Below are 99,829 nucleotides of genomic sequence, written 5' to 3'. Positions count from 1 at the left end.
ATAAAAGGCAATTAAATCCCCAATGGTCATTGTTCCTTGGAACGTAAAATAGCCCCCTAAACCAAGGATAATCACGTTAATAACGGATAACACCATGATTGGAAGTCGCTCCAGATTCGAGTTAATGAAGCTCCTCTTCACACCAAGTCGAAACCAGACTTGTAGTTGCTTGGTGAACCTATTTTTCATAGATTCCTGCAGTTGAAAGCCACGAATGACCTTAAATGCCTTCATTTCCTCATCCATATTATTAGAAAATGATTCTACAATGCCAACGTACTCCTCGTTGTAGTGCTGCGCGCGTTTATTCAGTAGTTTTTGCGGGACGAACATGAAGACAATGCCGACGAACGTCACAAGCGCCAATTTCCACTCTAGAACAAACAAAATCACCGTACCCACTACCATGCTGAGGCTTGCCAGAATAAGCGTAGAAAACGTCTGCATCATCGCATGTTCTACCGCTGGAATATCCATGGTGAACCGCGCAACAATATCCCCGATTCGATAGCGTGAGAAGAAATGAGCAGAAAGCTTCTGCATCTGTTCATAGAGATCTTTGCGCAGCCCGATGAGAATCGTCTCGTTTAATTTGGACATCGTATAATCGCCGCCAACACCAATCAATAAGTTTAAGACACCGCCAATGAGAAGTGCTAAGAGCAAACCAAAGAAAATGGTCATATTCCGAGGTGTGATGGCATCGTCAATTAAATATTTGATACTTAATGACGTAAAGTACTCGAAGCTGAGTTCAAATAATAGCGCAATGATAAATACGGTGAATATTTTTTTACTACTCGCTAGATATCGTAGGACGGATCGATATAAATAAAGCATCGAGGGTTTCAGCGCCTTTTCGTAGAGTCAGTCGGTAGGATGTGAGGAATTAGTTCATTTTACCTATAGTTTACCATATCTGATTTGTGCTCGGGAACGATTTAATTAACCTTATTAATAAAAAAAGCCTCGTCCGTTGGACGAAGCCTCTATCTCTCTACTACCCTGCCTATGAAATCGCAGTCAATGTCAGATTAATTGATAAAGGAGCTAGGTTCATGAACCTAGCTCCTTTTTACACTAACTATTACTTAGCCGCCTGCTCTCCAACTTGCTCCCAATCCGATGCCGTATAGTTGCCCATAAACCATAAGGAAACAGCATTCAGCTCATAGAATTTGGCGAGCCAAATCTTCTTGGCTATACTCTGCGAATCTTCGTAGTACAGCACATGACTACCCCGTTCGTCTGCAAACGTAGCTTTCTTCAAGAAATACGGCATTACCCACGTGGTATCCACACCTGGCATCGCCAGCCTTTTCTCAACATCTACAACGGCTGGTTTAAGGGCAGTTCCAGTTACCCCAGATTTGGTGATCCACTGGTTAGCCTGTTTGGATATGCCTAGCACCAGCTTTTCTTTCGGTATCGATTGAAGCGCTGTAAGGACTGTATCGTTCACTAATGGTAACGGAGCCGAGGGCAACATGTTATCATCATGTGTGAAGTCATAAGCCATAAGGATAACTGTATCGGCTAGCTTACCGATCTCTTTTAAATCATAACCCTTATAATAATAGATTGGAGGGACGGCTAAGGATAACGTAAGCGAACCTAACTGACTTTTCAACTCCTGAAGAAATTGGGTGTAGTCTGACGCACTTGCCACATCCTTCAGCCCTTCAAAATCAATGCTTACCCCAGTAAACGAGTAGGCTGGATCTTTCAACGTACTAAGCAATGAGGAGATGAAGGTCTTTTGGGCAGACTCATCTTTAAGGAAGTCTTTTAAATTAGCGCCATCATAGAAAACCATCAGTTCTTTCGTGAGATGGGCAGCATCCGCAGTGGCGATGACCTCTTCATAACCTTCCGGCACGCGATTCACCGTTGAGGTGATGTTCAATGAAGCTGTTCCAGCCGCGCTGTATGACAAATTAGACCAACCAAAAATGACATGGGATAGCTTATTCATCTGCTTAATCGCAGGATAAGATATCAGGGCATAATAACCTGTAAAATCGATCTTTTGCTCGGCAATTCGCTTATCAATTAAACGATAAATAACTGCTGCGGCCTGTTTGCGAATCAAAGACTCTTTCGGGTTAAATCCTGCTTGATCTCCCTCCATAATGCCACGACGTGCTGCGTAATACACATAAGGCTTCATCGCCTCATTCATAACCAAATCATCTTTAAAACTTCTAAGGCTCTGTTCCTTCTTCCAATCCGTAGTTAACCATTGTTGACGAACCGTTTCGCTTTCAGACTCCAGCAACGATTTCCCTACGAGCATCGCAACTTCTTCTCTATTAATCGTCTGGGAAGGATGAAACAAACCCTCCTGATCTAGTAAGCTATCTAGCCATTTCCGTTCGTAGACAGTCGAAATATAAGGTGCCGACCAGCGGTCCTTCGTTACATCTGCGGGGATACTCCCCACGGCGGCTTTATTCTCTATTTTACCTTCCATAACGAGCAACTTAATGAAAGCCTCTCTAGACAGGTCATCATTGGGACGATAAGTTTGGTCCTCGTAGCCGTTAATAATACCTAATGCGGATAATGTGTAAATCGGATCCTTGGCATAATCTTGTTCCTCATCCATGAAGGACCGGAGTTGTACATCGTATGCAAAAGCGGTATTTGCAAACAATAGAACAAACAACGTGCCGAATAAAATTGTCTTTTTCAACATAAACGTTTTCTTTCCTCTCCCTCTATATCTGCCATTGCTAGTTTTCGTAATTATAGCAACATAGTAATAGACGTAGTAGGAGAATGTTTAGTTACGCTGAAATGAAAAAACCGTCCCTACTTTTCCTCGGACAGTCGGTTACTTTCATGAAAGTAAAGAACATGATTAAATAACAGCGAAAGTAATCTCCGCATCGATTTGATGCCAGCTTTGTTCATTATATTAGCAAGATGAATCTTGACCGTTTTTTCGCTGATCCTGCAACGTTCGGCAATTTCGTGATTGGAAAAACCATAGATAGCGACCATCAAAAAAATTTCCGACTCTCGCTTCGTGATTTGATACCTAGTAGAAAATACATCCATGGAAGTACCCGTTTCCTGAATCAGAAACTCATTCATTCGCTCGTACTCAGTGCTGCATGATGCATGCATGTCCCCATTTTTCCTATGATGCAAGTCTTCTTTCAAGTCGTACTCCCTCCTACTCAGGGTTACGTTCCAATAATAATTTCAGCGGTAAATATAAACTCAAGATTAGAAGAATGCCACCTAGTAAGTTCCATAGAATCATCAACATTTGGACATGCCTCCCTTGAAATTCTAAAATTCCTCTATCTTCATTATAGATGCTACTAAAGACCTATCCAAGATGAAGAAGTTCACTATAAGTGCCGCTCTTTCGACGATTTACGCATTCCGTGTATGACTTAAGTCATGTTTATGGTAAAATACATAGAAAATAATGCTTTGTATTTGAGGGTAAAGATATGGATGTACATTTACATAAGAATATGACTCTCACCTTGAATATCATCGTGATAGGCGCAACACTCGCGCTATTGTTTCATACGAGTAAATTTTCGTTTGGACTTCTGCTGCTAGCGTGCACCTATGTTGCTGCCGTCCAGATGCGAGATTACATCCTAAAGATTGCTCTACATAGTAAGCGTGGATTCCAGTTTCTATACGCTCAACTCGCTTTAGCTCTCGTTATCTGCATATGGTCGGAAAGTTATATTTCACAAATTTACCTCTTAATTCTCATTGGCGAATTCACCTTCCATCACGGTAGAAAGCATGCCATTCTCTTTACGATCGTTAATTATGCTAGCATTCTATTAGGCGTCATGGTCTATCGTCAGTTTCCGCCTTTTGAGGATATCTATTTAATTATTCCTAGAGTGATTGATTTCTTTGCTATCTATGGGATGAGCTTGCTTGCTAGAATTGCGTTTCAACAAAAAAATCAATTGGCCATCGACAATGAGCATCTGCGAATTGCCTCTATTGCGCTGGAGCAGAAGGCCAAATTACAAGAACGGACGCGAATTTCCCGCGACATTCATGACTCGGTTGGACATACGCTGACATCCGCGTTAACCGGATTACAAACTGCCGCACATGCGTTAGAGAAACAGCGCTATCCCCTTGCCCAAGAGATGATCGATAGAACGAAAGAAAGTATTCTCAGAGGGCTCGATGACGTACGAAGCTCTGTGCATATTTTGCGCGAAAATTTCCCGGATCACTCCTTCATACCCGAGCTTATCAAGTTGATCGATGATACGAAAAAGCAAACTAACGTGGAAATCGCCTATACAATCGACACCATGATGCCTGATCTGACGCCGATTATCGAGCTCACGATTTACCGTGCACTACAAGAAGGTTTGACGAATGGTATTCGCCATGGCCTAAGTACCTATTTCCATTTCTCATTGACGTATCATGAGGAAATCATTCGATTCGTTTTATCCGATAATGGTCATCCGCCTATCGAAATTGTGTATGGCTACGGACTAAATGCGATGAAAGAACGGGTGGAAGATGTGGGAGGAACGTTTTCCATAAGGAACAAAGGTGCATCTGACGGAGTAACGCTGGATATAGCCATACCCTTCAGTCGAAAATGATCGGAAGGAGTGATCGAATTGTCTCAAACAACCATTCTTATCGCAGACGACCAGCCCCTCATCCGCGATGGATTAGCAGCTATTCTAAGTATGGAAAAGGGGTATTCTGTCGTAGCTACAACAGGGGATGGAGTAGCCACGATTGAACAAGTACAGTTGCATCGTCCTCAGCTCGTTATGATGGATATCCATATGCCCAAGCTTGATGGATTAGAGGCTACGAAACGAATCAAAGCCGAATTCCCTGATATTAAGGTACTGATTTTGACCACATTTGAGGATGAAGCCTACATCTGGGAAGCGATACGCCTTGGAGCTAGCGGCTATCTGGTTAAAGGCGTTGAGACGAAAAAAATACTTGCTACGATTCAGGTCTGCTTAGACGGTGGAATTACATATCCCCTCAGTATTCAACCGCGGCTTGTCCAAGCTTTACGTACCTCAGAAGAGCATGAAGAACGCGTAACAACAGCAAACCAAACGCCTGCTTCCATGAAAAAGCAAGACGCCAAATCCCCTGATTTATCCGTACAGGAACGAAACATATTAAGGAACTTAAAGCTAGGAAAGTCTAATCAAGCTATCGCTTCTGAACTATTTTTAACCACGGGGACTGTGAAAAATTATCTTAGTGCCATTTACAAAAAACTGAATGTCGCTGGAAGGTCGGAAACGATCGCTTATTTGCATGAGCATGATTTATAGGATTGGCATTGCGAATTCAACAACAAAAAAGGAGCCACAACATAGTTGTCGGCTCCTTTTGGTTATTTAAAATACCGTTATCCATCTCTCCAGCTCATTCGTGCAAGCCCAAATATGAGGATAACGCGACCGTAAATTCCGCATATCTTGTTCATCATCAATCGTCCAGGCAATCAACTGTATGCCCGCTTCGTCGCAGCGATGAACAAATTCATCTGTTAAATAAATATGTTTGACGGATACATACTTCGCATTAATCTCCTTCGCAAGAGGAAACACCGCAGGTGTCGCACCGTATAGGACGAGTCCCAGATCAATATGACTTGATAGCTCCCTTGTCCGAACGATGGCGTAGTGATCGAAGGAAGTCACGAATACTTGATCCTGAACCCCAGCGTCTTGTATCGTCTCCAGCACTTGCTCCTCTAAACCTGGATACAGATCCCCGCTTTGCTTAAGCTCTATATCGACTTGAGCTTTCCCCTTCGCCAGCAAAAGAACTTCTTTCAGGGTCGGAATCTGCTGACCTCCGCCGGCATCCAATTTCCGAATTTGTTCAAAGGTGTAGTCTGCTACACGGCCAGTACCATTCGTTGTTCGATTTACGGTCGTATCATGAATAACGACAGGCACTCCGTCCCTAGTAAGCTGAACGTCCAGCTCCAGATGACTGTAGGACAAGTCTAAAGCAGCCTGAAAGGATGCTATTGTATTCTCTGGGTATTTTTTCGGGTAGCCCCTATGTGCTAATCCAGTGATCATGTCGCGATGTCCACCTCCGGTTATATTGAATACCTCTCAATCATAACGCAAATACAGACAACCGACCACTGTCGCTTACTCACGCCATGGCAGAATATGAATGCGGTCCAATGCGTAGCTAGAGGATGTTTTGTATTTCGTTGCACCCGACTCAAATAAAATGTACATGTTACCATTCGATTTAAAAATACCTTCGGCCATCGGTGCAATTTCCATTTTCTCCATCTTGTTCTTAGTGTCCAAAAACCATACAGGCACTTCGGTTTGTCCAAGCTTTACTGTCTTATGGGGTATCTCCGATAAACTGTGCTTATAGCGAGTTAAGTCGCTGGTCGCGTTTCTTCCATACGATTGGCTGAGCCAGAAGCTATCCTTCTCTGTATACATCGCTTGCACACTGTCCGGCAGCGAAATGATCATGTCAGGCACAATCGGTCCTGATGCCTGCAATTTCAAATCGTTCGGCAAGTCGGTCGAAGGGTCAAGCTTATAGCCAACAGCCCATGCTTTATACTCTTTCTGATCTCGGTTCGTCATATAATGCGAAATATCCGTAGGATAGCTGGTACCCTGTGCAAATTCACCAACCCATAATACACCATCAGCAAAAGCATTAAAGGAAGCGCGCGTATTCGTTTGAACGAGCCCTTTAAAAACGATTTTATCCGTCTTATTTGCTTTCAGTAGATCATCCTTGGAGAAATAGTAGACGTTGCTCTCTGATGCAATCCAGATATGTTTTTTGCTTACGGTAACACCACCTGCATGTCCTGTATAAGGCGTAGACTCGTTCTTATACAGGTCAAGAGCTTTGACCATCTGCCCGCTCTCCGCATCAATAACAGATAAAATGCCAGGCTTGCCGTCCTCACGGTAATGGGAGATCAATATCCAATTCTTCTCTTCCAGATACGCCATACCTTGCGGGATCGCATTTTGCTTCAGTGCCGGGATGATAGGACCCTGCTTGCTTTTTTCAAGAAAAGCTTTGATTTCAGGCATATCTACACGAATCTTAATACCCGCTTCTTCTTGGGTTATCTCTGTCATGGTGTTCACCTGGTTAGGAGTAGCTTGAGCTGCTACAGGCGCAGCTTCTTTCGGTGCAGCAGCCGTAGGAACTGCTTTTGAATTAACGATCTCTACTGGCTTCTGACAGCCCACGGCCGTCAAAGCGATCAGACCTGCCACAATCACAACACAAGAGAGTCGTGCCCTGCTCATCCTTCTCCCCCTGCAGGCTGTCTCTGAGCATTTAAAATCTCTCGCAGCTTGCCGGGGAAGTCCGTAATAATGCCAGAAGCACCTTTATCGATTGCTTGTCTCATCTTGCTCTCGTCATTAATCGTCCAAGGATACACCTGAATTCCTTTGCTTATGGCATCCCGTATATCCTCACGATTAATCCTTTTAAAATTAGGATGCAAGGAATACACGGGCACCCCAAGTCCTGTCGCTAAACCGGCGTGACTTCCCGGATTGATTTCATATAAGAGCCCGATTTTCGCTTCAGGCAGCAAGAGCTTCAGAAATTGCAGACTCTTGTGATCAAAGGAAGAGACTACCACATTATGCACACGATCTTTCTTCTTCATGAGCTCAACTAGCGCTGGCTCCAGCATCCGGCTGTATGAATCCTTGATCTCCACATTGATCATTACTTCCGGTGGAACAAGGTCGAATACCTCATCTAACGTTGGAATCCGTTCCCCTTCGTATTTCGAATCGAACCAACGACCCGCATCGGCCTGCTTTAACTGTGAGAGCGTCATCTCATGCACGACGCCCTTCCTATCTGTTGTACGATCAATGGTGAAATCATGGATGACGATGAGTTCGCCGTCCTTCGATAAGTGTACATCCAGTTCAATGCCATCGCAGCCCTGTTCAAGTCCGAGGCGAAATGCGCCTAGTGTATTCTCGGGAGCCTCTCCCTTAGCTCCACGATGAGCGATTACTAATACAGATGGTTGTGTCATATTCACACGTTCCTCCTATGCGTTCCTATTCTCTCAAATCTAGTTGATGCCTATGGTCATCTCCGATTTACTTAAAAGTGGAATTAGCCATAGCAGCCACAATGTACTTTTGGGCAAAAATAAACAGCACGACGATCGGCAGGATAATCAACACACTCGCCGACATGATAATGTGCATATTCAATGCTTCATCACCAGCAATCGAATCACGCATCATGGAGATACCTACAGTCAATACGCGCATTTTGTTCGAATTCGTCATAATGAGTGGCCAGAAGTAGGCATTCCAGCTGCTAATAAAGCTGATAACTGCCAGGGTGGAGACGGTTGGCATCGCCATCGGCGTCAATATTCTGTACAGGACCTGGAACCGGTTCGCACCGTCTACCTTGGCCGCCTCGATCACATCATTATTAATAGAACGGAACATTTGACGTAGAAGGAAAATGCCATAAGCGGATGCAGCATGCGGAATAATAAGCGCGTAGTACGTATTAATCCAATTTAACTTTGACATCAGTACGTAAACAGGTACGAATACAACTTGCTCCGGTACGATGAGTGCCGCAAGCACAAGAGCGAACAACTTATCTCTGCCTGGAAATGTTCCTTTCGCAAATGCGTATGCCGCCATGAGACCAATATTAATCTGTAGAAACACAATCCCCACAGTTTGAATGACCGTATTCAGCGTAAACCGATAAAATGGAAACGCTTTAAATGCGGAGGCGAAGTTTTGCCACATCACCTTCTCCGGCCAAAAGGTCGGAGCTGACAAACGGAGCTCTGCCGGCGTTTTTAAAGCAGTAATTAACATCCAATAAATCGGGAAAAACATGACCAACGTAATGATGACGGCAATACCGATACGGGTAGTATGGAGCAACGGTTTTTTCATGTTCTTGTACCTACCCTTCGTAATGAACTTTCTTCTTGGACACATACATTTGAAGCATGGTTAGCAAGATAATAATGATGAAGAAGATGACCACTAGTGCTGACGCCCTGCCTGTTCTAAAATCAGTAAAGGCCATTTCATAAATCCAGTACACCATCGCCTTCGTTGATTCTAGCGGTCCACCATTTGTAATAACGTCAACGGACTGGAATACCTGCATCGAAGAGATGAAATGCGTAACCACAAGGAACAATGTTGTCGGAGATAGAAGCGGCACCGTAATTTTCCAAAACTGCTTCCACTTTGACGCCCCGTCGATACCAGAAGCCTCGTAGTATTCAACTGGAATGCTTCTTAAACCGGAAATGAAGATAATCATCGTAAAGCCGACGCCCTTCCATACCGCTACAGCAATCAGCACCCACAGTGATGTTTTCGTATTCGTCAGCCATTGTATCGGCTCGAGACCGATCCATTCCATAATGTCGTTCATGAGGCCGTATTGGCCGTTGAAAATCCATAAGAAGATCATGGACACGATAACCATCGAGACATAGTGCGGCATAAAAATAACGGCTCTCATGAAATTGAAAGTGCGCGATGTATAGTTAAACAACAATGCGAGCAGCAAACCAATTCCTAGTGTCAGCGCAACATCTGCAATTGTATAGGTGAATGTCACCTGAAGCACTTTATAGAATGTCTTACTGGTTAGCAAATATTCATAGTTATCAAATCCGATAAATTTCTTCGTAGGCTTCGTCATGTTCCAGTTCGTAAAGCTGATATACAACGAATTGACTAGCGGATAATAGATAAATAATATCAGGATCACCAGTGCCGGAATGGCAAATGAGAAATCTTTCAAATATTCCATCCAACGGGAACGAGAACGTGTTGTTACGATACCGCCAACTTCTTGTTGAATCTGGCTCGGCCTGTTGTCCGTATTCATGGGTATCCCCTCTCACCTTACTTAAATGAACTGTCGTGCAGAAAACCTCAGCTTTCTACACGACGAGATAAAATTATGATTGATTAACTTTCTGCCAAGATCGTATTAATTTCTTTCACAGCTTCTTTGATCACTTGCTCGGGATCCGCATTCTCCAGAATCATCTTGCCAACGGCTTCCATGTACTTCTTGCTAAATTCTGGATACGCTGGGTGCTGCGGACGTCCTACCACATTGTCAAAGTTATCGAATACTGCTTTGTACTGAGGTAACTTAGCGAAATACTGTTTGCCTTCTTCGGTATTCAGAACTGACTTATGCGTTGGCAGGTAACCTGTTCCCTCTGCCCACTTAATGTTACGCTCAGCATCTGTCATGAACTTAATGAACTTCCATGCTGCTTCCTTCTGATTAGCAGGGGCGCCATCCATCATCACAATCCCTGCACCGCCGATATGCGACTTGCGCTCTTTGTCTCCAGGAATAAAGGATACGCCGACTTCAAACTTGGCATTTTGCAAGTAAGTCTTCAATACAGCCGACGTATGTTGAACCATGGCGATCTTCTCTTCCAGGAACATTTGTCTCATCGTATCCGAAGCGCCTTTACCATACCCCATATGCATGGAACCGTCTTTCAACCATTTATTGAAGTTTTGAATCCATCTCATACTGTCGGGCTGATCCAGAAGTGTTTTCGTATGCTCAGGGTTAAGGATGGATCCTCCGCCATTCGATACCCAAGGGTCTAAGTACCAAGTGTCCCAGCCCGGAACGGAGAACGCATAACGACTCGTTTTTCCGTTTTCTTTAACGGCTACTTTTTTATTAAATTCTTCGATATCCGTCCACTTTTGCGGAGGTTGAACGCCGAGCTTATCCAGCAGCGTTTTGTTGTAGATCATGACGCTTGTGCTAACAATAAGCGGGAAACCGAACTGCTTTTTATTATACGAGTATGCTTGCAGCATCCCCTGTGAAAAGTCATTCATATCAACCTTATCTCGTTTGATATAACCGGATAAATCCGCGAAGGCGCCGCTATCGGCAAATGTCGGAAGCGCTGATACTTCGACGTTGGTCACGGCAGGAACTTCTTTAGCCGCAATCGCCGCCTGCAGTTTCTTTTGCAAATCGACATAAGCACCTTGGAAGACAGGCTCTACGGTAATGTTCGGATACTTTTTCTGAAATGCGGCGATCATATCATTCACTGCTGGCATTTGAACTTCGGCATGGGAGTGCCAGTATTGAATCGTGACAGGCTTGTTGTCTTCCACCGCTGGCGGAACTTCAACTGCCGTTTCCTCTGTACTGCCACTGCCGCTGCCGCAGCCAGTTAATGCCGTTAACGTCAGAGTTGTAGCTGCAAGCAATGGTAACCATTTTTTCCTTTTCATATAGAAAATCCCCTCTCCAATTATCATCAATTTGAATGAAACAACATCGGTCACTAACGAAATGGACATAAAAAAGGAGAGCACTAGTCAGACAAGAAACAAAATGACCGCACAAAACATGCACGATCCGTTCGTCTCTTGGGCTGTCTCAGTGATCTCCGCACCCAATCGTTTGGAACGAAATAAAGCGTTTTCTTAATGAAAGTATGTCATACTTACAGGGCTTATGTCAACGAAATCGATATTAAGAAATAGTAGAACATTTGGAATTAATTAGAGCGCATAGGTTTGATTCATTCGTGCAGCGCCGTCCAGTTGCACCCCCTTAGACTCCAAAGATATGATATGGTTTGATTTCAATATGCTGTCAACCGCTTGTAAAAGCGCTTCCGTATATCCGTTTTTCAAATGAAAACGAAGCTCCATCACCCCTTCCGCTGTACCTGAAATCTCAATGATGCCTTCAGGTTTCATTTGCACGTTAACGACCTGAATGCCTTGCTCGCCAAAACGAGTTGCAATTGTGCCCAGAACTCCTGGTTTATCGATAATCTTAATGACAACCTCCTGAGTTCGCCGGTTCTTCATGACTACTTTCTCCCACTTATTCAGGACAAACAAGCTTAGCAAGACCATAACGGTCGCCAGAACAGCACAGTAAAAGAAACCTGCCCCAACGCATAGACCGATGGCTGCAACAACCCACACAGAAGCGGCAGTCGTAAGTCCTGATACCGTAGATCCGGTCCTCATAATCGTACCTGCTCCCAGGAACCCTATCCCGCTGATGACTTGCGCAGCCAGACGAGCTGGGTCTGTCCGGACGTTCGCTTCAGTAACGAACTCGGAGAAGCCATAAATCGATAGCAGCATAATGGCCGCAGATCCAATACAGACCAGGATATGCGTCCGCAATCCAGCAGCATGGTTACTCCACTCGCGCTCCAGTCCAACGAGCCCCCCTAAGACTAGAGCCATAAAAATGCGAATCGTTAATTCCAAATGGGTAATATGCCAGATGCTAGCGGCCATATGCGTCACCTCGTATCACAGGTTCAAATTGCATGTTCATTCACAGGCAAATCATAAATCGTTTGGAATAAAGCATCGACCATTGCTAACTGATCCTGCTTCTGATCCTCATTGTAAGATAAGTTGCTGGATAACATGTGGAGTACGGTATCGGCATATTTCTCCGCCTTCTCCAGTTGGAAATACGACCATCCTGTATGCAATCTTAGAAAATCGGCAGCGGTGACCGTCATTTCTTCCTCCATACAATATAATAGCTGAGCATAGACAGCTTGCAGCTCCGGATTCAAGGAAACCCGTCTGGCGATCGGGAGAAGTTCCAAAATCTGCAGCGCGTTCGTACCGTAGGTATCGATCCACTCTTGCATCGTAGATCTCGTTATATCCTGTGCCATGCCCATTGTGAGCATTTCCTTCTTCCAGTCCTGAAAGGTTGACGCCCCTTGGTTCTCGCCACCACTAATTGTAATGGCGTCTGTACTGCAGGCGGGAAACTTTCTCCCATCCCCACGTTCCAATTGCTGCGACACCAGATCGACGACCTTTTCCGCCATTTTACGGAATCCGGTCAATTTGCCGCCCGCGATCGTAATCAGACCGCTGTCCGAAACAAAAATTTCATCTTTTCTGGACAATTCGGACGGGCCTTTGCCTTCTTCGTAGATAAGTGGTCTCAGACCAGCCCAGTGGGAACGAATATCATCGATCGTCAACTTCACACTCGGGAACATCGCATTAACAGCCCTAAGGATATAGTCGCGATCCTCCTGCGTCGTTCTTGGGTTATCGATCGACTTCGTAAACGTCGTGTCCGTCGTGCCGATATACGTCGACTCTCCCCTAGGAATGACGAACACCATTCTGCCATCCGGCGTGTCGAAGTATGCCGCTTGCTTGACCGGCAGTTTGGCGTAATTGACAACAAGATGAACGCCTTTGGTCAGAAATAACCGCTTCCCTTTTAAGGAGCCGTCGATTTGGCGCATCTTATCTACCCACGGTCCAGCCGCGTTCACAATGTGCTTCGCATAGATGTGATAGCTTTGCCCGTCCATACGATCTTTGACTGAGACGCCCACCACTTTGCCATCTCGATAAATAAAATCGGCTGCTTCGGCATAGTTCACAATGTCTGCACCGCGCGTATAGGCCGTTTTCATAATATCGATCGTTAAGCGCGCATCATCGGTTCGGTATTCGAAATATAAGCCGCCACCCTTAAGTCCATCCTGCTTCAGCAAAGGCTCCTGCTGGGCTGTCTGGCTGCGCCCCAGCATTTTTCTGCGTTCCTTTCGCGCCACGCCCGCAAGCCAATCATAGATATACAATCCGATTGAAGAAGCTAGATAACCGTAGGTGCCTCCCTTATAAACAGGAAGCAGCATAGGTGCTGGAATCACGAGATGCGGAGCATTTTTATACAAAATCGCCCGTTCTCTGCCGACCTCCTGCACTAACTTGACATCCCCCTGCTTCAAATAGCGAAGGCCGCCGTGGATCAGCTTTGTCGATCGGCTGCTCGTTCCCGAACCGAAATCGTTCTTCTCAATGAGGCCAACTTTCATGCCACGCGTAACGGCATCCAATGCGATTCCCGCACCGGTAATCCCGCCTCCGATGACTAATACATCCAACTCGCTGCTCGCCATACTTTTCAAAATATCGATACGGCTCTGCGCCGAAAATTTCGGTCTCATCGTCCTTCTCCTCCCCGAATATAAAAAAACCTCATTAGAAAAGAATGCGAACGGAAATCTCGCACCTTTTCCAAAGAGGTTTCTCCTAGTCTCTTCCCGCTTGGAATTAGCTATTGTATCTTATTGCCATAATCCGGATGAACCTGCAGATACAGCAAGTGCACCGGCTTCCAGCGCTTCTTCAATTTCTTTGATATTGCCAACCAAACCGCCAGCAATAATAGGAAGTGACGTCATATCTGTCATTTCGCGAATAATGCGAGGCATGATGCCTGGCATCACTTCAATTGCATCCGGACCGCTCTGCTCCGCTGCCTTAATACCTCGGTGGACTGCACTTCGATCAATCAGAAAAATACGCTGAATGGCCATGAGCCCTGCTTCCTTCGCTCCGCGAATCAAGTGGCTCTTCGTTGAAATAACACCCGTCGGCTTAATGACTTGCGCGGCATAGGCAACACCGCTCTTATCCGATGCGATGCCTTCAATAAAATCCATGTGGATAAACACATGCTTGCCTGCATCCTTAAGCCGGTCTACCATTTCCTTCAGATTAAAGATGGATCCGAAAAGCAAGAATACAATGTTCGCCGGACTTTGAATAGCCAGCTCAATATCTTCTACCTTTTGTACAGCTGCGATGGTTTGATGTTCAACTAAATCAACAATCGGATACACGCATTATTCCACCCTTCGTCGATGTTAGAACATTATACCACGATTTATCATAAGTGGATGACCTCTTTAATACTTGGAATAATATGCATGGGTCGATTCGGCGAACATTCCGCCATTTCCTTCGTTGCAACACCCGTCAGTACCAACACGGATTTCATACCAGCATCATTGGCCATCTTGATATCGGTCTCAAGCCGATCTCCGATCATAAAGCAATCTTCGAAAGGCAATCCCAAATGGGCTGCCGCTGCCTCGGCGGCAATCAAAGATGGTTTGCCTACGACCAAATCAATCGCCTTGCCCGTCGCCACCTCTAGCGCAGCGATAAATGTACCAGTGTCCGGAATCTGTCCGCCGTCCAGCGGGCAGGTCGCATCCGGATTCGATGCAATAATGATCGAACCTCTGATCGCTGCCTGATACACACTATTGAGTTTGTCATAAGTGAATTGGCGATCCCATGAAAGCACAACATAGCGGGCTTGCTCGCTATCCTGTGTGAGCGGGACTCCGTATTCCTCAAGCTCTTCCACAATCGGTTCCTCGCCAATAACGAAAACTAACTCATCTGGCTGGAGACGCTGATTCAAGTATTTAGCAACGATTTGTGAGGAATTCAGCACATCCTCGATCGTTACGGGAATTCCCATTTTAGATAACTTTTCCACATAAGATTGACGGGTTGCAATTGGTTTATTCGACAAAAATACAACCTTGTCTCCTCGTGAACGCAATACTTGTATCGCATCAGCCGCACCTTCAATTGCTCGATCCCCAAGGTATACTGTACCATCCAAATCAAACACGTAGCCTTTTGCCATATCTGTCCCACCTTCTAGTAAGAAATAAATCCATATCCAGTTAGGCACGCAAAAAAGACCCTATCCATGTAAACACATCCCACCATTGGTATGGCAGGATATGATTACGGATAAGGTCTTCTCCTAGACTCGCGCCCAACCGTATATTCATACTTTGTACGCTAACTATAAAGCGTTTTCATCCTTTTTGTCAATCATCTTTTTTTGAACGTAAATGAAACCGCGTTGAAAAGCTGTAAGCTTCATAGCTTCTTCGATAGTTTGGCATAAGACGAAGGCGTCATTCCGGTAATCCGCTTGAACACCCGACTAAAGTAAAACTCATCTTCGTAACCGACAAGCTTGGCAATGTAAGTCAAAGTCAACCCAGAACATCCCAGCAGCTGTTATGCACGTACGGCGCCTGATACCTGCCAGCTGGGAGTATCGTATTGCCGGCAAATGCGATCGAAAACACAGATTTATGAAAATGATCAGCCAATTGGGTCGCGTTTAACACAGAAGGAACCGTGCCTAAATCACAGGTCGCAGGACAATGTGCTGTTTCCCTCGCCCGATAGACACCGTTGCCTCCTGATACGAAACAATGAACGCTCGTCTCACTTGATCCGTTTCGTTGCCTTTCGAAGAATGCCAGGTGAGGGCGTTGAAAAGCAATATGGAGCCCGCCTTCATTCGCACCGGTTCAGCTTTGGATAAGTCAACCTGATCTTCATCCAAAGCCTTGCGGCACGTGCCGTTATTTTGAACCTTATATGGCTGCAGCCCTTGCTTATGACTTCCAGGAACGATCCAAAGGCAGCCGTTCTGCTCGTCCGTATCCTGCAGCGGTACCCAAATCGACATCCGAGTATCGCTGTTCACAACCTCCGTGTAGTAGGCATCATCCTGATGCCAGTGACAAACCGATGGACTGTGCGGCAGCTTGGTTAACAGCTTTGAAGAGAAGATCGCAATACCCGGTTTCACAATATCTTCGATCAGATTCAGAATTCGTTCGTCATGTGCGAATTGTTTCGTCTTATCCGTCAGCATCGCTAATTGATACGTAAATCCCTCATGCTCCCCCGACGATTGGGGCGCTGCTTCACATCCATCAAGCTCTTGGTTCATCCCACTTAATTCTTCCATCTGAAAAAGATCCGAAACCACGACATAACCAAAATCATCATAGTGCCTTTTCTCTTTTATCGTCAATTTCCTCACCTGTTTCACTCCCTTTGTAAGTGCTTGGTAGTATTGTAGCACTTGGCTTTTCTGGCCCACCATGGAGAAAACCGATAAGAGAACTGGACAAATCTGATGTTAGTTTAAGTGCGAAGGAAACTCCGCGGGTGAAAGCTTGCTTATAACGTCATCGCCTGTCCATACCGGGCTAGGAAGGCTTCCTTCTCTTTAAAATCCGGCATTATGCTGCCTACGCGTCTCCAGAAGGAGCGATCGTGATTCATATGCAACAGATGGCACAGCTCATGAACGATGACATAATCAATCACCTCGACGGGCGCCATGGCTAGTCGATAATTGAACGTTAGCTTTTTATCCGAGCTGCAGCTCCCCCACTTCGTTCTCGACTCATCGATCTCGATCGTCTTGGGTTTGACTTTCAGCTGGGTTTGATAGGTTTTGATGCGCTCTGCTATGACCTTCTTGCAGCTAGCGAAATAGAACTTCTTCAGGTTGATTTTCAACTCGTCCTGCGAGAGACCATTCGTTGCGATTAACTCATGGAGGAAATAGTATTTCCCAAGATGAAGGAACTTGCCTTCGTTTTCATATTCTCTGACTTTGGGGATGGGTTGTCGCGCTTTGGTGATGGCGTCTAGTTTATCAAGGATCGACTTACTGTGTTGTTGCACAGCGTGAATGATTTGCTCCTGACTGGTGTCGTTGGGAGCTTTGACCGTGATGAAGCCCGTGTCATCAATGTGGATGTATAGTTTTTTGCGGATGGCATATTGGACGTTGACGTCTATGGTTGTGTTGTCGAGTTCGATTTTCATTATGATTTATCTTTCCTTTTAATGAATTCAATGATGTGATTAACGGTTTCCTTCTGCTGTTGTTCACTTGAGATCGTCGCAGTCCCATCGCCTTTTTGAGGGCTGTAATTTCCAAATTGCGCATGATTGCCACCTTCGATAACGAACACATTCTCTTTGTAGGTTATCTTCGATTTGTCCAAAACACCATCAAGCGAGCCATACACGGTTAGCGCATTTTCTGGCGGAATGTCACCATAAATATAGGCGTCAAGTAAGATAAGCCCCTTGATCTGATCTTGATGCTTAGAGGCGTAATTACTTGCCATTGCTCCGCCTAGTGAATGTCCACCGATATACCAGTTTTTGATTTCGGGAAGTTTTCCAAACACGTTATCAGCAGCATTGCTATTAAAAAACGCAAGGTTAAAAGGCATATCAATAAGTACACAGGTTATACCGTTTTGACGTAATTTCTCAAGCATTGGGACATAAGCAATATGTTCAACCTTTCCGCCGGGATAGAAGATGAAACCCGTCTCACTCGGCGTAGAAGGCGAAAGAATTGTGAGCTTTCCATCTGTTGTGATCGTCTTTTCATTGACCAAGGCGTCCTTGGAAACGTCAACGGCATGATAATAATTAGATGCATAAATTAGAAATGCCACTGCGAGTATAAGAAAAAGGGAAAAAAGTGAAATAAGCGTTGTTTTGAGCCACTTTTTCATGTGTTGGCCTCCGTAGGTTGGTTGTAAATCATATTTCTTAATGATGCTATCTTACATTGTTGTGTTCTATTCCACAATTCTACACAAAAAAGCCTCAGAGGAATGTCTCTGAGGCAAATCTTTTTCGTTTGCTATACTCTCACCTAAATCAATAATGTTAAACTATTGGCGCATTCCTCTACCGCCACCGCCGCCTCCACCCCCGCGTGATTGGGTAATTTGAGTGATTTTTGCTCCATTGACGGTAACATTGCCGCCATTTAATTGAGCTGTACCATCCGAGTCAAAGGCGGAAGCTGCTTTTACATTAATGGTTCCTCCATTAATATAGAGATTACCGTTTGAATCAAATGCATCCGTATCACCGCTAGCCATACTTACATCAATGGTACCTCCATTGACTTCAATCACCACATCAGAATTGACTTTTGGTGAGGCATTTATGCCATCATTATTCGCATACAAAGTAATCTGACCATCATTTATCTTGATATTATTGGCCTCGATGCCTTCTTCACTGGTCTTTATGTTAATGATGCCGCCATCTATTTGAACAAAGCTGTTGCCACGGATGGCATCATCGGCAGCGTTGATATTCAATGTGCCACCTTCAATATAGATATACCCAAGGGAAGCATCCTCATCGTTTTCGCTATGCAGGGCATCCTTATCAGAATCTATTGTAATCGCTCCATCATTGATAAGAATGGCATCATTGGCCTCTATAGCATCCGCAGATGACTGAATGGTATACACGCCTCCAGTAATTTTGAGATCATCCTTTGAAGAAATACCATTACCTTCATTCGATTCAATGTCTAAGGTCCCGGTTCCATTCAGGGTCATATCTGCTTTTGAGAAAATGACTGCATCCAAATTGGTATCTCCATCCGCCTTATAGCCTCCAGAAACCACCATGTGGTTCTTACTGTCAGTGGATGTAACGAATACTTTATCCGCTGCTTTCACATAAATGGCAGGTGAATCTTCATTGGTTATACTGACGCCGTTAAGAACGATTTGAACTTTTGCATCCTCGGCAGCATCGACCACTACCGTCACATTTTCTACCTCACCGCTTAAGACATAAATGCCTTCCTTATTCAGTGTCACATCTTGATTGCTTTCCAATTTCATTGGTGTGGCAGTTGCAAGATCCGCCGACTGTTCTAAGTCCCGATCACTGAATAATTCCGATTTGTCTAGAACGGAAGCCTTCGCTGTTGATGCAGCTGTTGATGCAGCCGTTGACTTCGCGCTTGACGACACGGTCGAAGTTGCTGTTTGTGTGGTTGCAGCAGCAGTAGCATCCTCGCTGCCGACTTGTGCGTTAGAGCACCCCACGGCGGCTACGCTAATTAATGCGGCCAAAGTTATAACGCTTAGACTTCTCAGTTTCTTGTTTTTCATGAATAAACACTCCTCGTATATTTAAGTAGTAATCATCTGATTATTATTCAAAAAGCATTATCGCTTCCTGACATATTTAAATCATAATGCAGATAACTTAAATCAAACTTAAATAACGAATCCTAATGTTCTCTTTCACGATTAAAGTCAGCCGCGGACACAAAAAAATCCCTACATCACGATTTACGGTGATGTAGGGATTTGTTCGAATTAGAAATTAAGGAATTGCCCACGACTACTCTCATTGATTAAATATTTAATAATCCGTTTCACGACATAATTTGCAGCTTCATCAATTGATGACTTGCTTGCATCGATTTCGATTTCCGGGTTCCCAGATATATCCCTTGTGCTCGAGCCGCCTGCAAACGATCCGTTTACGTAAACTTCAATATATTCTTTGCCAATGATGTCTCGCACGGTTTCTAGGCCGTTAACGTTTGGGGAATCATTCGATACCAATGCAATAAGTCCAGCATCGTTCATCAATTTCGCAACTTCTGCTAATCGCTGCAACGATTCTCCATGGCCATTCCCCAGTAACATGGTATGGTGGCCTGTCGATACCAAACGTTTTTCGACTTCCTTCGCAAGGGCCGATTGATCTGAAACCGAACCAGTGAACCAAAGGGTCAAAGGATTCTGACCTTTTTGCTGAGCACGAACTTCTCTGGTGATTTCCGTATCTAACTGTACAGCATCGGAGCCTTGAAGGATTTGCTCAATCACTCCGCAAGCCGATGTCATATTGGTGACACGATCGATCAGAATAAATCCGCCGATGCTTTTATTTTGTTCAAAAGAATCAATAACGATAGCGTCAGATAATGAAAACTCACATTTGGCCAATTCATTTTTGACAATATGATCGGTTGGAACCGTTTTTCCAGTATTAACATCGATTTTATGTGTAATCCCCGTTACGGTACCTGGCAGGACTTTCGTTCCTACTTTGACCAGATAGTTCTTGCCTGGCGTCAGTACAGAATCGTCCATCCAAAGAATCGTAGCACTATAACGGTCCGCCTCTTGAATCTGACTATCCTTCGTGAATACACAGCCCCGCGAAACGTCGACTTCCCGATCCAATTGAATGGTTACGGGCTGTCCAGCATAGGCATAATCACGATCTTGGTCTCCCACGAGAATCCGTTTGACTTTCGCCTTCTCATGACTAGGCAACGTTGTCAGCTCATCGCCAACCGCGATACGCCCAGCCTCAATTTGGCCTTGGAAACCGCGGAATGTATGATCCGGACGGCATACACGTTGAATCGGCATCATAAATTGCTTCGCATTGTCGTTCTGATGAACGTCCACATTTTCCAAATATGGCAGCAAGGCAAGACCTTCGTACCAAGGGGTATTTGGCGATTTTTTCGTAATGTTATCCCCTTCTGTGGCAGAAACAGGGATCACCTCAATGCTTTCAAAGTGAAACTCAGAGGTCAATTGCAAGAATTCTTGTTTGATCGTATCAAATGTCTTAGGATTAAAATCCACTAAATCCATTTTATTTACAGCTAAAACAAGATGTTTAATGCCCATAAGTGCGCAAATCCGAGTGTGGCGCTTAGTTTGGGTAATAACCCCTTTCTTTGCATCCACAAGAATGATAGCCAGATCCGCAAAAGATGCGCCTACGGCCATGTTACGGGTATATTCTTCGTGTCCAGGTGTGTCCGCTACGATGAACGAACGGTGGTCCGTCGTAAAATACCGATAAGCCACATCAATTGTAATCCCTTGTTCGCGCTCCGCCAGTAACCCATCTAGAAGCAAGGAATAGTCGATTTTGCCGCCGCGGCTGCCCAGTCTGCTATCCAGCTCTAACGCTCTTTCCTGATCGGCGAATAATAGCTTGGCCTCATATAACATATGTCCGATTAAGGTGGATTTTCCGTCGTCTACACTTCCGCAAGTAATAAATTTAAGCAGACTTTTCATTTTAGAAATAACCCTCCCGTTTACGTCTTTCCATACTTCCCGCAGCTTCTTGGTCAATTACCCGCGTTGTCCGTTCGGATGAAACCGCACCAAGCGTTTCTTCAATAATGGCATCTATCGTATTCGCCTCTGACTCGGCTCCACCAGTAAGAGGATAGCAGCCTAATGTGCGAAACCGCATCTTCTTCATTTCAATTTTCTCATGAGGTTCGAGTTTCATGCGATCATCATCAACCATGATGAGATGTCCGTCGCGTTCGAGTACTGGTCTTTCTTTGGCAAAATAGAGTGGCACAATATCAATGTTTTCTCTGCGAATGTATTGCCAAATGTCTTTTTCCGTCCAGTTGGATATTGGGAATACGCGGGTGCTTTCGCCCTTATTGATTCTTGTATTAAAAAGCTTCCACATTTCTGGTCGTTGGTTTTTTGGATCCCAGGCATGGTTTTTATTACGGAAAGAGAAAATTCGCTCCTTCGCACGCGACTTCTCCTCGTCACGTCTTCCGCCTCCGAACGCAGCTGTAAATCCGTATTTGTCCAATCCTTCTTTCAAAGCTTGGGTTTTCATAATATCCGTATACGCGGAACCATGATCGAACGGGTTGATCCCTTGATCAATCCCTTCCTGGTTGGAGTGAACAATCATCTTAATTCCGAATTCTTTGGCTTTGCGATCGCGGAATTCAATCATTTCTTTAAACTTCCACGTTGTATCAATATGCATGAAAGGAAACGGCGGCTTCTCCGGATAAAAAGCTTTCAGCGCCAAATGCAGCATCACGGAGCTATCCTTCCCGATCGAATACAGCATTACGGGATTTTCACATTCCGCTGCTACTTCTCGAATAATATAAATCGCTTCAGCCTCGAGTTGATCCAGATGCGTCATTTCATCTATAGAATCAAGCATCATTTTTTCCATGGAAAGGTGCCTCCTTTTAATCCTTACTAAATCTATCGTCTTTCTTTATATACTAACAGATTCCGGCTTTCATGCAAAGTGGAAGAAAGTGAAAAACTTGAGATTTCTGTCTTTTCGGTGTTCACTTTGTCACGCCTGCATGGAAAGGGTTCAGAACATCATGGGAAGTCGAACAGTTGTTCATATATCCATGCGAACATTAAATATTCTACTCATAATGAATTAAAGTTGTTACTCAATCGCCCAATAAATCAATAGGAGTTGATATGCAATGCGGCCGTATCTCCTTCCATAATGCCACGATTCGCTGCGTAGTAAACATAAGGCTGCATGGCCTCATTTATGGCTAAATTATTCATAAAAACTCGAACGTCCGGCTTTTACCGTCAACAAAGTCAACCTATTTTAACAATAAATTCCACTGTAAAACCCAAGGAAATCGCTTAGAATAAAACCGCAAACGTTTGCAAAACTCTGCGCTTCACCATCTCCAACACACCTACACGATGACCGGCATACGCCCTCCTTTTTATGTGGCTCCAACTCTTTCATGTACTACTCGAAGGCCCTTTTATCCACCAGCCCCACAAATCGCTACAAAAAGGAGAATGGTAAAATTGAGTTTATCTACGATCGCTTGGAGGAAAGCTCGCATACTTGTATTAGGATTTTTCTTGGTTTTCAGCACAATTCTCGGCTTGTTCAGCAACTCGAATACGGCTTCCGCTGATGTAGCCAACGATTTCAAAGCTTCGGTCATGGCACCTTTAACGAAAATCACCGATTGGAATGCCTTTAAAAATCAATTAATTACTTTAAAAAATAATGGCGTTTACGCATTGACCACTGATGTGTGGTGGGGCGATGTTGAGGCCGCAGGCGATAATCAATTTGACTGGAGCTACTACACGACGTATGCCAATGTTGTTAGTCAGTCCGGACTTAAGTGGGTACCGATCTTATCCACACATACTTGCGGCGGGAATCCCGGGGATGACTGCAATATACCAATTCCAGCTTGGCTGTGGAGCAAAGGTACCGCTGATGAAATGAAGTACAAAAGTGAAACTGGTTATGTAAATAATGAGGCCATTTCACCTTTTTGGAGTGGTATCGGACAGCAGTATAATGAATTATTTGCCTCGTTTGCTGCCAACTTCACAAGCTATAAGTCCATCATCCCCAAAATTTATTTAAGCGCTGGGCCTTCCGGTGAACTCCGCTATCCTTCCTACTACAATTCAGCCGGCTGGAGCTACCCTGCAAGAGGAAAGTTTCAAGTCTATACCGATACGGCTAAAAATGCTTTTCGAAATGCCATGATTACCAAATACGGCTCATTGAGTGGTGTCAACCAAGCTTGGAGCTTATCCTTAACCAGCACAAGCGAAATCAACCCTCCAAGTGATGGGGACACCTTCTACTCCACAGGTGGATACAATTCAAACTATGGCAAAGATTTTCTCAACTGGTACCAAAGCGTTCTTGAGAACCATCTTGGTGTCATTGCTGCTGCAGCGCATACCAACTTCGATTCCGTATTTGGTGTCCGTATCGGCGCCAAAATTTCCGGTCTCCACTGGCAGTATAACAATCCATCTGCTCCCCACAGCGCTGAGAACACCGCAGGTTATTACAATTACACGACACTGATACAGAAATTTAAAGACAACAATTTGGATCTGACATTTACCGCTTTGGAAATGAATGATGACGGCAGTGCTCCAGCCTACTCGAAACCTTCTACGTTGGTAGATAATGTCTCTTCCATTGCCAACAACCTTGGCGTTCGACTAAACGGTGAGAATGCTTTGCCAACTAGCAATTTTCAAAAAATCGAAGAAAAAATCATGTCATGGGGATACAACGGCTTCACGCTGTTGAGACTTGCTAATCTCGTTAATAGTGATGGTTCGGCAAATGGCAATATGGCGGGCTTCAAGCAGTATGTCATTAATCACACGAAAAATGGCAACGATAGCACAGAAGGAAATAAGGTGACTCTTTATTATAAAAAAGGGTTCACAACCCCTTACGTCCACTACCGTCCAGCAGGGGGTACATGGACAACAGCACCTGGGAAAGCCATTCCAGACTCTGAGTTGAGCGGCTACGCCAAAACCACGATCGACATCGGTACAGCAACTCAACTGGAAGCCGCATTTAACAACGGCAGCGGCACTTGGGACAGCAATAACTCACAGAACTATTTCTTCAGCATAGGTACTTCAACTTACACACCTGGTAATAATGGTGCCGCAGGTACAATTACCACAGGATTGCCGCAAGGGGTCGACACGACCGCACCAAGCATTCCTACGAATGTAGCTTCCACGAGCAAAACGGATACAAGCATCTCCTTGAGTTGGTCAGCTTCAACAGATGCCGTTGGTGTTACGGGTTATGAGATTTGGCGCAATGGTGTGAAAATAGCTACAACAGCTTCCACGAGCTATACCAATTCAGGTTTAATTGCTAGCACAGCCTATAGTTATACAGTAAAAGCTTATGATGCGGCAGGAAATCTATCCACTGACAGCGCAGCTCTTAGTGTAACGACAAATCCTACACCTGTGGGCAACTCTGTTACCGTTTACTATAAGAAAGGCTACGCAACGCCATATATTCACTACCGTCCAGCGGGAGGAACATGGACAACAGCTCCAGGAACAGCTATGCCGAATTCCGAATTAAGCGGCTATGCCAAAATTAGCATTACTATTGGCACTGCCTCCCAATTAGAAGCTGTTTTCAATAACGGCAGCGGCACTTGGGATAATAATAACAGCCAAAACTACCTATTTAATGTCGGCACTTGGACTTTCACCCCTAGCTCTACGGGAGGCGTCGGGACCATTACTGCGGGTCTGCCACAAGGCGTTGACACCACAGCCCCGAGCATTCCGACAAATCTGGCATCTACTAGTAAAACAGATACAAACATCTCCTTGAGCTGGTCAGCTTCCACTGATACAGTTGGTGTGACAGGCTATGAAATTTGGCGCAATGGTGTGAAAATAGCTACAACGACTACCACCAGCTATACCAATTCAGGTTTAACAGCTAACACAGCCTATAGTTATACAGTGAAGGCTTACGATGCGGCGGGTAATCTATCCGCTGACAGCGCAGCTATTAGTGTAACGACAAACCCTGCTCCTGTGGGCAACTCCGTTACCGTTTACTACAAAAAAGGCTTCACGACACCGTTCATCCACTACCGCCCCGCAGGCGGTACTTGGACAGCTGTACCCGGAATCGCCATGCCAAATTCGGAATTAAGCGGTTATGCGAAAATGACCGTTAATATTGGCACGGCTTCCCAATTAGAAGCTGTTTTCAATAATGGCAGCGGTACTTGGGATAATAATAATGGGCAAAATTATTTATTTAATGTGGGTATTTGGACTTTTACTCCTAGCACAAGCGGGGGTGTCGGGGCGATTACTGCTGGTCCGTGATTTTGGAAAAGAGCAGCGCGGAAGGAATAAAGCCAGAGAAGGAACTCTTCTCTGGCTTTTCTTGTTGGGAGAAGCAGGAATCTACAAGTTGATCAGTAATATATTAATAAACGACAAATACTGTCGATTTTCAATTGGGAGTGTAAGAATATGATGCATCCGCATACGGAACTACGTTACATTGATGACAAGATTGGCTTTGGCGTATTCGCTACCCGACTCATTCCCAAAGGGACGATTACTTGGGCACTCGATGATTTGGATCAAATTCTGGAAACAGAAACGGTACAAGCGCTCGAGGAAGACCGAAAGAAGCTCGTTCTGAAATACTCCTACCGCAATCAGGAGGGGAAGTACATCCTTTGCTGGGATAATGGCCGTTATGTAAACCATAGCTTTCATGCCAATTGTATTGGAACCGCATACGAAATTGAAATTGCGGTCCGTGACATTCACCCTGGGGAGCAGCTTACCGACGATTACGGCTCACTGAATGTGGATGAACCTTTTGAATGCTTCCCAGAGGAAGGCACCGATCGAACGCGAGTGATGCCCGGCGATTTGCTGCTATACGCTGATGCATGGGATGCTCAGGCATTAGACGCTTTCCGGCACTACAATGAGGTCGAACAGCCGCTGGCGCATCTCATCCGCCCGGAATTTAAAGATAAAGTAGCAATCGCTGCTAAAGAGCAGCGATTGCTGGATTCCATTCGAGTCATTCATTTTGACCGTGCTTCCAAGAATGATGTCAAATGAGGAGCGCGTTTCATTAAGTCTTGGAAAAATTCACGCTGCAGCGTGATAAAGACGACCGGTGATAACGTGTGAATCGTAGCGGTTCGGGGAATGTTGCGAAGTAAAGCCACTTCCCCAAAGAAATCGCCGTCTGACAGCACGGCAACCCGATCATTGTTTCCTGCACTGTTTCTTTTCAATACTTCGACCTTACCCCTCACAATGATGTAAAACTTATCCCCCAGATCACCTTCGTGGATGATCGTCCGTTCTTTGGCATACGATTCCGTAACGAAAAAGTGGGATATATCCCGTAATAACGATTCATCCATTTCTGAAAAAATCGGAAATAGCTTCAGCCTTCCCGAGCTAATCTCTACGTGATAGCCGTCCTCGCTAATATCGAAGCCATTCTGCTTCGTCCACGATTGTTTATAACGTCCTTCCGGCAACTTTAGTAATTCCTGATGACTGCCTTGCTCAGCAACTTCGCCTTGATGCATCACATAGATACAATCGGCATGCTCGGCTGACGCAAGTCGGTGTGTCACGGATATGACTGTCCTGGTGGCAGTTATTTGTTGTAACGTCTTGTTGATTGCCGCCTCTGTCGCCGGGTCAAGCGCCGAGGTCGCTTCATCCAGGATAAGAATGGCCGGGTTACGAATGATCGCCCTGGCGATCGCGACACGTTGTCGCTGACCGCCGGACAGACGTCCGCCACGCTCGCCAACATCCGTATCGTACCCTTCGGGAAGGCTCATGATGAATTCGTGGATTTCGGCTAAACGTGCTGCCTCCATCACTTCCTCGTCGCTAGCTTCCGGCTTGCCAAGGCGAATATTTTCACGAATGGAAGATCGAAAGAGGAAGCTTTCCTGAAACACGATGCCGATTTGAGATCGGAGTGATTGCAACGCAATTTGACGGATATCGGTTCCATCGTAGCGCACCGATCCCATCTGCGGATCATAGAAGCGCATCAGCAAGTTAATGATCGTGCTTTTACCAGAGCCGCTGGCTCCAACGAATGCAGCAAAGGTGCCTTTGGGAATCGTCAGGCTGATGCCGTTCAAACTGCGCTGCTCGGGGCTATAAGCGAACGTGACACTACGAAATTCAATGTCATGTTTAAAATGAGGCAGATGCTCGGCTTGATCATTGCTGGGAACGCTTGGCTGCTCATCGAGCAGCTCACGGACCCGCTGCATACCGGATGTCGCTTCAATAAATTGAGGCGCAAGCCAGGTTATAGCCGCAACCAAGTAGCTCAGGCTGAGCAGAATCGCGCTGAAGGCGAGCAGCGAACCGATAGAGAGGATGCCGAAGTAAGCGAGCATTGATCCCACGCAAATCGTCATCAAGTTCAAAATCATCGTACCCATATTGGTCGTACGGTCGATCAGGAAACTTAAGAAGCTGGATCGGGTCGATAACTTCCCGTATTGCAGCATACGATCGGCAAAGCGTCCAATCATTAACGGCTGAAGCCCAAACGCTTTAATGACCGGTTGCGCACTCACATTTTCCTGTACAGCTGTAGCGATGCCGGCCTGCTCTTCTTTCAACTGATAACTGGCATCATAAGCCTTCGACCCGAATAATTTCGGTCCGATCAGACAGAGCGGCAATCCGATCACCGCAAGCAGCGCAAGCTGCCATTGCAGCACGAATAGCACGCCTACGTTCAAGACAAGCCCTAGTATGGATAAAAGCGCGTAGGGAATCAGCTTGATAAACGTATCGATGGAAATGAGATCATTATTGAATCTGGAAACGATATCTCCCCCATGAATTCGATGGAAAAAGTCGGTAGAAAGGCTCTGCAGCTTCTCAAAGAGCTGCTTATAGTAATTCGTCACGATGCGGGAGCCGAGACCTGCGAACATGCGATCACGGTACATACCCACCACGACAGATGCGAGAGCGCCGGAAACCATGAAGGAAAGTATCAGAAGAAGCAAGTTATACTGCTGCGGAACGATAGCCAAATCAATAATGAATTTGTAGCTGAGTGGCATGAACGTTTCGAAGGCCAGCTCAACAAGGAGAGCGGCCAACAGAAGCGCAGTCTGCAGCTTGTACTGAAGGAAAGAAGAACAGAGCAGACGGACAAAGGAAAACATGAATAACCTCCCAATACTAAAGATAACCATTTCCTTCATTTTAACATTGCCGTTGGGTTCTACATAGCACTTCACAAAATCTAAAGCGAGCCTGTCATATATAAAAAAAACACCCTATAATCGGGTGCTTTTGGCGCCTTCTAACTATTTAGTCCACTTCAATACAACATAAAGCAGAAAACCGCAGAAAAGGAACCCTCCTTCTCTGCGGTCTTTCTATTAATAGATGGATACGAGCTATCCAACACCAGCTAAATTTGCCAATGGCTGCACATATGGACGGCTGTCATAAAGCGGAATTCTGACCTCAAAGGCGCTTCCGATCCCTAAATCGCTTCGCACGCGAATGCTTCCATTGTGAAGCTCGACAAGCTCTCGCACAATGGCAAGCCCCAAACCGGATGAGCCTTTATGCTTCACGGGTCTGCCTCGCTCCACTTTGAAGAAGCGCTCCCAGATGAGCCCTTGATCCTCCGGTGTTATACCGATTCCCGTATCGGTTACGGTAATGAGGACACACCCTTCCGATGGAACGGCCATCGCCTTTAATTCGATTGTTCCGTTCTCGGTGAACTTAACGGCATTTTTGATCAAATTATTTAAAATTTGTTCCAGTCGATCCGGATCGGCGTGAGCCTGTGGCGAATTTTCATCCACGAGGCAGTGAATCACCGTCCCGCGAAGTTCTGCTTCCGGTTGGAATTTAAAGGCCAGCTTGGACATCATCGCCTGAACATCGACTGGCAACCACACAAGATCGATTTCCTTATTTTCCAACTTCATTAAGTCGGTAATATCATCGACTAGTCGGTTCATATGTAGGGTTTCGTTGTACATGATATCGTAATATTTATCCCGCGCTCCTTCTTCGATTAAACCATCCTGAAGTGCCTCCAAAAAACCCCGCATCGCCGTAAGCGGCGTTCGCAGCTCATGGGAAACATTAGCCAAAAAGTCATGCCGCAGCTGATTCAGCTGTCTCTTTTCCAGATCAACGCGTGCAAGCTGCTCCACCATGTGATTAATGGTTGTCGCAAGCTCACCAATCTCATCCTTGGAATCGATTTGAATTCTCTCACTGTAATCACCGATGGCAATCTTGGCTGCCGCCTTGTCGATCTGTTGGATAGGTCGGCTAATGGACCAGGACAAATAGAAGGATACACCAAATGAAAAAAAGATACCGAGCAGGGTCACCCAAAGGATAGTTTCTCTCAGCTGAGTGATCGTCTCATTCATCCCTTTAAGAGGCGAATGCAGAACGATACCACCGTATACGTCGTTATCTTTTCCCCATGGGACGGCAATCGAAAGCATGCCTTCCTTAAAACCTTCAGATTGATTCCATATGGTGGGTTCACCATTCAGGACTTGGTTTACCACTTCCGTGCTGATGACCTTGCCTACGTTCACCTCATCCTTTGAAGAGGTAGTAACGATGTTTCCATTCAAATCAAATATCCAAATACGCGAATCAAAGGCTTCATCGAAAAAGCGCAGCTGCTCCTTAAATCTATCACTCGGTCCCGTCTGATTTTGAATGGCGAGATTCACCTGCTTGGCTTGCCGGATCATCTCATTACTTTTAGAGTCGACGATATAATCCTTGGCAAATATCGAAATAACGAGCCCCACCGCACATAGCCCCAGAAGCACCGTAACGATGGAGCTGGTTAGCATTTTGCGGAGAATGCTTTTATTTGCATTTAGGAACATGCAGCTACCTCAAATTTATAGCCCACTCCCCAAACCGTATGAATGCAAACATGATGACACGGGCTTAATCTTTCACGAAGTTTTTTTATATGAACGTCCACTGTTCTCATATCGCCTAAAAAATCATATCCCCACACCTGCTCCAGCAGCTGTTCCCTTGTAAACACGTCGCCCGGAGATTTCGCAAAAAAGGCGAGCAGTTCAAACTCCTTGGGCCGCATGTCAATCTTCACGCTCCCCGCGAGCACCTCTCGGCGAGCCACATGAATGACCAAATCATCAAACTCATATTGGACGGGGGCATCTACCTCAATAACCCGCTGACCCTTCTGCATTCTACGAAAGATCGCTTTAATCCGCGCCACCAGCTCCCTCGGACTGAAGGGCTTGGTCATATAATCATCGGCGCCCAACTCAAGGCCCAGCACCCGATCAAACTCATCGTTCTTCGCGGTCAGCATAATGACCGGCACATCATCATAACGCTTGGTAATCTCACGGCACGTTTCATAACCGTCGAGCCCCGGCATCATCACATCTAGAATCACAATATCAGGCTTTACTTCTGCTAAAATGGTCAGGGCCGCGACACCGTCAGGGGCTTCGATTAATTCGATGAGCTGCTGACGGAAATATAACCGGATGATTTCTCTCACATTCGGATCGTCATCCGCAATCAACACTTTCCAAGTCACAAACGGTTCACACCTTTCTATGATCCTCTCATAGATTTCTACAATCTTTTCCATTTTAAGGGGGTATACGAACTTGTGTTTCTTATATTACACAATAGGAATCGCATGACACCGCTTACAAAAAGTGACAAAAAGCCGCTATGTAAGCGCACTTCATGCCGCCAGATCCCGCGTCGCACAAGGCGTTCCCCGCTTATCCCTCAAAAAAAAGCCCTCTATGAAATAGAGGACTTAAAGAAATTATTTTCACCACGAAGATAGTGCTGTTCTCTTCCATGTATTAGGTGCCACACACACATAGACAAACCCGTCATCCCACGCCATCTCCCCTACTTCTCCAGGGGCAGTAGACGAAGCCGGCGTCATCGATTTCCTGATGCGGAGGCTGTCATCGCTGACGTCCAGCTTGGTCTTGGCATCCGAGTTTCCAATGCCGATATTGCCGCTGCTGCGATTGATGGTTAACGGATTGTCCAGTGCTTTACCATCATCCGAATAACGGATAATTTGCAGATTGGAGCCGGCATTTCCTCCGGTTTCTTCGGAGTTATCTGCACGCATTGCCCAGCGTGGCGTCGTCACATTCCCAGCATCCGCTTTGGCCCAAGTCAGATCACGATTGACACCACCGGTTCCGGCAACTCTTAAAATCCCATCCATCACATTGAAATTAGAGGAATGCGTCCGAATTTCAGCCACATCCTGGTCGAACGGAATTTCCAGACGCGTGAACAGCTCATTCGGATTTTTGCCATCAGGTGCCATTGTTGTTTCAAACGACATATGATTATGATCGTGCTGCTCCGGGTTATTCGCTTTGGCATGAGCGATAATAGCCGCCTTGTCTTTTCCATTCTCATCCAGCCAAGCGATGGCCGGCTTCGCTCGGTCTTTGGTCCACTGTAGTCGAATCAGATCCGACAAGTGACCTTCCGAAGAGATCCACTGCTTATCGGTAGAAAGATGAATCCGATCATTATGAGGAACCTCAAGGCCTCCACCCGGTAAAGACGATTCCTGAAATGTGCCTGCCGTCTCATGAACGCCTGTGAAAGCGAAAGCCATTCCTGAGACACCGATTGCCGCACCAGCCAACAGAGAGATCATCAAGCCTATTTTTTTCATTTTGCATCTTCCTCCTTCTAGTTCATCGAACCCGCTCAACGATTAGCGTTCAATAGGTCGATCCACCTCACGTAATCATGGATAGCGATGCCGATATAGCTCGGATAAGGGGAGAGGCTTTCCTTGACCTGTTTCAATTCCGACTCCATAAGTGAAGAATTCGACTTATAAAAGGTCGTATAATCGGCTTCCTTACTGGACAGCGTATCCACGGCAATAACCGCCTGTTTCTTCAGTGTAGCTGCTTCTAAAATGATGGATTTGGCTACGGCAATGATGCCGTTGCTACCGAGTGCCTTATTCCGATAAGCCATAATGACGACACTATCCGCCTTCTCCAGCAGCCACGCGCTAAAGGAGTAGCTGGATCCCGGAACGGTAAGCGTGTTTATCCAAAAGGGAATATCGAAAGCCAGCTTCATGCTGCGATCCGTGCTTTTCACTTCCGATTCAATGAATCTGATCGTAGCCATCCACCGTTCGAGCACCCAGGTTTGATTAGTCTTCCACAGGCCCAATGTGTAGGGCTCAATATCAAAATGGAAGCCTTGGAAGCGTTCGATAGCACCTACCGAAGCGTTATATTGCGTAACCGCTGCAATCCATTGCTTGATATAGATATGCTTATCTTCATATATCCAATCCGATTGGCCAGCCAGCGCCTCAACCTTGATGCCATGCTCATTCGCTCTGCGGATGAAATTCCGGTAAACATCCTGAGCCGGATATGTTTTTTCATAGCGCAGATAGATGGCAGTCAGTTTTTGGTTCGCCGCAAACTCGAGGATGCTATCACCATCCGTCTCAATCAGCTTGCTGTCCCAGATCCAAGTGGACCTTTGCGCTTTGTCCGCCGAAGTAATCAGTACCAAATTTCGTTCTCCCACCCAATCCACATCGGCCCCGAGGCTCTCACTAACCGCTCTCAGCGGAACCATGGTTCGGTCATTTTTCAGGACAGCCGGAGCGTCTAATTCCACCTGCATACCGTCAACCGAAGCAATCTTTTGACCAATGGTCAATAATGTTGTTGCGTGCTGATCGCGAAAGGTTACCTGTTCCAGTGAAGGATTCCATTCCACTTTAGCACCTAGTTTTTCAGCAATTTCTCTTACCGGCACCATCGTACTACTCGTCTGTTCATCGATGTAGGGCTGGGCATCCGTAAAGACGATCTTTTCCCCGTTGACCGCCACCCCAAGCTCCGTGTTAAGCGAGTACACCGGGAAAAATAAAGGAACGCTTGTTAACATTTGAATAAGAACCAAGCATACAATCGTCTTTCTCATAGGGACGAACGGATTAAACCACGCTATATTCAAGCTCTTCCTTTACCACCTCTACAATGCCTTCCACATAACCGGACAACTCCCTTTCATCCGGTCCCTCCGCCATCACACGCACGAGTGATTCCGTGCCCGAAGGCCGTACCAATACACGGCCACGGCCGGCCATCTCACTTTCCACCTGACGTATGACGGTATCAATGCGACGATTGCCTTCTAGCTTGGATTTATGGTTCACACGCACATTAACCACCAGCTGAGGGTATTTGACAACGGGGGACACCAGTTCGGACAAAGGCTTCCCTTCTTGTAGCATGACCTGCAGCAGTTGAACGGCCGATAACAGGCCATCCCCTGTCGTGGAATGATCCAGTAAAATGATATGTCCGGAGGACTCACCGCCCAAGTTGTACCCGCCACCACGCATGACTTCCATGACATGCCGGTCTCCGACCTTGCTTTTTAACGAGTCGAGACCGATAGTTTGCAGCGCTTGATGAAAACCAAGGTTGCTCATGACGGTAGAAACGACAGTGTTTTGAATCAAACATCCCTGCTTGGCCAGTCGAGCGGCAAGGATATAGAGGATGTGATCCCCATCCAGAATCTCGCCTCGTTCATCAACCGCAATCAGCCGGTCCGCATCACCGTCGAACGCAAGTCCCGCATGAGCCCCCTGTTCCAGCACGGCCTTACGCAAATGCTCTGGGTGCGTTGAGCCGCAATCCTGATTAATATTTAAACCGTCTGGCTGATGATGCAATAGAATAGTCTCCGCTCCCAGTTCCGCGAATAGCTGCGGAGCTAGGAAGGAAGCCGCCCCGTTCGCACAATCGAGCACGATTTTGCATCCTGACAGCGGTGTCGCAGCCGTCGACTTCAAGTAGCTCACATAGTCCTGAGCGCCCTGCGGATCATCACGCAGGGTGCCAATTCCCGCTCCCGTAGGGCGGGAAATCCGATGCTCGTCACCCTGTAAGCGGCTCTCGACTTCCGCTTCCCACGCATCCGGCATTTTGAAGCCGTCCCTGCCAAAAAATTTAATCCCGTTATCCTCCACCGGATTATGAGATGCGGAGATCATCACCCCTGCATCCATACCTGATTGCCGTGTGACATAAGCCACACCTGGCGTCGGTATAACGCCCAGCCTTACGGCATCCGCCCCGGCAGATAACAACCCGGCAGCCAAAGCTGCTTCTAGCATGTGCCCGGAGATACGGGTATCCCGTCCTATGACGACGGTGGGCCGTTTACCTTCACAGCTGCGCGTCAGCATGTAGCCAACAATAAGCCCTAATTCAAAAGCCAGCTCTGGCGTTAACTCGCGATTGGCAACCCCTCTGACGCCATCTGTACCGAAAATAGTTCCCATATCAGCTCTCCTCCCTATCACTTGTTAGGAAAAAATCCCCATGTGTTCATAAAAGGCTCGATTCGCCTCCTCCAATTGTTCAGGAGTGTTAATTCCCATCACTTCTGTCGGATCGTCTAGGATCATCGCCTCGAATTTCTTCTGGCCACCGGCAATACCGGTCTGTCGCATGACCTTCACGATATCGGTCAAGTAGTACTCCTGCTGCGCATTGTGATTGGAAATGCCAGGGAGCGCTTGAAACAAGCTTTCATTATCGAAACAGAAAATCCCTGTGTTAATTTCGTTAATCCGTTTCTGCTCAGCCGTTGCGTCTTTCTCTTCAATGATATCGACAACTTCGCCGCTTGTAGGATTTCGGATAATTCTTCCATACCCGGTTGGATCGGGAACAATCGCGGTCAACACCACACCAGCGCTTGTGTGTGCCCGCTGGGCCGCCAGCAGCATTTCAATGGTGGATTGCCTGATGAGCGGCGTATCACCCGTAAGCACCAAAGTCGAGCCACTGCGGTTACGGAGCAGAGGCTCAGTCTGATGAACGGCATGTGCCGTTCCAAGCTGATCCTCCTGCTGGACGTAAGTAACCCGCGCTCCCAAGCACTTCTTTACCAGCTCTCCCCGATGACCAATCACGGCCAAGATCCTAGTGATCGGCATCGCTTCCAGCTTGCCCACCAAACGGGCGATCATCGGTACGCCTCCGACGGGATGAAGCACTTTGGGCAGCTCCGACTTCATCCGTGTGCCCTTCCCTGCAGCTAACAAAATAGCGAATGCTTCCATGCGTGGTTCAGCTCCCCTCTGGATGGTTATTCAACTGTCACGCTTTTGGCCAAGTTGCGCGGTTTATCAATATCGTTCTCCAGAGCCAGGGAGGCATAATAGGAGATTAACTGAAGCGGCACGACGGCCAATATCGGTGCCAGGAGATGGTGGGACGGTGGGATAAAGCAGATTTCATCGACGCTATTCAGCAGTCCCACATTGCCTTCCACCGTAATCCCCATGACATGTGCGCCACGAGCTTTAACTTCTTTAATATTGCTAACTGTTTTCTCGTACAAGTCCATATGTGTAGCCAGGGCAATCACCGGCGTATCCTTCTCGATCAGTGCCAATGTGCCGTGCTTGAGCTCTCCGGCTGCATAAGCCTCCGAGTGGATATAAGAGATTTCCTTTAATTTGAGAGAACCCTCCAACGCAACGGCGTAGTCCAAGCCTCTTCCGATAAAGAATAGGCTGTCCGCATCTTTGATCGATTCGGCATACAGCTTCACCTCGTTGGCATTTTCCAGCACCTTCTCCACCTGAACGGGAAGGGCCTTCAAGCCTTGGATCAGCTTCGTATGAAGCTCGGTAGTCAGCGTCTGTCTTTCCTGGGCCAAGTAAATGCTGAACAAATAGAAGGCGAGCAGCTGAGCGGTATACGCTTTGGTCGATGCCACGGCAATTTCCGGGCCAGCCTTCGTTGCGATGACATAATCCGCATCTCGCGCCACAGAACTGGTTGGCACATTCGTAATTGCCAGTACTTTAGCACCTTGTCTTCTGCTCTCTTGCATAGCAGCAAGCGTATCCGCTGTCTCCCCAGATTGGCTCACGACGATAACGAGCGTTCGCTCCGTGATGATCGGGTCACGATATCTGAACTCTGATGCGATATCGTACTGAACCGGGATTCGTGTTAGCTTCTCAAGGACCGTGCTACCGACTAGTCCGGCATGGTAGGCGGTACCACAAGCTACGATAAAGATTTTATCCACATGTTGAAACGCGCCTGATGCGTGTGCTAATTCTGGGAAAATCACGTCGTTCTGGTCGTTGATGCGCCCGAGCATCGTATTGCGCAGCGTTAACGGCTGTTCGTGAATTTCCTTCAGCATGAAGTGCTCAAACGGCCCCTTCTCGACCTGATCTGCGCTCCAATCAATATGCAGCAGCTTACACGTCGCTGGCTCTCCTGTCTCAACCTTCGTGATGGAGACACCCTCCTGTGTAAGGATGGCCAAATCGCCATCCTCCAAGATATAGACCTCACGGGTATGCTCAATAAGCGCAGAGATGTCCGAAGCCATGAAGTATTCTCCCTGACCCACACCAATCACAAGCGGACTCGATTGTCTGACCGCGACAAGCTTATCCGGCTCATACTCCGTCATGACACCAAGTGAATAAGAGCCCTGCAGTCTCTGAATGACCGCAAGCATGGCGGTGAAGAGGTCGCCTTCATAATGCTCGGCCAGCAAGTGAGCAATCACCTCGGTGTCGGTCTCGGAAGCGAAAGTGATGCCTTTTTGCTCCAGCTCTATTTTCAACTCCATATAGTTTTCCACGATGCCGTTATGCACCACAGTGAATTTACCCGACATATCCGAATGGGGATGGGAGTTGACATCCGACGGTCTACCGTGCGTAGCCCATCGCGTATGCCCGATACCCATCGATCCTTTCAATGGCTGCTTATCCAGCTGAACCGATAAGTTGGCCAGACGTCCTTCCGCCTTGCTAATCTTGACCTGATCCTGCACCAGTACAGCGATCCCCGCGGAATCATACCCTCTGTACTCCAGCTTGCTTAATCCGTTCAGTAGAATCGGCTGTACGTCCCGCTTTCCAATATATCCTACAATGCCACACATCGTTGTTTTCCCCTCTCTCTTCTATGCTGAGTTTAAACGCCTACGGCGAGCCTCACTTCTCGCTTGCGAATACCCGTACCCAATCTATAAATATTGTCCCCTTGAATATCTACAAAAGCATTGCGCGTATCGATGATCGGCACACCAAGCTCCGCGAGTTCACGGTTGTTGAAGCAGCGGTGATTCGTGATGAGCACCATGCCGTCATATTCGGCAAAAGCGGACAGATCGTAGTTCACAGATTGTACCGTCTCACCATCTTTATCGAGGAAGGAAACGGCATGTGGATCGTAATAGTCCACTTTAGCTCCGCTCTCCCGAAGAAGCTCGTACAACTCCAGCCCCGGCGATTCACGGAGATCATCCACATCCGGCTTATACGCCATACCTAGAATAAGAATCTTCGAATTGCGGATGGATTTCGCATACATATTGAGAATCTGCGAAGCTTTATATCGGACATACTCCGGCATATTATCATTAATAGATTGTGCGAGTTCGATGAACTTGCTGTAGAAGCGGAATTCCTTCGCTTTCCACGATAAATACATCGGATCCAGCGGAATGCAGTGACCGCCGATGCCAGGTCCCGGATGGAACGGCATAAAGCCAAACGGCTTTGTCGACGCAGCTTTGATGACTTCCCAGACGTCAATGTCCATTTTGTCGCACATCATGGCCATTTCGTTAATGAACGCAATGTTAATACTGCGAAACGTATTCTCCAGCAACTTAGACATCTCCGCTACTTTCGGCGAGGAGACAGGAACAACGTCCTTCACTACATGGCTGTATAAGGTAACACCGAGGTCGATACACGATTCCGTCGTACCACCGATAACCTTTGGCGTATTAAACGTGTTGAATTTGGGATTACCCGGATCGACCCGCTCCGGCGAGAAGCAGAGGAAGAAATCCTTGCCCACCTTGAGTCCTTGCGCTTCCAGCTCAAACTGGATGAGCTCCTCCGTCGTTCCTGGATAGGTGGTGCTCTCCAGGATAATCAAAGCTCCGCGCTTGAGATTTTTCTTGATCTCCCGGACTACACTCTGAATATAAGAGGTATCCGGATCTTGGTTTTCACTGAGTGGCGTCGGTACGCAGATGGAGATCGCATCCAGCCTTTGAACCGTATGGTAGTCGTCGGTCGGAATAAACCGGCCGGACTCAATCGCGTTCGCCACTTCTTCGCTCGGAACGTCTTGAATATACGATTGGCCGCTTTGAAGTGACTCTACCTTCCGGAAATCGAGATCGATGCCGTATACCGTAAATCCGCCCTTCGCCATCTCCATGCATAGAGGCAGCCCTACATAGCCGAGACCGATGACCCCGATTTCGGCCGTTTTTGTCTGAAATTTATATTTTAATTGGTTATATGCGTTCATTATGATTACACCCTCTCACGTTATCTCGTTTATTAGCTCAGACGGGAACTCAGTTTTTTGATTCTCCACTCCAGCTCCGAAATGGAGAAGGGCTTCGTCACATAATCGGATGCGCCTAATTCAAAGGCACGGTCCATACTTTTCGGCAGCTGCTTATCCGTAAGAACGATGACTTGTCCTTCGCCGTCATAATCCCTCTTGATTTTGTCGATTAACTGGTATCCGTCAAGAATTGGCAGGTTCAGCTCCGTGATCACCAAGTTCGGCATCGTTCTCTCAAATTTCTCGAGCGCTTCACTGCCATCCTTGGCCTCTTCTACCTTGTAACCGTTGATCTCAAGACGCAGCTTGACGAACTCTCTGCTCACCTCGTCCGGATCGGCAATGAGAATCGATGTAATTCCCTGCTGAACGCCATGATTCATGAACAGGTGAATATCTCGGCTCTCCCCTTTCCCTAGCAGCGTCGTCTGGAGCATCTGTGACATCGATTGTTCCGTCAGCTCCCCACTCTCCGGGAAACTGGCGACGACCGTCTGACCTTCGAGCAAATCTTGCTGGTCTAGGAACTCTTTGAGTACGAGCGATGCATAGTGGGTATTAATAAGCTTTTGCCCAGACAAAACGATTCCCAGAAGGCCGCTTGGATCCATGTAGAAGCAATGAAGAGATGCCTCCGGATCAAAGCCGCTCACATAGGATTCCATTTGTTCCAGTACCTTCTGGCCCACCGCTGCGCATGGCGCAAGGATCATCCCGCATGGAGCACCCTTTTCATAGGAAACCTGAACCTTTTCTGCTAATTGCAACATGGCTTCTTGAATCGGATCATGAACTAATACCGCCATCTTCTCCACTCCTCTTATCTATTTATTAAAATTAGTACGGACCATCGTTCCCCACGAATTGTTATTTCGCAGGAATTGGACATGTCCGTTTAATCTCCACCAAACACCAATTTGCCGATAACCCGCAAACATCAAGAGTGAATACAAGATCATTTTGTTCAGGTCACGCAGCTTGGGATATCGGCTGAAGGCCGTTTCTTCAATAAACAAGGCCCCCAGGCTTAAGGCAAAACAGGAGAATAAATTGACTAACGAAAAGATAACAACGGTGTACCAATCCGTCATATTCAGCATCCAGTAGCCCAATATAGCCAATAGGCCGCTGAGGCGGAAATACGGATTCAGTGTTTCAAACACAATGTTATAGGGAAGTGTCAGCAGCCCAAATATTTTGTATTTCGGACGCAGCACCATGTGAATACCTTCTTCAATCATATTTTTCAGATTCCCCCGCCCCCAGCGCTTACGCTGGCTGCTCAAGATCCGGTACGAATCAGGGGCTTGTGTCCAGCAAACAGCATCTGGGCAAAACGCTACCCGGTAGGGAATTTTATTGTCCAAGCAGTAACGGTGAAGCTTAATGACAATGTTCATATCTTCACCGGGGTAGCCTCCACGGTAACCGCCGACGGCGATGATCTTTTCCTTTTGAAACACACCGAAGGCACCCGAGATAATAATGAGACCATTGACCGCGCTCCAGCCGATCCTGCCCCCGAGGAAGGCTTTCGTATACTCGACGTTTTGCAATGCCGGCAGCAGCTTACGAGGAAATTGAACATCCTTCACAATGCCGTCTTCCACCGTACAGCTGTTCACGATTCGAACATTGCCCCCAACGGCGACCGTCTCCTCGGGGTTCTCCATGTAGACCCGGGCAATCCGCGTTAAGGCGTCCTTTTCAAGCAAAGAGTCCGCATCAATCGTGGAGACCAACGCATAGTGGGAAAGATTAATACCTGCGTTTAACGAATCTGCCTTCCCGCCATTCACTTTATCTACCAAATATAGATTGGGATACTCGGAATTATGGTACACCCCTCTGACTTTTCCGGTCTTAATGGAGCTGGACAGTACCGGATGAAGGAGCTCAAGCTTGAATTCTTCAATCATGCACTTCAAGGTCCCATCTTGTGAACCGTCATTGACGACGATCACCTCATATTCCGAATAATTGAGCGCCAGCAGTGACCTTACGTTCTCAATAATGGTTAACTCCTCGTTATAGGCCGGTACCAACAGGGAAACTGGCGGGAGCTGGCTGGAACTGGATAGCTTATTGATCCGATTGTATTGGATTCCCCGCTTAATCGAGAAAATATGCCGAATCGAAAATCCGAAAATGAAATAATAGAGCAGGGTGACAAGAATAACGTAAAAGAGCGCGGCATAGCTGTAATAGAACAAAAACTCCCTTAGTCCTTTTAGGAATGAATCCAACACCACTTGATATCCGAAAACCCACATGTTTACGCAACCCTCCTATACGACACGATATAACCGTTTAGACCTGTGAAATACTTTGTCATAGGTGTACATCAGTGTGTTATATTGCATGAGCTTATCCCAATTATGCAGCTGCATCGACAGATGCTTGATCTCATCATCAATCAGCTGCTGCATGAACTGCCCACGTTCCTTACCTTGAACCGCTGCTGCACTTTCACAAAGCGCCACCATACCTGCTTCTCCCAAATGGAGCAGCCCTTTGGCCGACGAGTACACGATTCGCTGATCGGCGTCGCTCAGACTGGTTTTCATCAGCTCGACGTAAGCCGTATTCTTGATGTTGGCCAAAGCCTCGATCGTCAATCGACGAATGCCCAGATTGGGATGACTCAGCAGCTTGCTAACAACGTTTCTAGGCAGCAGACGGGAGCTTTTCAGATACAACTCCACCGCTTTAATTTGAATGTCTTCGTGCTTGGAATCCATAAGACGATAAACCGCAGAAGCTGCTGCCGGATCGGTGTAGACATTGAGCCCAATCAGCCCAATCCGAACGTAAGCTGGATCCTGACGACTCACATAGCCCGTGTACAAGGAACCGGCATCCACTTCCGAATCGGCGATCATATCCACAATCAGTTCGTAGCATTTCTTGTTGTGCTGAAGCAGCGTCTGAACCATGGCTCCGAGCTCTTGCTGGCTACGGGCACACTTGGCAACAGCTCGGGCTACCACAAACAGCGACGAATCGAGAGGATGCTCCTTTAACATATCCAGTAAAGCCGGTACCGCCTCCTTCACCCGCATGCATCCCAAATGATACGCGGCATCCAGCTTCACCCGATATGTTCGGCTATTAAAGCGTTCCAAATGGTGCTGCACGAGCCCCAGATCTACGCAAAGCTGAGCCAGTTTGTGCCGCTGTTCGCCTGAGAAGATTTCCATCATATCATTCAGCTTCTCCTGCATCGCCTCCCTCTCCACCGGATTCATCGTCCAGGGAGGTACTCTTAACGGCTCTACCCCATCCAGATTCGCTTGCACATACGTCAGGTAATCCTTAAACTTTGTTTGGAATCGGTCGTTCAGCTTTCTCCTTCTTATACTTCTCACCTTGATGGCATAAATGATGACCACACAAACCAGATTAAAAGCCAAAATAATATATAACGCTTGTATGGCTGCATTAAGATTGGTGTACACACCTGCACTCTCCTCTTCTTTAACTGCTCGATGGAACGGTACTGGTAACGGGTCCGTTGATCTTATGCAACGCTTCTTTCATCATGTAGTAACTTTGTTTCGGTCGTTCCACGTAATTCACCTTATCTTCCCAGCCCTGCCATGTGTATAGCGGCATCGTGGACACCGGAATAGGTTGCGCTGCAGCCGAATTATCCCGACCAACGACCCCATCATTCTTCACAATCCATGGAACAAAGCGAACACCTTTCACGTGCGTCATTTCAAATTTATTGTTACTCGGCTGTTTGTAGTTGATAACGCTCAGAGAGCTTGGATCGTTGAATCCCAGCAGCATCCACGGTATACGCATTTCGAGTACCTGCCCTTGCACTTGCCACATCGCCTTCGAATTGTATTCGGCACGCGACGGATCACTGTAGCCTCTCTCTAAAAGGCCAACCTCTACATCCCCGAAGGGGTGGTCCACCCGGGAGTCGGGATGTTCCAGCAGATAATTGACAGCCAGCTTCCAAGGCTTGAAAATCCCCGAGTCATCCTGCTTTTCCTTCGGATCAATATCCGGCAGCCCGGAACGCTCATACATTCTAGCGTGGATATCGTAATTGGAAGCGATCTTTATGCGGCTTTTATTTTCATCCGACAGCTCGATTAACGTTTCCAATCCTTCATCAAGTAGCATGCCGTGAAGCTCCGGTCCATGGCGATTACCACCGGGCAGTGTATCCGCCCCGAAATAGATACTTTCCTTGGACGGGTCAAATGGCTCAGATAGCTTGGCCTGTAAGTACAGGTAACCTTCGTCATGCGTGGCCCAAATCTCCTCAAAGCCAGGAGCCTGCACATCGAGCTTCGTCTTATCCTTTAGCTTGTTCCAATCCGAGGCATCCCCATCGATGTGAATCGCTTCGTCTTTGCCCGGGAACATCCCGAGTACCCCGAAGAAAGACTCATTCGTCAGCGTGTTATACCAGTACGCCCGACGATCCGCTTCATCGTAGCGTTGCGTGTTCCACGTCTTCTTAAACCATTCGTCCTGCCACGTGAACAAAATCGCTCCGGCGTAGCCGGTCCCGTGAATCTGCTGCAGTAATTCTGCATCGATCTCTCCCTGCTGCTTCTCGCTATGACCGCCTTGATTGCGGCCGAGCGTACCCAAGTGGGCTACGCCCAAGGAAGCCGGCACGCCATACTCCGTAACCATGACCGGCAGATTGGGATGTGCTTCTTTTAATTTATTCAGATACGTGTAGTAACTATCGACTTCCCCTTTGCTATTGGTCTTTTCCTGAAACGACTTATCAAATGCAAAGAAATCCGGATAATACGGATACACATGATACGAGGCAAAATAGCCCGCTTCCCAATTCACTGCCTCAATATGCGTTGGATCAACACTAACCAGATCTTCTTCGATGAGCGGCTCGCCCGGATGTGCAAGCGGATCCGTCGTCACCCAATTGGCGAAAGCCATCGGATGCTGCCAGCCATACTGAATTTCCGTTTGCGCCGCCGTGTCGACCATCAAGGCCAGCCACTTTTCAAAAGCGCTCGCTCCCGGTTTATTTCGGAAATATTTCCCGTCATAGTCTGGGGTGTCCTTATGCAAATCATTGGTCCCCTTCACCATCTTCGGATCCCATTCCGTCCCAATAATCCAGCCCATGAGATAAGGACCTGCATTATAGGTATAGGCACCTCCGGCTTTTCCCGAATGCGGCTCTGGCGTGAGTGTCGTCTTGCCATAGACCGCTGCAACCGCGTCTTTAATCTCTTGCTCGAATTTCGTCTTGATCTTGGGATCGAAGGCATCCTGCCCTTCAATCAGCTGTTCCTCGGGGCTCCATACGCCCTGAAGAAAGAAAAGCGGATTTTTCTGATGTTTCATATTGTATTTGGAGAGCGCCTCGTAAAACTCGGGCATCATGATCGTATACACCCGAATCACATTCGCCCCCATGTCCTGAATCATGCCAAACCATCTTTCATATTCGTCCTCCGAAATGACCAGCTCACCAGGAAAATGTCCTGGGATCGTCGCCCCCATATTGATTCCCTTGGCAAAATAGGGCTGCCAGGCTTCATTCGTGTATTCTTCTACATTCGTTCCTTCGGTCTTAAACTTCACATGTATGCCGCTAGCCAGCGTCGTGCTTTCGATTCTGACCAAAAGCGGACGCAGCCAATAATAAAGCGCACCGGCTATAATCACAAGGACAAGACCTATCTTTACCAACAATTTGAGCCACTTGCGCATCCTATTCACCTTCGATTATTTGCTGAGTTCATCTGTCTATTGCCATGGTACGACAGGAAAGTACAGTTTGTCTGTTTTCAAAGTGTTAAACATTATGATCATTTCAACATGATTGTGTTCGTTGTTGGAACTTTGTTATCAAAGAGTTAAAAGATTGTGAGAGGATTGTTAAAAGGGGATAATTTTGTGTAAATTGGGACTTTAGGGGAAATGTAAGAGGGAGATTTGGCGGATATTGGGGGAGTGTGGGGAATGAGTAGTTAAAATTATTGATGCGTAATGAGAATGCTTAGTTAAAAAGCAAAGAGCACCTGATTTGGTATCAGGTGTTCTTCGAACTAATCTATTCATTTCGTCAAGAATGAGTCAACTCACCCATGCAACCTTTCCCCACCACTGATTTGAGGAAATTAACTGGATTGCACAGTGGCGGTGGGTAGATCGGCTTGCAGCTGCAACCCGTGGAGTTTGTTCTCGAGGACCCCTTTCTCGAATCTGACGTGGAGCAGCTCCGTATCGAGATCCTGTGCCATCGTGTGGATCGTCGTGACGATATCTTCAGCGGTTAGGATGTGAATAGAATCGGCGTGGTGGGAGATATATTCAAGTAGGATGTCGATGAAGATTTTGCAGAGGGTGATTCTTTGCGTGAGTGTGGCTTCTTCTTGGATGGTGGATTGGTATTGGGTTTGTATGGGGTGCATGGGATCGCCTCCGGAAGTAAATGATACGCATAAGCGTACCAGTTTTAAAAATATTATATGGTACGTTATCGCGTATAGTCAACCTTCAACAATTGAAAGGTGATCCCCTATGGCAAAAAAAGTCGTCGTTAAAATCGCGGAACTTACCCAGAAACATAATATCTCCTTACGTGAGCTTTCAAGATTATCGGATGTGAGACATGCAGCTCTTAGCGAGCTGGCGAATGGAAAGCGTGAGAATATAAATTTTAGTCATATTGTAAGGATTGCGGAGGCGTTGGGGATTAAGGATATTAGAGAGATTGTGGATTTGGTGGAGGAGTAATTGTATTAACTAAAAAACTTATTTGAGGTGATTATAATTTCATTTTCAAGAGAGTTTGGTCAAATTTACCATGGTGAACTTAACTTTAGATTTGAAGAATCTTTTAAGTCTTTATTCAATGAAACATATAAGGAATTTCTCGCCACAAAATTCATAACTGAGAATAAATCTTCAAAAGAGCTGGCTGATCTTCTTGGTATTAAAGAAAAGGAACTTTTCAAGCATTTAAAATTCTATCAGCTAATAATGACCATGAATCCAGAGCAATGGAAGAGATTCATTATTAGCAATTTATCAATCTACTCTATAAAAGCTGTTATTAGTTTAATCGGTCTAATTCCAATATTTTATATAATAGGATATTTATTTTTATACGGATTATATTTCGGTAATTCAGATAATTCCTTGCTAGACATATTACTACTGTTCGTTCCGATAAATAAAACAGCGTGCTACATAACTGGTTTCATAGTTGCTGGTATCATTGCATTCATCACCTCAGTGTTTTTGTTAAAAGGTCTTGGTAAGAGTTTCTTAATAATCAGCACTATTTATTTTTTATTTGCATCTTCTTTAAGTCTTTTTTGTATTTTCATTGATGCAAGTACTTCTACTAGTTTCACCCAAATACTTAAAGTGGCTCTTTTTTATGTAGGCCCCCTAACAGGAGCATTATTAGTTATTTTAAGTATAAAACTTACTAATGTCCTAATTAACCACATAAAACTGGCTTCTTTCAGTTTTAGTATTTCTTTAGGCATTTCTTTATTAGAATTTATCCTCTTTCGAAACTTGGATTTTATCTGGATTGTATTCACCTTTATAATTTCCTGCATATTTCTTTTTCAGTTTATGAAAAAAATCACATCGATAGTAAGCTCCAGAAAGCAGAAAAGGCAATCAACAGTTGTAAATCATTTACATAATACTCCAATTCCCGAATCTGATTCAAATAAGCAAAATAATGATAATAAAAAAGAATTTTCTTTCAAAGAAGCTATTTATTACGGGATTTATGTCATTAGCTTGTTTACTGTAATAATTGCACCCCTTTTCACCTCTTCCATGTATTTTACAGGAAAATACTTTGGGAATTCACTGGAAATAATGAATTTAGTTAAAGTCGAAAACATACAAATTAGTGATCAGTTCCTGAAAGGGAAGTTAATAGCTAGTGATGAAGATAATTTCTATGTCTCTGACAAAAATAGAAGGATTATCAAACTTAATAGTGCTGGGGAGATTTTAAATGCTCCGAACAATTTAACTTTCCTTAAGGGAAATTCAGATAGTTGGGATCTTTCTTTAGAAGTTGAGTCTAGCGAGGGAATATTAAGTTATTTAGGGAAATTGACTAAAAAGGGTGGTCCTGAAGCTAATCAATTAGAATACTCAGTAAAAATTGAAGAAGGAAATACTAGAAATACTTCTAGCGATATGATCTCTATCGCGTATGGAAAATATTCCAAAACTTTTACTATTTCGCAACAACTACAAGACAAGGAATTAAACATCTATTCAAGTATAGACTCCATCTCAATTAATTGGATAGAAGCAAATGGAAATAAACAGTCAGAAAATATTAATTTTAAGAAATAATTTAAAATACATTAAAAAGAGCATGTACTTAACATGCTCTTTCTCCTTGAAAAAGGCGGTATCAAGGCTCATATTTCAACTGCTTTTCTGCTACCAAAGGTAGCTTAAATGATAATTGTAAATCAGAAAAAACCTTCTACTCCATTCATTCTACTCTTGAAATATTCACTTATTGAGTATCCACAAAATAAACATGGCCCCCCTCTATCCCTATCCTCTTACTCCCCCTTCCTACTCTACTCCACCTCAATCCCCACAACCGAACTCCCCTGATCCACATGTTCCCGATCCAGCCTCACGCGCACCTTACCAGCACGCCGCTTCTCACGCCAATCCCTAAGCTCTTCTTCTGTTTCCAAACGTAACTCAGACACTTCCTTAGCCCTATTAAGTATATAATCCGTCGTATAGAGTATCCGATATATCCCATGCCCCGCGGGAACAATAGCAGTCTCTCTTTGGACCCACTTGTCCACTTCAAATACAACATAAAGCTCATCCGTCGCACCACGACTTGATGGGATTGCTGTTATGGCAGAGCGTGGAACAACCTTCCAATCCTTCACCCTTCCATACCAGGAAATACCTGCTTCCTCTGTGCCGAACAAACGAATAGACTGGTACAACGCCACGTACTCTATGCGAGTCAATACCTTATGATCCGTTATATTACGCAAAGGCGTATGATAAAATCCATGCTCTAAAGCAGCCTCCAGTTGAGGCTTTTTACTCAATGCACCAACCAGAACATTCTTACCAGACATCTTATCCTTGTAATACTCCTTCGTACCTCTCGGCCTAGTCGTCCGTTCATAAGCTTTCTCGGGGCTATCCATAATAATCTCGTCCAAGAACTTCTCCATCAAGCTCGTTGAATTTGGTAAAAATGGAAAAGCCCCAATGTTGATAAGCTCAACACTTTTATAGAACTTATGCTGCTGGAACCGCTCCTCATCATGATAGGGAAACAACACATAAGCCCCAAACATGCTCCGCTCGTACTCTCGGCCTTGCCCCTCCGAATACACAATTGCATCTCGATAACGATGCATCGTGTTAATATCGTCTTCTTCTGGTCCCGGCATCCGGTATCGCTCAAAATAAGGCGTCCCCTCATACGCCGGATTAATCCGGTACTTCGCATCAAAAATATACTTATACTCCGCCGCGGCGTCGTTTTTCTTCAAAGTCAGGACATTATCTGGCCGCTGAGAAAGGGTTGGACTCCTATCTCCCTTAGGCAGCGCATTATAAAATAGCGTGAAAATCTCACCATTCGCAGGATTCTTATAAACCATCTTAGCCTGCTGCGACTTATCCAGTGTGACGAATAGCCCACTCCGATTGAGTTTAATAATATCTTGTTTCAGTAGTTCATATTTTTTGCTTAAAAGATGGTGAATCTTCAAGAAACACCAATATTCATAGAGTTGAGCCAAATCTTTCATCGATAGTCGGAATAGATCATTCTGGATCGACAAACCTTTTAATAGCATTAAATAATACCGATACACCTCTCGGTAGCCTGATGCCATCTGCAAGACCAAAGATATCGACAGTTGTCTCATCTCACCTACATTTAAAAAATCATGCTGCAACAACCGCTGCACATGACTCAACATCAGATTCAATTTCTTCGTAAGTTCTGGATCTTCGACGCGGCTTTTCTGTGCCAAACGTGTTTTAATGTCCTTAAGCTTTTGCCCAATACGTACAAGCACCCATTTAACAAAACGATTCTCAGCCGTATCATAATTAACGTGACGCCTGCTCTCTAGCAGATGAGTCGGTGTATACCGCTCTCCACTAACCGAAATAACACCGTTTAGCGAATCTTTAACTAATAGTTGAGGACGTTTTGCTAGAAAGCTGATGTTCTCTTTGCCAGCTCTTTTGACACGTGCAGCATCTACCAGTCGATTCTCACTTTGAAGCTTGGAATGTGGTGAGAGTTTAATACGTTCAACAGCCTGAACAAGCTGCGTAAATATATGCTGAAGGATTGTAAAATACTCCGTCAAACTCTGATGATTCGTCTCTTTCAAACCGGTCATGTTAAATGTTTTGCGCAGAAAATCGAAGGATAGATTATATATCTGTGCATTAACATCGTTAAGAATCATTTGATAGTCGTTCTTATAATCGATTTTGGCCGGAAAAATCTCGAGCTGAAGACGAAAAATAGCTTCCCCATTCAAACGAAGCTCAAGTTCGGACTGACCGACTTCATTTTGAAAATTAAGAATTCCCGACAAAATCATCTTCCCTAGCGGTTTAACAGCCTGCCTCAAATGAACATTATCATGGAAAAAGGATAAAGAAATATCTGCCTTCTTTTCTATCACCAGCTCATAGGCCTGCGTCTCATAAAAAGTTGGCGTACACACATCCCCCGAGCTCCAACTCCTTACAGCCCCATCCTCATGGGAGAAAACAGCAATCGTCTCAATTGTTAGCGTATCCGCAAGTGGAGCAGCATGAAAATGTGCATCCACCCACTCCTGATCCACATTCCGATGGAGATTTAAAGTCTCAACAGTAGGATGGAACGGCTTGCCCTGAATATAGAGATTAAACAGATTCGTCTCAATCCGCAGCAATTCCCTACTTTGATTAAGAGATCCAGTAAGAGGTAAATCCATCTTCTTCTAACCTCCGTAGCATGAAGGCAATTTTCCGTGCACTATGTGGATATTTAGACGCTGCCAATGATTCCATCGAAAGATAAAGCTTAGAAGCATCTTCTCTGTATTCCGAAAGAGGTAGGGTGCGATCCTGAGCCACTTGCATTAATTGCAGCAAAGCATTTTTTACAGAAGCATTACTACCTTGTATACGAGGCAAAATCTTCTGAAGCAACTGCATATCAAACGCAGCCTCCTTACTTAGCAAGCCGAATCGTTCGTTATAGATCATATAGAAACATACCGCATCCCGAATCCGAAACCCAACATGTGAATGAATCTGCTCTAGAATCCCATTAATTTTAACCAATAACTCCGTCGTATCTTCCGTTAGCTGCTTATAGTCCCTATACACATCTACAAGCTGCAAATACTCGCTCCGTATTAATGAGTTAGGAGGCACGGGAGCATCCGTACGATTTGAGAGGTCTTCCAACGAAGGATACTGACCAAGCTCAATATAATTGAACTCGATTGTGTTCGCACGGTCTAATACCTTATTGCTAAAAGGATGCGTAGTCTCATCCATATTTACCGTTCCTACGATGTACACATTGTCTGGCAAATAGAGATTGCCGTACATCTGTTTATCTGACTCATTTTGTAAAGAGTCTTTATGTATAAGTGGCGTTGTTACAATCCTTTGGTTATGCCACTCCTGTGTCTCAAGCACGCTCAACAGATCACTAAAATAGTGCTCAACCCTAGCCAAATTCATCTCATCCAAGCAGATAAAATATGGTTTATGTTGGTTACCCGGCTTTGAAGCCTCAACTAATATCTCCGTTAACTTCCCAGGACGAAAAGCCCCCGATAAGTCCTTGTACCCCAACAGATCCGAAGGATCGCTCCAATCTGGTCTAACAGGAACTAATGAGAATTGGCCATTACTCGCCGTTGCTCCTAGAGCCTCAGCGAACAGCTTCACTAGCTTCGTTTTACCAGTGCCTGACACCCCTGCAAGGATGACGAATGGCTTTGTTTTTAGGGATAGGAAGAAGTTCTCGATCCAATGGTCAGGATACATGAAGCCTTTGTTAGCAATGAAATTCTTGATTGTGGCTACTCGCTCAATTACCGTTAGTGAATCCACCAGAGGTGTCTCCTCCCACTCCATATACGTGTACTGCTGGCTTGATTTAGAAACAAACTTTAAGATCTCTAACCAGTTAAGCATGAAAATAGAACGTTGTTTTTGGGTGACTTCTCCCCAAGTCTCCAGTGTACCAAGAGCTTCGTTAAATTTCGGGGAGAATTGGTCTAGGGTAAAGGAATTTAGTTCCTTGCAGATTTGAATAGCTCTATTGATGCTTTTAATAAGAGGGGCTTGGAGATCAGCGTTGGTTAAATTGCCTCGAATCAGTTTTATTTGTGCTTCACTGAGGGTCCATTTATTTTCGTTAAAATGGTTTGCGTATTCATGACCTAGATCAGTTAATGAGAACTGGTTCTCATTTATAGAAAGTAAACCTAGATCTCGCAAAGCTCGTCCCAGATGCTTGATTCTCTCTTTGGGATGTTTTACATCATCTCCAGAAAGAAGAACAGTAGCTTGATTGGCTGTTAAAGTGTCTAACGAAATCGGGGTTGGTCCGTGGTCGTGAAGGTATTTCAAAATGCCTTGACCAGCATACAAATGACTGATCGTATAGTTAAAGCTGATTGACTGTTCAGGTTCTTCCGTCGGATTGATGACTCTACGAACGTATTCGTTGTAGTTGGTGACAGCATTGTTTAAGTCTGCGATTAGCTGCTCATCATCTTTCAATTGGTCCAATTCGTAGCGATAGTAAGCTATAGTGGACACCTGATAGTCTTGGCCTAGACCGCCAGACGTTAGATAAATGGCATCATCTTTGATCATGCCTTCCAAGGGAAGCATGTTTCTAATTTCATTTACTTTCTGTTTGAAATATTGATAGGCTGCCGGCTTACCTTTCTCAGCAACTGGAATCGTAACACCTTGCATGAACGTAAGGTAAACAGACCGCATATCTTCTGCGAAAAGGTACACAAGATACTCGCCTTGGCGCGTAGTCTCTGTGATGCGCTTATCCATAATCGATATCCATGGGATAGTAGCCCAGTTGCCTTGCCCAACAGATCCTTGAATCTTTAATTCTGAGTGAATAAATGGGACTTTCCTTATCGCTGAGGGGATCTCTTGGCGTACTAGATTGCCAAGTCTGTGACCTGCAAAAGTTTCTCGCTTTGCGGCTAAGTAGGTGGAAAGAATATCAGATAGGGCTTCTTTTAGGGAGAAACTATCGCTATATTGCTGGTTATAGTATTTCCCTAGCTCCGATTGGGCGTACTCATATAGTTCACTTTGTACCTCATTGGACCACGATTCGAATAACTCTTCCTTGAAGCCAATTGAATCGCCATCTTGGTCAAGAATAGCGGAAAGTGCTGCTATAGGGGTAGAAATAACAGAGTTAACGTTGGTTACAGTCATACTACTCCAGCTAGTTCCGGCTTTCTCAGGTGGGTGATCGACCACTAAACCGTTCGACTCTCTTTCTTGTAGTAGTGAAAGGAATCTTTGTTTTAAATTAAATAGGGATACAAGTCTCGACCCACTTGCTTGCATCTCAGTTAACAGTGCTAGGATTAGCACCATTTTGTAGGATTTTTGTTTGTTAGAAAATATGGATAAAAGCTCTGTTGGAAGAGTAATATATATCACCTACTTAACAAATTTCAGTTTGGACAAAGGACAAAAAAAATTTTCGCGTTGAAACTACCGCTTATCAAAAATCAAATGAAAATAACCTACTATTAATAATAAAGGGACTGTCCCTTAGCCATTAAAAGCTAAGGGATAGACCCTACGAATTCTTATTTTAAAGCAACTTTAAGAGATTGCTTTTAATTCTAAATAAACTTTTTAGTCACTTCTAAGATCTTCGCCTGATATTTATCAATATCATTTACTGATTCAATATTCACTGTTGTTTTTTCATCATCATTAAATTGCAGCCATTTGGTATTTCCGTTAAAGCCGAGTCTGCATATCCATTTCCTAATTGAATTATCGATTAAAATATTAAAATAACTCAAATTATCTCTATATCCGACCCTATCAGCATTAATAATTCCTTTGACCAGGTATTTTACAATTACATATCCTTCAATTTCCTCTTGAGTAGTTTCAATCTCAGGGCTATTTTTGTCTTGATCTACGGTAGCAGCTACTTCTTTGGTACTTTCAGGAATAGCAGGTATCTCAGCATTCGTGTTTGCAAATGCTGCTTTTAATCTATCGTTTAGTAGGTCATTAACATATTGTTTTAGCGAATCCTTTACAAGCCCATGAAAACGCTCGATAACCTGTTTTGTTTTCTTCCCAGCATACACATTATTGAGTATCATAACCATAAACTCTTCGGATGGATTTTCCCATTGCTGAGTTAGATACTGCTTTATTTCTTTCGTATACTTTAACTCAGAAGCCGTGTTTAGGATACTCTGAACACTAAAATTTTCTTTTCTAAATTTATATAGCTCTGCTACTTGATTTTCTCGAAGATCAAAAAGATTAAACTCGAAAAATGGAGCCGTATCCATTTTGTTCTGTTGCTCTAAGTCAGTATAAAATTTATAAACAATTCCATTAGTTAAAATAGCAAATTTTGCATCTGTAGTTCCGAAATATCTAAATAATTGGGAATCATGTTTGGTTAATTGCTCCTGAATGGATTTTGCCTCTATTAAAATTATTGGCTTACCATCCTCCAAAATAGCGTAATCAACCTTCTCTCCCTTTTTAATGCCAACATCTGCTATGTATTCAGGTAGGAATTCCTCTGGATTAAACACATCATATCCTAAAAGTTGAAAAAAAGGCATTACTACAGAGGTCTTAGTTGCTTCCTCAGTTAATATGCTCTCTCTTAGTTTGATCACTCTCTTAGACAGTGATTGTAGGAGTTCTGGAAAATTATCCATTTTAATTAATCTCTCCTTAGAATTTCGTATCATCCAATATTCGACATCTAATTCTATATTCCTACTTTTAACTTACAACTATTTTCCTATTTTGCCAGTTCAAAAAAGGAACAATATAGGAGGAATGGATGAAGTTGTGTCGAATTTTTTAGAAGCAGGAATAGTCTTCAATAATAAAATTAAGACAAAACTAGAATGTCCAAAACTTTTAACACTAATCGAGGTCGAGATTAATGAACATAAACAGATTTATTCAGGTTAGCGAACTTATATCAAAAACTGAAGTCGAAAAAGTTGCATTGCTTTTTTATTATCATTTTGTAACTAATGATATGAAATATTTTTCTATTCAAGATTTATCTGAATGGTTTGAGGAGATAAATCTTCATAAACCCAACTTAAGTCGACTAAGAGATAACCTAAGAAAGTCCCCCCAGTTTGTAAAAGGACCACAAAAGGGCACCTTTTTATTACATATTCGTGAGAAAGCCAAATATGATGAACAATTCCCCTTATTAAAGGAACCTGGTCAAGAAGTAATATCAGATTATAACGAAATTTTACCCGAAAGTTTATATCTTACTACAAGAGGGTACATCGAACTTTTAGCAAAGCAAATTAATGCCGCGTATGAGGAAAATATTTTTGATGGTTGCGCAGTATTAATGAGGAGACTGCTAGAAATTCTTCTGATTCATTCTTATCAGAATTTAAAAATAGAGGATCAAATCCAAAATGCAAATGGTGATTTCAAACTATTAAATGACATTATTGATAATGCAAAAACAAATAAAATATTGAGCCTATCGAGAAACTCGAAGGAAAGGGCGAACAACAAGTAGATACATTCCCATCTCAGCAGAAAGAGAAGCCTATTAGTATTGGTGAATTTATTACTGAGAGAAATTTCAGAAGCGATACTGATTTAGTATTAGGGATCGGATACTATTTGGAAAAGCACGAAAATGTTACAAGTTTCTCTTCAAAAGATATTTCTGAATTTTGTCGTCAAGCAAAGCAACCATCCCCTAGTAATATATCTTTATGTTTTACTAGTAATGTAAAAAAAGGTTTACTTATGGGAGTAAGTGATAAGAAAGACGGCATGCTAGCCTATGAAATAACCAGAAGTGGTAATGCTTTTATTGAAAGCTATAAAGGGGCGGAAAAAAATGCTCCCTCTAGAAAAGCAGCCTCAAAAAAAATAAAAGAAAGTCCTGAGCTAGAGGTATTAAAAATATCTGTGGACGATTTAAATTTGTCAAAATACATTGATATTCATAGTTTAGATAGAACCGAAGATCAAGCGTTGTTAATTTTAAAAATATATTCAACTGAGGGAGGAAGCTCGAGTCTATCTCCAGAGGAAATCGTCGCCATATTGAAAAATAAATTTAATATACCTGCAAATGAAGTTAAGTTTAGAACAGCACTAAGCAGATCGAAACCAAAAGTGGATACAGAAAAAGTAGGTGGAAAATTGAAATATAAGTTAATGAAGCCAGGAGAGAAATATTTAACTGAGCTTGCAGATAAAATTGCTCCTTAAACAGCTGTCATTAGAATAAGTGAGTAATTCTAAATACTTCAGAAATAGCATTATATAAAGAGGCCCGTCCTATCGGACAGGCCTCCTCACAGCCTTGCAGTTCCCATCCCACTGACATTATTTCCTCATCTCACCAAGAGAAGCACCTTTTTCTGTGCCTTGTACAACATCCGCACTTCTTTGTCCTGGCTTAAAAACTCCAACAACTCTTCTTTCAAGTCCGGTGTGCTTTACCAATCACTACTCCCTTTCATTAGCCTTATAATGCGCTGTCAATGGACATCAACCAATTAACAAATCTACTATCCATCTCATGGCTTCTGCTTACAAGTTTCGACAGCTTCAAAAAATGAATGTTCGTATTCGAGGACACTCCAAATTCTTTTCCAAGAACTAGTTTTATCATTAAGAGAAGCACCTCTGTAATTCAGTACCATTACATACTCTACACAATTAAATACCTAAATAATCACGAAAAACCATGTAGTTATCTAAATCCAGATAGTCATTAGCAAAACTCCTATTTAGAAGCAAGTTTCATGAAAAAATGGGACTTTTGCATGTTTTCGCCCTGCAAACAGGGGCTAATGCCCATCAAGATCATTTACGATCCTGCCAGTTGAATATAACTGCTGTTTTTTTGACCTCGGCACATGAGCGCATATGCCGCACATCAAAATTAGCGTCAAAATGCCATTAAATCCTTGCTACTCTTGACTCCATACGTTTTCAAATTGATAAAATTATATGACAGAATATACAAAAATTCAACTCTATGTAAAGGGCTTATAGTTCGAAGGGAAAGGAGGCGAGATCGAGGTTTTAGTGGAACTTCGACTGAATAACTGCAAAGGCTTTCCATATGTCAGGTAAATTCCAGCATGAACTACCTACTGATTCGCTACATTATCTGGTTAAACGTTACTACCAGTAAGGACAACATCAGTCATGAAGTACAGGGTTGCATATATTGAATTGCCCTGTCTTATTCATCCCGATCTAAATGAAAAAGCAAAACGCCTTTTTATAGGATACCTATTTATTTTATTAGCGCAAGAAGGACGAGAAACATAGCGAACCGTTCGCTTTTTAGCAGAAAATGGATAGCACTTCCCATCCGCTTGATTCCAATTCCATTGTAAAATCAATAAGGCTCCCCGTAGAGAGCCGCAATAGAAGATTCCCCAATTTTAACCCATTAATAATGACATTATTGCTGACGAGCGATAATACATTTTTTTACTTATTTTAATTCGCTTCAGGCAATAGCCTCAAGTATTTTTTCTTATTCGATGAATGTTACCTAATTTTTATGAATCTACTCTATAAGACTATCACCTGGCTGTAACACCACTTTGCCTGTCATATTGTGACGTTAATAGAAACCACTATTTGCTCCATTCGTTGCTTAGAACTTCAGCTTGTTTCATTACCAGTTCAATAGCTTCGGGGGCTTTATCGGGTGGATACTTATACTTTTGTAACGTCCGGCGTACTAGAATCTTCAATTTTGCACGTACACTTTCACGAATCTGCCAATCGACGGTAGTGGACTGACGGAGCTTTTCCGTTATTTCAATTGCGATCTTCTTTAGTGTCTCATCACCAAGCGTTCGTACTGCACTTTCGTTGTTTGCCAGTGCATCATAAAAAGCAACCTCATCCGGTTTTAACCCTAAATCAGCTTCCCTTGTCATTTCAGACTGGAAATCCTTTGCCATTTGAATCAGTTCTTCAATCACTTGTGCCGTTTCAATCGCACGGTTATTGTACTTGCGCAATGTTGCCAACAAGCGATCTACGTATTTTTTTTCCTGTACAACATTGTTTCGAGTTTTAGATTTTATATTATCTTTAAGCAGTTTCTCTAACAATTCAACTGCCAAGTTGCGATGCGGCATCTGGCGAATATCCTCAAGAAATTCATCGGAAAGAAGGCCGATATTCGGCTTTTCAAGACCACTAAGAGCAAAAACATCTGCAACTCCTTCGGCCACAATAGCATTATCAAGAATCTGTTTAAGTGCAGAATTTTTATCCTCTAAGGTTCTTTTTTTATCAACCGAGGTAAATTTACTAATGGCAGCTTTAATTGCTGAATAAAAAGCGATTTCTTTATGAAATTCCTTTGTTTCATCAAGAGTACTGCAAAGTGAAAAAGCTTTTGTCGCGGATAATACCAGATCGAGAAACCGCTGTTTACCATCTTTAAGTCCTAGTACATAGTTTGCCGCAGGCACTAAAAGATTGTGAGCTTCTACGGCAAACTTATCAAGGTCAATGCCATTGTTTTGAGGCGTTTTCGCAAACATTCCTCGGATGGCATCCATTTTTTCCACAAATACAGAGTAGGCTTCTTCCGCACGCATGGTTGGCTCGCCTTTACCCTTGGAGTCCGTATATATTTTTAAAGCTTGTTTCAATTCATTTGCAATTCCAATGTAGTCAACTACAAGACCGCCCGGCTTGTTCTTAAATACACGATTTACTCTGGCAATAGCCTGCATAAGGTTATGGCCTTTCATCGGTTTATCTATATACATTGTATGGCAGCTTGGAGCATCAAAACCGGTCAACCACATGTCACGTACAATTACGAGTTTAAGCATGTCACTGGAGTCTTTAAACCGCTTCTCCAAGCGTTTTTTCGTCTGTTTATTGTAAATATGGGGCTGTAACAAGGCTTTATCTGAAGCTGATCCTGTCATTACGATCTTAATAGTGCCCTTCTCCGGGTCAGTGCTATGCCACTCCGGCCTAAGAGCAACGATTTCGTTATATAAATGAACACAAATATCTCGGCTCATCCCAACAATCATAGCTTTACCTTCAATAGCTTTGGAACGGGTTTCAAAATGAGTCACTAGATCTGCAGCGACTTGTTTCAGCCTTGGTGCAGCACCCACTAACTTCTCAAGACGACTCCACTCTCCCTTTGTTTTTTCACGCGCAGCAAGATCTTCCTCATCTTCGACTACCTCTTCAACCCGTTGCGATAGTTCATTAATCTCAGTATGATTTAGATCTAGTTTAGCCAGACGGGATTCATAATAAATCGGTACAGTTGCCCCATCCTCTACCGCATCTTGAATATCGTAGATAGACACATAGTCACCAAAAACCGCACGTGTATCCTTGTCTTCTTGGGAAATAGGGGTGCCTGTAAAACCGATGAAAGAAGCATTTCTCAATGCATCACGCATATGTTTTGCATAACCAAACTTGTAATCTCCATTTGCATTTAGAACAGCCTTTAACCCATACTGACTACGGTGAGCTTCATCGGAAATCACAACAATATTATGGCGGCCACTTAATAAGGGATGCTCAGTTTCTTCATCAATTAATGCAAACTTCTGAACTGTAGTAAAAATAATGCCTCCAGACTCACGTTCGACTAATAATCGGCGTAATTCGTCACGACTGTTAGCTTGCAAGGGCACTTGTTTCAAGAGATCCTGTGCGTTACAAAAAGTTGCGAAAAGCTGGCTATCAAGATCGTTTCGGTCTGTTACTACAACTATTGTCGGGTTATTCATCTCTGGTTGCTGTAAAAGTTTTCCTGTGTAACAACACATTGAAATACTCTTTCCCGACCCTTGAGTATGCCAGATAACACCAGCCTTTTTGCTACCTGGAATAACTTGTTTTCCATAGGTTGCTCTTGTTTCTGCAATTACCGCTCCTTGAGGCTTTTTAGCGGCAATCACGGTTGCACATACAGCTTCACGCACAGCATGAAACTGGTGGTAACCCGCAATCTTTTTAACAAACTTTTCTCCATCTGTTTCAAATAAAACAAAGAAACGAATATAATCCAGAAATAACTCGCGATCAAAGAAACCGCGAACCATTGTTTCCAACTGCCATTCAAGTACCGGTTTATCATCCTCGTGTTTAATCGTACGCCATGTCTGAAAGCGCTCTTTATTCGCCGTTATGGACCCAACCCGTGCTGTATAGCCATCGCTTACAACCATGGCCTCATTATAAATAAAGAGATCGGGCATTTCCCCTTTGTAGGTTTGCAATTGATTAAATGCATCCCAAATATCAACATTCTCATCACTTGGACTTTTCAACTCCAGTAACGCTAATGGTATGCCGTTAATAAAACACACCACATCGGGGCGGCGCGGTTTTTTAGTTCCAATAATAGTGAACTGATTCACCACAACAAATCGGTTTTGCGAAATGCGATCAAAATCTAACAGAAATGCATGATCATGTACTAACTCGTCATCTCGCTTGAATTCAACAGGAATTCCTTCTAATAACCATCGATGAAAAATCCGATTATTTAAAACTAAATCCAGACTTGTTGGATTCTTAAGTTTTATTAACACTTGCTCATAACAGTCTGATGGCAGATGCTTGTTTATGCGAAAAAAGGCAGCCTCCAAGTCTGATTCTAACAGTACCTGGTTATAGTCTTCACGCATAGGGTTGTTTCCATCATGAGCAATGTCTGGACCATATAATATGTCCCAGTCGTTCTCTTTGAACCAATCTAGGCAGAGGCGTTCTAGATTTTCTTCGTTCATTTTAACTAACCCCCTCTGCTAATTTTTCTAATAATGCTTCGATACACTTATTGTGATCATCAGTATACCAAATTGGATAGATATTGGCCGCGTTTAATAAATCTCGTCGTGCTAAGCGCTCCTCTTCATCTTGAAGTTGAAGGAAAGCATAGTGCCTTGGAACATTTTCGCTACCTTTGCGTTGTACAATATTTGTTAGTGCCTGAATTGTTCTATCAATGGATAAACTACAGCCAAGAAATAGTAATGTTTTACTGCTAATTACTTCAATTACGTCCTCCAAGATAGATTGATTAGAATAATGATGATCGTATTCAGATTTAGTGAAAACTCGGTTGCGTGATGAATCTGCCTCACCATGAAGTTTGACAAGAACTCGCTTGTTTTCGCCTAATTCACGTGATAAATCCTTTGCATCTGCACCGAGTAGTTCTTTATCAAAATTAAGATTCGCATAATAATAGCATTTAGAAACAACTGAATCAAAGTTGGTGGTAATTACGGCATTTTTAAATAGGTAGGGCAAGCGTTGAACTGGCCCTACAATCTCTCTCTTTGTACCGAATTCGTTTTCAATCTGTTCAAGAAAAGAACCACTGGGAAGATTATCAGATAAAATTTGTGCCGCTTCCTCGTAATATCCGCTCTTAATCAATTCATCGAATTCCGCTGGCGGTATACGCGTTTCATTAAGAACTCGATACAAAAAAGCTGTCCAACTGGTATAACCACTCGGAATAGACAAACCTGCCCCGACAAAAGGTATAATTGCACTACGTCGAAAAATTTCCTGAAGTTTTCTGAATCTACCATTGTTATCATACCGAGATAAAATTTCTTCGGCATTAGTTAGGTTTTCCTCGTGCCTTTGTTGTAACCATCCGTTAAAGGCTTCTTGATAACCATCCGTATCCAAATCCCTAAGGATTACATCTCTGTAAAAAGTAGAACCCGCAATACATACTTCTCCTTCTTCATTTAAAAAATCATGGAATTGAGGTTTTAGATATTCCATAAGTCAAGACTCCTCATCAATTAGTTCAATTTCGCCAGATAAAAGCTTAGGCAGAAGGGATTCCTTTAATTGAGAGAGAGTCCTTGATTCATAAATATTATTTTCGATTTGAGAATATATAAGTTTTACATGATTAGTGTACTTCTCAATAGTTTCATGTGTTGGAACAATCACAGGTATTGGATTAAAGTTCTTCTTACTGATTTCAGCAAATGTAGTACCACTTGCTCTTTGTTTTATTTCTTCCAATTGAAATTCACACCACTGTAACACAAACTCCGGTGATAATAACTTGTGACACTTCATTGCAATAAAGCCTTGGTTTATCGCCACTGGTACTTTTGCAATGGCTAGATAACCTACTGGTGCTCGTGAGGAGATTAAAACAGTATTAGCAGGAAGTAATCCAGAACTGATTTTTTTTAAGCCCTCCTCAGTTATTTTTCTTTCTGTTTCAATAAGAACTTTCTCTCTTAGATTCGATAAATCTTTTGGTGTTGCCCAGTTAACAATTCCGCCATCCCAAAATTCATTATTTCTCGTTGATGGTGTGGCTCCCCCAACAACTGTCACTTCCTTACCAATTTCCGATACTATCCAACCATTGGGTATATTCCCCAAATCCGACTCTTGCATGGTGGAAGGGAACATAGCTGCTACCTTTGTAAGCTCTACGAAGACTTCGGGCTTTTGTTCTTTCAATTGAGCAAGACCTGCATCATCTATTCCCGAAATAGTCCTAATGGCTGCGTGTTCAGCTTCGTAGCTAGAACCTCCCTTATTCAAAACGGTCATTTTGGCTTTCACTGGTTCAAAATCAATAAACCAGCTCTTAAAGATAGCTTGAGCTAAAAGTTCAAGAGTTTGGTTAATTTGGTCATTTAGTTCTATTTTACAATCTAATTGGTTTAAAATTTTTGCTATCTTATCTTGGTGACACTTTTCAACGTCTGGAACTAACACTTTGGCCAAATCAGATCCTCTTATGCCAGCAGCACCCGCACCTTGCTCCACTATTGCATCTATCGCTACCTTCCCAAGTCTGCTAGAAAAATAATAATAGTAAAATAGTGGGTTGGATATTTCATTATTTAGTCTACATCTGATTAAATGCGATTCAAAACAAACATCCTCATCATCACCCAAAAAGATTGAGCACTGACCGGCTCCATCCCGCACTAATGATTGACGAGCAAAAAGTAAGTCTCCTATCTTAACCATTGATGTTGCTTTTTCTTTATCATTTAAAGGTACACGATCCATTTGGACATTTTTAATTCTGGAAAATCGAAATAGCTCTCCCATATTTATCATCTTATAGCCTTCACCGCGTACACTTTTGGGTTTGGTTAAACCATTCCTAATTGGAGCTTCAAATAGTGCCTCGAAGGGTCTATATTTCATACCCCAATCCCTCCATGCTCTTTCTAATCTCGATAAGTAGGTGATTACCTTCCTCGTACTGAGCTTTTAAACGCTGTGTAAGGTATGTCATTTTTTCAGCAAAAGGCTCATTATCGTCCTGCTGCTCGGCAGATCCCACATAACGTCCTGGGGTTAGGATATAGTCACGATCTTGTATATCTTTTAAAGTCGCCGAAAAACAGATGCCAGGCTGGTTATTGTACCCCTCCCCAAGTTGCCATGCATGAAAGATAGAGGTGATTTTGTCAATATCTTGTTCTTTATTAAAGTCACGTAACACGCGATCTTTCATATAACCTAAACTACGAGCATCAATAAACAGGGTTTTACCGGTCCGATCATGTTTCCCATTACGACTCTTCTTATTTTTTGTAAGAAACCAAATACAGGCTGGAATTTGTGTATTTGTAAAAAGTTGCCCTGGTAAAGCAACCATGCACTCGATTAAATCCGCTTCTATCAATGTTTTGCGTATCTCGCCTTCACTATTGGTATTTGAGCTCATTGATCCATTGGCAAGCAGAAGCGCCATAGAGCCGTTATCGTTCAGGTGGTAAAGCATGTGCTGCAGCCACGCAAAGTTTGCATTATTTTGAGGGGGAGTTCCATATTTCCAACGAGCATCGTTTTCCAGATTCGTATGCCACCAATCTCTTACATTAAACGGGGGATTAGCCATTACAAAGTCCGCCCGTAAGTCGGGATGCTGATCATCAAGAAAAGAGTCGGCGTTTTTCTTTCCAAAATTAAAATCAATGCCGCGGATTGCCATGTTCATAGCTGCTAATTTCCATGTAGTTGGGTTACTCTCTTGACCATAGACGGAAATATGTCTTTTCTGCTCTGTTGCGTTGTAATGCTTCTCCGTAGCGTGTTCCTCAATAAACTTTTGACTAGACACGAAGAAGCCGCCTGAGCCCATAGCCGGGTCGTAGACTCTACCTTTGTAAGGCTCTAACATTTCAACAATTAGACTTACAATACTTTTGGGCGTATAGTACTGTCCACCTTGTTTACCTTCTGCTAGAGCAAACTGCCCGAGGAAGTACTCGTAAACATGGCCAAGTATATCCTTGCTATTCAACTGTAGTGGTTCCCCATTATAAACCGGGTTACTAAAACTAGTATCTGAGAAGCTATTAATTAGTCCAATTAATTTTTCATTATCTATTTGATACTGGCTGATGCGATTAAGGATACCTTTAAGTTTGGTATTTATTTTTTCAATTTCATCCAAAGCATTGTCGATTAGCCATGAAATAGAACGTAATTTCACGTCCTCACCTTTCTCATTTTTCCATATTACTGAGCCGATTGGTAATGCAGCAAGGTTTTTCAATGTGCTCCAACGCGCCGCTTTTGGCACCCAAAAGATATTTTTCTCCTGGTAGTATTCAATAAGTTCTAATTCTTCATTGATTGCTTGTTGATAGTCTTCATCAGATTGGTAGTCATCTCTGGGCAAGTAATAAATATTATCATCGTCATCCTGTTGAAACAGGTCCTTTAGCTCGTTTTGTCGCTCTTCGAACGCGTCAGAGACATACTTTAGAAAAATCAACCCTAATACAATATGCTTGTAGTTGGCCGCATCGAGATTGTTACGCAGTTTGTCTGCTGCTTTCCATAGCTTATCATCGAGTTCATTTAGAAATTGCTGTTCGTTGTCGATCATGTGTTACTCTCCTTATGATTACAATTCAATTTATTTCATTATCAGACTATATAGATAAAAAGTCATATAATTATTCACTTTATAATCAAATTCGACTTAATCTGCCTCCATCCCTTCTGCAATTGCTGTAACTTGAAGGAAAGTCAGAGGATTCCTTCCTCTTCTATATCAAAAGCACTTCAAGTGGCTTTCAATAGATTATGATTGAAGATAGGGAAAGGAATGCATATAAAAGAAGGACAGAGCAGAAAAAGCATTCTACTCCGTCCTTTTCGTTTCTCAACTTACTTTTTCAATTTTAAGTAAGCATAACTGAAGCTGGTAACTATTACACCAGTAACACATCTCACTTTACATGACACATCTAAAGGAACTAACTGACTTAAGCTAGCCTGTCACATCTCATTTTCGAACCATCAATATGACACTTTCAACATGCACCGTCCACGGAAACATATCCACCGGCGTCACCTCCGCGACGCCGTACCCGCCATCGACCAGCACGCGCAAGTCGCGCGCGAGTGTCGATGCGCTGCACGACACGTACACCACGCGCCGCGGCCGCAGCTCGAGGATGGTCGCCAGCAGCGCCGGGTCGCAGCCCTTGCGCGGCGGGTCGACCACGATCACGTCAGGCCGAACGCCCTGACGTGTCCACTCCGGCAGGACGACCTCGGCGGGTCCTGCCTCGAAGTGCACGTTCGTCATGCCGTTTAACTCGGCATTCTTACGTGCATCCGAGATCGCCTCTTCGACGATCTCGACGCCGTACACCTGTCCCGCGCGCTGCGCCAGGAACAGCGAGATCGTGCCGATGCCGCAATAGGCATCGACAACCGTTTCGCCGCCTGTCAAAGCGGCGTACTCCAGTGCCTTCCCGTACAAGACTTCCGTCTGGACGGGATTCACTTGAAAGAAGGATCGGGCGGAAATGGCAAATTTCACTTCGCCGATATAGTCATAGATGACCTCGCTGCCCCACAGGGTGCGAGTCTCATCCCCAAAAATAACATTGGTCTGTCTCACATTAATGTTATGACAAATGCTCTTTACCGCAGGCAAAGCCTCGCGAATGCCAGCAATCCACTCATCCGCACGCGGAATCTCCGTACCATTGGTGACCAAAACAACCATGACCTCGCCCGTGCGGAAGCCGACTTTAACGACGACATGACGCAGCAGTCCAGTCCCCGTCTCTTCACTATAAGCGCGAATTCCTAAGCGCGAACCGATCTCTTTCACACGCGCAACGACTTCGTCGTTCGCCTCATGTTGTATCAGGCACTCTTCCATATCAATGATGCGATGGCTGCCCTGCGCATAGAATCCGCCGATGAGGCCGCCTCGCTCTTCCCCAAAAGGAACCTGAGCCTTGTTCCGATATCTCCACGGATCGTTCATCCCCAACGTAGGATGAACAACAATTCCTTCCGAGAAAGATGAGGAAGGAGAGGCACCAAGTGTCGGCTCACCCGCCACAGCCAACTTCCCAATCCGCACCAAATTATCCACGACCTGCTGCCGCTTCACCCGAAGCTGCGCCTCATAACTCAAATGCTGCAGCTGACAGCCACCACACTCATCGTAAATCACACAGTCGGGAGCAATACGATCCGCACTCTTCTCAATCAGTTCCACCAAAGTAGCGTACCCATACTGCTTTTTCAGATGCCCTACCCTAACCAATGCACGCTCACCCGGCAGCGCCCCCGCGACAAAAAGGGTAAAGCCGTTCACACGGCCCACCCCTTCGCCATCATGGCTGATCCCAATGATCTCAGCCTCGTATTGCTGTCCGATTTGCACAGGCAAGCCTGCCATCCAAGCTGGCACTTCTTTTTTCCCTTTGCTGTTACCATTCACTCTGTTACTCGCTGCCGAACTCCCCGCTCTTCCAGCGGATCCCGACCTGCCACTACCTCTATGTTTACCTGGCGCCGAGCCAGATGTACCTTTTGTTTTCATAATAACCTCACTTCATCTTTTAACCTTCCAAGTGGGAGGGTTGGGCACTTGCACTACCCTAAACCCTACTCACCCTCATCATGCCCATTTCCATGCCCCTTCAAATGAAACGGCGTGGTCAAAGCATCAAGAAATTTCTTTTTATAAATCGACTGCCCCGACTCATCCACAATCACCCGCAAATGGCTCTGCAAATTGGTCATCACACAAGGCAATGTACCGCCGAACTCTCCATCTAGGTTCAACTGAACGTAGTCCGGGGAATTAATTTCGATATGATTGGTCTGAAAATAGATCAAATTCGGATCACTCAAATGCTCGCCGCGCAGCGCCAGTGAGACGATACGGATGAATTCTGCCAGGTTGCATTTCTTCAATATAATAACATCGAACATGCCATCATTAATGTTGGCTTCTGGAGCTAATTTCTCGAATCCACCAACGGAGTTGGTGTTGCCTACAAGGAAGAGCATGACTTCTTCATGCATCTCGCGATCGCCGGCTTTGATATAGAGCTCGATTGGCTTCAGCCTAGGCAGCTTCTCGAGTCCCTTCATATAATAGGCCAACTGGCCGATCATGGTTTTGAGCTTGCTCGGGACTTCATACGTCAGCTCGGTCATCGAGCCGCCCCCAGCGATGTTGATGAAGTAGCGGTTGTTGATTTTGCCTACATCGATAGCGGTTGAATACTGTTGAATGATGAGGTCGCAGGCATACTCCAAGTTCTTGGGGATACCGAGCGCACGCGCAAAATCATTCGTCGTCCCGAGCGGCAAAATGCCGAGCGGCGGTCTGCCTTCTCTTTCGGCCATACCGTTGACGACTTCGCAAATCGTACCATCGCCACCCGCTGCGATGATTAAGTCGAACCCGCGACTCACGGCCTCGGCCGCTGCGAGTGTGGCATCTCCTTCACCGATGGTCGCGTGAGCGGAGGTCTCAAACCCGCCGCGCTCTAAGCGCTGGAGGATTTCAGGCAATCTTTTCTTCATTTCTTCCCGGCCTGAAGTCGGATTATAGATCAATCGTGCTCGTTTGACCACTCTATGTCATCCCCTGTTCATCGTATGGGAATACGGAGGCAATCTGCCCCTCCATCCATTTGGAAATTTGTGGACTCGGCAACAAAGCTCGTCCATGATACTTATAGGTTAACCCTTCCAATCTGGAAGGAATCACTTTATGTGTAAAATACCCTTCACTCAGAAAAAGTGGTGTTACAATCACCTTATACTTAGGCTTCTCGCGGGCCCACCAGGCCATCTTCTCCGCTAGTTGATCTGGCAAAAGCATAGCAATATCCGCCTCGGCGAAGCCGCCCAGCGTTCTAACCCGCTCCGCGAGCTGCGTAAGTCCGTGGCGCCACTTCTGGTGGAAGCCATCTTCCTTACTCCCATGCCCCACCAATAGCAGAATCTCTTCCTCTGGCGACTCGGAAAGCTCTGCGATTTTGCCATAAAGAATAGCTGCAATATCGGGATGATCATCAATCGGCGACGTGAAGTGAATTCGCGCGCGTATGTCTAAGAGCTCCATGTCGGTTTCGAGCACAGGCTCGGCAATAACCCCTAACGCGTAGCTGATCTCATCTATATGTGTACTCCCAGAGGACACGAATAGCGGAACGACGATAATATCGGTCACGCCTTGCTCCTCTAAGCTGTATATCCCATCTTGTATCAATTTACCCTCGACAAGCTCCAAATATGACGCATAAATGGGCATGCCATCAGGCATCCGAACCGCATTCACGGCATCCTCCACCAGCTGAACCCAACCCTCATCACGGGATCCATGGCTAATGACCAGCACACCATACAACCTCATTCCAACTTCCCCCACCCGTACGAACTAAGCCTATCTTCCTATGCTAACGAAAGTGGTCACCTATGTCAATTTGAAGCCTGCTTAAACAGAGAAAAACCCCGCATTACACGAGGTAATACAGGATTCTGCAAGTTATTATTTAACGATTCAAACGATCCAATGTCAGTACATAACCATCGTTCCCGTAATTCAGGCACCTTTTGACCCGCGAAATGGTTGCTGTTGATGCCCCTGTTTCTGCTTCGATCTGGTTATACGTACATCCTTTGCGCAGCATACGAGCTACTTCAAGGCGCTGCGACAGCGACTGAATCTCATTCACGGTACACAAGTCATCAAAAAAGACGTAACACTCTTCAATATCCTTCAACGTTAGTACAGCTTCAAAAAGCTGGTCTATGGCTTTATCATTTAATTTTTTTAATTGCATCTGCTGTCAACTCCCGGTCAAAAAGCATGTTGGCTTCATGGTTCTCTAAGCTCCTGTGTATCATTCGACACGTACTGGGTAATTCCTTCCTTTAGGATTGCAGAACGTTAAAATTTCTATGCGTTAATTGGCTAAATAGCAACAAATCCCCAGGACCCGTGACATTCGTCCATACCAAAGGTAGGCAAGTGACATATCCTGTAGGAGACAAATCTGATAAAAAGGATCGTGAATCCTAGTGACCAACCCAAGACAACAAATTATTGGTAATGGCGGAAATCGTCCTGAAGTAGAAACAAGGAGCTTAACCCTTCCCGGTGAAGGCTTCGGTCAATACCCTGGCTTAGGCGGTGGCAATCCCTTCGGTGGCGGCGGCTTTGAAGGCGGTGGCGGCTTCTTCGGCGGTCCTCCTGCTGGCGGCAATGCTGGTGGTGGATTTTTCGGCGGCGGCGGTGGCGGCAATGCAGGCGGTGGTTTATTTGGCGGTGGCGGAGGTAATGCCGGTGGTGGTGGCGGTAACTTCCTAAGCAATCTCCTTGGCGGTGGTGGTGGTGCCGCTGGAGGTTCTTCGAACCCGCTAAGCGGCTTAAATATGAAGCAAATCTCCGGCTTCGTTGAGCGGATGGGTGGTATTGACGGCATCATCGGCACAATGGGCAAGGTTCAGAAGTTCATGTCGACGTTTCAGCAAATGGCACCGATGGTGAAAACACTCCTTGGCTCTGTCGGCAAAGGAAAAGTAGCCTCTGGAGACGTAGAGGAAGTCTTCCGTCCGAAACGCAAACGCCGTAAGAAATCCGGCACAGCCAGAAGACGCAAAGGCCGCTCCACATCCGGCACGGCTAAGCGGAAGCGCAGATAGTCTCATCTATGCTAACTCATTCGTAAAAGGCTCCCCGTCTTCATAGACGGAGGAGCCTCTTTACATGTTGCTATTTTTTCAATGATCGTAAGATGATTGCTGAAGCTTCTGCACGCGTTGATATCCCTTGCGGTTTCAAGGTGCCGTCCTGGTAACCATTCAATAACCCCTTCGAGGTCAAGACAGCTACTGCCGCCTGTGCCCACTCCGAAATAGATGAAATGTCGGTGAATTCCATGCCTTCTGTGCCTTTATCATTCATATGTGCTGCCCGTACAATTATTACAGCCATTTGCTCTCGGGTAATCGTATCATCCGGACCAAATGTCGTATCCGTGTATCCTGAGATGATCCCATTGGCTGCCGCTGTAGCAATGGCATTCTTAGCCCAATGGTTCGTGGTATCGCTGAACGCTCCTCCACCCTGATCGCTGAGCTTTAAGAATTTGACAACGATAGAGACGAATTCTGCTCTTGTAATACGGCCTTCCGGTTTAAAGCTGCCATCTGGATAGCCATTGATCGCTCCCTGCCCAATCAATTCACGAATGCTAGCCTCTGCCCAATGTCCTTTGATATCAGTCAGATTGGTTCCATCTGATCCAGGACTTTCAGGTACAGGCTTATCATCTTCTTTGGGAGTAGCAATGACGGCAAACTTCGTGAAGTGAGTAACGGATCCCGTCACGGTCCCTTTCACCTTATCCACCACAATGTTCTCTAGTTGCACCCACTTGCGCGTTGTTTCATTAAACCAGTATAGACTAACTGCTGATTGATCTAGATCTACTTTTGTTATCTCAAAAGGCAATGTAATTTGGATCGCTTTACTGAACTCACCAGCTGAATCTTTCTTGATCTCATAGACATCACTGACTAGCTTGGATGCTGTGTCGATCGGTAGAGATGCTGCATCTGGTAGTTTATTCACAGTTACTTTGATTGTACTCGTTACAGCGCCATTCGGAATAACAAGTTGCACTCCCTCTAGGGTCGCTGTTCCTCCATTAACAGGAATGGCAGTTTCCGTGTTATTTGGTGGAGCACCTGTACCTCCACTACCTCCATTACCGCTATCTCCGGAATCGGAGTCTCCCGGTATAGTCGTGAATTTCCAGATATCCGACTGTGTCCTGCCTCCATACACATCTTCGGCAACCGCATACCATTGGTAACTTGTATTCAGAGCAAGGCCGCGCCAGACGACAGATGCTTGCTGTCCACTTTGCACATCATCAACGCTACCGATCTTCTTATCTGTGTATACATTGACGCCGATATAGTCGGTAGCCACTCGTTTCGTTACTGGCTGCAGATTCAAGTCAATGGAGAACTCATCTTTACCAGGATGTTCGGTCGGATCATAGAAATTGTAATCATCTAAATACGGTGAATAAGTCTTCATATTGATTTTGTTATGTGCCAAGTCGAACTGCATGAGTCTAATATAGCCAAGTCCACCCTCAGGAGCTCCTTGGTAGTCAGCTAGCATTTGATAGACGTTACGGTCTGGTTGTTGGTCCCCGTCATCATCAATGGCATCGACTTTCAACTGAGCATCATGATAGTGGCCGGAAAGCGCGGCAATAACGTTCTTATTCGGTTTGATAACACGTTCGAACACTTTCTCCGCCATCGGGGCGCGGTTATTGGAAACGAGCATGAATTCGTGAAAGTTCAGAATTGCCTTCCGATTCGGAAATTGTTTCAAAACGACATTAATCCAATCAATCTCTTTATCTCCATAACCCCAACCCATGTAAATGACGATAAAATCGTTACCGTTCGAGGAAACGAGATCGTAATGTCCCCGATTGTTATCGTAGGATTCGCCGTACGTTGGCTGATCCTTGAAACGATCTTCCCCGAACCACTTCGCATAATAGCTATAATCGTTGTCTTGATGACCAACGTCATGGTTACCCGCCAGTACCCCATAAGGAATATTAGCATCTTCCAAGACTTTCATATCTTTATCCGCTTCTATCCATTGGTACTCTTGATCCGCGTTATCTACGATGTCACCGGTGTGGATAACATATTTAATCTTATTATCTTCTTTGTGATCAGCGATCCACTTGACGATCTGCTGATAGATGTGCGGGTAGCTTTTGGAATAATACTGCGTATCGGACATCCATACAAAAGAGAAATCGTAGTTGGATGACTCTACCGGCTGATTCATTTGAACGACGGCAATCTGATCCTGCACCATCACCTGAATCTTGCCTTTGTTCGCATACTCACCAGCTGTTACGACAGCCTTCAACTCAAAATCCTCTGTACCCGCGATAACCGTCTTCAGTGGACGCCAAGATTGCCCGCTTGGACTCCAAGCATACAAGGTAACTTTACGACCTTCGAGCGATTTCCCTTTCCAGTTAATTTCCACTTTATCCGAACTTTTGATAGCTGGATCTAGTGAAACCTCGAACCGTTGGTACGGGAATTTCTCATCGGAATCATCGATTAGATAATTCCCATCAAGCTTACTTACTTTCTCATAATCTTCTGGGGCAAAAGGTGTCTCTCCATCCGGCTTCTCCTGCTTAGGAGGCTCGGTATCGGAAGCGTTGCGATATCCCTTGAATTGCCCTTGGGTACTGGCATCGTATTTGAATCCGCCATAGAAGGAGACATCCAAGTCGTCATTCATTGGATCGGATACTTTCACCGTTAATACAGCATCGCTGTTCAAGACCGCCGCTCCTTGCGTTGGCGCAACTAACACAGGCTGATCCGGGATTTCATTCGGTACCTCGAAGTTGATCGTCTGATCGGAGACGTTTCCGACTTTATCCGTCGCTTTCAGGCTTAGTACATGCTTACCTCCTTGAAGCTGTGCTGATGACGTTGCAAGCGGCAATGTGATCGGTTGCTCGTCAAGCGTTGCCTCAACCTTTTCCACACCAGCGAGTAGGTCGGTTACGACCGCATCTAACGTGAATGGACCGCGGTACATTTTACCTTCTTCAATAGAAGGTTGAATGCTTGGAGCGGAGTTATCCACGATGACATGCGAGGTGACAGTACCTGCACTTGTATTGCTAACCGTAATCTGATGGTCGCCATCATTCATCGTTGGTGTGTTCCACACATAAGCCTTAGAAGCCAATTGTCCCGCTGGAATGACGAAATTAAAGTCGACAACTGGCGGCTTACCCGAAGAATCTCCCATTTTAATCACTTTGGCCGGATTGTTATATTTCGGATCATAAATAACCGTGCCATCGTCAAACACGAGACGTACATTCTTCACATCGAAATTATCTTTATTCTCAGCCGGTCGATCATCGAAAGGTGATGCTTTCGAACCCGCTCTGATGGAGAACAGATTACTGCCTTCCCTCAAACGCTCCGCTTGAATCGGCGTCGATAACGTTGTGTAGCTATTCACTGTATCTTGGAACGTATAGAGAATATCTTGCCCCTGAGTAACGGCATTTTTGAAATAGTAATTCACGCCTGTAGCTTCAAAGGCAAAGTAGGCATCATGCTCAACCGCATGAAAGGTAGAAGCTGTTAGCTCGTTTCCATCGATGGCAAGCTTCAGGTCATCCGCGCTAAGTCCTTCACCTGTCCCTTTAATCACTTTGGACCCAGCAACAATGTCACCGTCCTTGAAATTAAGGCGCAGAGCCGAATGATCTGAACCGCCATTTATGGCAATCCGCTTGGTGGCTGTTGTCGTCTCATTTTGACCATCGGAAGAAACAAAGTAGTAATCCACGTAGTCATTTCCAATCAGCTCTGGTGAGAAGATTGTGTAGTGGTATAACGTATCTGCGAAACTCTCTTTCAAATATTTTCTGCTAAACGTCGACTGCTTTTCTGTTTTATAGTAGAGCGCTACCGTTTTGATAGCTGTTTCATCTTTCATATCGCCAATCATTTCGAGATCTTTCGATTGTTCAATAACAGTCTCTTTGGTCAAATCGGTAATGACAGGCTTAATCGTATCTGGTTTCACAATAATTGTCTGATCAGGTGCTTGAACCTGCCCTACAGTTCCCGGCGTTGCCGCCAGTAGACCGGCACTGTATTTAACCATCGTTTTGCCGCCATCTTGTGGATACTTATATAGGATCCCTTTATTCGCCTTGGCATCACCAGTTACGAAATAGGCTGATGACACTTCGATTCCTGTATTCGTAGCAACCAAAATGCCCCTATTAGCGCCATTGGCCATACCATCATTGTGAATGCGCACCATATTGGTGCCTTCAACCACATGGGAATTGTAGTTGGCATTGAAGTCAGCCTCGGTCGCATTCTCGTTCCCCGCGTTGATAACCCAGAAGACAAGCGTACCCTTCGATGGAATGACCATGTCTTCTTTGTCTGCTGGCCAGATGACATCCGCGTCTGGTCCCGAATCGGTATAACGGTAGATCAATTGATAGTCTTTAAAATTAATCGGTTGATCCGTATTGTTATAAACCTCAATATACTCATACCCATCTGGTGTGCCTATATTCGTAGAATCAGGCACTATCTCCGTTACAAGAAGTGATGGTACCTTCGTATAGTCAAAATGATCGAGTGCCACATCAACCTGGTAAACGTTCGATCTCACGGTATTAAAACCATCATCCGCCTGAACATAATAGGTAAGTTGGCTCTCCGTTAACTTGGCCTTCGGAATAGCAGCTTGATACTGGTTACTGCCTGTTACGGTCATCGGGATCGAATCATAGGTCGTCTGTGCGCCCATTTGATAATACACCGCTGCGGATACCGTTTCGTCTTGCTCGGTGTTGGCAATCTGCGCTTGCAGGATGAGGTCGTTCTTCTGATCTGCTTGCGTAACTGGTGTATGGCTGACGACCGGAGGCTCCGAGAAGTTCAGCGGTATGGGTGGTACCTGTGTGGGATCGACAACCCCTGGCGTTGCAGCATTTTCCCCTACAGAATACATAACCATATTCTTTGTACCGTCTGACGGATAGCGATATAAAATACCTTTATCCGGTTTCGAAACCCCGTTTACGGCGCTTGTTTGGTAGCTTGCGATCGAGATATCGCTGCCGGATTTCTCTTGAATAAGAAGGGCTCTTGGACTCGTATTCGCCATGCCTCCACCGCCATCCACACGGAAAAGGTTCACATATTCTTGCAGATTCGTATGAAAGTTCGTATTAAAATCGGTCACCGTCAAACTGCCATTAGCCGCATTCGTTACCCATAAGGTAATGGTGGATTGGGCAGGGATTTTCATCGTGGCATAGGGGGTAGTATCATGCATTGCTGGCCAAACGGTATTCACACCACCATTGCGATAAACTAAGTTATAGTCTTTAAAATTAATCTCCTTATTCGTATTGTTATACACCTCAATAAACTCATAAGCATCGGAAGAAACCCCAGCCACATTGGTGGTATCTGGAGCAAGCTCCGTAATCAATAGCTTCGGTACTTTCGAATAGTCGACAGCGTTAACTTGTACATCATTGCCAACGGCACTAGCCATAGGTGCCAGCATGCTGAACATCATGCCAGCTACGGTGACCCCTGAAATCAATCGTTTCAAACTCTTTTTAACCAACATGTTAACGCCCTCTCTTTATAAAATGGTGCAAACTTCCTACTGCTATCTATTGGGTAAGAATGCGCTCAATGAACCAGTACAACCCGAATACGCCAACGATGCCCGAGGCATATAAGTTCCAATTGATCTTCAGCGGTACACGGCGTATCAATAAGAGTAGAGGAATCAGAACGCCTACCACGACAAGCTGTCCAATCTCCACACCTAAATTGAAAGAGAATAAGGGCAGCGCCATATGTCCAGACAAAGTCCCTCTCAGCACCTCTGCGAACCCAAAGCCGTGCACCAGTCCAAATAACATCGTGACGGCGACTCTTGCACTCTCTTTCCTCTTCCATATGTTTTCAACGGCAACATAGAGAATACTAAGCGCTATTAAGGGCTCGACGATTGCAGGTGAGAGATAAGCGATCTCTAAGGATGACAATACAAGGGTTATGCAGTGTCCCACTGTGAACGCCGTGATCAGCTTAACTACTTTCCACACCCTTTGTTCGGCTGCAAGCAGTAGTCCAAATAGAAACAGCATGTGATCTAGCCCTGACCAGATATGCTTCATCCCCATGAAAATATAAGTCTGAAGTGTACTTTGCCAGGATCCAGTAGGAATGGAAGACGTATCGTCCACTGGCTTTGCAGCTGGTGCTGTTGCAGTTGCTTTAACCGGATTCCCTGTAGCTGCTCCTGGCCCTTGAATCTGTACAATATAATTCTGGCTGCCAAGCACCTGCTCGATGGTCTGCCCTCCGACCTGAATGGTCGCATAGTTGCTATGATTGGGATCAACCCCGCTGTACCAGAAGAAATTGTACTGCATGAGATAACGTTTCACTGGAGAAGCAAATGTATAGTGAATATCGATCCCGATCATATCCATACTGGCCCGCTTCTCATGTTTGGCAGCAACAATGACACCTGTCCCAACCTTGCCATCGCCGGTAACGATGATCCCATCATCAACCAGCTTGCCGATGGCCCCCAAGGAACTAGCCAATTGCTGATCACTGATCTTGTCACCCCCATCTGCTTTGTCGGGGAAGATTTGAAGAAGATCATGTTCCAATAGAGATAGATGATACTCAATCGTATTAGAACCTATTTGGATATCGGAATAACCACTCGAAGAGAAATGAGCCCCCGCTGAGTTGGCTGCGGTTAGGGATACGATAACTAGTAAAGCTAACGTGAAGATGCTTTTTCTAATGTTCAACACATGCCTATTCCCCTCATCATTCATTTGCACATACGTATTTTGAAACTTTGTTGACGTCTCCTTTCCTTCGGCTTCGTTGATACATGCCCATCATATCCAGCCCCCCACGCCTTGCCTATACACATGATTTTCGTTCCTAAGCGATTGTTACGATTCTTCTTTTAAGCTTTTATAAAGCGGGAAATACATAAAAGTGCCCAGCTTCCAATAAAAAGCCCATACCCTTCACTCCAGATTTCATCTACAATTGAGATATATAACTCGCCGGAAGCAAGGCAGCGGAGCAATCAGAAGGAGCCTGCGACTTATGAAACTTTTCCCCATACAGAGATCCCTATTTCGAAACATCTTAGCCAGCTTTATGATCTTGATTCTCATCTTCTGTTCGTTTAATCTCTTGATTTTTTGGCTCGTCAAAAACCACCTCCGCAGCGAGATGATGGCACAAAATCGTCTTACCCTGCAGAAAGTGGCTGAGCGCTATCAATTTCAATTGGATAAAGTGCGAGAAGCTTTGTATAAGCAATTTACTGAAAAGACGGTCATTACGCTTAACAATCAAGTGATTTTAAAGAAGGATCCCGAGTCCCTTTCTACCCGTCCTATTGTGCTGGACATGCAGAGCATCGCTAGTGATTCGGAGCTTTATGTCGATAATTTGATCCTTATGTTCCGATCTACAAATCTAGCTCTAAGCAAGCTCGGTCCTGGCACAACAGTCGATTTATTCAGCAGCATCTACCAAAGCTCCCTGTATCCGCTCTCTTACTGGCAATCGCAGTTTGATCGCAGTGATAATTACGTGCTTCATCCGGGCACTTTATTTGGTAGCCCCTCACCATCAGGAGAATCAACAGGACGAATGTTAATTCCTTATTCCATTAAGCCTGCGCTGGCTGACAATATGATGATTGCTATGATCGATGGCAACCGCTTGCGTGACGCAGTTCTGAAGGAAAATCCTGATCTGAATATCACGATACTAGGGCCGAACCAAACAGTCATTTATGAGACAAATAAGGATTCCCGCCAGCTCCAAGAGCCAGTTGAGATTGAATATCAAGATGAAGACGGTTTACGTTACGTCATGAAGATGACTAGTCCTGAATTTTCATCTAGAATCCTTCGTTTGGACAATCTCATGATGATTCTGTTAGGCGTTTCTATTGTCATCGCCTTCATTGTCTCACTCTTTTTCAGCAAACGACTCCATAAACCAGTCCGACAACTGATCCAAGAAAAAGGCGAGATTCAGCAGGAGCTGCAGGATCAACAATCGGAGTTAATCAACTATCATTTCATGAATAAGTTGAAGAATATCCATCCTGACCCCGATGATTGGCAGCATATTCAAGGCACCGAGGGGACTTACACCATCGTGCTGTACGCGCTGCGGTTCCGCTCACCCGCTTTCATTCATGTCCCGATGAGCAGGGAACACATTTCGCAAACGATTCGCGAGCACATCAAACGAATGACCGATGAGCGGTTTCCCGATTCCCATACGCTGCAGATGGAACATCATCAGTTTCTAACGGTTTTCCCTGGCAATGAGCGAGAACGTATCCTTGGGATGCTCGAAGAGTTAAAGCTGGTGCTAGACGAGGATCTTCGCTATTGTCTGGTGACTGCCGCCATCAGTTCGGCGTTCGAGCATTCCCTGCAGTTCGGTCATGCCTACCGACAGGTGAATGAATTAGCTGCGCATGCCCGCTTACTGGAAGAAACGCAAATTGTCGTTGAGTATCGTTCAGATCGCGCTACCTACTTTCTTACTCTCACACAGGAGCAAGAACTGACCACAGCGCTGAAATCCGGTAAGGAGCAGGAAACGCTGGACCTCTTCCTTCCTTGGCTGGACGAGCTTGACATGAAGGAAGCGTCTGTGGATATGTTTAAGCATATGGTGCTTGCTGTAACCGATAAGGCCAAGATGGTGCTAGATCATTACAAAGTTCAACCTGACGATACGTTGCAGCTGCGGTCCATCCTGCTTCAATTAGAGGAATGCTGTACGTTGGACGAGTATAAACGAAGCTTCGCTTCTTATTTCCGTATCGTCACGCAGCTCATTCGTGAGAAGAAAGAGACGAATGATCCCATCATTGATCATGTGCTTAACGTCATTAAGGATCAGTATGCGGAGGATCTTTCACTCGATGTTCTGGCTGATCAACTAACGCTAAGCAGTTCCTACCTCTCGACGTATATCAAAGAGAAAACCGGAGCCAATTTCATGGAACATTTACATGATCGACGCGTGGGTTACGCGCAAGAGCTACTGGTCCATACCGACTCCAACATTCAAGACATTGGCATTCAAGTTGGCTACCGTAACATCTCTTCGTTTAATCGCATGTTCAAGAACCGCACAGGCTCTTCGCCTGGCGAGTACCGTAGAACACATCTGCTGGACAAAAGAGCATGAGAAAGAACCTGAGGCTCTGCCTCAGGTTCTTTTGTGTAGCGTATACTGTTGGACGAGCGGGATTGGATGCTCTAAGTCGATTTTTTCGACTTAGGGGACTCCAATGTGCCGGATCCGTTGCTGTAAGTCGATTTTTTCGACTTACAGCACTCCACTCCAATGGAGCCGGTTCTCACCCGGCTTCCATTACTTCATTTCAACGTCTTATTATACTCATCGATTTTGGCGTTAATTGCTAGGGCTGCTGCATCGAGTGCTTCCTGCGGTTTTTTCTCTCCGCTTAGCGCTTGCCCGATGGCATTCTCCGTCAGCTTTCTCGCTTCTGGATAAACCCCCAGAACACCGCCTTGTGTCGCTTTATTCTGCTTGGCAGCGGTATGCTGATCAATGGCTGTCTTGAACTGTGGGTACTGTTTCATATTGTCTTGTACGATCGGCAGCTCATACGCCTTCTCTGTAATGGGGAAATAGCCTGTGTTGACATGGAAGAACGCCTGCTGCTCAGGCTCAGACAAATACTTCATGAATGCCCATGCCGCCTGCTGCTCCGCATCCGATTTGCTGTTCAGGATCCAGTTGCTTGCCCCACTTACCACCACACCGCCAACTCCCTCGGCTGGCTTGGGGAAGAAGCCCGTTCCAACTTCGAACTTGCCAGCAACGGAATCGAGGATATCTCGCAGTCCTGCCGTTGTATCGAAGATCATAGCGACCTTCCCTTCGGCGAACATTTTCTTGGATTCATCGCTCTTACCCGCCGAGTGAATGGCCGCCTTGCTGTCAATTAACCCCTTCCACCAAGTAAGCGCCTTGACGCCCGCTTCACCATTCAACTGCCACTCCGTTGCTATGCCATCGCGCCCATTGCCCAAGTTCACCAACTCAGCGCCCTGATTGGCAATAAGCTGTTCCATGTACCAGCTGTGCGTGCCGAAGTAGGCGCCGACCACACCTTCTCTTGTTACCTTTTTCGCCACTTGGGTAAGGTCTGTATAGAGAACTGGCGGTTTATCTGGGTTTAATCCCGCAGCTTTGAACAGATCTTTGTTGTAATACAGAATCGGGTTAGATGTGTTAAAAGGCATCGAATACAACGTATTCGCAACCCGATAATAATTAAGTACGGCTTCGTCCATTTGGGACATATCATACTTGTCCTGATCTACGAAGTTCTGAATCGGCGTGATCGCCTTAGAATCGATCATATATCGCGTTCCGATATCGTACACCTGCATCATGGTTGGTCCCAAATTGGAACCAATGGACGCTTTCAACTTGGTCAAACTATCGAAGTAGGAGCCCTGAAAGACAGCCTCCACCTTAATATCCTTATGTGCAGCATTGAAGCTTGTTACGAGCCTGTCCACCACTTGACCGTTCTCGCCGCTCATGGAGTGCCACCAGACTACTTTCTTAACGCCATTAATGAATGGATCAACTTCAGCAGCTTCAGCGGCATTCCCTGCCTCCGTGCCTTTCAGCACATCTTCTTGCCCCCATACCGAATAAACGCCCAATAGGCCGAACAGCAGCACAATGATGATGAAATAAGCGGGTATCGAAATTTTACGTTGTAATGTCTTCATCTTATCCCTCCTATGACTTGTAATCATAGGATCTCAATGTTTGCCTGTGATTAAGGCAATGTAAAGGGATTGTTAAACATGACTATTCCACCTTCAAGTTCGTCCCCTCTGGCACGATCTGCACCCACGTGTTGCCCGGCAGCAGCGGCACTTCCTTGCCATCGCTGGCGTAGGCGCGGAGCATGCCGTTCTTGCGTTCCCACGTGATCGCCTGGGACATGCCCTCTTGGAAGATCACGCCCTTGTTCGGCCCGAACACATCGACAATCCGGCGTCCCTCTTTGTCGATGATCTGATGCTTGCTCTCCAGGACAAACAGGTTCTTGGTCTGCAGCTGCTTGCCGGTTTCCTTATCGAGATGCGGCTTCCCTTCCATCGAGCGCATGTAGACACCCTTGGCAGCATCGTAATCATACGAAGCGAAATACCCCATGAGATAGGGGATTTGAATATAATGAACGGCTGCGCCCGTGAGTTTGCTTTGTCCTGCCTTGGCGAACGTCAGCAAAGGCCCGTTCCACTCGGTGCGGAACTTGCGCGCCTCGGCACCTTTTTTCATTTTATCCACAGAGGTATATAGATTGTGCGGTGCCTTACGGTCGGTGGAGCGCCAATAGTAGGCGCCATCGCCATATACTTCATCGAGATGGGCCAGATTGCGGCCTGCCATCATATCCATTGCATCCTGGCTCCAGCCAGCATGTACAATAATCGCATCCAGCGCATCGCCGATCTCCACAAAATAAGGACGAATGCTGCGCACGGGGCCGATCGCTTCAGCAGGTTGGCTCTGGAACACCGAGACGAATCTAGTAATCTCGCCCTCGGCAAGGATTTCATAGACGATATCGGCCTGATCGAGGCCGGTTTGGGGCCGGGCTTGCGGCGCATTTTCGACCATGACCATATAGGGACGGGTCTTCACCTCGTGATCGGTTGGCAAACCAGTTAACGGGAATTTGTAAGGGAGCTGCGTTTCCACCGTTGTAGTAGGCTGCGTCGCAGGCGTTGGGCTGACCGTAGTCGTCACGGGGACGGTTTCCGGGGTGGCCGTTGATATCACAGGAGTTGCATCACTACAACCAGCAAAGGTCAGGACAGAGCATCCAAGTATGAGCCATGTGCTCAGAGTTCTTTTACGGATTAACGGCAGTGTTTTCAAAGGGGCTGCACCTCTTCTTCTCGTGGACTATCGATCTCTGAGAAGTATATGCTAGATAGTTAGCGAATAGAAGCTAGCAGAGTCACTCGAGTTCGTCTATATGTAAAATTAACCACCAAGCAAAAAACTGAACCTACGCTTTCGCGTGGTCCAGTTTCCCTTTGTTACATTTGAAAATTTACCGCCGAGTTGGATGAGGTGTTCGTTGTTGTTTCCTTATACACGCCACCATAGGACAGGCCGAACGTATAGACGCCAGGCAGTAGTTCCTTATGAATCTCGCCGCCAACCGTACTACCGAAGGTCCGCCAACTCCCTGCATAATAACTAACGGCACCGCCATCAAGCGGATTACCCAGACTATCTTTTAACTGAACATTCACGTTAACCGTCTGGAAGACGACCACAGGGTTCGTTCCGATATTTTGCACCTTTTCCTTGATCGTTCCCTCATAATTCATGGAAAAGGTATAAGAGCCCGGCAGCAACTCCTTGTGAATTTCCCCGCCAGATATATCCCCGAAGATCCGCCAACTCCCTGCGTAATAGCTCGCCGCACCATTGGTAAGCGGGTTACCGAGACTATCCTTCAACTGCACGTTCACGTTGACCGTCTGGAAGACGACCACAGGGTCCGTTCCGATATTTTGCACCTTTTCCTTGATCGTTCCCTCATAATTCATAGAAAAGGTATAAGAGCCCGGCAGCAATTCCTTTCGAATTTCCCCGCCAGATATATCCCCGAAAGTCCGCCAACTTCCTGCGTAATAACTCGCCGCCCCACTGGTAAGCGGATTGCCGAGACTATCCTTCAACTGCACCTTCACATTAACAGTCTGGAAGACGACCACGGGGTCCGTTCCTGTGTTTTGGACTTTCTCCGTATACGTGCCTTCGTAGGTCATCGCAAACGTATATGCTTTATCCGGCAAGGACTTGGTTACGGTTCCGGAAGTATTCGTTACGCCGAAATCTTTCCATCCGCCGTCATAGTAGGATACGATGCCACCACTGATAGCATTTTCGCTGCTGTCTTTAAATTGTACGGTTACCGCATCAGCCTCTGCCTCTGGGGCAGGATCCTGCAATAGGATTTTACCGTATTGACTTACGTTTTTCGCTCCGCCAATACCACTGGCCCACTCCAAATATCCGAGCCGACCGTTGCCATTGTTATTATTGACAAGCAGCGATACAAAGATAGGTTTCGTCGTATCTGGCATGTAGGGATATAGTTCTGACCAAGCGAGATGAACCTTATATATTTTCTTTCCGCTTTGGGAACTGTCGACGAGCATGCTTCCGTTTTGAACGAACTGACCAGCAGGCGTCCAGTTGGATGGCAAATCTCCTCCAATATACGGAACAGTGCCCTTATAGATGACTGGACCGTTAGCGGTCAGTGCGGCCTGGAACTCCACTTGTGCTCCGACCATGCCCATTCCTGATGTATCAATACCAAATTGAATACTGTCACCTATATAATAATTACCTTTGGACTCGTTTTGCACGAAGCTGGTGTCGGATACGTCTATGACGAGATCGAGTCCGTCAGTCGCCGCGCCCACCGCAGCTCGAGCCACAAACCCTGCAGGCTGCTCGGAGGTCAAGCTCTTGAACTCCCAATTGTCGCTAATCCAATGGATATCCGTGCTCAAAGCTCCTGTGGTACGGTCAAACAAATTGCTCTTACTCCCTGCAGCGATGGGAATATTGGTGTTTTGTACGGCTTTTTCATAGTCGGACAATAGGACATCTTGCGTTGAAGTCAATCCAGCAAGATAAGCGGCATTTACATCGCTGATGTAATACATTTTGTTCGGTTTCACTTGCAACGTAGGGGCTGCTGCCTCTGTACCACCCGTCCAATCCCGAACTACTGTGTTACTTGTAAAGGCACTGGCAAGTGCTGAAGCGACTGGCCCTGCATTCGCATCCTCGGACCAAACGACGAGAATCGGTGATCCGTCACTTTCGAAATAAACAGCTTTCTGATTTCCGCTTAGCGAATATTCGCCTTTGTAGACAATATGATTCCCCAGTGTCTCGATAAATCGATGCATGACCACAGAACCGAGTCTCGGCTCAAGCTGCGGTTTCTTGCGAAACAATCCAGAGGATTCCGTAAACCAGCCTTCGGCATTGGCGAATGGAATGGCTTCGATCTCCGTATTATTGATCATGTCAAAATAAGCGATTTGCTCGACCCCATTCTTCATCTGATACATATAGTCGTACAACATCTTTCTCGCAATCACGGGCTCCGTTTGGATAAATGGTGATTCCGAAGCGTTCACGAGACCCGCATGGCTCTCAGAACTCACCCACGGCTTTGACGGGACATTGTACATTTGATCATAGGCTTGATACTCTTTGGGATCGGGTAACTTCCCATGAAGCGCCAACTTATCATAATAATTCGCTCCGCCAAGACGCAGCAGCTCATTATAAAATGGCAAATATCGATGGCCACCCATGCCGCCAATCCAAATTTCTGAATTCGGCTGTACGCTTTTAATCGTCTCATACCCGGTACGTAACAATTCCACGAACTTCTCCGGTGTATCATGCCAGAAAATGCTTCCGCCTTTCAAATGAGGTTCATTCCATATTTCCCATGTGGTAATTCGATCACCATACCGCGCCACAAGCGCCTGCAGGAAATTAGCGAAATCATTCATGTCGGTTGGGGCATAGGCAGCATAACCAGGAACGCCGATATATATGGTTGTATCTTCCGGGTGCGAAGACGCCCATTGCGGTGTAAACATAATGTTGCCGATGATGTCCATGCCATAGCTTTGCAATTTATTGACGTGCTCATCAAGTCCTGCCCAATTAAACACACCGCGACTAGGCTCAAGCGCCATGCTTGTATCCCCGAATTGTCCTCCCCATGGGAGGGTATGAATTCTCGCAAAATCAAAGCCTACCAAATCTGCGAGTTCTATCGCTCTTATATCAGTAAAACCATTACTAAATCCAAACAGCGGATTACGATCCACTTTGCTTATGGATTGATTTTCTACGACAGCTACAGATGTTCGATTACGTACAAATTCTGCCGCTGTTCTCTTAGGACTGGACAAGATCCGGTACGATTGTTGCAATGGAAGCATTCCTGTAACCCCTTGTTTCGTATAGTCAAAAGCGATTTCATAGTAACCTTCGTGACTAGGTGTCCAACTCCAACCCGTTGTTAGTAACGTTGACCGATCTACGGTTACTTGCCCAACCACCTGACTATCCGTATCATAAACCGTCCCCGTCAACGTTTGCACGGAAATGGGCAGTTGATCTTGAATGGCCTTGAATACCACATTTTGGCCGATCTTCCACCAGTTTGCGAAGGCGTCTGCCTTCAGCGGGAAATATTCAACGGACTGCATACTGGCGTCGTCGTAATAAATCGTTCCCATATTCGGGACGTTCGGTAATTTCGTTGTCGCTACATTCAACTGAATTTGATTCGTTCCTATCGGAAACTGACTATTATCTACCGTAAATGAAATATCCGTCCATACCGTGCTGCTCAAAGTTGGCGTGTTAGCCGCAGCCGTGCCGAGGAAGGCACCATCCTTGAAGTAGCTAATAAACACCCAAGCGCCATTGCCTGCGGAATCAGCCGATTTCTTGGCTTTTACCGAAGTCTTAATGGTTTGCATACTGTTATCAATGGGAATGATTTTGGAAGAAAACCCTGCGGCTCCAATACTTGTTGAGTTAATATACACCGCGTTCGTGCCACTATTGATCGTCGCTGTTGTAATGCCCATATCAACGCCAGTTGCCCCGCTCCAGAACGAAGAGCTCCAACTGACGGGAACAAGTTTCGTTCCGCTTAACTTCGTTTCCTCAAAACCAGGATTCGCTACATCATAATAGCTCGACGTAAGCACATTGACAGCATTGCTCGCAGACGATGCATTACCCGAACCATCTCTCGCTTTCACGGTAAACGTATATCCGCTATACGCTTCAAGACCTGTTACCGTATATGTCACCCCGGTGACGATCGCTACTTGCTTCGTTCCATCGAAGATCTCGTAGCCAGTTACGCCCCCATTGTCGGTTGACGGATCCCAGGTTAGTTTGACGCTTTTCATCTTAATGTCGGATGCTGCTAAGTTGGTTGGTGCTGTCGGTGCCTGTGTATCGTTGGTCACATAAGCCTGGCTTGCTGGGGATACATTCCCCGCCGCATCGACGGCTTTCACGGTAAACGTGTAACTATTAGCTGCGATCAGGCCACTTGCTGTAAAGGTTAAATCTGTTACAGTCCCTACCAATACCGTGTCTTTATAAACATTGTATCCGGTCACCCCGATATTATCGGTCGAGGCATTCCAAGCCAAATCAACACTTCCTGCCGTCTGACCTACGGCGTGGAGATTCGTTGGCGCGCTTGGCGCCACAGTATCCGGAATCAATTCGATCGTAGCGTCATCATAAAACAGCGTTCCTTGCTGGCTAACACTGCCCCCACGGAGGGTCGCCAGATTCAACTGCAAGTTATTCGTGCCTGCCGGCAGGTTAGCTGTATTAACAGTGACCGAAATCTCTCTCCATTCACTGCTGCTCAGCGCAACACTTGGCGCAACCACAGTGCCGAGAAAGGAACCATTCTTCGCATAACTGAAGAAAACCCACGCATCATTACCGGCATAATCAGCCGACTTCTTTACCTTCACAGTCGCTTTGATTTGCATGTTATTGTCAATCGTCATCGTCTTGGAAACCCAACCTGCGGCTCCTGCATCCACTGCGCTAATATATAGGGCATTGGTTCCGCTATTGGCCTCAATCGTCGTGACCCCCGTATCAACCGGTGTCGTTCGCGTCCATAAGGCAGAATTCCAATTGACCGGAACAAGCTTGGTTCCACTAAGCGTCGTGATCTCAAACCCAGGATTGGCGATGCTCAATACATTTGGCGTGGTCAGACTTACAGCATTGCTTGCCGCAGATAGATTGCCCGTTGCATCTTTCGCTTTTACAGTAAAAGTATAATTGGTACCCGCATTGAGAGCGCTTACGGAATAAGTTAACCCTGTCGTGGATCCAATCAGCGTTGTACCGTTGTAGACATCGTACCCTTGGACACCTACGTTATCCGTTGAGGCTTTCCAGGTAAGGGTAACACTCGTCGCCGTTTGTCCAGACATGGCAAGATTAGTCGGAGCTGTTGGCGCCTCTGTATCCAGCAGTTCCATCGTTACATCGTCATAATAGAGTGTCCCGGCGTTGCTTCCGCTGCCTGCTTTCGATGTCGCTAAGTTCAACCAGAGCATATTCGTTCCCGCAGGAAACTGACTGCTGTTGACCGTCAACGTGATCTCTGTCCATTCTGTACTGCTTACGGTGGTCATATTGGATGAGCTTATTCCTAGGAAAGTACCACTATTTCCATAACTGATGAATACCCACGGGTTATTGCCGGCATAATCTCCCGACTTCTTCACTTTCACCGTAGTTTTGATGGTTTGAGCGCTGCCGTCAACCGGAATTGCTTTGGAAACCCAGCCAGCTGCTCCCGCATCTGTTGCACTAATATAAAGTGATTTCGTCCCGCTGCTGTACACGGCTGTCGTTACGCTAGTATCCACAGGCGTCGTTCTGCTCCATAGAGCTGTCGTCCAATTCGTTGGTATCAGCTTCGTCTGACTCACCGTTGTTTCTTCGAACCCGGGATTAAGCACATTAATAAAACTTGCTGCCTGAACGTGCGTTGACATCGTTGGAAACAGTGCAACCAACATGGTGCAAAGTAACAACCATATAACGGTTTTCCTCATAAATAAATCCTCCTCGATTTCAATTCGCCTATCCACTGCTCTTCCCGTTACTCACTTCCCTTTATGGATGGATTACATGGATAAATATAGGACGAATCCGGTGGTCAAAGATACGAGACGATTTATACATCGTTATCCGATTTTATCTATTTTGACAAAAAAATAGCCGACAACGAGATAATCGTTGCCAGCTTTACCAACTGTACCCTTTTAAAGCCCCACCGCTGCTTAGCTGCATCAGACTACTAGCTTATATACTCCTATCCAGACAGTTGATAAGACGTTTTTCCACATCTTGAGCAATCTCCAACAGCTGGTCATAAGCATCCATTTCAACCATCCCGATCAAGTTCGTTGGCCGAGGCATTCCGATTTTAGTTGTACCCTTTTCCACATATACAGCAATTTTACAAGGCAAAAAGTAACCCGCTACTGCATGTTCGCTTAATACGCGTTTTGCTTCGAAAGGATTGCAAACCTCCAAAATAATATATGGCTCATCAAACTCGAGGCCTTTCTCTTGGAGCTTTTCTTGGATGTTAAATTTCCACAGTATACCGAAATGCTCTTTATATAAATTGGTTGTCAACGCCTCGATCACTTCATCCACGGACTTATCCGTTTCAATGGTATAATGGAACATCTCCTTCATCCTCCTTGTTTAGCCTAGTATTCTAACCCATATGTACTAGGGTATCCAAAGAGTAGAAAAAAAACAGGGGTCTCTATTTGCTTAAAATATCCATCCATATTTTAACCGTTGTTGCCACAATGAGTGCAGCCAAAATCCATTGAAGCAGCTTGGCGTTCAATTTCTTGCTGATTTTAGCTCCAATTGGAGCTGCGATGATACTTGCAATAACCATAACAACCGACGGAACAAGAAGTATATGTCCTCCCGCTACTTTTCCGGCAGTTGAGCCTATCGAAGAGATAAATGTAATGGCTAGGGAAGAAGCAATAGCTACACGTGTCGGAATTTTCAGAATGACCAGCATGACAGGTACGGTAATAAACGCGCCAGCCGCTCCAACAATACCCGAAACAACTCCGATAATAGCCGCGAAGACCGCCGCAACCGGTTTATTAAACTTCACCTTGTCAAAGTCCATGTCTTCCTGTCCTTTTTTGGGAAGAAACATCATAATCGCTGCGATCAGAGCCAGAACTGCATAGGTGATGTTAATGAAGGAGTCGGATAGAAACTTGGAACCATACCCCCCGAGAAAGCTGCCAATAACGATGGTTCCCCCCATGATGAATACAAGGGATTTATTGATATACCCTCCTTTTCGAAAGGCTAACATGCCTGAAAGTGTCGCGAAAAAGACTTGGACCGCACTAATTGCCGATACTTCATGGGCCGTAAATGCTGCAAAACCCATGGCTGGCGGAATATACAAGAGCATCGGATACTTGATGATGGAACCTCCAATTCCAACCATACCAGAGATTAGGGATCCAATAAAACCAATACCGAACAATAGAATAATCCACCCATAATCCATAGCTTTCTCCTCCTATCTGTGATCTCCATCCTGCATGAGATCATGAATCATTTTTGTAAGTTCATTTTTGGGCTGCAATCCAATCATCATGGCTGCCATCTTGCCATCTTTAAAAAGCTTCATTGTCGGAATACTCATGATATGCTGCTCGCTTGCGGTCATTGGATTATCATCCACATTTACTTTTACAATCACCGCACGATCATGTAATTCCTCGCTCAATTCCTGCAGCATGGGGGCGACTAGTCGGCAGGGTCCACACCAATCTGCGTAAAAATCGACAAGTACAGGAACTTTAGACTTCATAACGATCTCTTCAAAATCACGATCCGAGACTTGAATTAATGCCATTTACAAGACCTCCTTGTGTCTTCTATGCTCCAATTGCCATTACGTTTACGTGTATGGGTATTTAATGATCAAAAAATTATTTGGTTAATTTCCCTCTCCAAGACATGATGCCACCTTGCAAGTGTGCTAGATCTCGGAAACCATGCTTGTGTAGAATTCGAGCCCCTTGTTTGCTTCTCATTCCGCTGCGACAATACAAAAATACACTTTTATCTATGGGGATCTCCCCGAGTCGTTGTTTCATTTGAGATAAGGGAATATTTTTCGCTCCCGCAATATATCCTTGTTTTACTTCACTAGGTTCACGGACATCAATTAATACTCCGTTAAGGTTTAGCTTCAATTCATCTTGAAATTGAACGGACGTTAAATTCCTAAGTCCCTTGATTCCAGCGAGTCGGGTATACACAAACCAGACGAGAAGAATCCCTATCACGATATTAATGATGGCATTAGTAGACATATTTAAAACCTCATTTCTAAGTTCTTATCTTTTACTCTTAAATAAATAAATTCACTTTGGCATCTGCCGCGTCACCTAAATAAGCTGCTACCCCTGCATACTCAATACCATCAAGAAGTTCTTCCTTTTGCAAACCAAGCAGATCCATTGTCATTGTACAAGCCACTAGCTTAACACCTTGCTCTTGTGCTAATTCAATGAGCTGCGGCAATGTCAGCGCATTATGCTTTTTCATCACATGCTTAATCATCTTGGGACCTAGCCCTCCGAAATTCATTTTGGATAACCCTAACTTGTTCGCACCACGCGGCATCATTTTTCCGAACATGGATTCCAACCATCCTTTTTTGATCAGAACGGATTCATCCTTACGCAGCGCATTAAGTCCCCAAAAGGTAAAGAACATCGTAACTTCGTGGTCATAAGCAGCTGCACCGTTGGCAATAATAAATGCAGCAATAGCCTTGTCCAATTCACCGCTAAAAAGTACAATCGTTGATTTTTCCTTATTTTCTATCATTAAAATCATCCCCCTTTTATTCATGCATACCCATACGGGTATTTAATAAGGCAAAAAAAATTCTGCTTTCTCCTATTAAGGACTTTAAGAGGGCTACCACAGCATGAAGTGATAGCCCTCTTCAACTTTCCTTACCCCTTCTTAACAATAAAGGTGAATACACCGTTGTCTTCTTTGGATTCAAGGAGTTCATGCTTCGTTTGGTTTACCCACGCTTGAAAGTCCTTCATAGAACCTTTATCGGTTGTTTGAAGCTCCATAATCTGTCCAGATTCCAGAGAATCCATCCCTTTTTTTGCTTTAACAATCGGCATTGGACAAGCAAGTCCTTTTGCATCTACAACTAAGTTTGTCATTATGATAATCTCTCCTTATTATTTAAAATGTAAGTGCTAATTTCTCTTAGAAGTTCAAGCTCACTTGTGCATCAAAAGCAAAGTCTAGGAATGTCGCGGCGCCCCCAAGTTCAATGCCTTCGATGAAATGTTCTTTATCCAGACCCATGACGTCGATTGTCATCTGACAACCGATCAGACGTACCCCAGATTCTTTGGCGATATCCATAAGCTCTTTCACGGATGGCACATTTGCTTTCTTAAAGCCTTCTACCATTCCTTCATTACCTGGCTTCAGCTGCAGCATGTGTTCCGACTCCTTATGAATAATGGACAAGCCTTCGAAAGTAAAGAAAATGGCTACCTCCGCATCCAATGCTGCCGCCGCTGTTGCGATGTTCAATACTTTATAGGCTGTCTCCAGACCACCTGATGATGCAATAAGAGCTACTTTTTTAGTTGTCATGTTAATTCGTCTCCTTTTTATAATTAATCTTGTTCTTGATCATAGATCCATTCCGTCATGCCAGGCGTTACGTTCTTAACATGATGAAACCCCTTGTCGGATAGGATTTGACAAGCCATATCACTTCGAGTTCCAGTACGGCATACTATATAATAGGCTTTGCTAGGATCAAGCTCCGTTATTTTTTCTTCCAATTGACCTAGAGGGATTGAGATGGCACCCGGAATGCGCCCAAATGCATATTCAGCGGGTTCTCGAACATCGATAATATGGATTGTCTCTCCTGAAACAAGTTTGGTTTGAACCTCTTCATTTGTAGCTATATGGGGATATTTTTTTTCAGCCTTCGTATCCGCCGACTCGGCTTTGCGAATAAAGTGGTGAAACACGCCGTTTTCTTCTTTTAAGCCTAGGTACTGATGCCCTGTACGGCTGGACCAACTCTTCAGGTCGGCTACCGAGCCTTTATCTGTTGCACGTATTTCCAATACTTCACCTGCATTCATTTCATCCATCGCCTTTTTGGTGCGAACGACTGGCAGCGGACACGCAAGACCTTCACATTCGATTACTCGATTCACTTGCAGTGTTGACATGAACATTACCTCCATATATTTAAAATACTTATTTACCGTAAGTTATTTCCCCAGTCCATTTCGACATGCCGCCTGGCATATTAAGCACGTTATAACCCACCGAAGAGAGGAAATCACATGCTTGCCCGCTGCGGTTACCGCTGCGACAGACGACGATCGTTTCTTGCTTTGGATCCATTTCGTTGAGCGCTCTTGCAATTTGCCCTAACGGAATATGTTTGGCACCTGGAATGTGACCAGACTCCCACTCATCCTGTTCCCGCACATCCAGAATAACGATATTTTCTTTTCTGTTGATTCTTCCCATAACCTCTTCCGGCATTTGCTCTTTATACATCGTTGTTGCCTCCTGTCTATGAAGTAAGTAGTGATTTAAGCATCATGAACTGCGCAACGATTAGGTCCAATCTCCATTTCTCGCTGTTCCTCGTCTGTTGGCGTTAACTTCCCCATATTTGTCTGACGTATTTCTTGGTATGCATTCGGCTGTGGTGGTAAATTCTCAGTAACGGTACGACGGAAGGCCGTTTCCTCTCCAATATTCAACCCTGGATTTTCCTTATATAAATCTCCAAGGCGGGCAGAGACTTGACCTCCTTCTCCCAGCTCCGTAAACTTGCCAAAATGGGCAGGAAGCACGATTAAGTCATGGGACAATTGCTTATAACGCTCATACAACGTTGTTCTAAGGTCTGTTACCCAATCCTCTGCTTTACCCGCGAGATCAGGACGACCAATTGATTTAACGAATAAAATGTCTCCAGAAAGCAAGAATTGATTGTCAACGATTAACGAGGTGCTTCCGATCGTATGTCCAGGCGAATAAATAGGTTGTATCTGAATTTCGGTATCCCCAACTACAATACGGTTTCCTTCCTCAAGCTTCGCGTAGTTAAACACGACTTCTTCTGCATCTTTTGGCGGCAACCAATACGTGCCTCCTGTTTTTTCAGCTAATTGCCGTCCACCGGAGATGTGATCAGCGTGAAGATGCGTATCAATCGTATGTTTAATGGTTACATTTTTATCTTGGGCAAAGTTCTCAAAAACTTCTGTCATTCGGACGCCATCAATGATGGCCGCTTCACCGTTCGAGATCACCATGTATGACAAGCAGCCTTTACCTATGCGGATAAATTGAAATATTTCTCCACCATCTTGCAAATCACCAACTTTTACGGGCTCTAGATGCTCACTCCAGGATTTCATGCCTCCTACTAAGTAAGAAACATGTTGTTTCCCTTGTTCGATCAATTGTTCCCCAACAAATTTCGAAGAGCCTTCTTTGGCACACACGACCAAAATTTCTTTATCATCTGGAAGTTGATCTACAACAGTTTCTACCCCATCGATCAAATCAAAATAGGGTGTGTTTAGGATATGAACATGATGACCTTCGATTTTCCAATCCTTAAAGTCGCTTTCGTTACGTACGTCTAAGATGAAAATCGGTTCGTTATTTAATACCTTTTTCGCTAATACAGCGGCGCTCATTCCTTGCAATTGAACTCCATTTACCATTGTTTATTTCCTCCCTAGAATAAGATTGAAATCCAAAGCCCACTTTCATATACCCCATGGGGTATTATTTCGAGCAAAAAAAAATGACTATTACTCATGTATTAGAATATTACTTCATGATACTCACCTAAGATATATACGTATACCCGTTGGGGTATATGTATACTATAATAAAACTTTTGCTTTTCGTCAACCCCCTCTATACCAATCCCCAAACTATTGAACCCCTTTAGGCTTTCACACATATGCTGAGCTAAAAGCCTAGTCTTGGAGGAGCATTTATGTATTGGACATATCCGTATGATTATCGCAACACCTTTCAACCTGTGTGGAACGTAGGATATCAGCAAGCCCTAGAATTAATCAAAGCCGCGGTGCAAGATGAGCGGAACGATGAATTATTCTATGATCAACTGATCAAGCTCGCACCTACCCCTGAACAAGCCGCAATCATTACATCCATACGTGATGATGAACGCAGTCATAACGCCATGTTTCGCAGCATGTATCGGGAGTTGACCGGTCATGATGTCTATGGGGTTAGCAATGAGCAGTACCAGCCTGTACGCACGTATTCAGAAGGCATTCAAAAGGCCCTTCAAGGCGAACTATCAGCGGTAGAGAAATATCGTAAAATCTGGTTCGGGCTCCCTTATGGCATCTATAAGGATACAGTCTTTGGTATTATCCTTGATGAGCTCAAGCATGCAAGTAAATATAATTATTTGTTTACTTTGAATCGGTAGAACAAGCATAGTTCAAGTATGCAGAAGCCATATTAAGATCAGTACTGCATACCTTGAATGAAAGAAGGCGAGACCATGTTGGCCATGTTAGGGAAGTTGCTCTTAAAACTTTTGATAAATGGCATCATCATAGTTCCCATCTTGATGTACCTTACAGATGCTACATTTATGGGGGCACTTTCTGCTACGTATACGTTTTCCCTCCTTACCTACGTCGTTGTTGATCAACTGTTTTTAAGACTTACGAATAACATGGCTGCTGTACTGGCCGATATGTTATTAACTTATGCCTACTTCTGGCTCGTGGAAAGGCACTTCTACGATTGGTCCCTAACTTTTACGGATATGACGATCGTAGCTCTTGCTTATGGTGTGATGGAGTTCTTCCTCCATGCTTATTTTCAAAAGGACAAAGGTCGAATCGGTCGGCATAGCTTCCATGAATAATCATGGCGCGCAAAAAAAGTCATTGGCCGGAGGGCTAATGACTTTTTTACTTATTGCGTTTGCTTACCATTCCAGGACATGATACCGCCCTTCAGATGAGACAACTCGTTAAAACCATGCTTCCGTAGGAGCTTCGCGGCTTGCTTGCTTCTCATGCCACTTCGGCAGTAAAGATAGACTGGTCGATCCTTAGGAATCTCGGCCAATCTTCTCCCCATAGTCGACAAAGGGATATTAACCGCTCCCGGGATATATCCTTGCTTCACTTCACCAGGCTCACGCACATCGATCAGTACATGCTTATGGTTGTCCTTTGTTAAAGCCTCTTGAAATTGTTCGGACGACAGATTGTGCAGCCCTTTGACCCCTGCAAAACGTGAGTAGAAGAACCAAACAATAAAACCTAGCGCAACGAGATTGAAAATCATATTACTATCCATGACCTGCCTCTTTTCTTAAACACATTAACGGCTTTTAACTAACAATTCTACAGCCTGCTTGACCAGCTTACTTGTGTCTCTACCCGCTTCTTTTTCCTCCATAATGCAATTCTCCAAATTGACAGCAACAACGGTGGCAATCGTTTTATCAGCAGCACTGCGAACAGCAGAGATTTGGCTTACGACATCTTTACAATCCTGTTCTTCTTCCATCATCCGTAAAATCCCACGAATCTGGCCTTCCATACGCTTTAAACGCTTCTTCACATCATCATCGTATTTCATAGACACCCTTCCTTCCCTATACCTGTATAGGTATATTATTGTCCATGTTACGCATAAAAACAATATGAAATCTTTGAGAAAGAGCCAGTGTTGCTATATAGTGACACCAACGTATAATAGAGATGGTTACATTCAAAATGTGCAGCCCAAAGGAGACACCATGTCGAATCTCACTCCTCATTCATCTATCATTTTGTTCGACGGGGTATGCCTGCTCTGCAGTAGCAGCGTGCAATTCATCCTGCGAAACGACCCGAAGGGCGTGTTTCACTTCGCTTCTCTTCAGTCGGAGACAGGACAACGACTGCTCGCCGAGCACAAGCTGCCGCTAGATCGACTCAGCACCATTGTGCTGATCGAAGGCAATCGCGCTTATACGCGCAGCTCAGCCGCTTTGCGTATAGCACGGCGTTTGCGAGGCGCTTGGCCACTCGCCTACGCGGCCATCGTAATCCCAGCTCCGATCCGCAACCTCGGATACAGCTTCATCGCACGCAACCGCTATCGCTGGTTCGGCAAGACCGAGCATTGCATGCTGCCGAAGCCGGAGCATAAGGGGCGGTTTCTGGATTGAGCCGGCATCCATCTACAGAGACGAGCCTAAGTCTCCTGCTTACGCATGCGTAGACTGCCGAACATCCAACAGCATAGGCTCAGGCTGCCCATCTGAAAGCTATGGTGCAGCAGCTTCGCGCTCCGTGAAGCGTCACCTGCTCCCATCGCGACTAGCAATGGCGCAAAATGCTCTGGCGTCGGCACCGCCTCCCGCGCATGCGGCGCTCGTTCGTCATAGCGAATCAGCGCCTCCAAATTCCACGTTTCTAGCTGCTCCGCTAGCCACTCATCGAACTCCACGGCCCATAGCTGCGGCACCGGATTGTTATAATCCAACTTGCTTAGATTGTGAACCGTTCCGCCACTTCCAATGATCAGCACTTGCTCTTCCCGCAGGGAGCCTAGCGCAGCACCAATTCGGTAATGCTCCTCGGGCGTTAGCCGTGGGTTAACCGAAAGTGTCACAACCGGAATCTGCGCATTAGGATACATAATGGAGAGCGGCGCCCAAGCTCCATGGTCCAAGCCTCGCCTGTCATTCAGCTCACAGCGTATGCCCTCTTGCTGAAACAACTGCTGGATATGGAGGCTTAAGGTAAGATCCCCTTTGGCCGGATAGTTAATGTCATAAAGTTCTTCCGAGAAGCCCGAGAAATCGTACATCATCTCAGGTTCGATGGCCGAGCTGATCTTCTGCACAGCGCTTTCCCAATGCGCACTGAACACAACGATAGCTTTAGGTTTTGGAAGCGACATCGCAAGTCTTTGCAAAAACTCCGTATACGCATGCTGCTCAATCGCCAAATTCGGTGAGCCATGCGCAATAAAAAATGCAGGCAGCACAGCAGCACCCCCTCCCACAAACAAATCAGTGCCAATTATCTACATTATTCTCGAATCTGTGAAAATAAAACCACACTGCGGTCCGTCTTCCTCACTTACCGTTCACAAACTGCTCAATCCCATCTGCAATGCCCATGGCAAGCTTCTGTTGATACGCCTCTTCCGACATCAGCTCGTCCTCTTCGGGATTCGTCATAAACCCGATCTCAACGAGTGCGACGGGTACCTTTGACCAGTTGAAGCCGCTCAGATCATCTCGCGCTGCAAGGCCGCGTCCCTTCTGGCCTGTCGCTTGCTGCAAACCAGTTAGGACAAAACCAGCGGCCTGCTTACTTTCCGCTGCGATTGACTTAACAGCTGGTTGCGCAGCTGACGGGTACAAGACCGAAAATCCCTTCGTACTTGCCGAGGCGTCACCATCTGCATGAATCCGAACTACCAGCGCTGCTCCCACCTCATTCGCCATATCCGCACGCTGCTTGTTGCTAATATCCACGTCATGCGTCTCGCGCGTCATCATAACATGGATCCCCCGCCTCGTTAACTCGGCTTTAAGCAGCAAGGATACCTCCAGATTGAGCACATACTCTGGCTTTTTCGTGCGTACCCCAACTGTGCCGGAGCTGACCTTGGCCTTCGTTTCCCGCGTATCTGGCCCGACTTGCTCAGGCGTGTTATTACCGACCCGTTGATGTCCGGGGTCGATCATCACAAGCTTATTGCTCTTAGGGACACTCGGCAGTGTGGTTGGTGCAGCTGTCGTCGTTAGTGTTGGCTTCGTTACTGGCGTTGCGGCAGGCGTCGGAGCCGCTGTTGGGGAAGGCGTATTCGTAACTGCCGCCTGCACCTCGGAGGGCGCAGCCGTTGTTGCCTGCGCTGCTGTGGCCTGCGGCGAAGCACTCAGTTCAGCCTCCGTCGTAGGCAACGCCACGGGTACAGGCTGTTTATCTCCACAACCAGCCAACACTCCAACAAGCGATATGACCGCAGAGAGTATCAGCATTCTTTTATAACACATCGGTAATTCCCCCTCTTCTCTCTATGCTCTGTATAAAAACAACCGCCAATCGCAAAACTAAACACTACCATGCTTCTCCACATTTGGGAGGTTCCGCTATGCTGGCACTTTGGCATTATTTCACTGATCACTGGCTGTCGATTTCATTAGTTATTCTTGCTTTATTGGCGTGTTTTTTCGTCTACAAGAACAGAAGCAAGTATATTCGCGGCTGGGATAAGAAGTAACTGGATAACCTACAGCTATTTCTCAGCCATCCCTCTTATTATCGGACTTAGATGGAAAATCTACAGCTATTTCTGATCGTTTTCCACTTAGATGGCTGAAACACCTTAAATTAACTGGAGGAAATCCAGCTAGTTGCAGAAAATGAGTAAATTCCACTAAATTAACTGTAGAAAATACATCTAATCGGCGCACGGAGGCTCATTCACTTGCTGCAGCACCACATCTACTCTTACTACACGTCCGTTTCATCTACTCTTACTACACGTCCGTTTCATCTACTCCACTTACTCCATCCTCTCTGCCCCCGCCACCGCACATGAAAAAACACAGCCCCCACGCGCACGCCCTAACCGGGTATTCGCTTCTAAGAGGACTGTGTTTTTATGTTGTCTAGACGCCGTTCCTACAACCTATCTCAATGCCTTCATCGCAATATCTGTCCGGTAATGCTTACCTTCAAAATGAATCCGATCCGCATCCGCATAAGCCTTCTGACGAGCTTCTACGATGTCCTTGCCAAGCCCTGTAATACCGAGTACACGTCCACCGTTGGTAACGATTTGCCCGTTCTCATCAACTGCTGTACCTGCGTGGAACACTAGGGAATCCTGCACTTGATCTAAGCCAGTAATCGGCAATCCCTTCGGATATGGACCAGGGTAGCCTGGTGAAGCAACGATCACGCATACTGCGGCTTGTTCGCTCCACTCGATTGGCTGCTCAGCCAACGTGCCGTTGTTGATCGCTAGGAAAATATCCAGCAAATCCGTTTTCAAACGCGGCAAAATCACCTGCGTCTCCGGATCACCGAAGCGCGCGTTGAACTCAATTGTTTTCACACCGTTAGGAGTCAAAATCAGACCCGCATACAGCACGCCTTTGAACGGACGGCCTTCTGCCACCATCGCATCAGCCGTAGGCTGAACGATGTTCACAAGTGCTTCTTGCACGATGGACTCAGGAATATGTGGAAGTGGGGAGTATGTTCCCATTCCGCCTGTATTCGGTCCTTTATCGTTGTCAAAAATCGGCTTATGATCCTGCGAAGGTACCATCAAACGCACCGTCGAACCATCAACGAATGCCAGCAAGGACATTTCTTGTCCTGTCAGGAATTCCTCGATCACGACGCTTGCGCCTGCGGATTTACCAAACACTTGACCCACCATGATGTCTTTCAGCGCAGCTTCCGCTTCTTCCATCGTTTGAGCAACCGTTACGCCTTTACCTGCTGCTAAACCGTCCGCTTTGATTACGATTGGCGCCGTTTGCGAGCGCAAGTAAGCAAGTGCCGGCTCATACGCGTCAAAAGACTCGTAAGCCGCCGTAGGGATGCTGTATTTTTTGAGCAGCTGCTTCATAAACACTTTGCTGCCTTCAATGATCGCTGCGTTGGCGCGAGGGCCGAATGCTGCGATGCCTTTTGACTCCAAATGATCAACCAATCCTGCCGCTAACGGATCATCAGGCGCGACCATAACCAAGTCAATCGCTTGCTCCTTGGCAAATGTACTGATCTCCTCGAACTGAAGCTCAGTAATCGGCACGCATTCCGCTAAACCTGCAATCCCGCCGTTTCCTGGTGCGCAGAACAGTTTGCTGATTTTCGGGCTTTTGCTTAGTGCCCATACAATCGCATGCTCACGTCCGCCACGTCCAATAACTAATACACGCATTTATGGAAACCCCTCTCATGGGGAATGCCCACGGTCCACTTACGAACGTGAGCATTCTCAATTGTTTTAGTGTTTAAAGTGACGTACGCCTGTCATGACCATTGCAATGCCATTTTCGTTAGCAACGCGAATGGACTCTTCGTCTTTGATGGAGCCGCCTGGCTGGATCACTGCAGTGATGCCTGCTTTTGCTGCCATTTCGAGCGTATCGCCCATCGGGAAGAAGGCATCGGACGAAAGGACGGAACCTTTGGACTTGTCGCCAGCTTGCTCGATCGCGATTTTTGCTGCGCCGACACGGTTCATTTGACCCGCGCCTACACCAACTGTCATATCATCAGCCACAAGTACGATGGCATTGGATTTAACGTGCTTAACGACTTTCCATGCGAAAAGCAATTGCTTCATCTCTTCCGCTGTCGGTTGACGCTCGGAAACGACTTTCAGATCTGCTTCTGTCAGTTGGTAAGCGTCGCTAGCTTGTACAAGCATACCGCCTTCAACTGTTGTAATCACTGGCTGAGACTCACGACCAGCAATTGTATCCAAACCGGCTACTTTGAGTAGGCGGATGTTTTTCTTTTTAGCCAGAATCTCAAGTGCTTCTGGTGTAAAATCTGGCGCGATGACGATTTCCAAGAAAATCTCATGCAGTAATTGTGCTGTTGCTTCGTCGATCGCACGGTTCGCAGCTACGATT

The 99,829-nt window shown here is 45.3% G+C and carries 80 protein-coding genes (2 of these 80 cut by a window edge); 14 read left to right on the top strand and 66 right to left on the bottom strand.

What is annotated here, in order from left to right:
• The 3 genes from ACSQ8P_RS03745 to ACSQ8P_RS03735 all read right to left on the bottom strand — a co-directional run.
• A protein-coding gene (locus tag ACSQ8P_RS03745; RefSeq protein ID WP_436233965.1) for an ABC transporter transmembrane domain-containing protein crosses the window boundary here: on the bottom strand, positions 1-840 show its beginning. The gene continues 1,308 nt to the left of window position 1, outside the view; the window shows 840 of its 2,148 coding nt (coding positions 1-840); it begins with the start codon at positions 838-840; its stop codon lies off the left edge, out of view.
• Between the two features lie 247 nt (positions 841-1,087).
• Positions 1,088-2,698, bottom strand: coding sequence for a glycosyl hydrolase family 18 protein (locus tag ACSQ8P_RS03740; RefSeq protein WP_436233964.1), 1,611 nt, complete (start codon positions 2,696-2,698; stop codon positions 1,088-1,090).
• Between the two features lie 116 nt (positions 2,699-2,814).
• Complete coding sequence (locus ACSQ8P_RS03735) at positions 2,815-3,168, bottom strand: response regulator transcription factor (RefSeq protein ID WP_436233963.1); 354 nt, start codon at positions 3,166-3,168, stop codon at positions 2,815-2,817.
• A gap of 299 nt (positions 3,169-3,467) precedes the next feature.
• Here ACSQ8P_RS03735 and ACSQ8P_RS03730 point away from each other — a divergent pair, with 299 nt between their 5' ends.
• Both ACSQ8P_RS03730 and ACSQ8P_RS03725 read left to right on the top strand, forming a co-directional pair.
• A complete protein-coding gene (locus ACSQ8P_RS03730; RefSeq protein WP_436233962.1) occupies positions 3,468-4,613 on the top strand; it encodes a sensor histidine kinase in 1,146 nt (381 codons plus the stop codon).
• A gap of 18 nt (positions 4,614-4,631) precedes the next feature.
• Complete coding sequence (locus ACSQ8P_RS03725) at positions 4,632-5,318, top strand: response regulator (protein WP_436233961.1); 687 nt, start codon at positions 4,632-4,634, stop codon at positions 5,316-5,318.
• Positions 5,319-5,384: 66 nt separating this feature from the next.
• Here ACSQ8P_RS03725 and ACSQ8P_RS03720 read toward each other — a convergent pair whose 3' ends face one another.
• The 17 genes from ACSQ8P_RS03720 to cysD form a co-directional block, all read right to left on the bottom strand.
• Entirely contained in the window at positions 5,385-6,080 is a 696-nt protein-coding gene (locus ACSQ8P_RS03720) for a glycerophosphodiester phosphodiesterase (RefSeq protein ID WP_436233960.1), read from the bottom strand.
• Between the two features lie 75 nt (positions 6,081-6,155).
• A complete protein-coding gene (locus tag ACSQ8P_RS03715; RefSeq protein ID WP_436233959.1) occupies positions 6,156-7,304 on the bottom strand; it encodes a hypothetical protein in 1,149 nt (382 codons plus the stop codon).
• A complete protein-coding gene (locus ACSQ8P_RS03710; RefSeq protein WP_436233958.1) occupies positions 7,301-8,059 on the bottom strand; it encodes a glycerophosphodiester phosphodiesterase in 759 nt (252 codons plus the stop codon). Before ACSQ8P_RS03710 ends, ACSQ8P_RS03715 begins: the two co-directional genes overlap by 4 nt.
• A 67-nt stretch (positions 8,060-8,126) precedes the next feature.
• Positions 8,127-8,957 (bottom strand): carbohydrate ABC transporter permease, encoded by an 831-nt coding sequence (locus ACSQ8P_RS03705; protein WP_436233957.1) that lies wholly within the window; start codon positions 8,955-8,957, stop codon positions 8,127-8,129.
• A gap of 10 nt (positions 8,958-8,967) precedes the next feature.
• Positions 8,968-9,912, bottom strand: coding sequence for a carbohydrate ABC transporter permease (locus ACSQ8P_RS03700; protein WP_436233956.1), 945 nt, complete (start codon positions 9,910-9,912; stop codon positions 8,968-8,970).
• 83 nt (positions 9,913-9,995) lie between these two features.
• Positions 9,996-11,312 (bottom strand): ABC transporter substrate-binding protein, encoded by a 1,317-nt coding sequence (locus ACSQ8P_RS03695; RefSeq protein WP_436233955.1) that lies wholly within the window; start codon positions 11,310-11,312, stop codon positions 9,996-9,998.
• A 273-nt stretch (positions 11,313-11,585) separates the two neighbouring features.
• The gene (locus tag ACSQ8P_RS03690) at positions 11,586-12,344 is read right to left on the bottom strand and encodes an MgtC/SapB family protein (protein WP_436233954.1); all 759 of its coding nucleotides are present in this window, start codon (positions 12,342-12,344) and stop codon (positions 11,586-11,588) included.
• Between the two features lie 23 nt (positions 12,345-12,367).
• Positions 12,368-14,041 (bottom strand): glycerol-3-phosphate dehydrogenase/oxidase, encoded by a 1,674-nt coding sequence (locus tag ACSQ8P_RS03685; RefSeq protein ID WP_436233953.1) that lies wholly within the window; start codon positions 14,039-14,041, stop codon positions 12,368-12,370.
• 120 nt (positions 14,042-14,161) lie between these two features.
• Positions 14,162-14,719 (bottom strand): glycerol-3-phosphate responsive antiterminator, encoded by a 558-nt coding sequence (locus tag ACSQ8P_RS03680; protein ID WP_436233952.1) that lies wholly within the window; start codon positions 14,717-14,719, stop codon positions 14,162-14,164.
• Positions 14,720-14,766: 47 nt separating this feature from the next.
• Positions 14,767-15,540 carry an HAD-IIA family hydrolase gene (locus ACSQ8P_RS03675; RefSeq protein ID WP_436233951.1) on the bottom strand — a complete coding sequence of 258 codons (774 nt, stop codon included), beginning with the start codon at positions 15,538-15,540 and terminating at the stop codon, positions 14,767-14,769.
• A gap of 242 nt (positions 15,541-15,782) precedes the next feature.
• Positions 15,783-15,920 carry a helix-turn-helix domain-containing protein gene (locus ACSQ8P_RS03670; RefSeq protein ID WP_436239449.1) on the bottom strand — a complete coding sequence of 46 codons (138 nt, stop codon included), beginning with the start codon at positions 15,918-15,920 and terminating at the stop codon, positions 15,783-15,785.
• 133 nt (positions 15,921-16,053) lie between these two features.
• Positions 16,054-16,746, bottom strand: coding sequence for a phytanoyl-CoA dioxygenase family protein (locus tag ACSQ8P_RS03665; protein ID WP_436233950.1), 693 nt, complete (start codon positions 16,744-16,746; stop codon positions 16,054-16,056).
• Positions 16,747-16,886: 140 nt separating this feature from the next.
• The gene (locus ACSQ8P_RS03660) at positions 16,887-17,543 is read right to left on the bottom strand and encodes a M48 family metallopeptidase (protein ID WP_436233949.1); all 657 of its coding nucleotides are present in this window, start codon (positions 17,541-17,543) and stop codon (positions 16,887-16,889) included.
• Positions 17,543-18,250: an alpha/beta fold hydrolase gene (locus ACSQ8P_RS03655; protein WP_436233948.1), complete on the bottom strand. Its 708-nt coding sequence runs from the start codon at positions 18,248-18,250 to the stop codon at positions 17,543-17,545. The genes ACSQ8P_RS03660 and ACSQ8P_RS03655 overlap by 1 nt, the downstream gene beginning before the upstream one ends.
• Before the next feature lie 162 nt (positions 18,251-18,412).
• Positions 18,413-19,660 (bottom strand): carbohydrate-binding domain-containing protein, encoded by a 1,248-nt coding sequence (locus tag ACSQ8P_RS03650; protein ID WP_436233947.1) that lies wholly within the window; start codon positions 19,658-19,660, stop codon positions 18,413-18,415.
• 210 nt (positions 19,661-19,870) lie between these two features.
• On the bottom strand, positions 19,871-21,607 hold the full coding sequence (locus tag ACSQ8P_RS03645) for a GTP-binding protein (protein WP_436233946.1): 1,737 nt from the start codon (positions 21,605-21,607) through the stop codon (positions 19,871-19,873).
• A 1-nt stretch (position 21,608) separates the two neighbouring features.
• Positions 21,609-22,532, bottom strand: coding sequence for a sulfate adenylyltransferase subunit CysD (cysD, locus tag ACSQ8P_RS03640; protein WP_436233945.1), 924 nt, complete (start codon positions 22,530-22,532; stop codon positions 21,609-21,611).
• A 674-nt stretch (positions 22,533-23,206) separates the two neighbouring features.
• Here cysD and ACSQ8P_RS03635 point away from each other — a divergent pair.
• A complete protein-coding gene (locus ACSQ8P_RS03635) occupies positions 23,207-25,993 on the top strand; it encodes a family 14 glycosylhydrolase (RefSeq protein ID WP_436239448.1) in 2,787 nt (928 codons plus the stop codon).
• Positions 25,994-26,143: 150 nt separating this feature from the next.
• Positions 26,144-26,752, top strand: coding sequence for an SET domain-containing protein (locus ACSQ8P_RS03630; protein WP_436233944.1), 609 nt, complete (start codon positions 26,144-26,146; stop codon positions 26,750-26,752).
• On the opposite strand, the gene ACSQ8P_RS03625 is transcribed toward ACSQ8P_RS03630, so the two are convergent.
• From ACSQ8P_RS03625 to ACSQ8P_RS03560, 14 genes are all read right to left on the bottom strand, one after another.
• On the bottom strand, positions 26,716-28,857 hold the full coding sequence (locus ACSQ8P_RS03625; RefSeq protein ID WP_436233943.1) for an ATP-binding cassette domain-containing protein: 2,142 nt from the start codon (positions 28,855-28,857) through the stop codon (positions 26,716-26,718). The genes ACSQ8P_RS03630 and ACSQ8P_RS03625 overlap by 37 nt on opposite strands.
• Before the next feature lie 237 nt (positions 28,858-29,094).
• Positions 29,095-30,573 (bottom strand): ATP-binding protein, encoded by a 1,479-nt coding sequence (locus tag ACSQ8P_RS03620; RefSeq protein WP_436233942.1) that lies wholly within the window; start codon positions 30,571-30,573, stop codon positions 29,095-29,097.
• Positions 30,564-31,322, bottom strand: a complete 759-nt coding sequence (locus tag ACSQ8P_RS03615; protein WP_082595345.1) for a response regulator transcription factor — start codon at positions 31,320-31,322, stop codon at positions 30,564-30,566. The genes ACSQ8P_RS03620 and ACSQ8P_RS03615 overlap by 10 nt, the downstream gene beginning before the upstream one ends.
• Before the next feature lie 192 nt (positions 31,323-31,514).
• Positions 31,515-32,393: a hypothetical protein gene (locus ACSQ8P_RS03610; protein ID WP_436233941.1), complete on the bottom strand. Its 879-nt coding sequence runs from the start codon at positions 32,391-32,393 to the stop codon at positions 31,515-31,517.
• Between the two features lie 35 nt (positions 32,394-32,428).
• Positions 32,429-33,646, bottom strand: a complete 1,218-nt coding sequence (locus ACSQ8P_RS03605) for a copper amine oxidase N-terminal domain-containing protein (RefSeq protein WP_436233940.1) — start codon at positions 33,644-33,646, stop codon at positions 32,429-32,431.
• Between the two features lie 49 nt (positions 33,647-33,695).
• Entirely contained in the window at positions 33,696-35,054 is a 1,359-nt protein-coding gene (glmM, locus tag ACSQ8P_RS03600) for a phosphoglucosamine mutase (RefSeq protein WP_436233939.1), read from the bottom strand.
• Positions 35,055-35,078: 24 nt separating this feature from the next.
• A complete protein-coding gene (locus ACSQ8P_RS03595; protein ID WP_436233938.1) occupies positions 35,079-35,840 on the bottom strand; it encodes an NTP transferase domain-containing protein in 762 nt (253 codons plus the stop codon).
• 26 nt (positions 35,841-35,866) lie between these two features.
• Positions 35,867-37,696, bottom strand: a complete 1,830-nt coding sequence (gene glmS / locus ACSQ8P_RS03590; protein WP_436233937.1) for a glutamine--fructose-6-phosphate transaminase (isomerizing) — start codon at positions 37,694-37,696, stop codon at positions 35,867-35,869.
• 32 nt (positions 37,697-37,728) lie between these two features.
• A complete protein-coding gene (locus tag ACSQ8P_RS03585; protein WP_436233936.1) occupies positions 37,729-39,084 on the bottom strand; it encodes a nucleotide sugar dehydrogenase in 1,356 nt (451 codons plus the stop codon).
• A 32-nt stretch (positions 39,085-39,116) separates the two neighbouring features.
• Entirely contained in the window at positions 39,117-39,932 is an 816-nt protein-coding gene (locus tag ACSQ8P_RS03580) for a response regulator (protein ID WP_436233935.1), read from the bottom strand.
• Between the two features lie 18 nt (positions 39,933-39,950).
• Positions 39,951-41,399, bottom strand: a complete 1,449-nt coding sequence (locus ACSQ8P_RS03575) for a glycosyltransferase family 2 protein (RefSeq protein WP_436233934.1) — start codon at positions 41,397-41,399, stop codon at positions 39,951-39,953.
• Between the two features lie 15 nt (positions 41,400-41,414).
• Positions 41,415-42,584 carry a HEAT repeat domain-containing protein gene (locus ACSQ8P_RS03570; RefSeq protein ID WP_436233933.1) on the bottom strand — a complete coding sequence of 390 codons (1,170 nt, stop codon included), beginning with the start codon at positions 42,582-42,584 and terminating at the stop codon, positions 41,415-41,417.
• 19 nt (positions 42,585-42,603) lie between these two features.
• On the bottom strand, positions 42,604-44,841 hold the full coding sequence (locus tag ACSQ8P_RS03565; protein WP_436233932.1) for a hypothetical protein: 2,238 nt from the start codon (positions 44,839-44,841) through the stop codon (positions 42,604-42,606).
• 410 nt (positions 44,842-45,251) lie between these two features.
• Complete coding sequence (locus ACSQ8P_RS03560; RefSeq protein ID WP_436233931.1) at positions 45,252-45,545, bottom strand: hypothetical protein; 294 nt, start codon at positions 45,543-45,545, stop codon at positions 45,252-45,254.
• Between the two features lie 109 nt (positions 45,546-45,654).
• Between ACSQ8P_RS03560 and ACSQ8P_RS03555 the strand changes: the two genes are divergently transcribed.
• On the top strand, positions 45,655-45,870 hold the full coding sequence (locus tag ACSQ8P_RS03555; protein ID WP_436233930.1) for a helix-turn-helix domain-containing protein: 216 nt from the start codon (positions 45,655-45,657) through the stop codon (positions 45,868-45,870).
• A 27-nt stretch (positions 45,871-45,897) separates the two neighbouring features.
• Complete coding sequence (locus ACSQ8P_RS03550) at positions 45,898-47,469, top strand: hypothetical protein (RefSeq protein ID WP_436233929.1); 1,572 nt, start codon at positions 45,898-45,900, stop codon at positions 47,467-47,469.
• A 236-nt stretch (positions 47,470-47,705) separates the two neighbouring features.
• Here ACSQ8P_RS03550 and ACSQ8P_RS03545 read toward each other — a convergent pair whose 3' ends face one another.
• From ACSQ8P_RS03545 to ACSQ8P_RS03535, 3 genes are all read right to left on the bottom strand, one after another.
• Positions 47,706-50,111 (bottom strand): DUF2357 domain-containing protein, encoded by a 2,406-nt coding sequence (locus ACSQ8P_RS03545; RefSeq protein ID WP_436233928.1) that lies wholly within the window; start codon positions 50,109-50,111, stop codon positions 47,706-47,708.
• Positions 50,083-52,611, bottom strand: a complete 2,529-nt coding sequence (locus ACSQ8P_RS03540; RefSeq protein WP_436233927.1) for an MrcB family domain-containing protein — start codon at positions 52,609-52,611, stop codon at positions 50,083-50,085. The genes ACSQ8P_RS03545 and ACSQ8P_RS03540 overlap by 29 nt, the downstream gene beginning before the upstream one ends.
• A gap of 419 nt (positions 52,612-53,030) precedes the next feature.
• A complete protein-coding gene (locus ACSQ8P_RS03535) occupies positions 53,031-54,104 on the bottom strand; it encodes a type I restriction endonuclease (protein WP_436233926.1) in 1,074 nt (357 codons plus the stop codon).
• 233 nt (positions 54,105-54,337) lie between these two features.
• Between ACSQ8P_RS03535 and ACSQ8P_RS03530 the strand changes: the two genes are divergently transcribed.
• Together ACSQ8P_RS03530 and ACSQ8P_RS03525 are read left to right on the top strand one after the other, a co-directional pair.
• The gene (locus tag ACSQ8P_RS03530; protein ID WP_436233925.1) at positions 54,338-54,946 is read left to right on the top strand and encodes a hypothetical protein; all 609 of its coding nucleotides are present in this window, start codon (positions 54,338-54,340) and stop codon (positions 54,944-54,946) included.
• Positions 54,947-55,053: 107 nt separating this feature from the next.
• On the top strand, positions 55,054-55,653 hold the full coding sequence (locus tag ACSQ8P_RS03525; RefSeq protein WP_436233924.1) for a hypothetical protein: 600 nt from the start codon (positions 55,054-55,056) through the stop codon (positions 55,651-55,653).
• A 1,388-nt stretch (positions 55,654-57,041) separates the two neighbouring features.
• Here the strand turns inward: ACSQ8P_RS03525 and ACSQ8P_RS03520 are convergent.
• The 8 genes from ACSQ8P_RS03520 to ACSQ8P_RS03485 all read right to left on the bottom strand — a co-directional run bounded on the left by ACSQ8P_RS03520 (position 57,042) and on the right by ACSQ8P_RS03485 (position 68,537).
• Positions 57,042-60,197: a type I restriction endonuclease subunit R gene (locus ACSQ8P_RS03520; protein WP_436233923.1), complete on the bottom strand. Its 3,156-nt coding sequence runs from the start codon at positions 60,195-60,197 to the stop codon at positions 57,042-57,044.
• 1 nt (position 60,198) lies between these two features.
• Positions 60,199-61,212 carry an SIR2 family protein gene (locus ACSQ8P_RS03515; protein ID WP_436233922.1) on the bottom strand — a complete coding sequence of 338 codons (1,014 nt, stop codon included), beginning with the start codon at positions 61,210-61,212 and terminating at the stop codon, positions 60,199-60,201.
• Between the two features lie 3 nt (positions 61,213-61,215).
• Entirely contained in the window at positions 61,216-62,616 is a 1,401-nt protein-coding gene (locus ACSQ8P_RS03510; protein ID WP_436233921.1) for a restriction endonuclease subunit S, read from the bottom strand.
• Positions 62,606-64,312, bottom strand: a complete 1,707-nt coding sequence (locus ACSQ8P_RS03505) for a type I restriction-modification system subunit M (protein ID WP_436233920.1) — start codon at positions 64,310-64,312, stop codon at positions 62,606-62,608. The genes ACSQ8P_RS03510 and ACSQ8P_RS03505 overlap by 11 nt, the downstream gene beginning before the upstream one ends.
• Before the next feature lie 402 nt (positions 64,313-64,714).
• On the bottom strand, positions 64,715-66,133 hold the full coding sequence (gene rlmD / locus ACSQ8P_RS03500; RefSeq protein WP_436239447.1) for a 23S rRNA (uracil(1939)-C(5))-methyltransferase RlmD: 1,419 nt from the start codon (positions 66,131-66,133) through the stop codon (positions 64,715-64,717).
• A gap of 209 nt (positions 66,134-66,342) precedes the next feature.
• Entirely contained in the window at positions 66,343-67,272 is a 930-nt protein-coding gene (locus ACSQ8P_RS03495; protein ID WP_436239446.1) for a diacylglycerol kinase, read from the bottom strand.
• Between the two features lie 52 nt (positions 67,273-67,324).
• Positions 67,325-68,107, bottom strand: coding sequence for a sirohydrochlorin chelatase (locus ACSQ8P_RS03490; protein WP_436233919.1), 783 nt, complete (start codon positions 68,105-68,107; stop codon positions 67,325-67,327).
• A gap of 139 nt (positions 68,108-68,246) precedes the next feature.
• Positions 68,247-68,537, bottom strand: coding sequence for a YerC/YecD family TrpR-related protein (locus tag ACSQ8P_RS03485; protein WP_056612830.1), 291 nt, complete (start codon positions 68,535-68,537; stop codon positions 68,247-68,249).
• Between the two features lie 238 nt (positions 68,538-68,775).
• Here ACSQ8P_RS03485 and ACSQ8P_RS03480 point away from each other — a divergent pair, with 238 nt between their 5' ends.
• Positions 68,776-69,399, top strand: a complete 624-nt coding sequence (locus ACSQ8P_RS03480) for an aminotransferase (RefSeq protein ID WP_436233918.1) — start codon at positions 68,776-68,778, stop codon at positions 69,397-69,399.
• A 70-nt stretch (positions 69,400-69,469) separates the two neighbouring features.
• On the opposite strand, the gene ACSQ8P_RS03475 is transcribed toward ACSQ8P_RS03480, so the two are convergent.
• The gene (locus ACSQ8P_RS03475) at positions 69,470-74,947 is read right to left on the bottom strand and encodes an S-layer homology domain-containing protein (RefSeq protein WP_436233917.1); all 5,478 of its coding nucleotides are present in this window, start codon (positions 74,945-74,947) and stop codon (positions 69,470-69,472) included.
• Positions 74,948-74,993: 46 nt separating this feature from the next.
• Positions 74,994-76,160 (bottom strand): HupE/UreJ family protein, encoded by a 1,167-nt coding sequence (locus tag ACSQ8P_RS03470; protein WP_436233916.1) that lies wholly within the window; start codon positions 76,158-76,160, stop codon positions 74,994-74,996.
• 307 nt (positions 76,161-76,467) lie between these two features.
• On the opposite strand from ACSQ8P_RS03470, the gene ACSQ8P_RS03465 reads away from it, so the two are divergent.
• Complete coding sequence (locus ACSQ8P_RS03465) at positions 76,468-78,588, top strand: helix-turn-helix transcriptional regulator (RefSeq protein ID WP_436233915.1); 2,121 nt, start codon at positions 76,468-76,470, stop codon at positions 78,586-78,588.
• 191 nt (positions 78,589-78,779) lie between these two features.
• On the opposite strand, the gene ACSQ8P_RS03460 is transcribed toward ACSQ8P_RS03465, so the two are convergent.
• From ACSQ8P_RS03460 to ACSQ8P_RS03400, 13 genes are all read right to left on the bottom strand, one after another.
• Entirely contained in the window at positions 78,780-80,174 is a 1,395-nt protein-coding gene (locus tag ACSQ8P_RS03460; RefSeq protein WP_436233914.1) for an ABC transporter substrate-binding protein, read from the bottom strand.
• A gap of 82 nt (positions 80,175-80,256) precedes the next feature.
• Positions 80,257-81,117: a DUF3048 domain-containing protein gene (locus ACSQ8P_RS03455; protein ID WP_436233913.1), complete on the bottom strand. Its 861-nt coding sequence runs from the start codon at positions 81,115-81,117 to the stop codon at positions 80,257-80,259.
• Between the two features lie 383 nt (positions 81,118-81,500).
• Positions 81,501-87,131, bottom strand: coding sequence for a fibronectin type III domain-containing protein (locus ACSQ8P_RS03450; RefSeq protein WP_436233912.1), 5,631 nt, complete (start codon positions 87,129-87,131; stop codon positions 81,501-81,503).
• A gap of 250 nt (positions 87,132-87,381) precedes the next feature.
• Positions 87,382-87,774: a DUF302 domain-containing protein gene (locus ACSQ8P_RS03445; protein ID WP_436233911.1), complete on the bottom strand. Its 393-nt coding sequence runs from the start codon at positions 87,772-87,774 to the stop codon at positions 87,382-87,384.
• Between the two features lie 82 nt (positions 87,775-87,856).
• Entirely contained in the window at positions 87,857-88,639 is a 783-nt protein-coding gene (locus ACSQ8P_RS03440; protein ID WP_436233910.1) for a sulfite exporter TauE/SafE family protein, read from the bottom strand.
• A gap of 12 nt (positions 88,640-88,651) precedes the next feature.
• Complete coding sequence (gene trxA, locus ACSQ8P_RS03435) at positions 88,652-88,990, bottom strand: thioredoxin (RefSeq protein WP_056612809.1); 339 nt, start codon at positions 88,988-88,990, stop codon at positions 88,652-88,654.
• Positions 88,991-89,066: 76 nt separating this feature from the next.
• Positions 89,067-89,453: a rhodanese-like domain-containing protein gene (locus ACSQ8P_RS03430; protein WP_436233909.1), complete on the bottom strand. Its 387-nt coding sequence runs from the start codon at positions 89,451-89,453 to the stop codon at positions 89,067-89,069.
• A gap of 37 nt (positions 89,454-89,490) precedes the next feature.
• Positions 89,491-89,973: a DsrE/DsrF/DrsH-like family protein gene (locus ACSQ8P_RS03425; RefSeq protein ID WP_056612805.1), complete on the bottom strand. Its 483-nt coding sequence runs from the start codon at positions 89,971-89,973 to the stop codon at positions 89,491-89,493.
• A 131-nt stretch (positions 89,974-90,104) separates the two neighbouring features.
• Positions 90,105-90,329, bottom strand: a complete 225-nt coding sequence (locus tag ACSQ8P_RS03420) for a sulfurtransferase TusA family protein (RefSeq protein WP_056612803.1) — start codon at positions 90,327-90,329, stop codon at positions 90,105-90,107.
• A 46-nt stretch (positions 90,330-90,375) separates the two neighbouring features.
• Positions 90,376-90,774, bottom strand: coding sequence for a DsrE/DsrF/DrsH-like family protein (locus ACSQ8P_RS03415; RefSeq protein ID WP_056612801.1), 399 nt, complete (start codon positions 90,772-90,774; stop codon positions 90,376-90,378).
• Between the two features lie 23 nt (positions 90,775-90,797).
• Positions 90,798-91,370, bottom strand: coding sequence for a sulfurtransferase TusA family protein (locus tag ACSQ8P_RS03410; RefSeq protein ID WP_436233908.1), 573 nt, complete (start codon positions 91,368-91,370; stop codon positions 90,798-90,800).
• Positions 91,371-91,398: 28 nt separating this feature from the next.
• Positions 91,399-91,707 (bottom strand): rhodanese-like domain-containing protein, encoded by a 309-nt coding sequence (locus tag ACSQ8P_RS03405; protein ID WP_056612797.1) that lies wholly within the window; start codon positions 91,705-91,707, stop codon positions 91,399-91,401.
• Between the two features lie 35 nt (positions 91,708-91,742).
• Positions 91,743-92,891, bottom strand: a complete 1,149-nt coding sequence (locus ACSQ8P_RS03400; RefSeq protein ID WP_436233907.1) for an MBL fold metallo-hydrolase — start codon at positions 92,889-92,891, stop codon at positions 91,743-91,745.
• A gap of 281 nt (positions 92,892-93,172) precedes the next feature.
• On the opposite strand from ACSQ8P_RS03400, the gene ACSQ8P_RS03395 reads away from it, so the two are divergent.
• Positions 93,173-93,637, top strand: coding sequence for a ferritin-like domain-containing protein (locus ACSQ8P_RS03395; protein ID WP_436233906.1), 465 nt, complete (start codon positions 93,173-93,175; stop codon positions 93,635-93,637).
• A gap of 75 nt (positions 93,638-93,712) precedes the next feature.
• Positions 93,713-94,084 (top strand): DUF2512 family protein, encoded by a 372-nt coding sequence (locus ACSQ8P_RS03390; protein ID WP_436233905.1) that lies wholly within the window; start codon positions 93,713-93,715, stop codon positions 94,082-94,084.
• A gap of 50 nt (positions 94,085-94,134) precedes the next feature.
• On the opposite strand, the gene ACSQ8P_RS03385 is transcribed toward ACSQ8P_RS03390, so the two are convergent.
• On the bottom strand, positions 94,135-94,524 hold the full coding sequence (locus tag ACSQ8P_RS03385; RefSeq protein ID WP_056612788.1) for a rhodanese-like domain-containing protein: 390 nt from the start codon (positions 94,522-94,524) through the stop codon (positions 94,135-94,137).
• A gap of 24 nt (positions 94,525-94,548) precedes the next feature.
• On the bottom strand, positions 94,549-94,809 hold the full coding sequence (locus ACSQ8P_RS03380; protein ID WP_056612786.1) for a metal-sensitive transcriptional regulator: 261 nt from the start codon (positions 94,807-94,809) through the stop codon (positions 94,549-94,551).
• A 100-nt stretch (positions 94,810-94,909) separates the two neighbouring features.
• Between ACSQ8P_RS03380 and ACSQ8P_RS03375 the strand changes: the two genes are divergently transcribed.
• Positions 94,910-95,383, top strand: a complete 474-nt coding sequence (locus tag ACSQ8P_RS03375; RefSeq protein WP_436233904.1) for a thiol-disulfide oxidoreductase DCC family protein — start codon at positions 94,910-94,912, stop codon at positions 95,381-95,383.
• A gap of 26 nt (positions 95,384-95,409) precedes the next feature.
• Here ACSQ8P_RS03375 and ACSQ8P_RS03370 read toward each other — a convergent pair whose 3' ends face one another.
• Entirely contained in the window at positions 95,410-96,207 is a 798-nt protein-coding gene (locus ACSQ8P_RS03370) for a DODA-type extradiol aromatic ring-opening family dioxygenase (RefSeq protein ID WP_436233903.1), read from the bottom strand.
• Positions 96,208-96,298: 91 nt separating this feature from the next.
• Positions 96,299-97,225 (bottom strand): N-acetylmuramoyl-L-alanine amidase family protein, encoded by a 927-nt coding sequence (locus tag ACSQ8P_RS03365; RefSeq protein ID WP_436233902.1) that lies wholly within the window; start codon positions 97,223-97,225, stop codon positions 96,299-96,301.
• Between the two features lie 98 nt (positions 97,226-97,323).
• Between ACSQ8P_RS03365 and ACSQ8P_RS03360 the strand changes: the two genes are divergently transcribed.
• Positions 97,324-97,452 carry a hypothetical protein gene (locus ACSQ8P_RS03360; protein WP_436233901.1) on the top strand — a complete coding sequence of 43 codons (129 nt, stop codon included), beginning with the start codon at positions 97,324-97,326 and terminating at the stop codon, positions 97,450-97,452.
• A 411-nt stretch (positions 97,453-97,863) separates the two neighbouring features.
• Here ACSQ8P_RS03360 and purD read toward each other — a convergent pair whose 3' ends face one another.
• Both purD and purH read right to left on the bottom strand, forming a co-directional pair.
• Positions 97,864-99,129, bottom strand: coding sequence for a phosphoribosylamine--glycine ligase (purD, locus tag ACSQ8P_RS03355; RefSeq protein ID WP_436233900.1), 1,266 nt, complete (start codon positions 99,127-99,129; stop codon positions 97,864-97,866).
• Between the two features lie 66 nt (positions 99,130-99,195).
• Positions 99,196-99,829: the end of a bifunctional phosphoribosylaminoimidazolecarboxamide formyltransferase/IMP cyclohydrolase gene (purH, locus tag ACSQ8P_RS03350; protein ID WP_436233899.1), read on the bottom strand. It continues 914 nt past the right edge of the window; 634 of the gene's 1,548 nt are visible here — the last part of the coding sequence; its start codon lies beyond the right edge, outside the window; the stop codon is at positions 99,196-99,198.

This window comes from Paenibacillus sp. LjRoot153 (genome assembly GCF_964253085.1).
GTDB lineage: Bacteria > Bacillota > Bacilli > Paenibacillales > NBRC-103111 > Paenibacillus_E.
Note: the sequence above shows the minus strand (reverse complement) of the source record. Positions and strands in the feature narration are given on the sequence as shown.

Excerpts from the sequence above, each read along its gene's own strand:
- ACSQ8P_RS03700 (WP_436233956.1), bottom strand. The coding sequence starts at position 9,912 with ATGAATACGGACAACAGGCCGAGCCAGATTCAACAAGAAGTTGGCGGT.
- ACSQ8P_RS03460 (WP_436233914.1), bottom strand. The coding sequence starts at position 80,174 with ATGAAGACATTACAACGTAAAATTTCGATACCCGCTTATTTCATCATC.
- ACSQ8P_RS03545 (WP_436233928.1), bottom strand. The coding sequence starts at position 50,111 with ATGGATTTACCTCTTACTGGATCTCTTAATCAAAGTAGGGAATTGCTG.
- ACSQ8P_RS03710 (WP_436233958.1), bottom strand. The coding sequence starts at position 8,059 with ATGACACAACCATCTGTATTAGTAATCGCTCATCGTGGAGCTAAGGGA.
- ACSQ8P_RS03690 (WP_436233954.1), bottom strand. The coding sequence starts at position 12,344 with ATGGCCGCTAGCATCTGGCATATTACCCATTTGGAATTAACGATTCGC.
- ACSQ8P_RS03530 (WP_436233925.1), top strand. The coding sequence starts at position 54,338 with ATGAACATAAACAGATTTATTCAGGTTAGCGAACTTATATCAAAAACT.
- ACSQ8P_RS03605 (WP_436233940.1), bottom strand. The coding sequence starts at position 33,646 with ATGTTAACAAGCGTTCCTTTATTTTTCCCGGTGTACTCGCTTAACACG.
- ACSQ8P_RS03395 (WP_436233906.1), top strand. The coding sequence starts at position 93,173 with ATGTATTGGACATATCCGTATGATTATCGCAACACCTTTCAACCTGTG.
- ACSQ8P_RS03385 (WP_056612788.1), bottom strand. The coding sequence starts at position 94,524 with ATGGATAGTAATATGATTTTCAATCTCGTTGCGCTAGGTTTTATTGTT.
- ACSQ8P_RS03695 (WP_436233955.1), bottom strand. The coding sequence starts at position 11,312 with ATGAAAAGGAAAAAATGGTTACCATTGCTTGCAGCTACAACTCTGACG.
- ACSQ8P_RS03685 (WP_436233953.1), bottom strand. The coding sequence starts at position 14,041 with ATGAGACCGAAATTTTCGGCGCAGAGCCGTATCGATATTTTGAAAAGT.
- ACSQ8P_RS03730 (WP_436233962.1), top strand. The coding sequence starts at position 3,468 with ATGGATGTACATTTACATAAGAATATGACTCTCACCTTGAATATCATC.
- ACSQ8P_RS03485 (WP_056612830.1), bottom strand. The coding sequence starts at position 68,537 with ATGCAATTAAAAAAATTAAATGATAAAGCCATAGACCAGCTTTTTGAA.
- ACSQ8P_RS03675 (WP_436233951.1), bottom strand. The coding sequence starts at position 15,540 with ATGGCAAAAGGCTACGTGTTTGATTTGGATGGTACAGTATACCTTGGG.
- ACSQ8P_RS03610 (WP_436233941.1), bottom strand. The coding sequence starts at position 32,393 with ATGAAAAAAATAGGCTTGATGATCTCTCTGTTGGCTGGTGCGGCAATC.
- ACSQ8P_RS03490 (WP_436233919.1), bottom strand. The coding sequence starts at position 68,107 with ATGAGGTTGTATGGTGTGCTGGTCATTAGCCATGGATCCCGTGATGAG.
- ACSQ8P_RS03440 (WP_436233910.1), bottom strand. The coding sequence starts at position 88,639 with ATGGATTATGGGTGGATTATTCTATTGTTCGGTATTGGTTTTATTGGA.
- ACSQ8P_RS03515 (WP_436233922.1), bottom strand. The coding sequence starts at position 61,212 with ATGGAATATCTAAAACCTCAATTCCATGATTTTTTAAATGAAGAAGGA.
- ACSQ8P_RS03705 (WP_436233957.1), bottom strand. The coding sequence starts at position 8,957 with ATGAAAAAACCGTTGCTCCATACTACCCGTATCGGTATTGCCGTCATC.
- ACSQ8P_RS03405 (WP_056612797.1), bottom strand. The coding sequence starts at position 91,707 with ATGTATAAAGAGCAAATGCCGGAAGAGGTTATGGGAAGAATCAACAGA.
- ACSQ8P_RS03430 (WP_436233909.1), bottom strand. The coding sequence starts at position 89,453 with ATGTCTACTAATGCCATCATTAATATCGTGATAGGGATTCTTCTCGTC.
- ACSQ8P_RS03555 (WP_436233930.1), top strand. The coding sequence starts at position 45,655 with ATGGCAAAAAAAGTCGTCGTTAAAATCGCGGAACTTACCCAGAAACAT.
- ACSQ8P_RS03660 (WP_436233949.1), bottom strand. The coding sequence starts at position 17,543 with ATGAAAATCGAACTCGACAACACAACCATAGACGTCAACGTCCAATAT.
- ACSQ8P_RS03410 (WP_436233908.1), bottom strand. The coding sequence starts at position 91,370 with ATGTCAACACTGCAAGTGAATCGAGTAATCGAATGTGAAGGTCTTGCG.
- ACSQ8P_RS03400 (WP_436233907.1), bottom strand. The coding sequence starts at position 92,891 with ATGGTAAATGGAGTTCAATTGCAAGGAATGAGCGCCGCTGTATTAGCG.
- ACSQ8P_RS03360 (WP_436233901.1), top strand. The coding sequence starts at position 97,324 with ATGCTGGCACTTTGGCATTATTTCACTGATCACTGGCTGTCGATTTCA.
- ACSQ8P_RS03425 (WP_056612805.1), bottom strand. The coding sequence starts at position 89,973 with ATGATAGAAAATAAGGAAAAATCAACGATTGTACTTTTTAGCGGTGAA.
- ACSQ8P_RS03650 (WP_436233947.1), bottom strand. The coding sequence starts at position 19,660 with ATGAAAAACAAGAAACTGAGAAGTCTAAGCGTTATAACTTTGGCCGCA.
- ACSQ8P_RS03535 (WP_436233926.1), bottom strand. The coding sequence starts at position 54,104 with ATGGATAATTTTCCAGAACTCCTACAATCACTGTCTAAGAGAGTGATC.
- ACSQ8P_RS03540 (WP_436233927.1), bottom strand. The coding sequence starts at position 52,611 with ATGACTGTAACCAACGTTAACTCTGTTATTTCTACCCCTATAGCAGCA.
- ACSQ8P_RS03625 (WP_436233943.1), bottom strand. The coding sequence starts at position 28,857 with ATGTTTTCCTTTGTCCGTCTGCTCTGTTCTTCTTTCCTTCAGTACAAG.
- ACSQ8P_RS03715 (WP_436233959.1), bottom strand. The coding sequence starts at position 7,304 with ATGAGCAGGGCACGACTCTCTTGTGTTGTGATTGTGGCAGGTCTGATC.
- ACSQ8P_RS03615 (WP_082595345.1), bottom strand. The coding sequence starts at position 31,322 with ATGGAAAAGATTGTAGAAATCTATGAGAGGATCATAGAAAGGTGTGAA.
- ACSQ8P_RS03595 (WP_436233938.1), bottom strand. The coding sequence starts at position 35,840 with ATGGAAGCATTCGCTATTTTGTTAGCTGCAGGGAAGGGCACACGGATG.
- trxA (WP_056612809.1), bottom strand. The coding sequence starts at position 88,990 with ATGGCATTAATTCAAGTCTCGGATCGTGATTTTGAAGAGATCGTTATG.
- purD (WP_436233900.1), bottom strand. The coding sequence starts at position 99,129 with ATGCGTGTATTAGTTATTGGACGTGGCGGACGTGAGCATGCGATTGTA.
- ACSQ8P_RS03380 (WP_056612786.1), bottom strand. The coding sequence starts at position 94,809 with ATGAAATACGATGATGATGTGAAGAAGCGTTTAAAGCGTATGGAAGGC.
- ACSQ8P_RS03740 (WP_436233964.1), bottom strand. The coding sequence starts at position 2,698 with ATGTTGAAAAAGACAATTTTATTCGGCACGTTGTTTGTTCTATTGTTT.
- ACSQ8P_RS03365 (WP_436233902.1), bottom strand. The coding sequence starts at position 97,225 with ATGTGTTATAAAAGAATGCTGATACTCTCTGCGGTCATATCGCTTGTT.
- ACSQ8P_RS03720 (WP_436233960.1), bottom strand. The coding sequence starts at position 6,080 with ATGATCACTGGATTAGCACATAGGGGCTACCCGAAAAAATACCCAGAG.
- ACSQ8P_RS03445 (WP_436233911.1), bottom strand. The coding sequence starts at position 87,774 with ATGTTCCATTATACCATTGAAACGGATAAGTCCGTGGATGAAGTGATC.
- ACSQ8P_RS03630 (WP_436233944.1), top strand. The coding sequence starts at position 26,144 with ATGATGCATCCGCATACGGAACTACGTTACATTGATGACAAGATTGGC.
- ACSQ8P_RS03420 (WP_056612803.1), bottom strand. The coding sequence starts at position 90,329 with ATGACAAACTTAGTTGTAGATGCAAAAGGACTTGCTTGTCCAATGCCG.
- ACSQ8P_RS03585 (WP_436233936.1), bottom strand. The coding sequence starts at position 39,084 with ATGAACGCATATAACCAATTAAAATATAAATTTCAGACAAAAACGGCC.
- ACSQ8P_RS03390 (WP_436233905.1), top strand. The coding sequence starts at position 93,713 with ATGTTGGCCATGTTAGGGAAGTTGCTCTTAAAACTTTTGATAAATGGC.
- ACSQ8P_RS03495 (WP_436239446.1), bottom strand. The coding sequence starts at position 67,272 with ATGAAGAAAAGATTGCCTGAAATCCTCCAGCGCTTAGAGCGCGGCGGG.
- glmS (WP_436233937.1), bottom strand. The coding sequence starts at position 37,696 with ATGTGTGGCATTGTAGGATATATTGGAAAGCGGGACGTACAGCCGATT.
- ACSQ8P_RS03560 (WP_436233931.1), bottom strand. The coding sequence starts at position 45,545 with ATGCACCCCATACAAACCCAATACCAATCCACCATCCAAGAAGAAGCC.
- rlmD (WP_436239447.1), bottom strand. The coding sequence starts at position 66,133 with ATGGCAGGCTTGCCTGTGCAAATCGGACAGCAATACGAGGCTGAGATC.
- ACSQ8P_RS03475 (WP_436233917.1), bottom strand. The coding sequence starts at position 74,947 with ATGTTGGTTAAAAAGAGTTTGAAACGATTGATTTCAGGGGTCACCGTA.
- cysD (WP_436233945.1), bottom strand. The coding sequence starts at position 22,532 with ATGGAAAAAATGATGCTTGATTCTATAGATGAAATGACGCATCTGGAT.
- ACSQ8P_RS03565 (WP_436233932.1), bottom strand. The coding sequence starts at position 44,841 with ATGCGCAAGTGGCTCAAATTGTTGGTAAAGATAGGTCTTGTCCTTGTG.
- ACSQ8P_RS03620 (WP_436233942.1), bottom strand. The coding sequence starts at position 30,573 with ATGTTCCTAAATGCAAATAAAAGCATTCTCCGCAAAATGCTAACCAGC.
- ACSQ8P_RS03415 (WP_056612801.1), bottom strand. The coding sequence starts at position 90,774 with ATGACAACTAAAAAAGTAGCTCTTATTGCATCATCAGGTGGTCTGGAG.
- ACSQ8P_RS03655 (WP_436233948.1), bottom strand. The coding sequence starts at position 18,250 with ATGAAAAAGTGGCTCAAAACAACGCTTATTTCACTTTTTTCCCTTTTT.
- ACSQ8P_RS03580 (WP_436233935.1), bottom strand. The coding sequence starts at position 39,932 with ATGGCGGTATTAGTTCATGATCCGATTCAAGAAGCCATGTTGCAATTA.
- glmM (WP_436233939.1), bottom strand. The coding sequence starts at position 35,054 with ATGGGAACTATTTTCGGTACAGATGGCGTCAGAGGGGTTGCCAATCGC.
- ACSQ8P_RS03645 (WP_436233946.1), bottom strand. The coding sequence starts at position 21,607 with ATGAAAAGTCTGCTTAAATTTATTACTTGCGGAAGTGTAGACGACGGA.
- ACSQ8P_RS03510 (WP_436233921.1), bottom strand. The coding sequence starts at position 62,616 with ATGAAATATAGACCCTTCGAGGCACTATTTGAAGCTCCAATTAGGAAT.
- ACSQ8P_RS03450 (WP_436233912.1), bottom strand. The coding sequence starts at position 87,131 with ATGAGGAAAACCGTTATATGGTTGTTACTTTGCACCATGTTGGTTGCA.
- ACSQ8P_RS03520 (WP_436233923.1), bottom strand. The coding sequence starts at position 60,197 with ATGAACGAAGAAAATCTAGAACGCCTCTGCCTAGATTGGTTCAAAGAG.
- ACSQ8P_RS03575 (WP_436233934.1), bottom strand. The coding sequence starts at position 41,399 with ATGTGGGTTTTCGGATATCAAGTGGTGTTGGATTCATTCCTAAAAGGA.
- ACSQ8P_RS03505 (WP_436233920.1), bottom strand. The coding sequence starts at position 64,312 with ATGATCGACAACGAACAGCAATTTCTAAATGAACTCGATGATAAGCTA.
- ACSQ8P_RS03465 (WP_436233915.1), top strand. The coding sequence starts at position 76,468 with ATGAAACTTTTCCCCATACAGAGATCCCTATTTCGAAACATCTTAGCC.